The sequence below is a fragment of the Acidovorax cavernicola genome (assembly GCF_003581445.1).
On record NZ_QXMN01000003.1, the window covers coordinates 57,672 to 170,070 of the forward strand.

General features: G+C 67.6%; 103 protein-coding genes, 1 tRNA gene and 2 pseudogenes (2 of these 106 only partly in view). 41 read left to right on the forward strand and 65 right to left on the reverse strand.

Annotation, left to right across the window (positions count from 1 at the left end):
• Positions 1–2: a 2-nt sliver of a hypothetical protein gene (locus D3H34_RS04740; protein WP_119552294.1), read on the forward strand. The gene continues 733 nt to the left of window position 1, outside the view; just 2 of its 735 coding nucleotides fall inside the window; its start codon lies off the left edge, out of view; only part of the stop codon is in view: it crosses the left edge, with 2 bases visible at positions 1–2.
• A 229-nt stretch (positions 3–231) separates the two neighbouring features.
• Positions 232–603 carry a hypothetical protein gene (locus tag D3H34_RS33850; protein WP_147400375.1) on the forward strand — a complete coding sequence of 124 codons (372 nt, stop codon included), beginning with the start codon at positions 232–234 and terminating at the stop codon, positions 601–603.
• Between the two features lie 174 nt (positions 604–777).
• Here D3H34_RS33850 and D3H34_RS33855 read toward each other — a convergent pair whose 3' ends face one another.
• Entirely contained in the window at positions 778–1,194 is a 417-nt protein-coding gene (locus D3H34_RS33855; protein WP_147400376.1) for a hypothetical protein, read from the reverse strand.
• 171 nt (positions 1,195–1,365) lie between these two features.
• Here D3H34_RS33855 and D3H34_RS04755 point away from each other — a divergent pair, with 171 nt between their 5' ends.
• A complete protein-coding gene (locus D3H34_RS04755; RefSeq protein ID WP_147400377.1) occupies positions 1,366–1,797 on the forward strand; it encodes a hypothetical protein in 432 nt (143 codons plus the stop codon).
• A 414-nt stretch (positions 1,798–2,211) separates the two neighbouring features.
• Positions 2,212–3,351, forward strand: coding sequence for a hypothetical protein (locus D3H34_RS33860; RefSeq protein WP_147400378.1), 1,140 nt, complete (start codon positions 2,212–2,214; stop codon positions 3,349–3,351).
• A 295-nt stretch (positions 3,352–3,646) separates the two neighbouring features.
• On the opposite strand, the gene D3H34_RS04760 is transcribed toward D3H34_RS33860, so the two are convergent.
• The 3 genes and pseudogenes from D3H34_RS04760 to D3H34_RS04770 all read right to left on the reverse strand — a co-directional run bounded on the left by D3H34_RS04760 (position 3,647) and on the right by D3H34_RS04770 (position 5,426).
• The gene (locus D3H34_RS04760; protein WP_147400379.1) at positions 3,647–4,120 is read right to left on the reverse strand and encodes a hypothetical protein; all 474 of its coding nucleotides are present in this window, start codon (positions 4,118–4,120) and stop codon (positions 3,647–3,649) included.
• A 536-nt stretch (positions 4,121–4,656) separates the two neighbouring features.
• A pseudogene (locus D3H34_RS04765) lies at positions 4,657–4,914 on the reverse strand (helix-turn-helix domain-containing protein); the annotation flags it as partial.
• An 83-nt stretch (positions 4,915–4,997) separates the two neighbouring features.
• The gene (locus tag D3H34_RS04770; RefSeq protein WP_147400380.1) at positions 4,998–5,426 is read right to left on the reverse strand and encodes a hypothetical protein; all 429 of its coding nucleotides are present in this window, start codon (positions 5,424–5,426) and stop codon (positions 4,998–5,000) included.
• Between the two features lie 326 nt (positions 5,427–5,752).
• Between D3H34_RS04770 and D3H34_RS33865 the strand changes: the two genes are divergently transcribed.
• Both D3H34_RS33865 and D3H34_RS04780 read left to right on the forward strand, forming a co-directional pair.
• Entirely contained in the window at positions 5,753–6,238 is a 486-nt protein-coding gene (locus D3H34_RS33865) for a hypothetical protein (RefSeq protein WP_147400381.1), read from the forward strand.
• A gap of 22 nt (positions 6,239–6,260) precedes the next feature.
• Entirely contained in the window at positions 6,261–6,548 is a 288-nt protein-coding gene (locus tag D3H34_RS04780; protein ID WP_119552301.1) for a hypothetical protein, read from the forward strand.
• Positions 6,549–6,939: 391 nt separating this feature from the next.
• Here D3H34_RS04780 and D3H34_RS04785 read toward each other — a convergent pair whose 3' ends face one another.
• Positions 6,940–7,635 carry an alpha/beta hydrolase gene (locus D3H34_RS04785; RefSeq protein WP_119552302.1) on the reverse strand — a complete coding sequence of 232 codons (696 nt, stop codon included), beginning with the start codon at positions 7,633–7,635 and terminating at the stop codon, positions 6,940–6,942.
• A gap of 121 nt (positions 7,636–7,756) precedes the next feature.
• Here D3H34_RS04785 and D3H34_RS04790 point away from each other — a divergent pair, with 121 nt between their 5' ends.
• Both D3H34_RS04790 and D3H34_RS34490 read left to right on the forward strand, forming a co-directional pair.
• Entirely contained in the window at positions 7,757–8,671 is a 915-nt protein-coding gene (locus D3H34_RS04790; RefSeq protein ID WP_119552303.1) for an AraC family transcriptional regulator, read from the forward strand.
• A gap of 241 nt (positions 8,672–8,912) precedes the next feature.
• The gene (locus tag D3H34_RS34490; RefSeq protein WP_205736673.1) at positions 8,913–9,320 is read left to right on the forward strand and encodes a hypothetical protein; all 408 of its coding nucleotides are present in this window, start codon (positions 8,913–8,915) and stop codon (positions 9,318–9,320) included.
• Here D3H34_RS34490 and D3H34_RS04800 read toward each other — a convergent pair.
• From D3H34_RS04800 to D3H34_RS04855, 12 genes and pseudogenes are all read right to left on the reverse strand, one after another.
• On the reverse strand, positions 9,283–9,492 hold the full coding sequence (locus D3H34_RS04800) for an EthD domain-containing protein (RefSeq protein WP_286185438.1): 210 nt from the start codon (positions 9,490–9,492) through the stop codon (positions 9,283–9,285). The two genes, D3H34_RS34490 and D3H34_RS04800, sit on opposite strands and share 38 nt — an antisense overlap.
• A 46-nt stretch (positions 9,493–9,538) precedes the next feature.
• Entirely contained in the window at positions 9,539–9,826 is a 288-nt protein-coding gene (locus tag D3H34_RS04805) for a hypothetical protein (RefSeq protein WP_147400382.1), read from the reverse strand.
• Positions 9,827–9,961: 135 nt separating this feature from the next.
• Entirely contained in the window at positions 9,962–10,675 is a 714-nt protein-coding gene (locus D3H34_RS04810) for an EthD domain-containing protein (protein WP_119552305.1), read from the reverse strand.
• Positions 10,672–11,853, reverse strand: coding sequence for an NADH:flavin oxidoreductase/NADH oxidase (locus D3H34_RS04815; protein WP_119552306.1), 1,182 nt, complete (start codon positions 11,851–11,853; stop codon positions 10,672–10,674). Before D3H34_RS04815 ends, D3H34_RS04810 begins: the two co-directional genes overlap by 4 nt.
• Before the next feature lie 12 nt (positions 11,854–11,865).
• The gene (locus tag D3H34_RS04820) at positions 11,866–12,789 is read right to left on the reverse strand and encodes a DMT family transporter (protein ID WP_286185439.1); all 924 of its coding nucleotides are present in this window, start codon (positions 12,787–12,789) and stop codon (positions 11,866–11,868) included.
• A gap of 1 nt (position 12,790) precedes the next feature.
• Positions 12,791–13,759, reverse strand: a complete 969-nt coding sequence (locus D3H34_RS04825; RefSeq protein WP_119552307.1) for an MBL fold metallo-hydrolase — start codon at positions 13,757–13,759, stop codon at positions 12,791–12,793.
• A gap of 29 nt (positions 13,760–13,788) precedes the next feature.
• On the reverse strand, positions 13,789–14,499 hold the full coding sequence (locus D3H34_RS04830; RefSeq protein ID WP_119552308.1) for an ABC transporter ATP-binding protein: 711 nt from the start codon (positions 14,497–14,499) through the stop codon (positions 13,789–13,791).
• A gap of 20 nt (positions 14,500–14,519) precedes the next feature.
• Positions 14,520–16,319: a branched-chain amino acid ABC transporter ATP-binding protein/permease gene (locus D3H34_RS04835; RefSeq protein WP_119552309.1), complete on the reverse strand. Its 1,800-nt coding sequence runs from the start codon at positions 16,317–16,319 to the stop codon at positions 14,520–14,522.
• Positions 16,316–17,239, reverse strand: coding sequence for a branched-chain amino acid ABC transporter permease (locus tag D3H34_RS04840; protein ID WP_119552310.1), 924 nt, complete (start codon positions 17,237–17,239; stop codon positions 16,316–16,318). The genes D3H34_RS04835 and D3H34_RS04840 overlap by 4 nt, the downstream gene beginning before the upstream one ends.
• A 77-nt stretch (positions 17,240–17,316) precedes the next feature.
• A complete protein-coding gene (locus D3H34_RS04845; RefSeq protein WP_119552311.1) occupies positions 17,317–18,516 on the reverse strand; it encodes an ABC transporter substrate-binding protein in 1,200 nt (399 codons plus the stop codon).
• A gap of 60 nt (positions 18,517–18,576) precedes the next feature.
• Positions 18,577–19,353: an SDR family NAD(P)-dependent oxidoreductase gene (locus tag D3H34_RS04850; RefSeq protein WP_119552312.1), complete on the reverse strand. Its 777-nt coding sequence runs from the start codon at positions 19,351–19,353 to the stop codon at positions 18,577–18,579.
• 45 nt (positions 19,354–19,398) lie between these two features.
• Positions 19,399–21,192 (reverse strand): annotated as a pseudogene (locus D3H34_RS04855) (FAD-dependent oxidoreductase); the annotation flags it as partial.
• Positions 21,193–21,353: 161 nt separating this feature from the next.
• Between D3H34_RS04855 and D3H34_RS04860 the strand changes: the two are divergent.
• A complete protein-coding gene (locus D3H34_RS04860) occupies positions 21,354–22,151 on the forward strand; it encodes an IclR family transcriptional regulator (protein ID WP_119552314.1) in 798 nt (265 codons plus the stop codon).
• A 298-nt stretch (positions 22,152–22,449) separates the two neighbouring features.
• Here the strand turns inward: D3H34_RS04860 and D3H34_RS04865 are convergent, their stop codons facing one another.
• The 6 genes from D3H34_RS04865 to D3H34_RS04895 all read right to left on the reverse strand — a co-directional run bounded on the left by D3H34_RS04865 (position 22,450) and on the right by D3H34_RS04895 (position 27,332).
• Complete coding sequence (locus D3H34_RS04865; RefSeq protein WP_119552315.1) at positions 22,450–23,196, reverse strand: lysophospholipid acyltransferase family protein; 747 nt, start codon at positions 23,194–23,196, stop codon at positions 22,450–22,452.
• Between the two features lie 140 nt (positions 23,197–23,336).
• On the reverse strand, positions 23,337–24,620 hold the full coding sequence (locus D3H34_RS04875) for a dihydroorotase (protein ID WP_119552316.1): 1,284 nt from the start codon (positions 24,618–24,620) through the stop codon (positions 23,337–23,339).
• A 139-nt stretch (positions 24,621–24,759) separates the two neighbouring features.
• Positions 24,760–25,722, reverse strand: a complete 963-nt coding sequence (locus tag D3H34_RS04880; protein WP_056577783.1) for an aspartate carbamoyltransferase catalytic subunit — start codon at positions 25,720–25,722, stop codon at positions 24,760–24,762.
• Positions 25,722–26,219: a bifunctional pyr operon transcriptional regulator/uracil phosphoribosyltransferase PyrR gene (gene pyrR / locus D3H34_RS04885; RefSeq protein WP_119552504.1), complete on the reverse strand. Its 498-nt coding sequence runs from the start codon at positions 26,217–26,219 to the stop codon at positions 25,722–25,724. Before pyrR ends, D3H34_RS04880 begins: the two co-directional genes overlap by 1 nt.
• Before the next feature lie 5 nt (positions 26,220–26,224).
• Positions 26,225–26,671, reverse strand: coding sequence for a Holliday junction resolvase RuvX (gene ruvX / locus D3H34_RS04890; protein WP_119552317.1), 447 nt, complete (start codon positions 26,669–26,671; stop codon positions 26,225–26,227).
• 61 nt (positions 26,672–26,732) lie between these two features.
• Positions 26,733–27,332, reverse strand: a complete 600-nt coding sequence (locus D3H34_RS04895; protein ID WP_119552318.1) for a YqgE/AlgH family protein — start codon at positions 27,330–27,332, stop codon at positions 26,733–26,735.
• On the opposite strand from D3H34_RS04895, the gene D3H34_RS04900 reads away from it, so the two are divergent.
• Positions 27,333–28,835 (forward strand): cryptochrome/photolyase family protein, encoded by a 1,503-nt coding sequence (locus D3H34_RS04900; RefSeq protein WP_119552319.1) that lies wholly within the window; start codon positions 27,333–27,335, stop codon positions 28,833–28,835.
• A gap of 64 nt (positions 28,836–28,899) precedes the next feature.
• Here the strand turns inward: D3H34_RS04900 and D3H34_RS04905 are convergent, their stop codons facing one another.
• The 6 genes from D3H34_RS04905 to D3H34_RS04930 form a co-directional block, all read right to left on the reverse strand.
• Positions 28,900–34,974: a hybrid sensor histidine kinase/response regulator gene (locus tag D3H34_RS04905; RefSeq protein WP_119552320.1), complete on the reverse strand. Its 6,075-nt coding sequence runs from the start codon at positions 34,972–34,974 to the stop codon at positions 28,900–28,902.
• 184 nt (positions 34,975–35,158) lie between these two features.
• The gene (locus D3H34_RS04910; protein ID WP_119552321.1) at positions 35,159–37,489 is read right to left on the reverse strand and encodes a methyl-accepting chemotaxis protein; all 2,331 of its coding nucleotides are present in this window, start codon (positions 37,487–37,489) and stop codon (positions 35,159–35,161) included.
• Positions 37,490–37,531: 42 nt separating this feature from the next.
• On the reverse strand, positions 37,532–38,065 hold the full coding sequence (locus D3H34_RS04915) for a chemotaxis protein CheW (RefSeq protein WP_119552322.1): 534 nt from the start codon (positions 38,063–38,065) through the stop codon (positions 37,532–37,534).
• A gap of 19 nt (positions 38,066–38,084) precedes the next feature.
• Positions 38,085–38,450 (reverse strand): response regulator, encoded by a 366-nt coding sequence (locus D3H34_RS04920; RefSeq protein ID WP_062479114.1) that lies wholly within the window; start codon positions 38,448–38,450, stop codon positions 38,085–38,087.
• A complete protein-coding gene (locus D3H34_RS04925; protein WP_021012487.1) occupies positions 38,450–38,848 on the reverse strand; it encodes a response regulator in 399 nt (132 codons plus the stop codon). The genes D3H34_RS04920 and D3H34_RS04925 overlap by 1 nt, the downstream gene beginning before the upstream one ends.
• Positions 38,849–38,929: 81 nt before the next feature.
• Complete coding sequence (locus D3H34_RS04930) at positions 38,930–39,100, reverse strand: rubredoxin (RefSeq protein WP_007838397.1); 171 nt, start codon at positions 39,098–39,100, stop codon at positions 38,930–38,932.
• A gap of 111 nt (positions 39,101–39,211) precedes the next feature.
• Between D3H34_RS04930 and thiD the strand changes: the two genes are divergently transcribed.
• On the forward strand, positions 39,212–40,174 hold the full coding sequence (thiD, locus tag D3H34_RS04935) for a bifunctional hydroxymethylpyrimidine kinase/phosphomethylpyrimidine kinase (protein ID WP_119552323.1): 963 nt from the start codon (positions 39,212–39,214) through the stop codon (positions 40,172–40,174).
• Positions 40,174–41,454, forward strand: a complete 1,281-nt coding sequence (hemL, locus tag D3H34_RS04940) for a glutamate-1-semialdehyde 2,1-aminomutase (protein WP_119552324.1) — start codon at positions 40,174–40,176, stop codon at positions 41,452–41,454. The genes thiD and hemL overlap by 1 nt, the downstream gene beginning before the upstream one ends.
• 16 nt (positions 41,455–41,470) lie before the next feature.
• Here hemL and D3H34_RS04945 read toward each other — a convergent pair whose 3' ends face one another.
• Both D3H34_RS04945 and D3H34_RS04950 read right to left on the reverse strand, forming a co-directional pair.
• Positions 41,471–42,868: an amidase family protein gene (locus D3H34_RS04945; protein WP_119552325.1), complete on the reverse strand. Its 1,398-nt coding sequence runs from the start codon at positions 42,866–42,868 to the stop codon at positions 41,471–41,473.
• A 42-nt stretch (positions 42,869–42,910) separates the two neighbouring features.
• The gene (locus D3H34_RS04950; protein ID WP_286185443.1) at positions 42,911–43,888 is read right to left on the reverse strand and encodes a Bug family tripartite tricarboxylate transporter substrate binding protein; all 978 of its coding nucleotides are present in this window, start codon (positions 43,886–43,888) and stop codon (positions 42,911–42,913) included.
• Between the two features lie 159 nt (positions 43,889–44,047).
• On the opposite strand from D3H34_RS04950, the gene D3H34_RS04955 reads away from it, so the two are divergent.
• Positions 44,048–44,944 (forward strand): LysR substrate-binding domain-containing protein, encoded by an 897-nt coding sequence (locus D3H34_RS04955; protein WP_119552326.1) that lies wholly within the window; start codon positions 44,048–44,050, stop codon positions 44,942–44,944.
• A gap of 143 nt (positions 44,945–45,087) precedes the next feature.
• Positions 45,088–45,585 (forward strand): hypothetical protein, encoded by a 498-nt coding sequence (locus tag D3H34_RS04960; RefSeq protein ID WP_119552327.1) that lies wholly within the window; start codon positions 45,088–45,090, stop codon positions 45,583–45,585.
• 80 nt (positions 45,586–45,665) lie between these two features.
• Here D3H34_RS04960 and purH read toward each other — a convergent pair whose 3' ends face one another.
• The 3 genes from purH to dusB all read right to left on the reverse strand — a co-directional run bounded on the left by purH (position 45,666) and on the right by dusB (position 48,738).
• Positions 45,666–47,282 carry a bifunctional phosphoribosylaminoimidazolecarboxamide formyltransferase/IMP cyclohydrolase gene (purH, locus tag D3H34_RS04965; RefSeq protein ID WP_119552328.1) on the reverse strand — a complete coding sequence of 539 codons (1,617 nt, stop codon included), beginning with the start codon at positions 47,280–47,282 and terminating at the stop codon, positions 45,666–45,668.
• A 132-nt stretch (positions 47,283–47,414) separates the two neighbouring features.
• Positions 47,415–47,651, reverse strand: a complete 237-nt coding sequence (locus D3H34_RS04975) for a Fis family transcriptional regulator (RefSeq protein WP_056577757.1) — start codon at positions 47,649–47,651, stop codon at positions 47,415–47,417.
• A 28-nt stretch (positions 47,652–47,679) separates the two neighbouring features.
• On the reverse strand, positions 47,680–48,738 hold the full coding sequence (gene dusB / locus D3H34_RS04980; protein ID WP_119552329.1) for a tRNA dihydrouridine synthase DusB: 1,059 nt from the start codon (positions 48,736–48,738) through the stop codon (positions 47,680–47,682).
• 182 nt (positions 48,739–48,920) lie between these two features.
• Between dusB and D3H34_RS04985 the strand changes: the two genes are divergently transcribed.
• Positions 48,921–49,391, forward strand: a complete 471-nt coding sequence (locus D3H34_RS04985) for a YqaA family protein (protein ID WP_119552330.1) — start codon at positions 48,921–48,923, stop codon at positions 49,389–49,391.
• A 118-nt stretch (positions 49,392–49,509) separates the two neighbouring features.
• Here D3H34_RS04985 and D3H34_RS04990 read toward each other — a convergent pair whose 3' ends face one another.
• A complete protein-coding gene (locus D3H34_RS04990) occupies positions 49,510–50,184 on the reverse strand; it encodes a glutathione S-transferase (protein ID WP_119552331.1) in 675 nt (224 codons plus the stop codon).
• 134 nt (positions 50,185–50,318) lie between these two features.
• Between D3H34_RS04990 and D3H34_RS04995 the strand changes: the two genes are divergently transcribed.
• The gene (locus D3H34_RS04995; RefSeq protein WP_119552332.1) at positions 50,319–51,317 is read left to right on the forward strand and encodes a trypsin-like peptidase domain-containing protein; all 999 of its coding nucleotides are present in this window, start codon (positions 50,319–50,321) and stop codon (positions 51,315–51,317) included.
• Between the two features lie 134 nt (positions 51,318–51,451).
• Here the strand turns inward: D3H34_RS04995 and ychF are convergent, their stop codons facing one another.
• On the reverse strand, positions 51,452–52,543 hold the full coding sequence (ychF, locus tag D3H34_RS05000) for a redox-regulated ATPase YchF (protein WP_119552333.1): 1,092 nt from the start codon (positions 52,541–52,543) through the stop codon (positions 51,452–51,454).
• A gap of 287 nt (positions 52,544–52,830) precedes the next feature.
• On the opposite strand from ychF, the gene D3H34_RS05005 reads away from it, so the two are divergent.
• The 6 genes from D3H34_RS05005 (at position 52,831) to rbsD (ending at position 58,979) form a co-directional block, all read left to right on the forward strand.
• A complete protein-coding gene (locus tag D3H34_RS05005) occupies positions 52,831–53,784 on the forward strand; it encodes a sugar ABC transporter substrate-binding protein (protein WP_119552334.1) in 954 nt (317 codons plus the stop codon).
• A 119-nt stretch (positions 53,785–53,903) separates the two neighbouring features.
• Positions 53,904–55,505 carry a sugar ABC transporter ATP-binding protein gene (locus D3H34_RS05010; RefSeq protein WP_119552335.1) on the forward strand — a complete coding sequence of 534 codons (1,602 nt, stop codon included), beginning with the start codon at positions 53,904–53,906 and terminating at the stop codon, positions 55,503–55,505.
• A gap of 9 nt (positions 55,506–55,514) precedes the next feature.
• Entirely contained in the window at positions 55,515–56,516 is a 1,002-nt protein-coding gene (locus D3H34_RS05015; protein ID WP_119552336.1) for an ABC transporter permease, read from the forward strand.
• A gap of 26 nt (positions 56,517–56,542) precedes the next feature.
• Positions 56,543–57,622 (forward strand): LacI family DNA-binding transcriptional regulator, encoded by a 1,080-nt coding sequence (locus D3H34_RS05020; protein WP_119552337.1) that lies wholly within the window; start codon positions 56,543–56,545, stop codon positions 57,620–57,622.
• Positions 57,619–58,584 (forward strand): ribokinase, encoded by a 966-nt coding sequence (gene rbsK, locus D3H34_RS05025; protein ID WP_119552338.1) that lies wholly within the window; start codon positions 57,619–57,621, stop codon positions 58,582–58,584. The genes D3H34_RS05020 and rbsK overlap by 4 nt, the downstream gene beginning before the upstream one ends.
• Positions 58,581–58,979 carry a D-ribose pyranase gene (gene rbsD / locus D3H34_RS05030; protein ID WP_119552339.1) on the forward strand — a complete coding sequence of 133 codons (399 nt, stop codon included), beginning with the start codon at positions 58,581–58,583 and terminating at the stop codon, positions 58,977–58,979. Before rbsK ends, rbsD begins: the two co-directional genes overlap by 4 nt.
• A 115-nt stretch (positions 58,980–59,094) precedes the next feature.
• Here the strand turns inward: rbsD and D3H34_RS05035 are convergent, their stop codons facing one another.
• Positions 59,095–59,979 (reverse strand): MOSC domain-containing protein, encoded by an 885-nt coding sequence (locus tag D3H34_RS05035; RefSeq protein ID WP_119552340.1) that lies wholly within the window; start codon positions 59,977–59,979, stop codon positions 59,095–59,097.
• Between the two features lie 87 nt (positions 59,980–60,066).
• Here D3H34_RS05035 and D3H34_RS05040 point away from each other — a divergent pair, with 87 nt between their 5' ends.
• The 3 genes from D3H34_RS05040 to D3H34_RS05050 are packed head-to-tail and all read left to right on the forward strand — an operon-like array spanning position 60,067 to position 63,827.
• The gene (locus D3H34_RS05040) at positions 60,067–61,194 is read left to right on the forward strand and encodes an FAD-dependent monooxygenase (protein ID WP_119552341.1); all 1,128 of its coding nucleotides are present in this window, start codon (positions 60,067–60,069) and stop codon (positions 61,192–61,194) included.
• Between the two features lie 46 nt (positions 61,195–61,240).
• Complete coding sequence (locus D3H34_RS05045) at positions 61,241–61,960, forward strand: DsbC family protein (RefSeq protein ID WP_119552342.1); 720 nt, start codon at positions 61,241–61,243, stop codon at positions 61,958–61,960.
• A 4-nt stretch (positions 61,961–61,964) separates the two neighbouring features.
• Entirely contained in the window at positions 61,965–63,827 is a 1,863-nt protein-coding gene (locus D3H34_RS05050) for a M61 family metallopeptidase (RefSeq protein ID WP_119552343.1), read from the forward strand.
• Between the two features lie 7 nt (positions 63,828–63,834).
• Here the strand turns inward: D3H34_RS05050 and D3H34_RS05055 are convergent, their stop codons facing one another.
• A complete protein-coding gene (locus D3H34_RS05055; protein ID WP_119552506.1) occupies positions 63,835–64,443 on the reverse strand; it encodes a DUF2325 domain-containing protein in 609 nt (202 codons plus the stop codon).
• Positions 64,444–64,598: 155 nt separating this feature from the next.
• Here D3H34_RS05055 and D3H34_RS05060 point away from each other — a divergent pair, with 155 nt between their 5' ends.
• On the forward strand, positions 64,599–65,378 hold the full coding sequence (locus D3H34_RS05060) for an enoyl-CoA hydratase (RefSeq protein ID WP_119552344.1): 780 nt from the start codon (positions 64,599–64,601) through the stop codon (positions 65,376–65,378).
• Positions 65,379–65,423: 45 nt separating this feature from the next.
• Here D3H34_RS05060 and D3H34_RS34630 read toward each other — a convergent pair whose 3' ends face one another.
• Entirely contained in the window at positions 65,424–66,752 is a 1,329-nt protein-coding gene (locus D3H34_RS34630) for a hypothetical protein (RefSeq protein ID WP_286185448.1), read from the reverse strand.
• Entirely contained in the window at positions 66,749–67,423 is a 675-nt protein-coding gene (locus D3H34_RS05070) for a sigma-70 family RNA polymerase sigma factor (protein ID WP_119552345.1), read from the reverse strand. The genes D3H34_RS34630 and D3H34_RS05070 overlap by 4 nt, the downstream gene beginning before the upstream one ends.
• Positions 67,424–67,592: 169 nt before the next feature.
• Here D3H34_RS05070 and D3H34_RS05075 point away from each other — a divergent pair.
• Positions 67,593–67,669: transfer RNA gene (locus tag D3H34_RS05075), tRNA-Met, on the forward strand.
• Positions 67,670–67,754: 85 nt separating this feature from the next.
• On the opposite strand, the gene D3H34_RS05080 is transcribed toward D3H34_RS05075, so the two are convergent.
• Positions 67,755–69,020 (reverse strand): TolC family protein, encoded by a 1,266-nt coding sequence (locus D3H34_RS05080; protein WP_167481124.1) that lies wholly within the window; start codon positions 69,018–69,020, stop codon positions 67,755–67,757.
• 175 nt (positions 69,021–69,195) lie between these two features.
• Between D3H34_RS05080 and D3H34_RS34180 the strand changes: the two genes are divergently transcribed.
• Complete coding sequence (locus tag D3H34_RS34180) at positions 69,196–69,618, forward strand: hypothetical protein (protein WP_167481125.1); 423 nt, start codon at positions 69,196–69,198, stop codon at positions 69,616–69,618.
• 16 nt (positions 69,619–69,634) lie between these two features.
• Here D3H34_RS34180 and D3H34_RS05085 read toward each other — a convergent pair whose 3' ends face one another.
• The 5 genes from D3H34_RS05085 to D3H34_RS05105 all read right to left on the reverse strand — a co-directional run bounded on the left by D3H34_RS05085 (position 69,635) and on the right by D3H34_RS05105 (position 80,880).
• Positions 69,635–72,961 carry an Ig-like domain-containing protein gene (locus tag D3H34_RS05085; RefSeq protein WP_350308473.1) on the reverse strand — a complete coding sequence of 1,109 codons (3,327 nt, stop codon included), beginning with the start codon at positions 72,959–72,961 and terminating at the stop codon, positions 69,635–69,637.
• A 58-nt stretch (positions 72,962–73,019) separates the two neighbouring features.
• Complete coding sequence (locus D3H34_RS34635; RefSeq protein WP_119552348.1) at positions 73,020–76,247, reverse strand: Ig-like domain-containing protein; 3,228 nt, start codon at positions 76,245–76,247, stop codon at positions 73,020–73,022.
• A 270-nt stretch (positions 76,248–76,517) separates the two neighbouring features.
• Positions 76,518–78,158 carry a 3-(methylthio)propionyl-CoA ligase gene (locus D3H34_RS05095; RefSeq protein WP_119552349.1) on the reverse strand — a complete coding sequence of 547 codons (1,641 nt, stop codon included), beginning with the start codon at positions 78,156–78,158 and terminating at the stop codon, positions 76,518–76,520.
• A gap of 37 nt (positions 78,159–78,195) precedes the next feature.
• The gene (locus D3H34_RS05100) at positions 78,196–79,410 is read right to left on the reverse strand and encodes an ABC transporter substrate-binding protein (RefSeq protein WP_119552350.1); all 1,215 of its coding nucleotides are present in this window, start codon (positions 79,408–79,410) and stop codon (positions 78,196–78,198) included.
• Between the two features lie 228 nt (positions 79,411–79,638).
• Entirely contained in the window at positions 79,639–80,880 is a 1,242-nt protein-coding gene (locus tag D3H34_RS05105; RefSeq protein WP_119552351.1) for an ABC transporter substrate-binding protein, read from the reverse strand.
• Between the two features lie 230 nt (positions 80,881–81,110).
• Between D3H34_RS05105 and D3H34_RS05110 the strand changes: the two genes are divergently transcribed.
• From D3H34_RS05110 to D3H34_RS05140, 7 genes are all read left to right on the forward strand, one after another.
• A complete protein-coding gene (locus tag D3H34_RS05110) occupies positions 81,111–82,298 on the forward strand; it encodes an acyl-CoA dehydrogenase family protein (protein WP_119552352.1) in 1,188 nt (395 codons plus the stop codon).
• 11 nt (positions 82,299–82,309) lie between these two features.
• On the forward strand, positions 82,310–83,401 hold the full coding sequence (locus D3H34_RS05115) for an acyl-CoA dehydrogenase family protein (protein WP_119552353.1): 1,092 nt from the start codon (positions 82,310–82,312) through the stop codon (positions 83,399–83,401).
• Between the two features lie 14 nt (positions 83,402–83,415).
• Positions 83,416–84,609, forward strand: coding sequence for a CaiB/BaiF CoA transferase family protein (locus tag D3H34_RS05120; protein ID WP_119552508.1), 1,194 nt, complete (start codon positions 83,416–83,418; stop codon positions 84,607–84,609).
• An 11-nt stretch (positions 84,610–84,620) separates the two neighbouring features.
• Complete coding sequence (locus D3H34_RS05125) at positions 84,621–85,292, forward strand: nitroreductase (RefSeq protein ID WP_119552509.1); 672 nt, start codon at positions 84,621–84,623, stop codon at positions 85,290–85,292.
• 13 nt (positions 85,293–85,305) lie between these two features.
• Entirely contained in the window at positions 85,306–85,839 is a 534-nt protein-coding gene (locus D3H34_RS05130) for a hotdog family protein (protein ID WP_147400383.1), read from the forward strand.
• A 177-nt stretch (positions 85,840–86,016) separates the two neighbouring features.
• Entirely contained in the window at positions 86,017–86,466 is a 450-nt protein-coding gene (locus tag D3H34_RS05135) for a hotdog family protein (RefSeq protein WP_119552355.1), read from the forward strand.
• 43 nt (positions 86,467–86,509) lie between these two features.
• On the forward strand, positions 86,510–87,487 hold the full coding sequence (locus tag D3H34_RS05140) for a Bug family tripartite tricarboxylate transporter substrate binding protein (protein WP_167481127.1): 978 nt from the start codon (positions 86,510–86,512) through the stop codon (positions 87,485–87,487).
• A gap of 57 nt (positions 87,488–87,544) precedes the next feature.
• On the opposite strand, the gene D3H34_RS05145 is transcribed toward D3H34_RS05140, so the two are convergent.
• The 3 genes from D3H34_RS05145 to D3H34_RS05155 are packed head-to-tail and all read right to left on the reverse strand — an operon-like array spanning position 87,545 to position 91,704.
• Entirely contained in the window at positions 87,545–88,531 is a 987-nt protein-coding gene (locus D3H34_RS05145) for a Bug family tripartite tricarboxylate transporter substrate binding protein (protein ID WP_119552357.1), read from the reverse strand.
• Positions 88,532–88,573: 42 nt separating this feature from the next.
• Positions 88,574–90,688 (reverse strand): acetate--CoA ligase family protein, encoded by a 2,115-nt coding sequence (locus tag D3H34_RS05150; protein WP_119552358.1) that lies wholly within the window; start codon positions 90,686–90,688, stop codon positions 88,574–88,576.
• A gap of 14 nt (positions 90,689–90,702) precedes the next feature.
• Positions 90,703–91,704 carry a tripartite tricarboxylate transporter substrate binding protein gene (locus D3H34_RS05155; RefSeq protein WP_119552359.1) on the reverse strand — a complete coding sequence of 334 codons (1,002 nt, stop codon included), beginning with the start codon at positions 91,702–91,704 and terminating at the stop codon, positions 90,703–90,705.
• 192 nt (positions 91,705–91,896) lie between these two features.
• Between D3H34_RS05155 and D3H34_RS05160 the strand changes: the two genes are divergently transcribed.
• Positions 91,897–93,450 (forward strand): long-chain-fatty-acid--CoA ligase, encoded by a 1,554-nt coding sequence (locus D3H34_RS05160; protein WP_119552360.1) that lies wholly within the window; start codon positions 91,897–91,899, stop codon positions 93,448–93,450.
• A gap of 40 nt (positions 93,451–93,490) precedes the next feature.
• Here the strand turns inward: D3H34_RS05160 and D3H34_RS05165 are convergent, their stop codons facing one another.
• The gene (locus tag D3H34_RS05165) at positions 93,491–93,772 is read right to left on the reverse strand and encodes a hypothetical protein (RefSeq protein ID WP_119552361.1); all 282 of its coding nucleotides are present in this window, start codon (positions 93,770–93,772) and stop codon (positions 93,491–93,493) included.
• A gap of 175 nt (positions 93,773–93,947) precedes the next feature.
• On the opposite strand from D3H34_RS05165, the gene D3H34_RS05170 reads away from it, so the two are divergent.
• Genes D3H34_RS05170 through D3H34_RS05180 form a run of 3 tightly spaced genes read left to right on the forward strand, consistent with a single transcriptional unit; the run spans position 93,948 to position 96,675 of the window.
• The gene (locus D3H34_RS05170; protein ID WP_119552362.1) at positions 93,948–94,775 is read left to right on the forward strand and encodes a helix-turn-helix domain-containing protein; all 828 of its coding nucleotides are present in this window, start codon (positions 93,948–93,950) and stop codon (positions 94,773–94,775) included.
• 35 nt (positions 94,776–94,810) lie between these two features.
• Positions 94,811–95,764 (forward strand): DMT family transporter, encoded by a 954-nt coding sequence (locus D3H34_RS05175; protein WP_119552363.1) that lies wholly within the window; start codon positions 94,811–94,813, stop codon positions 95,762–95,764.
• On the forward strand, positions 95,761–96,675 hold the full coding sequence (locus D3H34_RS05180) for an alpha/beta hydrolase family protein (RefSeq protein WP_119552364.1): 915 nt from the start codon (positions 95,761–95,763) through the stop codon (positions 96,673–96,675). The genes D3H34_RS05175 and D3H34_RS05180 overlap by 4 nt, the downstream gene beginning before the upstream one ends.
• 95 nt (positions 96,676–96,770) lie before the next feature.
• Here D3H34_RS05180 and D3H34_RS05185 read toward each other — a convergent pair whose 3' ends face one another.
• Positions 96,771–97,076 (reverse strand): immunity protein TriTu family protein, encoded by a 306-nt coding sequence (locus tag D3H34_RS05185; RefSeq protein WP_119552365.1) that lies wholly within the window; start codon positions 97,074–97,076, stop codon positions 96,771–96,773.
• Positions 97,077–98,270: 1,194 nt separating this feature from the next.
• Between D3H34_RS05185 and D3H34_RS05195 the strand changes: the two genes are divergently transcribed.
• Together D3H34_RS05195 and D3H34_RS05200 are read left to right on the forward strand one after the other, a co-directional pair.
• Entirely contained in the window at positions 98,271–98,720 is a 450-nt protein-coding gene (locus D3H34_RS05195) for a helix-turn-helix domain-containing protein (RefSeq protein WP_119552367.1), read from the forward strand.
• Positions 98,721–98,757: 37 nt separating this feature from the next.
• Positions 98,758–99,150: a VOC family protein gene (locus D3H34_RS05200; protein ID WP_119552368.1), complete on the forward strand. Its 393-nt coding sequence runs from the start codon at positions 98,758–98,760 to the stop codon at positions 99,148–99,150.
• A gap of 22 nt (positions 99,151–99,172) precedes the next feature.
• Here D3H34_RS05200 and D3H34_RS05205 read toward each other — a convergent pair whose 3' ends face one another.
• From D3H34_RS05205 to aliA, 14 genes are all read right to left on the reverse strand, one after another.
• Complete coding sequence (locus D3H34_RS05205) at positions 99,173–100,204, reverse strand: phosphotransferase (RefSeq protein ID WP_119552369.1); 1,032 nt, start codon at positions 100,202–100,204, stop codon at positions 99,173–99,175.
• The gene (locus D3H34_RS05210) at positions 100,201–101,010 is read right to left on the reverse strand and encodes an enoyl-CoA hydratase-related protein (protein WP_119552370.1); all 810 of its coding nucleotides are present in this window, start codon (positions 101,008–101,010) and stop codon (positions 100,201–100,203) included. Before D3H34_RS05210 ends, D3H34_RS05205 begins: the two co-directional genes overlap by 4 nt.
• Before the next feature lie 36 nt (positions 101,011–101,046).
• Positions 101,047–102,270, reverse strand: coding sequence for an ABC transporter substrate-binding protein (locus D3H34_RS05215; protein ID WP_119552371.1), 1,224 nt, complete (start codon positions 102,268–102,270; stop codon positions 101,047–101,049).
• A gap of 38 nt (positions 102,271–102,308) precedes the next feature.
• Positions 102,309–103,604 (reverse strand): acyl-CoA dehydrogenase family protein, encoded by a 1,296-nt coding sequence (locus D3H34_RS05220; RefSeq protein WP_119552372.1) that lies wholly within the window; start codon positions 103,602–103,604, stop codon positions 102,309–102,311.
• A 3-nt stretch (positions 103,605–103,607) separates the two neighbouring features.
• Positions 103,608–103,985: a DUF6285 domain-containing protein gene (locus tag D3H34_RS05225; protein ID WP_119552373.1), complete on the reverse strand. Its 378-nt coding sequence runs from the start codon at positions 103,983–103,985 to the stop codon at positions 103,608–103,610.
• Positions 103,985–105,007: a phosphotransferase family protein gene (locus D3H34_RS05230; RefSeq protein WP_286185458.1), complete on the reverse strand. Its 1,023-nt coding sequence runs from the start codon at positions 105,005–105,007 to the stop codon at positions 103,985–103,987. Before D3H34_RS05230 ends, D3H34_RS05225 begins: the two co-directional genes overlap by 1 nt.
• Positions 104,997–106,013 (reverse strand): branched-chain amino acid ABC transporter permease, encoded by a 1,017-nt coding sequence (locus D3H34_RS05235; protein ID WP_119552374.1) that lies wholly within the window; start codon positions 106,011–106,013, stop codon positions 104,997–104,999. Before D3H34_RS05235 ends, D3H34_RS05230 begins: the two co-directional genes overlap by 11 nt.
• 138 nt (positions 106,014–106,151) lie before the next feature.
• The gene (locus D3H34_RS05245; protein WP_119552375.1) at positions 106,152–107,024 is read right to left on the reverse strand and encodes a branched-chain amino acid ABC transporter permease; all 873 of its coding nucleotides are present in this window, start codon (positions 107,022–107,024) and stop codon (positions 106,152–106,154) included.
• 132 nt (positions 107,025–107,156) lie between these two features.
• Positions 107,157–107,876, reverse strand: a complete 720-nt coding sequence (locus D3H34_RS05250; RefSeq protein ID WP_119552376.1) for an ABC transporter ATP-binding protein — start codon at positions 107,874–107,876, stop codon at positions 107,157–107,159.
• On the reverse strand, positions 107,873–108,688 hold the full coding sequence (locus D3H34_RS05255; protein ID WP_119552377.1) for an ABC transporter ATP-binding protein: 816 nt from the start codon (positions 108,686–108,688) through the stop codon (positions 107,873–107,875). The genes D3H34_RS05250 and D3H34_RS05255 overlap by 4 nt, the downstream gene beginning before the upstream one ends.
• Before the next feature lie 89 nt (positions 108,689–108,777).
• Complete coding sequence (locus D3H34_RS05260) at positions 108,778–109,956, reverse strand: acetyl-CoA C-acetyltransferase (protein ID WP_119552378.1); 1,179 nt, start codon at positions 109,954–109,956, stop codon at positions 108,778–108,780.
• Between the two features lie 123 nt (positions 109,957–110,079).
• The gene (locus D3H34_RS05265; RefSeq protein WP_119552511.1) at positions 110,080–110,856 is read right to left on the reverse strand and encodes an enoyl-CoA hydratase-related protein; all 777 of its coding nucleotides are present in this window, start codon (positions 110,854–110,856) and stop codon (positions 110,080–110,082) included.
• 10 nt (positions 110,857–110,866) lie between these two features.
• On the reverse strand, positions 110,867–111,877 hold the full coding sequence (locus tag D3H34_RS05270) for a tripartite tricarboxylate transporter substrate binding protein (protein ID WP_119552379.1): 1,011 nt from the start codon (positions 111,875–111,877) through the stop codon (positions 110,867–110,869).
• Between the two features lie 41 nt (positions 111,878–111,918).
• Positions 111,919–112,399, reverse strand: the final stretch of a protein-coding gene (gene aliA / locus D3H34_RS05275) for a cyclohexanecarboxylate-CoA ligase (protein ID WP_119552380.1). It continues 1,193 nt past the right edge of the window; only the last 481 of its 1,674 coding nucleotides appear in the window; its start codon lies off the right edge, out of view — the gene reads right to left on this strand; the stop codon is at positions 111,919–111,921.

Genomic DNA, 112,399 nt, shown 5'->3' on the forward strand with positions numbered 1-112,399 from the left:
AGTGGCGCCGCCGCCCCCAGAACGATCTTTGCCAGTCTCAGAGAGGTGGCACGTCACTCGCTCGTCCTCTCATGCCCTCCCGATACAGCACCCCGCCGATCTCACCCAGCGCCGTCCAGTCACCCTCTGTGAGTGATTGCGGGCCAGTTCCATCCAAGCCGCATCGGCGCAGCTCCGAGTAGGTACTTGCGAGCGCTTCTAGAGATGCGCCGCCTCGCGGAAAATGGGCTCATGAAACCTATTCGATACGTTATCCCGGCGATCATGCTATGCGCGACTGGTCTACTGCAGGCACAGGTGGCAATCGGTGGCGTCGGCAACAGTTCATGCGATGTTTGGACCAAGGCTCGCAAGGCGCCGGCAGGGCAGGCTATGGAAACCATCACGGAGGCAATGATGACCTCTTGGGTGCAGGGTTACCTATCAAGCAAGAATTCCACTGGCACCACAGTCGAGATGGTGTTGGAAGTCCCAGACCCCAAATCAATAAAAAAGGTCTTGGACAGAGGGTGCGCGCTGGTGCCGGAGGCACTGATTTTTGCGGTTGCAGACGATTTGGCGAACACGCTAACCGAGATATACCAAACCCAGAAGCGCAAGTAGCCTTGGCTCAGCATTGCGCATCGGCTCAAGTGACTGACCCTCTATAGAGAGCTTTTCTCTGGGCAATCACGTAATCAACCGATGGACCACCAAACCACGCGCGGCAAGCCGATCAAGCAAGCTGTCTGGACCGACCAGATGAAGCGCGCCGATATTGGTTGCCCGCCCAAAGAGCTACTCCAGACATTCGCGCAGTACGCCTGGGAAGACTCGATCCACCATCGACTGAAGCGTCGGCAAGACTTCAGCGAGCCATCGCCGTCCGTGCGCGTCCGGTGCTACATACGGGTCGTCTTGGGACAACAGATAGCTGCCGGCACGAAGCACTGAACCTGCGTCCTCTTCGCCACATGCAATCAGCGCCTCGATCGGAGCACGAATAAGGGTCTCCGTAAGATGTGGCCGCAAGAGGCATGCAGGCCCGATGATCGAAAAGATTTGCGACACGGCATCCGCAGCGTTCGTCATCCAGTAGGCCTTGCGGATCGCTTCTAGCATCTCGTCATCAGAAACGGCATCGCGAGCCGCCCTCGCTCGATCGTAGAGAGCGAAGAGCGGCCGTGCGTTGGGGACGTCGTTGATGCAGGACATGGAGCGGCTCGATTGAACGGTCATCATAGCCAGCCACCTAGCTTGAACACTGTGCCACGCGCCGAAAGCGACCATCAGAGTAGGCGTGCAGCGAAGTTATGTTGACGGCGCTATCGGCGCGGTTCAGCTTTCTGTGCTGTATAGGCTGAGCCGAGGTGGAGAATGGGAGCAATGAATGAGTTGCCATCAACCATCAAGCATTTCTTCCCTCCCACCACCGCACTGAGTGGGATCGGCGCCCTGACGCCTACGCAAGGAGGGGCGCGGGCGGTTGCGCAGGCTGTCATTCACTGCGTTGGAGGCCTCAAGGTCGGAGCGGTAGGGCCCGGCTCGGTTGGCGCGGCTAGTGAAGTCGATTTCCACCAAGCTCTTCGGCTCGACCGCGAAGTGGTTGGCCGAGCGTGGTATCGCCAGCTTGGTGAGCTGCTGTCCGTCGCGGACGCCCACCACGCTCACATCTTGCTTTTCGTGGATTCCAGCGCATCGTTCTACGCGTTTACTGACCCGGATGAGAAGCTGTATCCCCTAGGGCATTTCGCTCAAGCCATGGAGACATTGCTGCTCGGGCTCGACTTCGGAATGCCATTGGACGCTGACGACTAGCGTCCGACGACCGCAGTTGCCATCCGTAGCACTGGTTCGCTACGTGATCTAAGTCACGCGCCCATCTATAAGTCCCAGAGAAAGCCGAGATAGGATGGCCAATAGAGGAGGCCCATCTGATTACCGGCCTCAAAGAAAAGCAATTCAATGGGAGAAGTCATGACTAGGCGTTTTTATGTCGTCGGCTCAGTTGTGCTGAGCGTCATCTTGGGAGCTTGTGGAGGTGGGGGCGGAGGCGTTGGGCTGGGTTCGCTTCCCATCGTTGCCAACGGTCAACCGGCGACTGCAGACGCTGATGGCTCGGCTCCTGCCAATCCCTTGGTTCCAGGAAGCCCTCCTCCCTCGGGTGCCAATTTCACGACAGTCAATCTTTCGATTGAGAGCGTTACCAACGCCATGGCCCCTGGCCATCCAATGACTATTGCGGGCACCTATTACGAGAAAGAAACGGTGGCGGATGTGGTGCTAGTGGGCACCGCTGTTGGGGACTTCAGCGTGATGTCAGGCAAGCCCCTCTACGTCATCATTGAAGATCCGGCGGGACTGTTTCGACCCAATGCACAGGCCATGCCGATTACAAGCCCGAAGCCCGGCTTGATGGTGCCGCTCTATGGTGCGCAACTTGAGAAAACCGGCCATCTCGTGGGTGCCCTTCGCATCTACGTGTGTTTGGACGCACGATGCTCAATACGGCTGGGAAATGTGCCTTACAGCATCCCACACGACATCATCGTTAAGCGCGACTTGAGGGTCGAAATTGACAAGAGATACGCGACTGTCAACGTACCATTTCCAGATCGAACAATGCATGTGGTCAGCGCGGTGGCGGAAACCCCACCGATTCTGACTGCCAGAATCACACCACCTGAAGGCCGCCCAGTCTCATCACTCAAGGCCAGCGTCGACACAGCCTCCAATGTAGATGCCGATGCAAAAATTTCCGACAATGGAGATGGCACAGCAACTTTGAGCATCAGCGTTGCGGCCCCGTTCAAGAGGCCGGGCAACTACCACGCCGACATTACTGTGGGCTCAGACATTCCAAGACCGGCGGCTGACGATCCAACGTACAAGGAAGCAAGGACGAAATCCCTGACGGTCAGCTACGATGTCAGGCCTCTGATTGAGAATTCACCAGCGGTGTTCTCGCCACCCATGCTGGAAATGACGATCTCATCCAGTGAGCTGACAGCGGAACTGGCCGCGGGCCCGTTGGGGGAACGCGCAGTACCATTTGCCTATAGTGGCGTAGCCGCGAACAGCCTGAATTTCGGCTCCACCATCGAGTGGGTGCAACCGTTCCCTGAATTGGTGCCGAAAGATCCGCAGTCACAGCCGTACTACTCATACATTAGCGGGGGAAATAAATACTATGTTGGCTCGGACTATCTTGACGTAGTGAACTACCGGCGTTGTGCGTACGGAGCGAACACATCGCCACCGATTTGCCTCTCGGTCGGCACTCATTCATTCCGTCTTAGCTACACCTACATCCGTCCGGACGGCATACAAGCAACTGGGTACTACACAGGGCGGATCATCGTGACCCCGTAGGGCAAATCCGACCTTTTCGAGCGCTTTGCCCGCCTTCGTGCGGGCTTTTTCTTGGGCGAGGCCCCAGGCACTACCCGTGTGAGGACTCTGGCGTCCGAAGGCGAGCCTTGTCAGCCTCGGCCGCCTGAATCCAGGCAATGCATTTCTGCTTCAGTGCCGCAACGCCTTCAGCATGGGTCATGAGCGGCAGGCTCACAACAACCTTGCAGCGAGCCTTTCCGTCGAACGAAATGTCAGCTGCGCCGCTGAAGGCATCGGGCGGTGCCTGAGCAGTTGGCGGATTCAATTTTTTGATTTAGTCGTTGATTCCGAAATGCAGAAGCCAATGCCCCCGCGCTGACGACAACGCGATGTCTTGCCACGTGCATTCGTAGAAGAGCGGCGGACTGGTATGCACCTCGTCAAGAGTCGGCTCACCAACGACATCCAGAATTTCGTCTACAACGAATGTGACGGCGTTCTTGCGCACCCATTCCCGGCGGTCGCCCAAACTAGGCGAACAGTGGGTCTTGAAGAACCACTCGTCGATAACTGCGTGGAGCGCGTCTTTCGTCGCTCCCGGCATTGGACTGAGCGAGATGTGCCAGTCGCGAGCGGGGTGCGGCTTCTTCGTTTTCCAGTTGATGATGGACTCGAAATACAAGGCCAGCGCAGGCCTCAGCGTCTCGGCTTTAGGAAGCTCGATCAGCTCGTACCCGCAGTTGTGGTCGGAGCCCTGATTGAGCAAAGCGACCAGTTCGAGCAATTTGTTTGCGCCGCCAATTTTCATGTCTTAAGTCTGAGTTAGGCGTGAGTGATCGGTAGCTTTCCAGCGATGCGGTTTGCGGATACCTGGGTAGCGAATGAACCCCGATTGGGCCTAGTCTGCTGGTGGTTGAGAGATCGACGTACCGCCTTGATGGGGAAACGGTACGTAGCCAGGCGTCGGGGCGGGAAGTCGCTCTATGCATTCGGCGGAACATGCATTGACCAGCAGCGGAAGAACGTCGGTGGCAACGTTTAGCGACAACCATCGCTGATGAACCGCGCATCGATTCTCAAGAAGTCCGTTGCAAACGCTGCATCGCGTCGGAATCAGAGCAGCGACCACTGGGTCTAGTTTGGGAAAGGTTGCCCGGTGCTTGTAGTTCCCATAGAGCGCTCGCGTACTGACAGTGCTTGATTTCAAGCGAAGGCATCGCGTTTGTTGGATTCCGCCGATCTCTGACCCTAGATTTCCACTAAATACTGACCCACCCGCTTTGTGAGCCTGAAGGCTTCACTGTGTGGATAAGTGCTTGGTGTTCTCCTTTTTGGGTTGAGTGTGTGGATCTGCCGCAGATTGCGCCGCTGTTTCCGCGATTTGGTGGCCTCGATCGCGAGCCAGGTCGCGAGCTTCTCGGCATAGGGATCGAGCTTGCTTGAGCTCTCCCGCTTGGCGTAGCGCGGCATTTCTTCGCCCGCACGCAGGTATTTCTTTACGGTGTTGCGAGACAGGCCTGTACGCCTGGCTATCTCGCGGATGGACATCTGCTCTCGCAGGGCCCAGCGTCTGATGACACTCAATGTCGCCACGTCTATCACTCCTAGGATCCCCTGCTTTAAAAATCAGCAGGGTAGGGTTTTACGTGGGTCAGTCTTAGACGGAAATTACTGCGCTAGCTGGGTCAATTTTCGACGGTAAACAACAATCGCGTTATTTCGTATGGAAACCAGTGCAGCCCGTACGAGGTGTAGGGGATGAACTGTTCCAGGCTCTCCATCTCTCCGATTTCAGGTGGAATGCGAAGCAGGGTGCTGCGATACAGATTGAGCTTTCTGACATGCTTCAGCGTGGCGATGGATGGGGGCAATGTGACGACCTGCGCCCACAGCTCAGCACCGAGAGCCTCCTTGGGAGAGAACGTTTCTCTGCGATCACAAGCCGCTTCCTCGACCAGCTCCAACAGCGCGATCCATCCGGGCAAGGTGGTGTCTTGGGGCTCAAGATGTAGATGCGTTTCCGGCCAAGGCAGCGGATGCCCCTCATCGATTGCGTCGTAGATCGCGTCCCATGCCTCGTCCGAGGGATACATTTCGCATGAATGACTGGTCAACAGGTTCTCCCGTAGTAGCTCTACGCGCTGCCATCGTATCCTCGTCCATTCGTTGCTGAGGAAGACTCGCTGCAGCACCTGATGATCACGGCTCAGCCAGACCGCAGTGGCCAGTCAATATGGCTCCGATCATCCAGCTCGCCAACCGCCCCCGCAATGGGAGAGTTGCTTGTGGGAGCCGCCAACGCCCCCACACATCCGATCGACGGGTTACCGCTCTGCGGCGCGCAGCTGAATCTTGGATCGACAACGCAGCTTCGCGAAGTTGGTACAACCCCAAAACAAGGAATCCACCGGCCAATGTGTCAATCAACCCCTGTTCCCCTATGAACAAATCCCTTTGCACTCAAATCGTGCTCGCCATCGTTTGCGCTGTCAGCAGTTCAGCAGCTACGGCCTCGGACTCTATATTTCTGAGATGCGACGTAGCGGGATTCGTGCGTGTCTTCAATATTGAACGAGCACGGGAAGACGAACAGAAGCTCTCGGAAAAACTCGATGTCGATGTGGACGAAAGCGGGAATCTCACGATCATGATCAAGGGCCGCCTTATCAACGCCGCGTTGATGTCAAAGGATCGTGCAAGAGTTGATTTCAAGGTGATCGCCAAGAACCTGAGCGGAGAGAACGATTGGCATTTGGTCAACAACTTAGACCTTCTCGCTCGTGGAGAGTCGATCGAAACTTCGGTGCGAATCAACCGACTCAGCGGCGCCATTTCCATTGAGCAAGATGCGTTCTTCACAACACATCGCACCACAATCGGCGCAGAAGGCACCTGCGCCAAACAAAGCACCACGCGCAAGTTTTGAGCGGCGCCTCGGGAAGAAAAATATGGGAGTCATCACCATTGACCTCAGCTTTGCTAGGAGTCCGCTTTTCGTGCGGCAGACACTTGCATCGGCCTTCGGCATCCCGCTTGGTCAGGAATTCACTTGGAATTCTCTGACCACGCTGGTCTGCGAGACAACGCGAATGTCTGTCCCGGATCGGCTCTCCGTCGTAGGTATCTCTCAGCTTGGTGTAGCTTTGCCAGATGAAGAGAAATCGCTGCGCGAATTGCTCCGTGCCCTGCAGGCTCAACTCCCGGACTTAAGGATTCTCATCACCTTGCACGACTGAGTCTGCTTCCGGGCAATCGAATCACAGGCCGCGATGCCTGGAACAGGTCGTTCTTGGCCGCTCGGCAGCCACAGACCATTTACCTCAATCTAGGGCGGCCTTTGGCCAGTCGCCACGTCTACGTCAACCTGACTTCGCTGGCCGCTTACATTGGTGTGTCTTTCGCATGCGACCGGGAACACTTCAAGACACGAACGACAAGGGGCCACTCTTCACACCGGGCTGGGCGTCTCTATCGTGCAACAGCCCGGGACACTTCAAGATTTGTCGGTACTTTTGTCGGTATCTTTATTGGAGAAAATTGAGATACCCAGTACCCATGCGCCCTACAACCTGATTTTCGATTCCTGTCGAACCACCCAACCGCATCTCGCCGTCTCGTCGAAATGGCTCAGGAAGATGCCGTCGCCGCCTCATCGATGAGCGCGGCCACCTCGCCCGGCATGGAAGCCAGCGAGGCATGGCTGGCATCCAGCGTCACGACCTTGCGCGCCTTCATGCGGGCCGACATCCGCTGCTGGTTCTCCGGAGCGATCATCCGGTCCTGGCTGGAAACCTGATACCAGCTTGGCTTGTGCCGCCAGGCGGGATCGGTGACAGGGTTTCCGAACGTGGCGGCCAGCGGTGCCTTCTGCGTCACCGCCATCACGAATGCTTCGTCAGCGCTCAGGTCCTGGCAGAAGCTCTCATGGAACTTGCCCGGATTCAGCCACAGGTAGCCATCGCTGTCCGGGACGAGATTGGGTGCCGCCACCGGCAGGTGCTCCTGGGTGATGCCGCCGGGGCTTTCGCCGGCATCGGGTGCGAAGGCGGCGATGTAGACCAGCGCCGCGACGTTGGGCTGATGGCCGGCCTCGCTGATGACCGCGCCGCCATAGGAGTGCCCCACCAGCACGACCGGGCCCGGAATCTGCGCCACCATCTTGCGCGTGCGCTCAGCGTCTTCGGCCAGTGAAGTCAACGGGACCTCCACGGCGCGAAGATCCGTGTAGCCCAGGGCCTTCAGTTCAAGAATGACCTTGGCCCAGTGGGCGGCACCGCCCCAAAAGCCGTGGACCAGTACGACGGCCGGTTTGCTGCTGCTCATGAATGTTCTCCTGTGACGAACGGATGGATGACTCGATACTTGCTGCGCGCATCCGCCGGATGCGGTCCGTCCAATGTAGGGATGCAGTCCCATGACCGCTTGACTCGAACGCCAGATTGCCATGCCTGAACGCCAAAGTGCCAAGCCCCCGGAAGCCGGGCGCGAAGCCGATGTCTTCTTCGAAGTTTTTGAAGCAGCTCGCGTGAGAGGCGGAAAGGTGCATCGGGCATCCCTGACGCCCGGCCAGGCACTGCGTTTCGTCCCCCCTTCAGCCTGCTTCCATTTCGTCGAAGGGGCGTCCTGCGTCCTGCATGCGGGAAGGGGAACGGCGAAGACCGAACTGCATCCCGGCGACCTGGTCATCCTCGCCCGGGGACGTCCTCACACGCTCGAACTCGCGAAAGGCGCTGCGGGCGCGGCCAGCCTCACCACCGGCGAGTTCAGCCTCATGGGGGCCACGGGCAAGCTGCTGACCGATGCCTTGCCGGCACTGCTGCACGTGAAGGTCGGTCAACTGCCGCAGGCACTCCCGGAAAGTTCGAAGCAATGGATTGCCGTGACGCTGGCGGCCATTCGCCTGGAGGCTGAACACCCGTCGCTTGGCAGCGGCGTGATGCTGTCCAGGCTGGTGGACCTGCTCTTCGTGTGGTCGCTGCGCCACTGGCTGGCCACGGCGCCTGCAGCGCGCGAAGGCTGGTTCGCGGCACTCGGCGACGCCGTCGTCGGCCGTGCCCTGGCGCTCATGCATGCGCATCCCGCTCGCGCCTGGAGCGTGGAGATGCTGGCCCGCGACCTGAACCAGTCACGTTCGGGCTTCTCCCAGCGCTTCGTCGACAAGGTGGGCGAGCCGCCGATGCGCTACCTCACGCACTGGCGAATGCAATTGGCAAGCGACCTGCTGACCTCGTCGACCCTGCGGGTGTCGCAGGTCGCGCAGCGCGTGGGATACGACTCGGAGCCGGCATTCAGCCGGGCGTTCCGGCGGCATGCCGGCATGGCCCCGGTCGACTACCGCAAGCAACGCAGGCCATCGTAGAGATCGCACGCGCGGACGGGAATGGCCGGGTCAGGCGGTCTGCCGGCCTGCGTGGACTCCCACTCCTGCAACGCGATGAACTTCGCAAACGCGCCGCCAGCGCGCCGGTGCGTACGCCCCGCCCCGCGCACGGAACAGGCGTCCATCTACGACCCGACGGCGCGATGGACTACTTTTGGTCTCATTGCGTAACGGCATGCTTCCCTTCGTAGCAAGACACAAACACAACAGGGGGCAAGCAATGAACAAGACCGAGGCCTTGGTGGCCATGGTGGAAGTGGCCCGGATCGGGCGCGGCATGACGCCCACCGATGCCCTCGCCCATCTGGGCGAGATGATCGGGCAGGAGGCGACGGACGATCCGGCGCATGACGCGAATGTCGAGAAGCTGCTGCGTCTGGGCGCCTGCATCTGGTCGCTGCGGCGCGGGATGCTCCTGCCCGAGCCGTCCGGGCGCGGCGATGAGCCGGAGGCGCCATCGGTCCAAGCCCAGCGCCCCCGGGAGATCGCCCCCATCGGCACCGTCCCCGCGCGTGCATCGCACCCCGTCTCCCACCACCCGGTGATTCCGGCCCTGAGCACCTCGGTGCACTACGGGCTCGCGGCCGCCCTCACGCCACCCGAGACTCCTCCACCACAAAGGCCGTGATCTCCGCCAGGAAGGTCTTGGCGTGCGCCATCGTGCGCTTGCCTTCGGGCGAAGCGAACGCGGCGTTCAGCGTGTCGGTGTTCTCGAACCACAGTTCCACGATGCCGTCGATGGGCAGCTCTGCGTAGCCGCAGGGTGGACCTTTCTCGAACTCGCGCGCGACAAGGCGCACGATACGCAATGGCTTTCGACTTGAAGGCCCTGCCGTGCCGTTCGCCTCAGCGAATCAGGTCCATGGGCGCGACGTCCGGCGAGACCTTGGCTTCGGTCGCCGTCAACAGCAGACCTTTCGACTCTTTCCAGCACATGAGGTTCGTCATGTCCGAACTCGCAGAGCCGGGACGCTGGATCGAAATCGTCTTCCACCCCTTGCATGCGCCGCCGATGGTGGTGGGTCGGTCGAGAAACACGTAGTCAGTGCCTGCATCGATGTTCAGCACGCCCACCACGCCGGGCGGAAACGGCTTGCGCGTCTGTGCGGATGCCGCGAACGCAGCGGTTGCCATGACGATGCCCAGGAAAAAGATTCGCCCCATGCCTGCTCCAGTGTTGTCGAGGTCCGATGTTACTTTGGCACCTCGGGCCACTGTCTCCAGCGCGGAGGACTGACAGTCATGATGAATGCAGAGCACTCGGGTCGGTCACACCACCCGAGACTCCTCCACCACAAAGGCCGTGATCTCCGCCAGGAAGGTCTTGGCGTGCGCCATCGTGCGCTGGCCTTCGGACGAGGCGAACGCGGCGTTCAGCGTGTCGGTGTTTTCGAACCAGAGTTCCACGATGCCGTCGATCGGCAGCTCGGCGTAGCCGCAGGGCGTGCCTTTCTCGAACTCGCGCGCGACCACTACGTTCTGGCGGTAGCCGGCCACGCCGGGCATGCGGCGCACATGGTCGGCGTGCACCTTCCATTCGCGGCGGAAGTCGGCCTCCGACTGTTCGACCGGGCGGCGCAGTGTCGAGATGCGCTTGAGCAGCACCGGCCCCGCCGACGATGCAGGGGGCGGCGCGATGACCTCGGTCTGCTCGACCGTCACGATGTGCAGCCCGCCCAGAAAGTGCTGCTCGTCGGCGCGGATCTCGGCGGCCAGCTCGCCGAGGTTGAAGGCCGCATCGGCCTGCGCCGCGGCGTCGAACTGCAGTTGCGAGAAGCCGTCGAAGTCCCATGGTCCGCGCGCGAAGTCGATGCCGCGCTGCAGGCGATCAGTCACGCGGTTCTGACGGTAGCCGCGCAGCGTGGGCAGCCGTGCGACGAGCGGGCCGTGGCGTTCGCGCCAGTGGCGGCTGAAGGCCTCGTCGGTCCACTCGGGCTTCTTGCGGATCAGGCCCATGCGCAGGGTCGTGGTCGGTTCGGTCATCGGTCGGTCTCCTTTTCGAATGGCATGCCGGCCTCGGCCCGTGCGCGCGCCAAGCCGGGTGCGCGCTTGGCGAGCCACACGCCGTGGCGCACAGGCCAGCGTTGGTACTGCGGGTCGGCGCCGAGCGCGGCGGCCGCGTGGTGCGGCCAGTAGGGGTCGAGCAAGGCTTCGCGGCCAATGGCGACGAGGTCGGCCTGCCCCGCGGCAAGCACGGCCTCGGCCTGCTGCGCGTCGACGATCATCCCGACGGCCTGCGTGGCCACGTCGGCCTCGCGGCGGATGCGCTCCGAGAACGGCACCTGGAAGCCCAGGCCGCGCGGCACGGGCAACGCGCGCGTCTCTTCGGTGAGGCCGCCCGACGAGCAGTCGATCACGTCGACGCCGCAGCGCTTGAGCTCGGCTGCGAGCACCACGGAGTCGTCGAGGTTCCAGCCGTCGAGCGTGCCGTCCACGGCCGAGAGGCGGCAGAACAGCGGCTTGCCGGCAGGCCATGCGGCGCGCACGCGCTGCGCGATCTCCAGCGCGAGCGACATGCGGTTCTCGCGGCTGCCGCCAAGCGCGTCGTCGCGATGGTTGGCGTTGGGCGACAGGAAGCTCGCCACCAGGTACCCGTGGCCGAAGTGCAGTTCGACGACATCGAAGCCGGCCTTATCGGCACGCACGGTGGCGTCGACGAAACGCTGCACGACCTCGGCAATGCCTTGCGCATCGAGCGCACGCGGCGCCGACCAGCCGGGCCCGGCCGCGAGCGCGCTCGGGCCCAGGCGCTCCCACGGCTCCTCGTCGGCGGCCATGCGGGCGGGGGCTATCGCCGCCCCGCCCTCCCAGAGCGGCTCGCTGCCGGCCTTGCGGCCCGCGTGCGCGAGCTGCACGCCGATGGCGCTGCCCTGCGCGTGAACGAAGTCGACCACGGCCTTCAGCGGCGCGATCTGGCTGTCGTTCCACAGGCCGAGGTCGGCAGTGCCGATGCGCCCTCGCGGATCGACGGCGGTGCTCTCGGTGAGGATCAGGCCCGCGCCGCCGAGCGCGAACTTGCCCAGGTGCACCATGTGCCAGGGCGTGGCGTGGCCGCGCTCGGCTGCGTGCTGACACATGGGCGAGATCACCACGCGGTTGGCGAGCGTGAGCTCGCGCAGCTTCAGAGGCTGGAACAGCAGGGGAAGAGAAGAGTCAGGCATGTGTGCAGGAAGTCAGGGGGCCGATGCGGCCACCGGCCGCGTGCCGAGCCAGGTGCCGGTCATCACCGCGGCGAAGCCGAACAGGTGCCACCACGTGAGCACTTCGCCCAGCAGCAGCGCCGCGAAGCCCACGCCGAACACCGGCACCCAGTAGAGAAAGACGGCCGTGCGTGCCACGCCGATGACGGAGATCGCACGGTTCCAGATGAGGTTGCCCGCGGCGGTGGCCGCGATGCCCGAGAACAGCACCAGCGCCCACGGCCACGCGCCGGGAAAGAGCTGCGCCGTGCCCAGCCGCGAGGGCCCGAGCACGGTGTGCACCACGAGCATGAGCGTGCCGATCATGTAGATGACCCAGCTGATCGACAGCGGATCGATCTGCCGCGCCAGCCGCTGCACGCCCACGCCGCCGACCGCGAAGCTCACCACCGACAGCGCGAGCATCAGGTCGCCGATGCCGGCGCTCGACAGCCCCGCGCCCGGATGGCTCAGCACCACCGCCGCCACGCCCGCGAAGCCCAGCGCCACGCCCACCATGCGGCGCGGCGTGAAGCGCTCGCCGAAGACCAGCGCGGCCATCAGCGCCGACACCAGCGGGCTCAGCGCCATGATGAGTGCGCCGTTGGTGGCGGTGGAGCGCAGCAAGCCCTGCGCGAACAGGATCTGGTTGCCGTAGACCATGAGCAGCGCACAGCCCGCCATGGTGGCGAGCTGCCGCGCCGTGAGCCGGGGCCATCCGCCGCGTCGCCACAGCACGATGGCACTGAGCGCACAACACGCCACGCCCATGCGCAGCGCCGCCAGCGGCAGGGTCTCGAAGGACGCGGTGAGCGCCTTCACGGCGGACACGTTCACGCCCCACAGCACCATCGCCAGCAGCATCCAGGCCTGCACGGACGCGGGGGTGGCGCCGTGTGATGGCGCAGGTTGGTTCACCTTAGTTTTCGAGGGCGTTCCACATCTCGATGTCGCGCTCTGCGGTCCAGATGCGCGGATGCACGTGGCCCGTCGCTTCGTCGTAGGCACGCGTCACGTCGAAGGGCATGCAGTGGTCGAAGATCACCCAGTGGCCGTAGGTCGGGCGCAGCGCGGCCACGGTTTCCTTGTAGATCACGTTGAGCGACTTGCCTTCGGCCACGCCGTTGTTCACCAGCGTGTAGACGTCGGAGATGAAGGCGCGCGTGGAGGCAATGGCCTTGCGCACGTCGGCGGCGTTCTCCAGCGCGGCGCCACGGCCCGGCACCAGCTTCTCGAAGCCGAAGCCCGCGAGGCGGTCCAGCGTGGTGGGCCAGTCGCGGAAGTAGCAGTCGCCGGCGTAGGCGGTGCTCTGGTATTCGACGAGGTCGCCCGCGAAGCAGATCTTCTGGTCTTCGAGGTACGCGATGGTGTCGCCCTTGGTGTGGCCGCGGCCCACTTGCGCGATCTTCACTTCGAGCTTCTTGCCCAGCCACACGCTCATGGTGCCGTCGAAGGTCATGGTGGGCCAGGTCAGGCCCGGCGGCACCGACTCGACATTGCGGAACAGGCGCGGGAAGCGGCCGATCTCGCTGGCCTTGTCCTGCTCGCCGCGCTCGACGATCAGGTCGTAGGTGTCGCGGCTGGCCAGGATCTGTTCGGCGCCTTCCTTGAAGTACGCCGACGCGCCCAGCACGCGCACCGCGTGGTAGTGGCTCAGCAGCACGTACTTGATCGGCAGCGGCGTGACTTCGCGGATGCGGCGGATCACGTCCTGCGCCATCGCGGGCGTGGCCTGGGTGTCGACCACCATCACGGCCTCGTCGCCGATGAAGACGCCGGTGTTGGGGTCGCCTTCGGCGGTGTAGGCCCAGGCGTTCTCCGAGAGGCGGGTGAACGAGACCTTCTTTTCCTCGAGGTCGGCGTGGCTGGCGAATTTCTTGGTGGTCATGAGTGGTCCTTTGAAATGAGGGGTTGGGGTCAGTGCGTACCGAGGTACGCGGACTTCACCTTGGGGTTGTCGAGCAGCTCGCGCCCGGAGCCTTCGAGCGTGATGCAGCCGGTTTCGAGCACGTAGGCGCGGTCGGCCACGCCGAGCGCCTGCTTGGCCATCTGTTCCACCAGCAGGATCGTGAGACCCGAGCTGCGCAGCTGGCGGATGGCGTCGAAGATGTCCTTGATGATGAGCGGCGCCAGGCCGAGCGAGGGCTCGTCCAGCAACAGCAGGCGCGGCTCGCTCATGAGCGCACGGGCAATCGCGAGCATCTGCTGCTCGCCGCCCGACAGCGTGCCCGAGAGCTGGTGCTCGCGCTCCTTCAGGCGCGGAAAGCGCGCGAACTCGCGTTCGATGGCGCGTTCCACGAAGGCCTTGTCGCCACGGCGCGAGTAGGCGCCGAGCATCAGGTTCTCGCGCACCGTCTGGTCGGGGAACACGCCGCGGCCCTCGGGCGACAGCGCCACGCCCAGGCCCACGCGCTGGTGCGAGGGCACGTGCGTGCAGTCCTTGCCGTCGATGAGCACGCGGCCTTCGGCCACGGGCTCCAGCCCGACGATGCTCTTGAGCAGCGTGCTCTTGCCGGCGCCGTTGGCGCCGATGATGGTGACGACCTCGCCCGCGCGCACTTCCAGGCTCACGCCCTTCACGGCCTCGATGGCGCCGTACGAGACCTTCACCGATTCGATTTTCAACATGATGGTTTCGGTCCTCTGGCTCAGGCGGGCACGGCCTGCGCCGTGTGCACCGTGTGCGCTTCTTCTTCGTCGTCCACGCCCAGGTAGGCCTCGACCACGCGCGGGTTCGACTGCACCTCGGCGGGCTTGCCTTCGGCGATCTTCACGCCGTAGTCGAGCACGATCACATGGTCGGAGATCGACATCACGAGGTCCATGTGGTGTTCCACCATCAGGATCGAGACGCCGCACTTGCCGATGCGCACCAGCAGCTCGCCGAGTTCGGCGGTCTCCTGCGGATTGAGGCCGGCGGCCGGCTCGTCGAGCAGCAGCAGCTGCGGCTCGGTGGCCAGCGCACGTGCCAGTTCCACGCGGCGCTGCAGGCCGTAGGGCAGGCTGCCCGCGGGCCAGTGCGCCAGATGGCCCAGGCCCACGAGGTCGAGCAACTGCAGCGCACGGTCGCGCGTGGCGCGCTCCTGCTTGCCGGCCGTGGGCCAGGCCACGAGCGACGACAGGAAGCCGTTGCTCATGCGGCTGTGCCGTCCGAGCATCACGTTGTCGAGCACCGAGAGATCGGCGAACAGGCGCAGGTTCTGGAAGGTGCGGCCCATGCCCAGGCAGCAGATGGTGTGCGCCGGCTGGCCCACGATGTTGCGGCCCAGGAAGCGGATCACGCCCGCATCGGGTTCGACCACGCCGGTGAGCATGTTGATCATGGTGCTCTTGCCGGCGCCGTTCGGGCCGATGAGCGCATGGATGTGGCCGCGCTGCAGGCGGAACGACACGTCCTGCGCGGGCTTCACGCCGCCGTACGACTTGGTCACGCCCTGCACCACCAGCAGCTCACCTTCGCCGCCGGGGCCGATCTGGCCCGGCACGCCGTTGCCGCCCGGGCCTTCTCCGCGATGGCGCGCCTTCATGAACCACTTGTTGAACAGGCCCACCACGCCGCCCGGCATGACGTACAGCGCGAACAGCAGCAGGAAGCCGTACAGGAAGTGCTGCGCCGAGGGCCAGCGCGCCAGCAGCGCGTCGGTGGCCGTGAGCAGCACCGCGCCCACGATGGGGCCGTACATCGAGCCCGCGCCGCCGAACAGCACCAGCAGCAGGATGAAGATCGACAGGTGGAAGGTGATGAAGTCGGAGTTGATGTACTGGTTCTGCTGCGCCACGAGCGCGCCCGCGATGCCGCAGGTGACGGCCGCGACCACGAAGGCCATGACCTTGGCCCGGTACACGCGCACGCCCACCGACGACGAGGCGATCTCGTCCGCCTGCAGCGACAGCAGCGCGCGGCCGAAGCGGCCCTGCAGCAGGTTGCGCAGCAACAGGTGCAGCGCGGCGCTGAGCACGATGCCCAGGATCACCCATTGCACGCTGCTCAGCGGCTGGTCGTTCCAGGTGAGCGGGCGGATGCCGTAGATGCCCTGCGCGCCGCCGAACACGTCGGTCCATTCGCCCACGAGCTTCTCGACCACGATGCCGAAGGCCAGCGTGACCATGGCGAGGTACGGCCCCTTCACGCGCAGCGAGGGCAGCGCAATGAGCACGCCGCACACGCCGGAGATGACGGCCGCGATCACCAGCGCGAGCCAGGGGCTCAGCTCGGTGCGCGAGGTGATGAGCGCGACGGCGTAGGCGCCGGCAGCGAACAGGCCGGCCTGGCCCAGCGATTTCTGTCCCGCGTAGCCGACCAGCACGTTCATGCCGGCGGCGCACAGGTAGTAGACGCACATCATGAAGGCGATGCGCAGGTAGTAGTCGTTGCCGGACAGCGAGACAAGCCCGCACAGAACGGCCGCCACCAGCACCACGGCGGCGGGATGAGCGAGGCGCTTCATACCTTCTCCACCGTCGAGCGACCAAAGAGGCCCGTGGGCCGGAAGGCCAGCACCAGGATCACGAGCGCGAACACCGCGACCTCGCGCCACTGCGCCTGCCAGAGATTCACCATCGACTCGAGCACGCCCAGCAGGAAGCCGCCGATGACGCAGCCGCGCGGGTTGCTCAGCCCGCCGATCATGGCGCCCGAGAAGCCCTTGAGACCCACGGTCAGCCCCATGAAGAGCGAGGCCTGCGCGATGGGCGCGAGCAGGAAGCCCGACAGCCCCGCCAGCGCCGAGCTGACGACGAAGGCGCCGATCATCATCGCGTTGGTGTTGATGCCCATGAGGCTGGCGACGTTGCCGTTTTGCGCGACGGCGCGCATGGCCTTGCCGATCATGGTGCGGTTCATCACGCGGTCGAAGCCGAACATCACGACCACGGCCACGCCCAGCGTGAGCAGTTCCTGCGGGCGAACGCCCACGCCGAACATGCGGATCACGGTGTCGCCCACCGGCGCGGGCACCACCACGGGCTTGGGTCCCCAGATGGCCAGGCCCACGCTCTGCAGGATCACGCCGAAGCCCAGCGTGCTCATGACCCAGGCCATGCCCGGGCGGCCCGCAAAGGGACGCACGCCCAGCACGTAGAGCAACCAGCCCAGCAGGCCCATCACGCCGAGCGCGGCGACCAGCGCGAACAGCTGCGCGCCCGCGCCCGGCACCGCGTCGCCGAAAGTGGTGGAACTGAGCGGCTTGCCCAGCACGAGGAACAGTGCGCTCATGCCGATGAACGCGCCGGCCGAGACGAACTCGCCGTGCGAGAAGTTCAGCGTCTTGGTCGTCGTGAACGTGATGCTGAATCCGAGCGCCACCAGCGCATAGGCACCGCCGACGGCGAGCCCGCTGATGAGCGCCTGCAGGAGCGCTTCAACCATGGTGTGTATCTCCGTTGCGAAGCAGGGCCGCACCGCCGCGTGGGCGGGTCAGCCTCGCTTCCTTTTTTCTCTGACGTTTATTGCTTGAAGTCGGCCGGCTTGAGCGCGCCGATCAGCGCGTCGCTGTAGGGCAGCAGCTTGCCGTCCTTCCAGCGGATCCAGACCAGGTCCTTGGCCGTCAGGGCTTCGTGGTTGGTCTTGCTGAAAGGCTTCTCGTAGGTCTTGAGCACGCCTTGCACCGGCGTCTTCAGGTCTTCGAGCGCGGCACGCACGGCGGCGCCGTCGGTGCTGTTGGCCTGCTTCATGGCCTGGGCCAGCAGCAGCACCGAGTCATAGCCGTGCAGCGCGAACGAGAACGAGCCCGGCGCCTTCAGCTTGCTGCCGATGCGGTCGAAGAGCTTCTGCTGCGCGGGCGTGCGCGTCTCGCTCACGGTGCGCATGAAGATCGGCTTCTCGGCCAGTGCCTTGCCGGCCGCGTCGTAGAAGGTGATGTTGTCGGCCGCCCACGAAGTCAGCGTCAGCGGGAAGTAGTTGATCTTCTCCATGCTGCGCACCAGCTGCGCGATCGGCGTGCCCTGCGCCCACACCACGACGGTGTCGACATTGGCGGCCTTCATCTTGCTCAGTTGCGAGGTCATGTCGGTGTCGCCGACGCCGAAGCGCTCGGTGGCCGCGATCTTGATGTCCTGCAGCTTGGCGATCTCTTCCATGTCCTTCAGGCCGCCCTGGCCGTAGCCGGTGGTCTCGGCCATCAGGCCCACGACCTTGGAGCCGGCCGTGTTGCGCTTCACGTAGGCCATGAGCGCGGCGACCTGCTCGCGGTCGACCATCGAGACGCGGAACATGTAGTTGTCGGCGTTCGGGCTCATCGGCTTGGTGATGTCGGTGCCCGAACCCACGTTGCCCAGCACGGGGATCTTCTTCTGGTTGGCGATGTGCTTCCAGGCCATCGCGTTGCCCGAGTTGGTAGGGCCGAACACCGCCACGACCTTCTCGTTGTCGACCAGGTCGCTCATGTTCTGGATCGACTTCGGCGGCGCCGAGACGTCGTCGCGCGTGACCAGCGTGAACTTGCGTCCCAGCGCGCCGCCGGCGGCGTTCAGGTCGGCGATGGCCGCTTCCATGCCCAACACCGCGGCCTGGCCGCTCTGCGCCGAGGGCGAGGCCGAGAGGTCGCCGTTGTAGCCCAGCTTGATGTCCTGCGCGCAGGCGCCGGCCGAGAACGCCGCGAAGGCAGCGGTCGCGAGCAGGGTCTTGTACAGACGGATCGTTTTCATTCTTTGTCTCCTAAGGGTTGACGGACGGGGAACGGGAAATCGAAAAGAAAGGGACGCGGCTCAGACGGCGAGGAAGCCGCCGTCCACCGGCAGCACGATGCCGGTGACATAGCGCGACATGTCGCTTGCCAGGAAGATCACCGGGCCGACGAGGTCTTCGGTCTGGCCGACGCGGCCCATGGGAATGCGCGTCATGAACGACTCGAGGCGCTGCGGGTTCTCGCGCGTGGCGGCGGTCATGGGCGTCTCGATCACGCCGGGTGCGAGCGCGTTGACGCGCACACCGGCCGGCGCGAGTTCCTGCGCCAGCGACTGCGTGAGCATCTTGATCGCGCCTTTCGACGGCGAGTAGCCCAGGCTCGCGGCCTGCCCCGCGTAGGCGGCAATGGACGCGATGTTGATGATCGAGCCCTTCGTCTCCTTGAGCACCGGGATGAAGGCCAGCGTGGTGTTGAAGGTGCCGTGCACGTTCACGTCGATGGTCTTCTTCCAGTTGGCCGCGGCGTTCGGGCTGCTGGTGTTCTCGCGAATGATGATGCCGGCGTTGTTGACCAGCAGGTCGACCTTGCCGATCTCCTGGCCCACGCGCTCGGCCAACGCCTGGCAGGCCTCGGGCGCGGTCACGTCGAGCACGAAGGACCAGGCCTCGCCGCCCGCATCGCGCACCAGCTGCGCGGTCTCGCGCACGGTGGCGTCGTTCATGTCGGTGACGACGATGCGCGCGCCGGCCTGGGCCAGGCCGAGCGCGAGTGCGCGGCCGTTGCCCTGGCCCGCGCCGGTGATGAAGGCGAGGCGGCCTTCAAGCAGGCGGGGTGCGACGTTGGATGGAAAGGCCATCGGAGTCTCCTTCTGTCTGTCTATCTATATAGGTATGTATGAAGCTCAGGCGTGGCGGCTGAGCGGCACGGCTTCGCGTTGCTCGACCTTCAGTGGCACGGCGGCTTCCGCCTGCGCGACCTGCAGGCCCGCGACATAGCCGAAGGTCAGCGCCGGGCCGAGCGTGATGCCCGCGCCGGGGTAGTTGCCGCCCATCACGCTGGCCGCGTCGTTGCCGACGGCGAACAGGCCCTTGATCGGCTGGCGGTCGGCGTCGAGCACGCGGGTCTTCTCGTCGGTGACGAGGCCGGCGAAGGTGCCGATGTCGCCGATGACCAGCTTGATCGCGTAGTACGGGCCGTTCTCCAGCGGCGCGACGCACGGGTTCGGCGTGACGTTGGCGTCGCCCTGGTAGCGGTTGTAGGCCTTGCTGCCCTTGCCGAAGGCCGGGTCGTCGCCGGTGCGCGCGCCCTGGTTGAACTCCTTCACCGTGGCTTCGAGCACGGCGGGCGCGATGCCGATTTCCTTCGCGAGTTCGCCCACGCTGGCACCGCGCTTGAGGTAGCCGGTCTTCAGGTGGCGGCCGATGGGCAGCGGCGCGGGCGCGACGCAGCCCAGGCCGTAGTCGCGCAGCGCCTTGTGGTCGCACAGCAGCCAGGCCGTGACCTCGGGCTCGCCTTCGCAGGCCTTGACCATCGCCTGCACGAAGTCGTGGTACGAGTTGCCTTCGTTGGCGAAGCGCTTGCCCTTGGGCGTGACCGCGATCACGCCGGGCTTGGCGCGATCGATGAAGTGCGGCATGACGCCCTTGCTGCCGTCGGGGCGCGTGGTGACCGAGGCCGGCACCCAGGCCGCGGCATGCGGGATGGTGCCGTCGACACGGCCGCCCACGGCTTCGGCCAGGCGCAGGCCGTCGCCGGTGTTGGTCGAGGGGGACGGCGAGTAGTGCTCCTTGCCGGTCGGCGCATGCGGGAAGAGTTGCTTGCGGCGCTCCACGTCATACGGGAAGCCGCCGCAGGCCAGCACCACGCCGCGCCTGGCGGTGATGCGCATCGTCTTGCCTTCGTGCTGCACCACGGCGCCCGCAACGCCGTCGTACTCGACCACGAGCTTCTTCACTGGCGACGAGAGCCACACGGGAATGTCCAGGTCCATCGCGGCCTTGGCCAGGCGGCCGGCCAGCGCGTTGCCGTTGGTCAGCGTCATGCCTCGGCCGTGGCGCACCACGTCCAGGAAGTGCCGGGTCAGGCGCTTGGTCACGTACCAGAACGAGGTCGGCGACTTGAAGGCCCGCATGAAGTGTTTGATCTCGGGACCCGAGCCCAACATCATCCCGAACACGGTCAGCTCGGGCAGCGGCGGCGCCAGGTGCTTGATGCGCTTGCCGAGTTCGCGGCCGTCGAACGGGCGCGTGACCATCGAGCGGCCGCCGGGCTGGCCGCCGGGCGCTTCGGCGTGGTAGTCGGGGAACACGGCCGGCATGTCGAACTGCACGCAGGTGTTGCGCGTGAAGAAGTCGATGGCCTTGGGGCCCATGTCGAGGAAGGCACCGACGCGCGCGGCGTCGAAGTGCGTGGTCGTCTCGTGCTGCATGTAGGCGAGCGCGGCGCCCTCGGGTTCGTGGATGCCCTGCTCCGTGGCCAGGCGCGTGCCCGGAATCCACAGCCAGCCGCCCGAGCGCGCGGTGGTGCCGCCGAAGCGCGGCTCCTTCTCGACCACCAGCACCTTCAAACCCTGCGACGCCGCCGTGACGGCGGTGGCCATGCCCGATGCACCGCTGCCGACGACGAGGACATCGCATTCCCACGTGTTCTGTTCCATCTCTGCCATCTGTGCCTCTGTTCGCTCTCGTGTTGTGTGTACGACTTAAGTTGCGGCGGAGTGTAGGCAGCGATATTGATATGGTCAAGTCGTTTAGTTACTATCAGATGATCAGTCATCGTCGATTGAACACGATAATATCAGTAGAAACCCTGATGGCTATACTCACTCCCACTCTCAACCCCCACGCCGGGCGCCCCATGGAAAAGCCAAGACGTGGCATTCAATCCGTCGAAATCGGAACGCAATTGCTGGTCGCGCTCGGCCGGCACGTGGCGCCCATGGCGCTGCGCGATCTCGGCAAGGCCGCCGGCGTGCCGGTCGGCAAGGCGCACCCCTATCTGGTGAGTTTTCTGAAGGTCGGCTTCGTGGTGCAGGACGGCACCGGCCGCTACGAACTGGGCCCGCTGGCCCTGCAGCTGGGCCTGGCCAAGCTGCAGCGGCTCGACCCGATCAAGGAAGCGTCGCCGCTCATCGAGGCGCTGGCCTCCGAGACCGAACAGAGCATCGCGGTCGCGGTCTGGGGCAACTTCGGGCCGACCGTGGTGCGGCTGGAAGAGCCGATCCACCCGCTGCACGTGAACCTGCGCACCGGCACCGTGATGTCGCTGGCCTACACGGCCACGGGGCGTTTGTTCGCGGCCTACCTGCCGCCGAAGGTGGTGGAAAAGATGATGCTCGAAGACCTGGCGCGCACACGCCCGGCCGACGGGCGCGGTGCCAGCGACGAGCTGTCGAAGTCGCAGATCGAAGCATTGCTGGTCGAGACCCGGCTGCATGGCATGTCGCGCACGCTGGGCCAGCCGATCCCGGGCATCGACGCCTTCTGCGCGCCGGTGTTCGACTCCACCAACAACCTGGTGCTGGGCATCACGGCCATGGGCCCCGAGGCCACCTTCGACAGCGACTGGAACGGCCGCGTAGCGGTTCCGCTGAAGGCCTGCGCGCTGGAGATCTCGCGCCGCCTGGGCTTCGTGCCGACCGACGAAGCGGGCTGAGCCACCGGCCCGCCTGTAGGCAGGCGCTCACGCGCCTGGTTTGCCTTGTCCCGCATGCGCCGGCCCGTGACGCGGCCACTGTAGAGGCCTGTTCACCTCACGGAGACCGGTCATGAAAAGCATCATCCTTTGGCTCTGCGGCGTTCCGCTGATCGTGATCATCGGGCTGAAGGTCTTCGGCATCCTCTGACCGGCCACCGCCACCGTTGCTGTCACCACGAACGAATCCCGCTTCCTCCTCACGGCGCATGCGTGCGTCGTTCAAGCGCCCCTTCCGGGGCGCTTTTTTTGGGGAGTGTCAGTGCGTGTCGCGGCGCAGCTGCTGCACGTCTTCGTGCAGCGATTGCGCCCAGCTGCGGCGCTCGCGGCTGTACGAGGGCTGCGCCTCGCCGAAGCGCACGATGGCCAGCAGCGGCGGCGCGCGCAGCGTGTTCCACACCGAGGTCAGCAGGTTGTCGTCGTCGATGTAGCGCGGCGCCTGGCTGGTTTCGCCGGTGGCGGCATCGGCAAAGCGCAGCGCGGCCGGGATGACCGGCGCACCCGAGGAGATCGCGGCCTGCAGCAGGTTCGCGTGGAACGGCAGCAGCCCGCGCCCGTCGCTCGTGGTGCCTTCGGGGAACACGCCGATCAGGTCGCCGCCGCGCAGCGCCTCGGTCATATGATGCACCACGCGCATGGCATCGCGGCGCCGCTCGCGCTCGATGTACAGCGTGCCGGAGCCGGTGGAAAGCGTACCGATCACCGGCCATTTCTTGACGTCCGACTTCGACACGAAGCGCACATGCTGCGCCGCGTGGATGGTCGTGATGTCGAGCCACGAGAGGTGGTTGCAGATGAGCAGCGCCGGCCCATGCGCGGGCGGCGCGCCCTGCACGCGCAGCGTGACGCCCATGATCTGCAGCATGCGCCCGGACCACGCCTGCACGCGCGCGTTGCGCTCTTCCTGCGACAGGCGGGGAAAGGTGAAGCGGATCGTCCACCAGCCCGACAGCGCATGCGACGCCGCATGCAGCAGGCGCCAGCCGGCCTTCAACGAGTGCAGCATGCCGCGTGCGTCCTGTCAGTTCTCAACGCCAGGTCGTGGAACACCGCGGAACCGGCTTTGCCGGGCCGCTGGTGTTGCCCCCTGCAAGGGGGTTGGCGCAGCGACACGAAGTGCGCGAAGCCTGGGGGTGTGCGTCATTTTTAGCCGTGAACGACGCGGCCGGCGACCAGCGTGTGGCGCGCGCGCCCCTGGAGCGGGTAGCTGGAGAACGGCGTGTGCTTGCCCTGGCTGCGCAGCGCCTCGGGCAGCACCTGCCACTCGAGCGACGGATCGGCGATGCACAAGTCGGCCACGCCGCCCTCGGCGATGCGGCCGATGCCGCTGGCCGCGTCGGCAGCATTCAGCAGTCGTGCCGGCGCCGAGGTGACCACCTCGATGGCGCGCGCCACGCCCGCGCCGCTGCGCTCGCCCCACTGCAGCGCGAGCGGCAGCAGCAGTTCGAGGCCGGTGGCGCCGGGTTCGGCTTCGGCAAAAGGCAAGGTCTTGGCATCGGCCTCGACCGGCGTGTGGTCGGACACCAGCGCGTCGATGGTGCCGTCGGCCAGTGCGGCCGAGAGCGCATCGCGGTCGCCCTGCTGGCGCAGCGGCGGGTTCAGGCGGGCACGGCTGTCGAAGAAGCCGATGTCGGTGTCGGCCAGGTGCAGCGAGTTGATGCTGACGTCGCACGTGATCGGCAAACCCTGCGCCTTCGCCTCGCGCACCAGCGCCACGCCGCGGGCACTGGAGATGCGGCACAGGTGCACGCGCGCGCCAGTGCTCTTCATGAGCTCGATGATGGTGAAGATGGCAATGGTCTCGGCCGCCACCGGCACGCCGCCCAGGCCCAGCCGCGTGGCGAGCGCGCCGCTGGCGGCGACGCCCTTGCCGAGGTCACGGTCCTGCGGGCGCAGCCACACGGTGTAGCCGAAGGTGCTGGCGTACGACAGCGCACGCTGCAGCACCTGCGTGTCGGCCAGCGGCACGTCGGCCTGGCCGAAGCCGATGCAGCCGGCCTCGGTGAGCTCGGCCATCTCGGTCAGCACGCCGCCGGCAAGTTCGCGCGTGAGCGCGCCGAGCGGGAACAGGCGCGCGCACTGCAGTTTCTCGGCGCGGAACTTGAGCATCTCGACCAGGCCGGGCTCGTCGAGCACGGGGTCGGTGTCGGGCGGGCACACGAGGCTGGTCACGCCGCCCGCGATGGCCGCGGCCATTTCGCTTTCGAGCATGCCTTCGTGCTCGTAGCCGGGCTCGCGCAGACGCGCGGCCAGGTCGACGAGACCGGGGGTGACGATGCAGCCCGTGGCGTCGATGGTGCGTTCGGCCTTGAAGCCCGACGGTGTGCGTCCGATGCCGGCGATCTTGCCGTCGGCGATGGCGATGTCGGTTGGCTTGTCGGTGCCCGATGCGGGGTCGATGACACGACCGTTGGTAATAAGGATGTTCATGCGTCTGTACTTCCGGTGGCAGTCAGGGCCTTTTCGGGAAACACCGTGGAACCGGCTTCGCCGGGCCACCGGTGTTGCCCCCGGTAGGGGGTTGGCGAAGCGACACGAAGTGCGCGAAGACTGGGGGCGAGCAACATGTCTATGCTTCGTTACCTGCGACGATGCTCATGACGGCCATGCGGACCGCGATACCGAAGGTGACCTGCGGAAGGATCACACTCTGCTTGCCGTCGACCACGGCGGAGTCGATCTCCACGCCGCGATTGATGGGGCCCGGGTGCATCACGATGGCGTCGGGCTTGGCCAGCTGCAGCTTCTCCTGCGTGAGGCCGAAGGTCTTGAAGAACTCCTGCGACGACGGCAGCAGCGCGCCGCTCATGCGTTCGTTCTGCAGGCGCAGCATGATGACCACGTCGCAGTCCTTGATGCCCTCTTCGAGCGTGTGGCACACGCGCACGCCCATGCCGGCCATGTCGGCGGGCACCAGCGTCTTCGGGCCGACCACGCGCACTTCGGCGCAGCCGAGCGTGGTGAGTGCATGAATGTCCGAACGCGCCACGCGCGAGTGCAGCACGTCGCCGACGATCGCGACCGTGAGGTTCGAGAAGTCTTTCTTGTAGTGGCGGATCGTGTACATGTCGAGCAGTCCCTGCGTCGGGTGCGCGTGGCGGCCGTCGCCGGCATTCACCACGTGCACGTGCGGCGCGACATGCTGAGCGATCAGGTACGGCGCGCCTGACTCGCTGTGGCGCACCACGAACAGGTCGGCGGCCATGGCGCTCAGGTTGGCGATGGTGTCCAGCAACGACTCGCCCTTGGTGGCCGAGGAGCGCGCGATGTCGAGGTTGATGACGTCAGCGCTCAAACGCTTGGCCGCGATCTCGAAGGTGGTGCGCGTGCGGGTGCTGTTCTCGAAGAACAGGTTGAACACGCTCTTGCCGCGCAAAAGCGGCACCTTCTTCACCTCGCGGTCGCTCACGCTCGTGAAGTTGGCGGCCGTGTCGAGGATGTGCGTGACGATGTCCTTGGGCAGGCCTTCGATCGACAGCAGGTGGATCAGCTCGCCGTTCTTGTTGAGCTGCGGATTTCGCTTGTAGAGCATTACTTGTTGTCCTCCACCTTGAGGCTGAAGGCGCCGTTGTCGGCGCGTGCGAGGGCGAGCAGTTGGGTGTCGGGCAGCGTGAGCGTGGTGGCGGCGAAGTCGGCGGCCACGGGGAGTTCGCGCCCGCCACGGTCGACCAGCACGGCGAGCCGCACGCAGGCGGGGCGGCCGAAGTCGAACAGCTCGTTGAGCACCGCGCGGATGGTGCGGCCGGTGTAGAGCACGTCGTCGAGCAGCAGCACGTCGGCGCCGTTCACGTCGAAGGGCAGCGCGGTCTGCGCACTGGCCGAGAGGCCGCGGCGCGCGAAGTCGTCGCGGTGCATGGCCGACGAGATGATGCCGGGCGCGCCGGCCAGGCCCAGGTCCTTCTGCAGGCGCTCGACCAGCCAGGCACCGCCGGAGGTGATGCCCACCAGTTTCGTGTCGGGGCGCATCAGCGCCTTCACGCCGGACAGCAGCGTCGTGTAGAGCGCCTCGGCATCGGGGATGGCGGAAATGGAACTCACAGAAGACTCCTCAGAAATTGCTCCAGGATGATGCAGGCCGAAGCGGCATCGGCATCGCGGGCGCCGGACGACAGCGCCTCGGTGGTGCTGTAGCGCTCGTCGACCTCGAACACCTGGAGATTGAAACGGCCGCGCAGCTGGCGCGCGAACTTCTGCGCGCGGCGGGTGTTCTCATGCGGGGCGCCATCGGGGTGGTAGGGCACGCCGACCACCAGCGCGTCGGGCTGCCATTCCTTGATGCGTGCCTCGACCTGCGCAAAGCGGGCGTCGGCGCCCTCGGCCTTGATCGTGGCCTGCGGCGTCGCCGTACGCAGCAGCCGGTTGCCGCTGGCCACGCCGGTGCGCTTGGCGCCGAAGTCGAAGGCCAGGAAGCTCTGGAAATGCGTGGGAACGGGAACGGAAGCGGGGACAGATGCGGGCACGTCGGACATGACGTCGCTCATTCGGAAACCTTCGTGCTTCGCACTGCGGTGCGAGCTTGCTTGGGGCGGCCCGGCGCGGCGCTCATGCGTGGCCTGCTTCGGGAGAGAGCGTCCAGGCCTGAAGACCCAGCAAACCCAGCGCCTTGTCGTAACGCTGCTCGATCGGCGTATCGAAGATCACGGCCGGATCGGCGCCCACGGTGAGCCAGCTGTTCTCGGCCAGTTCGGACTCCAGCTGGCCCTCGCCCCAGGCCGAATAGCCCAGCGAGACCAGCACCTTGCGCGGGCCGGCGCCGGTGGCCAGGGCCTCCAGCACGTCTTTCGAGGTGGTCATCTCGAGCCCGCCGGGGATGGTCATGGTCGAGGCGTAGACGGATTCCTCGGGCTTCTCGGCCTGAGTGAAGACCGGCTCGTGCAGCACGAAGCCGCGCTCGGTCTGGACCGGGCCACCCTGGAATACGGGCGCTTCGCCCAGCTCGGGGCGGGCCAGGTGGAGCTCGATCTTCTCGAACAGCACCTTGAGATTGATGTCGCTGGGTTTGTTGATCACCAGCCCGAGCGCGCCGCGCTCGCTGTGCTCGCAGAGGTACACGACGCTGCGGTTGAAAGTTTTGTCTTCCATCCCGGGCATCGCTATCAAAAAGTGATGCGTGAGGTTCATCGGGGCAGAATCGGCAGCCATATGCCCCCGATTTTACTGGCCGTCGACAAGACCTATCCCAAAGGGCTCATGTGGTTCCGTCGCGACCTGCGGGTCGACGACAACGCCGCCCTCTATCGCGCATTGCGGGCCTGCCGGCAGGTGGTCTGCGTTTTCGTCTTCGACAAGGCGATCCTGGACGCCCTGCCCTCGGCCGACCGGCGGGTCGAATTCATCCGGGAATCGCTGGTGGAGCTCGAATCGGAGTTGCGCGCTCTGGGCGGCGGGCTGATCGTCCGGCATGCCGCGGCGGTGCAGGAGATTCCGGCCCTGGCCCGTGAACTCGACGTGCAGGCCGTGTTCGCCAACCGCGACGACGAACCCGACGCCCTGGCGCGCGACGCCAAGGTGCTCGGCGCGCTGGCCAACGCCGGCGTGACCTTCCACACCTACAAGGACTCGACCGTCTTCGACCGCGACGAAGTCATGACCAAGACCGGCCAGCCCTACACGGTGTTCACGCCGTACAAGCGCGCCTGGCTGGCCAAGGTCGATTCGTTCTTCCTGAAGTCGTACCCCGTGCGCAGCCACGCCGACGCGCTGGCGCCCTCGCCCCAGGCCTACGGCGAGCCGGTGCCCGCGCTGCACGAGATCGGCTTCGAAAAGACCAATCTCTCGGCACTGGAGATTCCCACCGGCACCCGCGGCGCCGGCCAGCTCTTCGAGGATTTCTTCGAGCGCATCGACCGCTACGACGAGGCGCGCAATTTCCCCGCGGTGCGCGGGCCCAGCTACATGGGCGTGCACCTGCGCTTCGGCACGGTGTCGATCCGGCAGCTCGCCAGCGTGGCGCACCAGCTGTCGCTGCAGGGCAACCCGGGGGCGGCGACCTGGCTCAGCGAGCTGATCTGGCGCGATTTCTACTTCCAGATCCTGGCGCACTTTCCGCACGTGCACGCCAACGGCGAATCGAAGAGCTTCCGTCCCGAGTACGACAAGATCCAGTGGCACCACGGCAAGCACGCCGACCAGCTCTTCGAGGCCTGGTGCGAAGGCCGCACCGGCTATCCGCTGGTGGACGCGGCCATGCTGCAGATCAACCAGAGCGGCTACATGCACAACCGCCTGCGCATGGTGGTGGCGAGCTTCCTGTGCAAGGACCTGGGGCTGGACTGGCGGCGCGGCGAGACCTACTTCGCCGCGCACCTGAACGACTTCGAGCTAGCCTCGAACAACGGCGGCTGGCAATGGGCCAGCTCCAGCGGCTGCGACGCGCAGCCCTACTTCCGCATCTTCAACCCGGTGACGCAAAGCGAGCGCTTCGACCCCGAAGGCAAGTTCATCCGCCGCTACCTGCCGCAGCTGGCGGGGCTGTCGAACGCGGTGATCCATTCGCCGTGGACGGCATCGCCGGTGGAGCTGGAAGCGGCGGGCGTGAAGCTGGGCGAGAACTACCCCGGGCCGGTGGTGGACCATGCCGAGGCGCGGGAGAAGACGCTGCAGCGGTATGCGACGGCGCGCAGCAAGGCGCTGCAAAAGCCGTAGCCAAAAAGAAAGGGCCCCGAAGGGCCCTTTTCTCTTCTACGCCGACCACCGGCGCCGAGGCGCATCAGGCCGCGGCAGCCAGCGAGGCCTCGCTCGTGTACGCACGCACCAGGCGCAGCAGCTCTTCTTCCGAATACGGCTTGCCCAGGTAGTGGTTCACGCCCAGGTCACGCGCGTAGTCGCGGTGCTTCTCGGCGATGCGCGAGGTGATCATGATGATCGGCAGCTCGGCCAGTGCCACGTCGGCGCGGATGTTGCGGGCCAGGTCGAAGCCGTCCATGCGCGGCATCTCGATGTCCGACAGCACCACGGCCGGGCGCTCCTGCTGCAGCCGTTCGAGCGCCTGCAGGCCGTCGGCCGCGAGCGACACGCGATAGCCTTCGCGCTGCAGCAGACGCTGCGTGACGCGGCGCACGGTGATGGAGTCGTCCACCACCAGCACGAGCGGGATCTGCGGCACCACCGGGGCCAGGGCTGCCGGGGCCTGCGGCGCGCCGGCATCTGCCACGGTCGTGTGCGTGGGTGCGGCGAGCGCAGCGGTCTGGCGCGCGCGCGCCTGGTCACCGTGCGTTGCGGCCAGCGCCACCGGGTTGTAGATCAGCGCCACCGCGCCCGAAGCCAGCACCGAGATGCCGGCCAGGCCGGGCAGCCGCGCGAGCTGCGGGCCGAGGTTCTTGACCACGACTTCCTGGTTGCCCAGCACTTCGTCCACGTGCAGGGCGACGCGCTGCGCCGCGCTTCGCACGATCACCAGTGTGTTGTTCTTGGTGGCGGCGTGCTCGCTGCGAATGGAATGCTGCAGCAGCGCACCGGCCCAGTAGAACGGTACCTGCTCGCTGCCGAAGGCGAAGCTGTGGTTCAGGTAGGCGGCCTCGAGGTCGGCACCGCTCACGCGCTGCACGAGTTCCACGAGGTTCGACGGCACGCCGATCGACACCTCGCCCGCGCGCAGCATCACCACGTGCGTCACGGCGGTGGTCAGCGGCAGCACCAGCTTGAAGGTGGTGCCTTGGCCCGGCGTGCTGTGCGTTTCGATGCGGCCGCCGAGCGCGGCGATCTGCGCGCGCACCACGTCCATGCCGATGCCGCGGCCGGCCAGCTCGGACACCTGTCCTGCCGTCGAGAAGCCGGGCTTGAAGATCAGCTCGGTGGCTTCCTCGGCCGACAGTTCCTGGTCGTGGCCAAGCAGGCCCAGCGCGCGGGCGCGTTCGGCGATGCGCTTCTGGTCGAGGCCAGCGCCGTCGTCGCGGAAGCTCACCGACACGTCGTTGCCTTCGTGGTGCAAGTCGATGACGATGAGGCCGCTGGCGTCCTTGCCGGACGCTTCGCGCACCGCGGCGTCTTCGATGCCGTGCGCCACGCAGTTGCGCAGCAGGTGTTCGAAGGCGGGCGTCATGCGGTCCAGCACGCCGCGGTCCATTTCGATGGAGCCGCCGACGATGTCCAGGCGCACCTGCTTGCCGGTGTCCTTCGAGGCCTGGCGCACCACGCGATAGAGGCGGTCGGAGATGCCCTCGAACTCCACCATGCGCGTGCGCAGCAGGCCGCGCTGCAGTTCGCGCGTCTGGCGTGCCTGCACGCTCAGGTCGTCTTCCGTGGCCTGCACGGTCTTTTGCAAGGTGCGCTGCACGGTGGCCACGTCGTTCACCGACTCGGCCATCATGCGCGTGAGTTCCTGCACGCGGGTGAAGCGGTCGAACTCGAGCGGGTCGAAGCTCTGCTGCGAATCCTTGGCCTGCGCCAGACGCGACTGCATCTGGCTTTCGGCCTGCACCTCGATGTCGCGCAGCTGCTGGCGCAGGCGGTCCAGGTTGCCCGTGAGGTCAGCGAGCGAGCCGCGCAACTGGCCCAGCTCGGCTTCGAGACGAGAGCGCGTGATGATGACCTCGCCGGTCTGCGCCACCAGGCGGTCGAGCAGCTGGGTGCGGATGCGCACCGCCTGGCCCGATGCCGCGCGCAGCGGGGCGAGTGCGACCGGCGCAGGGCGCGGCAGCGAGGATGCCGGGGCAGCGGCGGATTCGGCGGCTGAAGCATCGGCAGCTGCGTCGGCTCCGGCCTGGTCGTCGTTCGCCGACACGCGAATCTCCGGCGCCGCTTGCACGCGCTGGATGGCGGGTGCGGTCGGGCTGGCGGTCGCGATCAGCTGGGCCACTTCCACCTGGGCGGCGTTGTCGGCCGCGCGCAGGGCATCGAAGGTGTGTTGCAGCGTGTCGAGGCGGGTCAGCAGCTTCTCGATGTCGGCCCGCGCGGCGCCCTGGGAGCCCAGGAGTTCGATCTCGGACTCCATGCGGTGCGCACGCTCGCCCAGGCGCATGGCGCCGGCCAGCCGCGCACTGCCCTTGAGCGTGTGCAGCGTGCGCAGCACCGAGGCGCGCGGTGCGCCGTCGTCGGGGTGATGCGCCCACTGGCGCAGCGCCTCGCCCAGCTGGGGCAGCAGGTCGGCCGCCTCTTCCTCGAAGATCGGGAACAGGTCGACGTCGACCGCATCGGCCAGGTCGATGGCGTCTTCGGTGTCGTCCAGTGCCACGTCGGCAAAGGCGTCGTTGGCGACCACCTGCTTGGGGATCAGCGTCTCGAAGCGGGCCGCGGCGATCTCGGGCGGCATCGGCGCAGAGGCGATGTCGCGCAGCGCCTGCAGCGTGCCTTCGGACGGATCGCGCAGGAAGCCGACAGCGAACTGGTGCAGCAGGCGACGCAGCTCGTCGGCCGCGGCGACCAGCACGATGCCCTGCTCGCGCGTGCCGCTGCCCTGCATCTGCAGGTGCTGCAGCGCGGACTCGAGCAGGCGGGCCATGCCCGAGAGGCTGTGGAAGCCGACGGTGGCCGAGCTGCCGGCCAGCGAGTGGGCCAGGGCGACGGTCGAATCCGGCAGGCGCTCGTGGGTTTCGAGCGCCCATTCGCCGACATCGGTCGCCAGCTGGCGAGACCATTCGTCGGCTTCGTTGAGGTAGACGTTGTAGAGCGCGATACCGATGCGCAGCGGACCGATCACCTTGACCTGGTCTTCGGCGCTCGGTGCGGCGGCAGACTCGGATTCGGGGACGGACTGGGCCCGCACGGGCTCCGGCTCGGGTTCCGCTTCCAGCACGGGTTCCGGCTCCGCAACGGCAGCCACTTGCGGCGCTTCAGCGACGACCGGTGCCTCGGGTGCGACGTCGACTGCGGCCAGCACGGGTTCCGGTTCTGGCTCGGGTTCAGATTGCAGTTCAGGCAGTGCTTCGAGCGCCGGTGCTTCGAAAGTTTCGGCGACTTCGACCACCTCCACGGGCGCCACCACCTCGGTGACAGGCGCTGGCGCTTCTGCAGCCAGCGGCAGCGGTTCGGGCGCCCACTCGAGGTCGGGCAGGCTCGACGCGGTCGGCATCGTCGCCTCGATTTCCGGGACCGGCTCGGCCTCGGGCTCGGCGTGCGACACGACCGGCTCGACAGGTGCCTGGGTCCTCGGGGGCGCGAGGAAATCGAATTCGTCCCCGCTGGGCAGTGCCTCGAGCGGCGCGGGCGCGGTGCCTTGCTTGGCCTCGAAGTCGATGAAGTCGGTGGATGCGAAATCGTCGTCGGGCTCGGGTGTCGCGGGCGTCGCAGGTGCGGCCGGGGCATGTTGCGCGTCTTGCACCTGTTGCCACTCGGCGAAGTCCAGCGTGGCATCTGGGGCTGCACCGGCCGGCGGCGTCAGCGACAGGTCGGGCAGTTCCGGCAGCTCGAGCGGCAACGGCTCCGCCGCGATGTGACGTGCGGCCACGGCAAGCGCTTCGGCGTCGGCCACGCGCACCGGTGCAGGCACGGGCTCGCCGGCCAGCAGCGCGTTGGCCACGCGGCTGAACGGCGCCGAATGCCAGGCGCCCGCATTGCCGGCGGCGATGGCTTCGACCCACTGGCTGAAGTCGCCCAGCATGCGCTCGGTGCTCGTCAGCAGCTCGGGCGTCGCGTCGCGCTGGTCGGCCAGCCAAGTGTTGAGCACCTGCTCCAGCGACCAGGCGGCATCGCCGAAGTCGGACAGGCCGACCATGCGCGAGCTGCCCTTGAGCGTGTGGAACGCGCGGCGCAGGATGGTGAGTTCGTCGGTGTCGCCGGGACGGCTGCCCAGCGCGGCGATCGCGGCCAGGCCGTTGCCCACCACTTCGCGGGCCTCGTCCAGGAAGATGTTCTGCAGGTCGTCTTCTTCGAGCTCGGTGACCTCGGTGTCGGGCAGCGCGGACGGGCCGGCGATCTTGGTGGTCCAGCTCTCGGCCTTGCGGCTGAACTCTTCCAGCGGCGACGGCTTGGTCTTGCGGTTGGGCGTGGCCAGCGCGGCGAGCTTGGAGGCGATCTGCGCATCGACCTCCTCGATGCTCAGCACCGGGGCGGCCGGTGCGGCAGCGCCTTCGGCCGGCGCCGCGGCATCGGCGGCCTGACGGCCCATCAGCGGCTTCAGTTCGCCGGCTTCGGCGTCGAACACGAACAGGCGCTTGGCCAGTGCGGGCTGGTAGCCCAGCATGTCGATCAGGAAGCCCAGCGCGCCCAGGTTGTTGCCGAGTGCGTCGAAGGTGGCCATTTCCTCGACGGGCGAGCGGTTGACCTGCAGCATCTGCTCGACGTCGTCGCGCATGCGCTGCACGGTGTGCGCGGCCTGGTCGAGCCCCAACACCGAGAACACGCCGCGCATCTGCATGAGCTGGGTGGGCACGGTGCGCAGCAGCGGCTTTTCGGCCGGGCGGCGGAAATACTGGTCGAGCGACTTCTCGAGTTCGCTCAGGTGGCTGCGCAGCTCGTCGACGACGGTGCCCATGGTCTGGCGGTCGCTGACACGGCGGTACAGGTCCTCCATCCAGGGCTCGAGCGGCTCCGAACGACCGCCATCGCGCACGCGCTCGATGCGGCCGGCCAGTTGCAGCGTGCGCGCGGTGAGCTGCGGATCGCTGGGGTCGAGGTCTTCGAGCGCGGCTTCGAGGTACAGCACCGAGGTGGCGACTTCCATGGCCAGTTCGGTGTCGGGCGGCTGGCCGGAACGCACCGAGGCGTCCACGGCGTGCGTCAGCGCCTGCACCATCGGCTGGCTCGGCGGGTGCAGCTTCTGCAGGGATTCGCCGAGCTGCGCGAAGGTGTCGGCCACCTGCCGCGTGCGCGTGATGTCGCCGCCCGAGAGCGCCGACCACATTTCCTTGGCGGTCTCGATGCGCTTGCGCGCCTGCGTGAGCACCAGCGGATCGAAGCGGCCGAACTGCACGACGGTGTAGTCGACACGCGGCTCCTGCGTCACGCCCCAGGCGCTGCGCACGGTGCGCAGCGTGGCGGCGTCGTCCTGCGCGCCGGGCACGGCCTGGGCACAGAAGAACAGCAGGTCCTGGCCGAGGCGATCGGACACCACGCTGTCGCCGCGCGCCAGCGTGGCGTACTGCAGCAGCACGCGCGAGGCGGCGCGCTTGACGTAGGTGTCGGCGGGAATCAGTCCCAGCGCGAGGGCTTCGAAGAAGCCCGCGGCCAGGGTCCAGAAGCTCGCGACGCGCGGCAGCAGCGCACCGCGTCCGAGCCCCAGGCACAGCGCATGCAGCCGTCGAGCAGCCTGCGGATCGCCGCTCTTGACCAGCTGCAGCACTTCGCGGTCGAGCTTCGAACGCACGGCGGGGTCGTAGGCCAGCGCGGCCTGCGTGAGGGCTGGCTTGACCTCGACCCAGCGCCAGGCGGTGCCCCAGAGGTCCGCCGGGTGAACGCGCTCATTGCCGCCCAGCTCCAGCACGTCGCGGTACTGCGGGAACAGCGCCACCGACGACACGGACTTGCCGGCCAGCAGTGCGCTGAGGAAATCGGTGACGGCAAAGCCGGCACGCTCGATCTTGAGCACGGCACTCTCGGTGCAGCGCTGCGGCTCGGCGATGAAGCCCTGCACCGCGAATTCGATGGTGCCGAGCACCAGCGCAGGCGAGCTGTGGCCGACCATCTGCAGCGCGCCGACGGCCTGATGCAGTTGCTGGCGGGCCATCTGCAGCGGGCCGCTTTCGGGCTCCGTCGCACTGCCCACGTCGCGCACGAAACGCCGCAGCGACTTGCCGACACCGTCGAGGGATTTCTGGATCTCTCCCAGCACCCAGGCCAGCGGCCCGAGGTCTTCGGTGGCCGGCACGTTGCCGGCGAGGGGGGCCGTGGCAGGGGTTTGAATCGACACGTTGGTTGCTCGCCGTTCTATATCTGTCAGTTTTTCACCGGGCGCCATGCGCCCTGAATGCACAAGGCCAGCGCGGCCGCTTCAAGGAACACCGCGGAACCGGCTTCGCCGGGCCGCTGGTGTTGCCCTCGGAAGGGGGGAGGAGAAGCGACACGAAGTGCGCGAAGCCTGGGGGAGAGCTTCATCACGCAATCTTGAAACGAGCCACCGAGCGGCGCAGTTCTTCAGCCATCTGCGAGAGCTCGCGCACCTGCTGGGCCGTGGTCCGCGTGCCTTCTCCGGTCTGTTCCGTCACCGCAAAAATGTGCTGAATGTTGGCAGCCACCACGTTGGCCGAATCGGCCTCGCGGGAGGCGGACTGCGAAATCTGCTCGATGAGGTCAGCAAGTCGACGCGACACGCGGTCGATCTCGGACAGCGCGGTACCTGCGTTGTCGGACAGCTTCGCCCCTTCGACCACACCCTGCGTGGAACGCTCCATGGCGCCCACCGCGTCCTGCGTGTCGGTCTGAATCGCCTTCACCAGCGCCGAGATCTGGCGCGTGGCGTCCGCGGAGCGCTCGGCCAGTCGCTGAACTTCTTCCGCCACCACCGAGAAGCCTCGGCCGGCTTCACCGGCAGAGGCGGCCTGGATGGCGGCGTTCAGGGCCAGCACGTTGGTCTGTTCGGTAATGTCCGAGATCAGTTCGGTGATTTCGCCAATCTCTTGCGACGATTCGCCCAGGCGCTTGATCCGCTTGGAGGTTTCCTGGATCTGGTCGCGGATGGAGTTCATACCGCCGATGGCGTTCTGCACGGCCTGCAGGCCCGACGATGCGGCTTGCAGCGACTGGCGCGCCACCGTGGCGGACTCTTGCGCTTGTGTGGACACGCCGTTGATTCGCTCCGCCATGGTCAGCACCGACTGGCCGGTTTCGCGAATCTCGCGCAGCTGTTCGGTCGAGGCAGCGAGCAGTTCGGTCGAGGTGTTTTCCACCTGCGACGTCGTCTGCGCCACGCGGGTCGCCGTGTTCTGCACGTTGCCCACCAGCAAACGCAGTTCTTCCACCGTGTAGTTCACCGAGTCGGCGATGGCGCCGGTGATGTCCTCGGTCACGGTGGCTTCCTGCGTGAGGTCGCCTTCGGCCACTGTCTGCAGCTCGTTCATCAGCCGAAGAATGGCGGCCTGGTTGGCGTTGTTCACGCGGCCGGCTTCGTCGGAAGCCTGTTCGGCGGCCAGACGCTCGCGTTCGGCGACGGCGGCACGTTCGCGGCCTTCGCGCACCTGCACGAAACCGATGGCGCCGGCCAGTGCCAGGGCGGCCAGCGACAGCACGAACAGCAACACGATGGTGCCGGCGCCCAGGCCGGTGCGGGCCGAGAGCTTTTCCTGCAGGTCGCCCAGCGACTTACGCAGCGGCTCGCTGTCGGTCAGGATGGATGCCTGCGCTTCGCGCGCCGCCACCAGACCCTGCAGGTTGCCCAGAATGGCCGATGCCTGCGTGCGCATCTGCTCGTAGGTCTTCAGGATGGCCTCGAGCTGCTGGCGCGTCTGCGGGTCTTTCGAGCCGGGGAAGCGCTGCTGCGCATTGCCGTCGAGCAGGCCGCGGGTGGTTTCCTGGAAGGTGTTCAGGTCCTTGCCCAGCAGGAACACGGCGTCGGGGTTCACACCCTCGACCGTGAAGAATTCGTTGGTCGACTTGCCGATGCGCTGCGTCAGCATCACGAGCTGGCCGGCGGCCGAGATTTCAGGCAGCGTGGCGTTCTGCTGCATCTTCAGCGACGCGACGGTTTCCGTCATTTCGAGCAGCGTGGACGACTGCTGGTTGATGTCGCGCAAAGCGGCGCCCACCTGCGTCAGGATCTGGCGCTGCGCCAGCACGGCCTTGGCGCTCGCGTCGGCGCGGGCGACCAGGGGATTGATCTTGTTCATCTCCTCGTCGTACTGGTTGCCGACGGCTTCCAGGCGCAAGGCGTCGTCGCCGTTGGTCAGGCCCTGCACGCGACGCGTGAGGTCGTCGGCGCTGTCCTTCACCTCGACGAACGCCGGAGCGCTACCGATGAGGGCCTGCGAGATCGACTTGGCAAGACGCTGCGACTGCATCAGCGACTGGCCGGTGGCCGCCACCTGCTGCGCCAGTCGTTCCGCGCGAAGAATGGCGGAGCCGGCCACCAGCAACAGGGCCAGCACCACGATGGCCAGCAGGATGGCCAGCACGCGCTGCTGTTTGGCGGGGTTGGCGCCCATGCCGCCGCCTGCGGCGGGGAGCAGCGGCGCCGCTTCGAGCGTCGCCGCGTTGGCGGCCTCGACGGAAGCGGGATCGCCCAGTGCATCGAGACCGCCGAAGCCGGTGTCGGTCACGGCGGCAGACGCGGAAACGCCGTCGCCCTTCTTGGCGAGGCGGATCGTCTTTTCGTCTGGAACCTGAACCGTGTCGACATCGTCGAGCGACATCGAACCGGAGCCGTCGACGCGGGCCTTGTCGTTCCCGTTCTGGGGGAGTAATTTCTTGAACTTGTCGGCGATCGAGCTCACGGTCGGTCCTTCAGGTGGTTGCCAGTGCCATGTGCCGCAGCACTACGCACCAATACTCAAAAACTGGGGTTGCTGCGAAAGCGCCTGCAGGTTGACTTCCTGCCAGCGCTCCCCTGCCGCGTCGGTGTACAGATGCCCGTGCCAGGCAGGTGCTTCTGCGCCCGGAGCCTCGGCGGCCGTGAAGGCCTCCGCGCCCCGCAACCCCGCCAGTCGATCGACCAGCAATGCGCAGTTGACTTCGAGCAGCTCGTTGAATGCCACGAGCCGCGACTGGATGCGCGCCGCCTCGGTGGCGGCCTGGGCGCCCGGCGCACCGGACGCGAACGCCGACAGCTGCACGACGCCGTACAGGCCGCCGCGCAGGTTGGCGACGCCGAGGAACCAGGACTCCGTGTAGGGCACGGGCTGGGGCGGCGTCCAGGGAAAGATTTCGCCGGCATGCGCCAGCGGAAAGAGGTACTTGCCCTCGCCCGCCTCGACCGCCAGCCAGTTCGCGGCAACGCCCGTGGTGCGCGCGGCCTGGAGGCGGCTCGCTAGCCGGGACTGGAAGGCGCGCAGCGCGTCGCGATTCGCCATGGGTTCGGCAGGTTTCCGGTCAGGCGAGCGCGCTGATCTTGGACATCAGGTCGGCCGCGTTGACCGGCTTCACGATGTAGTCGCGCGCGCCCTGGCGCATGCCCCAGACACGATCGGTTTCCTGGTTCTTGCTGGTGCACAGGATGATCGGAATCGCGGCGTACTTCGGGTCACGGGCGATGGCGCGCGTGAGCTGGAAGCCGTTCTGGCCGGGCATGACCACGTCCATGAGGATCAGGTCGGGGTGGTCTTCCTCGAGGCGGCGCATCGCGTCGTCGGCGTTTTCGGCCGTCTTCACGGAGAAACCGTTCTTCTGGAGGAGGTCGGTCAGGAACACCAGTTCCGTCTTGGAGTCGTCGACGACGAGGATTTTTCGAATCGGCATTACTGCACTTCCTGTTGAACAATGCCAAACTGCTGCACGGCCTGCAGCAGTTGGTCTTTGGTGAAGGGTTTGGTGAGATAGTCCTGGGATCCGACCATGCGGCCGCGGGCCTTGTCGAATACGCCATCTTTCGAAGACAGCATGACGACCGGGACATTGGAGAAATGCGCGTTGCGCTTGATGATGGCGCAGGTCTGATAGCCGTCGAGGCGAGGCATCAGGATGTCGCAGAAAATCAGGTGAGGCTTGTGGTCGTTAACCTTGGAGAGCGCGTCGAAGCCGTCTTCCGCGAGAAGAACCTCGTGCCCACCCTGCTTCAGAAAAATCTCGGCACTGCGCCGGATGGTGTTGCTGTCATCGATGACCAGCACCTTGTAACCAGATCCATTCGGGCCCATTGCAAACGCTCCTGCTCATGAGACTTGGATGCCCGCCGCGCCGAACATCGACGCAGATCGCGTAGCCCTATGCCATGCTTGTCAGATCTCAACCATTTCGAAGTCTTCCTTGCGCGCACCGCACTCAGGACAGGTCCAGTTCATCGGCACATCGGCCCAGGCCGTGCCTGCCGCGATGCCGTCTTCCGGTACACCAACCGCTTCGTCATAGATCCACCCACAAATCAGGCACATCCAAGTTTTCGTGTTCATCGGAGCTTAAAGTCCTTGTTCATTAAATGCAACGAGTGTATCTATGCGTATCTCACTGGCAGACCGTAAACGTCGCGCCTATGCCACCATCCAGGGGATTTCGCTAGGCGTATGACCATCTACTTACATCCAGACGAGAACGCCCGTAAACCGGGCGATCTTAACGACCCCCCGCAGGACGACGAGGCGCTGAGCGAACGCGACCTGAATCCCCCCTGCGTGCTGGTGTTCAATGCCAGCGATCCGAGCGGCGCGGGCGGCCTGGGGGCCGACGCGCTCGCCATGGGATCGGTGGGCGCTCACATCCTGCCGGTGGTGACGGGCGCCTACGCCCGCGATACGGCCGAGATCTTCGACCACTTCGCCTTCGAGGAAGAGGCCGTGGCCGAGCAGGCGCGCTCCATCCTGGAAGACGTCGAAGTCCAGCTGATCAAGGTCGGCTTCGCCGGTACGCCCGAGGCGCTGAGCACCATTGCAGAGACCGCCGCCGACTATCCCGACGTGCCCGTGGTGGCCTACATGCCCAACCTGTCGTGGTGGGACGAGAACCTGATCGAGGCCTACCTGGACGCCTTCCGCGACCTCGTGCTGCCCCAGACCACGGTGTTGGTTGGAAACCACAGTACGCTGTGGCGCTGGCTGCTGCCCGACTGGAGCGGCGAGCGTCCGCCCGGCGCGCGCGACATCGCCAAGGCCGCCGGCGAGTTCGGCGTGCCCTACACATTGGTCACGGGGCTGGTGCTCCCGGACCAGTTCATCGACAACGTGCTGGCCTCGCCGCAGTCGGTGCTGGCCAGCGAGAAGTACGAACGGCTCGAGGCCGTCTTTGCCGGCGCCGGCGACACGCTCTCGGCCGCCCTGTCGGCCCTGCTGGCCAGCGGCACCGACCTCGTCGCCGCCACGACCGAAGCGCTCGCTTACATGGACCGCTGCCTCGACGCGGGCTTCCGCCCCGGCATGGGCCACGTGCTGCCCGACCGCCTGTTCTGGGCCGAGCCCGAGGACGAAGAGGACGACGAAGGCCCCGACACTCCACCCGATTTCGCTTTACCCCCGCACGACACCCGACATTGATGACTGACCAGAACGACATTCTTTTCGAGCGCGCCCGCGCCGTGATCCCCGGCGGCGTGAACTCGCCCGTGCGCGCCTTCAAGGCGGTCGGCGGCACGCCCCGTTTCATCCAGCGCGCGCAGGGCGCCTATTTCTGGGACGCCAACGACAAGCGCTACATCGACTACATCGGCTCCTGGGGTCCGATGATCCTGGGCCATGGCCACCCCGCCGTGGTCGAGGCAGTGCAGAAGGCCGTGCTCGAAGGCTTCTCGTACGGCGCGCCGACGGAGCGCGAGATCGAACTGGCCGAAGCCATCCTCGCGCTGGTGCCCTCCATGGAAATGGTGCGCCTCGTGAGCTCTGGCACCGAAGCCGCCATGAGCGCGCTGCGCCTGGCGCGCGGCGCCACCGGCCGCAAGAGCATCGTCAAGTTCGAAGGCTGCTACCACGGCCACGCCGACGCATTGCTCGTGAAGGCCGGCTCGGGCCTGGCCACCTTCGGCAACCCGACCTCGGCCGGCGTACCGCCCGAGGTGGTGCAGCACACGATCGTGCTGGAGTACAACAACCTGCAGCAGCTCGAGGAAGCCTTCGCGCTGCACGGCAAGGACATCGCCTGCCTGATGATCGAGGCGATCGCCGGCAACATGAACTTCGTGCGCGCCACGCCCGCCTTCGCCAAGCGCTGCCGCGAGCTGTGCACGCAGCACGGTGCGCTGCTGATCTTCGACGAGGTGATGACGGGCTTTCGCGTCGGCCTGCATGGTGCGCAGGGCGTGCTGGGCATCACGCCCGACCTCACGGTGCTCGGCAAGGTCATCGGCGGCGGCATGCCGCTGGCGGCCTTCGGCGGTCCGCGCGCGATCATGGAACAGCTCGCGCCGCTCGGCCCGGTCTACCAGGCCGGCACGCTGTCCGGCAACCCGGTGGCCACCGCCTGCGGCCTGGCCACGCTGAAGGAAATCTCGAAGCCCGGCTTCTACGAAGCGCTGGCCAAGAAAACCCGCTCTCTGGTCGACGGCCTCAAGGCTGCCGCCGCCGCCGAGGACCAGCCCTTCAACGCCGACAGCGAAGGCGGCATGTTCGGCTTCTTCCTGATGAACGAGCTGCCGCAGAACTACGCCACGGTGATGACCACCGACAACGCGCAGTTCAATGCGCTGTTCCACGGCCTGCTGGACCGCGGCGTGTACATCGCGCCGGCGCTGTACGAAGCGGGCTTCGTGAGCGCCGCGCACAGCGACGAAGACATCGCGGCCACCGTCGCGGCGGCACGCGAGATCTTCAGCAAGCGCTGACCTGCGAGCCTACCGCTCAGGCGGGCTCGACCACAGCCACCGGCCCAGCCTCGGCTTCGAGCACTTCGGCCGCAGCGAGGCACAGGTCCTCCCGGAAGCGGTCGCTCACGAGCTGCACGCCCGTGGGCAGCCCCTGGCGCAAGCCCATGGGCACCGACAGCCCGGGCAACCCCAGGATCGCGGTGGACAGCAGCGGACTCTGCGCATCCAGGATCTCCCGCATCGCGTCGCTGCCGCGCTGGTCGGCGTCGACGGAAAACGGATGCCGCCACGACACAGGCATCAGCAGCAGGGGATGGCGCTGGAAGAACAGCGCCCATTCGCGCATCAGGCCGGTGCGGGCGGCCAGGGCGCGCATGTAGCCTGCCGTGTCGAACTGCGGCGCGTGCGCGTCCATGGCGCGGTAGGCCTGGCGGATGGTGTCGTCGCCGTCGCGCATGAGGGCCTCTTCCACCAGCAGCCGGCTGTCGGCCATCGTCAATGAAAGCCAGAGATCGGCCGCCTCGCGCAGACGTGGTGGCTGCACAGGCTCGACGCGGTAGCCGGCGCTCTCCAGGCGGCGCGCGGCGCGCTGCAACGCATCGGCCACCTCGGGGTCGCAGGCTTGGCCGGGCCACTCGGTGCACAGCGCCACGCGGACCGGCCCGGTCGACGCGGGCTCCAGCGGCGCGGGCGCCCACCACGGATCACGCACATCGCGTTGTGCCATCGCGGCGAAAGCCAGCCGCAGATCGCGCACGCTGCGCGCCAGCGGCCCCTGCACCGAACTGAGCTGGACCACCATCGGCCGCTCGCTCCCGCCCGAGGGATTGAAGGCCGGCACGCGCCCGAAGCTCGGGCGCAGGCCGTACACGCCGCAGGCGTAGGCCGGGTAGCGAATCGACCCGCCCTGGTCGTTGCCATGCGCGATGGCGCCGATGCCGACCGCGACCGCCACCGCCGCGCCACCGCTCGAACCGCCCGGCGTGACGTCGGCGTTGTGCGGATTCAGCGTGCGCCCGTGGGCCGCGTTGTCGGTGAACCAGCGCATCGAGAACGCGGGCGTGTTGGTGCGCCCCACCACGATCGCGCCGGCGCGTTGCAGGTTCGCCACCACCGGACTGTCCTCCGTGGCCACGACGCTGCGGTAGGCCTCCACGCCGTTGGTGGTGGCATGCCCGCGCTGGTCGACGTTGACCTTGATGGTGACCGGCACGCCGTGCAGCGGACCGATCGCCTCGCCGCTCGCCAGTGCCGCATCGGCTCGTGCTGCCGCGCCCAGCGCCTCGTCGGCGCAGCGATCGACCACGGCGTTCAGCTGCGGATTCACCGCGTCGAGTCGCGCCAGGCTGCTGCGCACCGCATCGACGCACGAGACCTCGCGCGCCTTGATGCGCTGCGCCAGTTCGGCGGCTTCCAGTTGCCAGAGTTGCATGCATTGTCTCCTTGGGAAAAATGAAATCGATCGGACTGTTCGTCAGTCGCCCTTGACGCCCGCGCGCCGCACGGCGTCGGCCCAACGCGGCTTCTCGCGCTTCATCAGCGCGCCGAGCTCCTCGGGGCTCGAAGGCAGCGCCTCGATCGACAACGCGGCGTTGGCCCTGACCACGGCAGGGTCGGCCAGCGCGGCGCGCAACGCGGTGTTGAGCCTGTCGACCGTCTTGCGCGGCGTGCCCGCCGGCGCCATCAGCGCGCCCCAGGCCACCACCTCGAAACCGGGCACGCCGCTCTCGGCCACCGTCGCCACCTCGGGCAGCACGCCGGCGCGCTTCGCGCTGGTCACGGCAATCGCCTTGACCCGGCCTTGCTGGATGAATGGCAGCACCGCCGAGATGTTCTCGATGGTCACGTCGAGCTGGCCGTTGACCATGTCGCCGACCGCCTGCGTGCCGGTCTTGTAGGGCACCTGCACCATCGTCAGGCCGGTCTCGGCCTTCAGCAATTCGCCGGTCAGATGGCCGGCGCTGCCGATGCCGGGCGAGCCGACCGAGAGCCTGCCCGGATGCTCGCGCCCGTAGGCGATCAGCTCCTGCAGATTGCGCACCGGCAGGTCCTTGCGCACGATCAGCACGTAGGCGTTGCTCGAGATCAGGCCGACCGGCACCAGGTCTTTCTCGGGGGCGTACGGCAGCTTCGAGAAGAAGGCCGGGTTGATGCTCAAGGTCACGAGGTTGCCGTAGCCGACCGTGTAGCCGTCCGGCGCGGAAGTCGCCAGCGCCTGCGTGCCGACGATGCCGCCGGCGCTGGCGCGGTTGTCCACCGCCATGGCCTGGCCGAGTTCGCGGCCCATCGCGTCGGCCACCGGCCGCACCGCCACGTCCACGCCCGACCCCGCGGCATAGGGCACGATGAACTTCAGCGGGCGCTCGGGGTACTGGGCCGAAGCACCCAGGGCGACGGCGGCGAGCCCGGCCAGGACAGTGCGGCGGGTCCACGCGAATGACAGTGCAGGCACGAAGGTATCTCCTGTGAGAAGTCCGCCGCTCACCATGAGACGACCGGTGCGCAAAGTCTAGGAATCGGTCGTCCGCCGGAAAAGACAATCGCTTGTCGCGATGACAACCTGTGTTTGTCTGGGGATCACCCGGTGGCGCCGCCCGGCAGAATCCCCCGCATGAAGGACCACCAGCTCAAGGCCTGGCTGCGGCTGGCAGACACCGGCAGCATCCGGGCCGCCGCACGCAGCCTGCACCTGAGCCAGGCCGCGGTGACCAAGGCGATCCGCGAGCTCGAGGCCGAGGTCGACGCGCAACTGGTGCTGCGCAGTTCGCGCGGCATCGAGTTCACCGAATGCGGCCGCCAGCTCACCGTGCGCGCACGGCTGGCGCACCAGCAACTCGAACTCGCGCGCCAGGACATCCGCATCCTGCAGGGCAGCCAACACGGCCGCGTGGCCGTCGCGGTGACGCCGATGGTGTTCCTGGGCGTGTTGCCCGAGGTCGTGCGCGCCTTCCGCAAGGCCATGCCGCATGCGCAGCTCAAGCTGTTCGATGGCCTGATCCCCCAGGTGCTGCCGCTGCTGCGCGAAGGCATGATCGACTTCGCGGTGGCGGGCCCGGTGGCCGCGGCGCTCGATGCCGACTTCGCGTTCGAACGGCTCGACATGATCGAGATGGCGGTGCTCTGCCGGCGCGGCCATCCGCTGAGCCGCGCCACCCGCTGGGAAGAGATTGCAGGCGCCGAATGGCTGATGCACCTGGCGCCGGGCAGCCAGCACACCTTCCTGCTCGAGCAGTACGCCGAGCAGGGCCTGCCGCTGCCGGAGCACCGGATCGAGGTGGCGTCGTTCGGCGTCAGCTGGGGCCTGCTGACGCGCAGCGACGCCTTGATGGTGGGACCGGCCGGCATGCTCGCCATGTCGCCGTATGCCGACCTGGTGGAGCGCGTGCCGCTCGCGATGCCGGTGCCGCCGCTCGAGCTGGGCATCGTCTCGCCGCGCGGCAAGCCACTGTCGCTGGCGGCCCTACGGCTGGCCGAACTCTTTCGCAAATACCTGGCGCAGCCCACCTGAACGATGTCATCGTTTTCGTGATCGCCGCGTGTATATTGCGCCGGCGTTCACGGGCCCCATCCCGTGCACGCAGACTCAAGGGAAGCAGTCATCGCAGCCACCATCGAAGCCGCGAGACAGACCCATATTCAGGACGCCCGCCCATGACCCCCTTGCGCATGCTGCCGCTGCTCAGTGCCCTTCTTCTGCCGGGCCTCGCGCTGGCGCAGTCCCCGGCCGAATCGTCCTTCGGCTTCGAGCCGAAGAACATCTGGATCAACCCCGGCTTCTACTCGGCGCACTTCGACAGCGGCAAGGGCCTGGAAAACGCCAACCCGGGCCTGGGCTTCGAGTACCCGCTGAACGACACCTACCGCATCACCGCCGGCACCTTCCACAACAGCAACCGGCGGCAGTCGCACTACGTCGGCCTGTACATCCTGCCCTTCGAGTTCTACGGCGTGAAGTTCGGTGCGGTGGTGGGCGGCTTCGACGGCTACCCGGACTACCGCAACGGCAACTGGTTCCCGGCCATCATTCCGACGGCTGCCATCGAGGGCAAGAACTGGGGCTTGAATATCGCGTATGTGCCAACGGTGAAGAACCGCCTCTACGGCGCGATCAGCTTCCAGCTCAAGTACCGCTTCGGCACGCACGAGTAGCCACGGCGGCAACAAAAAAAAGGCCAAGGCCGCTCGCGCGACCTTGGCCTTGTTCGATCTGGCCCCGCAGGGCCGCGGCCTCAGTGCCGGAAGTGGCGAACGCCCGAGAACACCATCACCACGCCGCGCTCGTCGGCGGCGTCGATCACTTCCTGGTCGCGCATCGAGCCGCCCGGCTGGATGACGCAGCCCGCGCCCGCATCGACCACCACGTCGAGGCCGTCGCGGAACGGGAAGAAGGCGTCGCTGGCCACGGCCGTGTCCTTGAGCGACAGGCCGGCATGCTCGGCCTTGATGCTGGCGATGCGTGCGGAGTCGAGGCGGCTCATCTGGCCGGCGCCCACGCCCATGGTCATGCCGTCGGCGCAGAACACGATCGCGTTGCTCTTGACGTACTTCGCGACCTTCCAGGCGAACAGCAGGTCTTGCAGTTGCTGCGGCGTGGGCTGCTTCTTGCTGACCACCTTGAGGTCGGCCAGTGCCAGCTCGTGGTTGTCGGCGGTCTGGATCAGCAGGCCCGAGCCGACGCGCTTGACGTCCATCGCGTTGCGGCCGTTGTCCCAGTCGGTGGCGCCGCCCTTGGAAGCCTTCGGAAGAGCGATTTCCAGCACGCGCACGTTGAGCTTGGCCTTGGTGGCCTGGAACACTTCCAACGCTTCAGGCGTGTAGCCCGGCGCCATCAGCACTTCGACGAACTGCTTGTTGACGGCCTGCGCGGTCGCGAGGTCCACCGGACGGTTGAAAGCGATGATGCCGCCGAAGGCCGAGGTCGGGTCGGTCTTGAAGGCCTTGCTGTAGGCCTCGAGTGCATCCTTGCCCACGGCCACGCCGCAGGGGTTGGCGTGTTTCACGATCACGCAGGCGGGTTCGTCGAAGCTCTTCACGCATTCCCACGCCGCATCGGCGTCGGCGATGTTGTTGTAGCTCAGCTCCTTGCCCTGCAGCTGCTTGGCCGACACGAGCGAACCGGGCGCCGGATACAGGTCGCGGTAGAACGCGGCCTGCTGGTGCGGGTTCTCGCCGTAGCGCAGGTCCTGCACCTTCACGAAGCGGCCGTTGCTCTGTGCGGGGAACAGCGAGCGCGTGGGCGCGGGCTGGCCGATGCTGGCGTCGAAGTCGATGGCGGAAAGGTAGTCGCTGATCGCGCCGTCGTAGTCGGCGATGCGGTTGAACGCAGCCACCGAGAACGCGAACTTGGTCTTGTCGCTGAGCTTGCCGTCGGCCTTGAGTTCGGCCAGTGCCACGGCGTACTGCGAAGCGTCGGTGAGCACGCCGACGTCCTTCCAGTTCTTGGCCGCGCTGCGCACCATGGCCGGGCCGCCGATGTCGATGTTCTCGATCGCGTCTTCGAGCGTGCAGCCGGGCTTGGCCACGGTCGACTCGAATGGATAGAGATTGACCACCAGCAGGTCGATGGTGTCGATGCCGTGTTCCTTGATGGCAGCGACGTGCGCGGGCAGGTCGCGACGCGCCAGCAGGCCGCCGTGGATCTTCGGGTGCAGCGTCTTCACGCGGCCGTCGAGCATTTCGGGAAAGCCGGTGTGGTCGGCAACTTCAGTCACCGGCAGGCCGGCGTCGGCCAGCAGCTTGGCGGTGCCGCCGGTGGACAGCAGCTTGATGCCCAGGCCATGCAGGGCCTGCGCGAATTCGAGGATGCCGGTCTTGTCGGAAACGGAGAGGAGTGCGGTGAGGGTCATAGGGTTCTTCGCAAATTCAAAGGGGAGTTATTCCAGGGATACCGCGGAACCGGCTTTGCCGGGCCGCTGGTATCGCCCCCGGCGAGGGGGTTGGCGAAGCGACACGAAGTGCGCGAAGCCTGGGGGAGTGCGTCACTTCAAAAGTTTGTGCTCGACCAATTTCTTGCGGAGCGTGTTGCGGTTGAGGCCGAGCCATTGGGCGGCCCTGGACTGGTTGCCTTCGGCGCGCGTCATGACGACGTCGAGCAGGGGTTTCTCGACCACGCGCACGAGCATCTCGTACATGCCGTCGGGTTCGGTGCCCCGCAGATCGCGAAAGTAGCTGTCCAGACTGCTGCGAACGCAGTCCTCGATGTGTTTCTTGCTCATTGCTTCTTCTCTTTTTCTCTTTTTTCTTTCAATCGACGGCGCAGGCCGCCTCCTCTTCCGCCGACGGTTCCTCGTCTGCCGGCGGATCGGGCATGCGGTCCATGTGGTCCGCGAGCCCCTGGAAATAATCGCCGACCGCGCGCAGCTGTCCGGCGCAGTCTTCGATGGCGTTCATCCGTGCGCGGAACGCCTCGCCGTCGGGCAGCGCACGCACATACCAGCCGATGTGCTTACGCGCCGTGCGCACGCCGCTGAACTCGCCGTACAGCGCGTAGTGCGCTTCCAGGTGGTCCAGCAGCAGCCGGCGCACCTCGGCCACCAACGGCGGCGCGAGGTGGGTGCCGGTGTCCAGGAAATGCGTGATCTCGCGAAAGATCCAGGGCCGGCCCTGTGCGGCGCGGCCGATCATCACGGCGTCGGCGCCCGTGGCCGCGAGCACGTCGCGCGCCTTCTCGGGCGAGCGGATGTCGCCGTTGGCCACCACCGGCACGCGCACCGCGGCCTTCACGGCGGCGATGGTGTCGTACTCGGCATGACCCTTGTAGCCCTGCTCGCGCGTGCGACCGTGCACGGTGAGCATCTGCACGCCGGCCGATTCGAAGTCGCGTGCGAGCTTCACCGCGTTGCGGTTGTCTTCGCTCCAGCCGGTGCGCATCTTGAGCGTGACCGGCACGTTGTGGGGTTGCGCCGCATCGACCACGGCCTGCACGATTTCAAGCGCCAGCGGCTCGTCGCGCATCAGTGCCGAGCCCGCCCACTTGTTGCAGACCTTCTTGGCCGGACAGCCCATGTTGATGTCGATGATCTGCGCGCCACGCTCGATGTTGTAGACCGCGGCCTCGGCCATCATGGCCGCGTCGGTGCCGGCGATCTGCACCGCAATGGGGCCCGGCTCGCCGTCGTGGTTGGCGCGCCGCGAGGTCTTCAGCGTGTTCCAGAGCTCCTTGCGCGAGGTGACCATCTCGCTGACCGCATAGCCCGCGCCGAGTTCGCGGCACAGCATGCGGAAGGGTCGGTCCGTCACGCCGGCCATGGGCGCGACGAACAGCCGGTTTTCCAGCGTGTGGGTGCCGATCTGCAGGGTCATGGGAAGGTTGCTGTGCGGGTCGGCTGCTGAAAAATGAGGCACGATTGTAGCCACGTGGCATTTCAGCGACTGAAACGATTTACGCCTATTTGCACCTGCGACACAGGCGTAAACACCAGTATTTCGCGGGGCCTTCTCCCACGCGGTTGCGACGTGAGCGCTGCCTATACTCCGCCGACCTTATGCAAGCCTGGCTCGACGCACTCCTGGCGCTCCTCGCGCTCCCCCAGTACGGACTTTCGACGCTGTTCATCGCGGCCTTCGTGTCGGCCACGTTGCTGCCGGTCGGCTCCGAGCCGATCCTGTTCGGCCTGCTGAAACTCAATCCCGAGATGTTCTGGCAGGCCATCGCGGTGGCGACCATCGGCAACACGCTGGGGGGCGCGGTCGACTGGTGGATGGGCTACGGCGCACACAAGGTGGCCGACAAGTACGCGCACTCCAAGCACCATGTGCGCGTGCTCGGCTGGCTGGAGCGGCTGGGCCCGAAGGCCTGCCTGCTGAGCTGGCTGCCGATCGTGGGCGATCCGCTGTGCGCGGTGGCCGGCTGGCTCAAGCTGCCGTTCTGGCCCTGTGTGGGCTACATGGCGATCGGCAAGTTCCTGCGCTATGTGACGATGACGTACGCGCTCCTTTACGTCTTCCCGTCATAAGGACTTGGCTCGCCCCCAGGCTGCGCGCACTTCGTGTCGCTTCGCCAACCCCCTACCGGGGGGCAGGCCGGCCGCTTCGGGCGGCCGTGCGCGGCAGCCTCGCAAGGTTGAAGGGAACTCAGCTCAGCAGTTCGTAGGGGCCGCCGCGCTGCAGCGCGCGCTGGTAGGCCGGGCGCGCATGGATGCGCTCCAGGTACGCCATGAGCTTCGGTCGGCGCGCATCGAGCCCGCCGCGCGCCTTCGAGGCCTCGACCGGGAAGCTCATCTGGATGTCCGCGCCCGTGAAGCTGTCGCCGGCGAACCACTCGCTCTTGCCGAGTTCGGCTTCCATGAAGTTCAGGTGGCTCGCGATGTTCGGCAGGATGAACGCCGACTTCGCCTTCGCCGCGATGGCCTTGGCGATCGGCCTGGCGAAGAAAGGCATCTTGTTGCTCTCGATGCGGTCGAACACCAGCTTCAGCAGCAGCGGCGACATCGCCGTGCCTTCGGCGAAGTGCAGCCAGTAGCGGTAGCGCAGCGCCTCGGGCGAACCCGCCGGCGGCGCGAGCCGGCCCTGGCCGTAGCGCTCGATGAGCGACTCGATGATCGCGCCCGATTCCGCCAGCGTGGCGCCGTCGTCGGTCGTCACCACCGGCGACTTGCCCAGCGGATGCACGGCCTTCAGCGAAGCGGGCGCCAACATGGTCTTCGGGTCGCGCTGGTAGTGGACGATCTCGTAGGGCAGTTCGAGTTCTTCGAGCAGCCAGAGCACGCGCTGCGAGCGCGAGTTGTTCAGGTGGTGGACGGTGAGCATGGCGAAATGAAGCCTTCCGGCGGAGGATGCAGCGGGCGCGCAGTCTAACCACAACGCACGCGGGTTTCAGGCGCCCGCTGCGACAGCGTCACCGCCTACGGCAAACCGTGGTTCTGCTTCCTACACTGGACTGAATGGCTCCTCACTTCACGCGGCGCCGCCGCACATCGCTCGCAGCCGGGTTGGGGCTTGGACTCTGGCTCGGTCTCGCTGCGTGCCATGCCTGGGCGCTGACGCCCGAGGAGGTGTTCCGCAAGGTCTCGCCCGCGGTCTGGACCGTGAAGGGCGATCGCGGCAACAACCAGACCGCCATCGGCAGCGCAGTGGCCGTGACTTCGGGCGCGCTGGCCACCGCCTGCCATGTGGTCGACGGCGCCGTCTCCGTCACCGTGACGCAGGGCCCGATCACGTTGCGCATCGCGCGCATCCTGCGCGACCCCGACCCGTCGCGCGACCTGTGCGTGCTCACGAGTGAATCGCCGTTGCAGCTGCCTGCCGTGCAGATCGTGCCCGCCGGCGAACTGCGCGTCGGCCAGCGCGTGTTCGCCGTCGGCAGCCCGCACGGCCTCGAACGCACGCTGAGCGAGGGCCTGATCTCCGCGCTGCGTCCGCGCGCGCCCGGGCAATTGCCGATCGTGCAGACCTCGGCGCCGGTGTCCTCGGGCTCCAGCGGCGGCGGACTGTTCGACACCGAGGGCCGGCTGGTCGGCGTGACCGACAGCATCGCGCCCGGCGGTGCCAACCTCGGCTTCGCCTATCCGGCGCAATGGGTGATGGAACTGCCGCAGCGCGTGACCGCGGAGCTGACGACGTGGCGCGATCTGCTCAAGACCACCGGCGTGATGCTCGGCCCCGACGGTGAACCCGCGCCTTCAGGCCACGCCGAACTGTCAAACCTGCAGGCCCTGCCCGCCATCGGCGCCGACCCGACACCGGTGCACAACGCCTACCGCCAGTTCCTGTTGCAGGCCCGGCCCCGCATCTTCCTGATCACGAGCGACCACAAGTTCGGCACCGCCACCAACTCGGCCGCGCTGACCGAACACCTCAAGGGTTGCGCCGAACGCAAGGTGACGTGCGCGGCCTATGCGGTGGATGACACCGTGGTGTGGGGCAAGCAGAAGAGCAACTGATCGACAAGACAAGCGACAGCGAAGCCCCTTCGCGAAACACCGAGGAACCGGCTTCGCCGGGCCTCAGGTGTTGCCCCCGGCAGGGGGTTGGCGCAGCGGACACGCAGTGCCGCGCAGCCTGGGGGCGAGCGAAATCAGGAGCTGAAGAGGAAGTTCATCACGTCGCCATCCTTGACGACGTATTCCTTGCCTTCCGAACGCATCTTCCCCGCGTCCTTCGCGCCCTGCTCGCCCTTGTAGGCGATGTAGTCCTCGAAGGCGATGGTCTGGGCGCGGATGTAGCCCTTCTCGAAGTCGCCGTGGATCACGCCGGCGGCCTGCGGACCGGTGTCGCCGATGTGGATGGTCCAGGCGCGCACTTCCTTCACGCCGGCGGTGAAGTAGGTCTGCAGGCCCAGCAGCTTGAAGGCCGCGCGGATCAGGCGGTTCAGGCCCGGCTCTTCCTGGCCGATCTCGGCGAGGAACATCTTCTTGTCTTCGTCGTCCATCTCGGCCAGGTCGGCTTCGATCTTGGCGCAGATGGCGACCACGGGCGCGCCCTGCTTGGCGGCGTATTCGCGCAGGCGGTCGAGGTAGGGGTTGTTCTCGAAGCCGTCTTCCGACACGTTGCCCACGAACATCGCGGGCTTGGCGGTGATGAGCGTGAAGCTCTTCACCAGCGGCAGCTCTTCTTTCGTGAACTCCAGCGCGCGCACCGGCGTGTTCTCGTTCAGCGCCGCCTGGCAGCGCTCGAGCAGGCCGACGAGCTTCTGCGCGTCCTTGTCGCCCGAACGGGCGACCTTGGTGTGGCGGTGCAGCGCCTTCTCGACCGTGGCCAGGTCGGCCAGGCACAGTTCGGTCTGGATCACTTCGATGTCGGAGATCGGGTCGACCTTGCCGGCCACGTGGATCACGTTCTCGTCGTCGAAGCAGCGCACCACATTGACGGTGGCGTCGGTCTCGCGGATGTGCGCCAGGAACTTGTTGCCCAGGCCTTCACCGGTGCTGGCACCGGCCACCAGGCCGGCGATGTCGACGAATTCGACGATGGCGGGCACCACGCGCTCGGGCTTGACGATCTCGCTGAGCTGGTCGAGGCGCGGATCGGGCACTTCCACCACGCCCACGTTGGGCTCGATGGTGCAGAACGGATAGTTTTCCGCTGCGATGCCGGCCTTGGTCAACGCATTGAAAAGGGTGGATTTACCGACGTTGGGCAGGCCGACGATGCCGCATTGCAAACTCATGGGGGGTCCTCTTGGGTAACCCCCGATTTTAGCGAGCAAGACTCTCCCCAGGCTGCGCGCACTTCGTGTCGCTTCGCCAACCCCCTTCCGGGGGCGGGCCGGCCGCTTCGGGCGGCCGTGCGCGGCGGCCCTCTGGAACAGGCGCTTCGCAGGCCTCTCCGGCACACGGAATCTCAGGGTTAGACCCGAATGGCAAACGTTTGCGCAAACGTTTCCGTCGATTAACATCGGAGCCCCCGGCACAGACCGGCGACCCGCTCAGACCCCTCATTTCAGGAGACATCACCATGAAGTTCACCCGCCGTACCCTGCAAAGCGCTGCCGCACTGACCTTGCTGGGCGCCATCGCCGCAACGCCCGCCTTCGCCCAGGACAAGCCGAAGGTCGCGCTGGTCATGAAGTCGCTGGCCAACGAGTTCTTCCGCACCATGGAAGACGGCGCCAAGGCGCACCAGAAAGCCAACGCCGCGCAGTACACGCTGGTGGCCAACGGCATCAAGGACGAGACCGACACCGCCGCGCAGATCAAGATGGTCGAGCAGATGGTGGCGCAGAAGATCAACGCGCTGGTCATTGCGCCGGCCGATTCGAAGGCGCTGGTGCCGGTGATCAAGGCGGCCGTCGACAAGGGCATCCTGGTCGTGAACATCGACAACCAGCTCGACGCCGCCGCGCTGAAGGAAAAGGGCATCCAGGTGCCCTTCGTCGGCCCCGACAACCGCGCTGGCGCCAAGCTGGTAGGCGACGCGCTCGCCAAGGAACTGAAGTCGGGCGACAAGGTCGGCATCATCGAAGGCGTGTCGACCACCTTCAATGCACAGCAGCGCACCCTCGGCTACCAGGACGCCATGAAGGCCGGCGGCATGACGGTGGTCGGCGTGCAGTCGGGCCAGTGGGAGATCGACAAGGGCAACACCGTGGCCGCCGGCATGATGCGCGAGCACCCCGACCTGAAGGCCCTGCTGGCCGGCAACGACAGCATGGCGCTGGGCGCCGTGGCAGCCGTCAAGGCGGCGGGCAAGACCGGCAAGGTGCTGGTGGTGGGCTACGACAACATCGGCGCCATCAAGCCGATGCTGAAGGACGGCCGCGTGCTCGCCACGGCCGACCAGTTCGCCGCCAAGCAGGCGGTGTTCGGCATCGAGACCGCGCTGAAGGCCATCGCCGACAAGAAGAAGCAGGCGGAAATGCCGGCTGAAGTGAAGACCGACGTGGTGCTGGTCACCAAGTCCTCGAAGTAAATGTTGCTCGCCCCCAGGCTGCGCGCACTTCGTGTCGCTACGCCTACCCCCTACCGGGGGCAACACCTGCGGCCCGGCGAAGCCGGTTCCGTGGTGTTTCTGGAATAAGGTTGCCATCGATGGCTGATAACGATCGCGGCGCCCCCGTGCTCTCGCTGAGCGCGATGGGCAAGGACTACGCGGCGCCGGTGCTCGACGGCGTCTCGCTCGAGCTGCGTGCCGGCGAAGTGCTCGCGCTCACGGGCGAGAACGGCGCGGGCAAGAGCACGCTGTCGAAGATCGTCTGCGGGCTGGTGCAGCCCACGCGCGGCGGCATGCTGCTCGACGGCCGGCCTTTCGCGCCCGCCTCGCGCCGCGACGCCGAGCGTCTGGGCGTGCGCATGGTCATGCAGGAACTCGGCCTCGTCACCACGCTGTCGGTGGCCGAGAACCTGCTGCTCGACCGCCTGCCGCACAAGAGCGGCTGGATCCGCCGCGCCACGCTGCACGAGCTGGCCGAGCGCCAGCTCGCCAAGATCGGCCTGGACGGCATCGACCCAGCCACGCCGGTGGCGCGGCTGGGCATCGGCCAGCAGCAGATGGTGGAAATTGCGCGCAACCTGCAGGACGACACGCGCGTGCTGGTGCTCGACGAGCCCACCGCCATGCTCACGCCGCGCGAAACCGCGCACCTGTTCGAGCAGATCGAGCTGCTGAAGCTGCGCGGCGTGGCGATCGTCTACGTGTCGCACCGCCTCGAAGAACTGCAGCGCATCGCCGACCGCGTGGCGGTGCTGCGCGACGGCCGGCTGGTCGACGTGCGCGCCATGGCCGGCGTGCGCGAATCCGAACTGGTGCAGCGCATGGTCGGCCGTGAAGTGCACGAGCACGAAGGGCGCGAGCGCCGCGTGGCGGGCCCGGTGCTGCTGAGCGCGCGCGGCATCGGCCGGGCGCAGGTGGTGCGCGATGTCGACATCGAACTGCGCGCCGGAGAAATCATGGGCCTGGCCGGACTGGTCGGCTCGGGCCGCACCGAGCTCGTGCGGCTGCTGTTCGGCGCCGACCGCGCCGATCGCGGCGAGGTCGTGCTGCACGACGGCACGCCGGCCGCCCAGCCCGTGCAGCATGCGCGCAAGGGCTGGCGCTCGCCGATGCAGGCGATCCGCGCGGGCATCGGCCTGGTCACCGAAGACCGCAAGTCGCAGGGTCTGCTGCTGTCGCAGCCGATCCGTGTCAACGCCACGCTGAGCGACCTCGGCGCGATCTCGCACGCCGGCTGGCTGCGCCGCGCCAAGGAGCGCCAGATCGCGCGGAGGCTGGTGGAGCTGCTGCGCATCCGTTCGCGCAGCATCGAGCAGCCGGTGTCCACGCTCAGCGGCGGCAACCAGCAGAAGGTGGTGTTCGCACGCTGGCTGCACCGCGAATGCAAGGTGCTGCTGCTGGACGAGCCCACGCGCGGCGTGGACGTGGGCGCGCGCGCCGACCTGTACGCCGAACTCGACCGCATGACCGATGCCGGCAAGGCGCTCTTGATGGTGTCCAGCGACCTGCGCGAGCTGATGGCCATGTGCGACCGCATCGGCGTGATGAGCGCCGGCCGGCTGGTCGCGGTGTTCGAACGCGGCGAGTGGACCGAACAGTCGCTGCTCGCCGCCGCCTTCAGCGACGCCTCGGGCCGCGTGCCCGGCTCGCCAGCAGACTCTGCCTCCGCCGCCCCTGCCCCGACTTCCGCCGACGCCTGACGAACGACCATGAACGCCGCCTCTCCCGCATCTTCTTCCGCTGCCGCCAGCCAGCCGCCGTCCGCGCTCAAGGGCCAGCTCGGCACCTACCTGGGCCTGACGGTCGTGCTCCTGGGCATGATTGCGCTCTTCGGCTCGATGAGCGAATACTTCCTCACGCGCGACACCTTCATCTCCATCGCCAACGAAATTCCCGCGCTGGCCGTGATGGCGGTGGGCATGACCTTCGTGCTCATCATTGCGGGCATCGACCTGTCGGTCGGCTCCGTGCTGGCGCTGAGCGCGGCCGTGACGGCCGCCGCCATCCTCCAATGGCAGCTGCCGGTGCCGGTGGCCGCCATGCTCGGCCTGGCCACCGGCCTGGTCTGCGGCACGGTGACCGGCGCGGTGTCGGTCGCGTGGCGGCTGCCGAGCTTCATCGTCTCGCTGGGCATGCTCGAAGCCGTGCGCGGCGGCGCCTACCTGGTCACCGATTCGCGCACGCAGTACGTGGGCGACGCCATCTCGGGCCTGGCCGCGCCGTGGATCGGCGGCATCTCGGCCGCCTTCGTGCTCGCGGTGGTGCTGGTGGCCGTGGGGCAGCTGGTGCTCACGCGCACCGTGTTCGGCCGCCACGTGGTGGGCATCGGCACCAATGAGGAAGCCATGCGCCTGGCGGGCATCGACCCGCGCCCGATCCGCATCATCGTCTTCGCCGTCACCGGCCTGCTGGCCGGGCTCGCAGGCCTGATGCAGTCGGCCCGCCTCGAAGCGGCCGACCCGAACGCGGGCGTGGGCATCGAGCTGCAGGTGATCGCGGCCGTGGTCATCGGCGGCACCAGCCTCATGGGCGGGCGCGGCTCGGTGATCAACACCTTCTTCGGCGTGCTGATCATCGCCGTGCTCGAGGCCGGCTTGGCGCAGGTGGGCGCGAGCGAGCCGAGCAAGCGCATCATCACGGGCGCGGTGATCGTGGTGGCCGTCATCATCGACACCCTGCGCCAGCGCCGGGCCGAACGCCGACTGGCCTGAGCCTCGCAAGGAATCCGGAGAAAACCATGGCCACCATCAAGGACGTCGCACTCAAGGCGGACGTGTCCGTCACCACCGTGTCGCACGTCGTCAACGACACCCGCCACGTGAGCGCCAAGGTGCGCGAGCGCGTCGAGCTGGCCATCCGCGAGCTGGGCTACGTGCCCAACGCGATGGCGCGCAGCCTCAAGAGCAACACCACCTCGACGCTGGGGATGCTGATTCCCAACAGCTCGAACCCCTACTTCGCCGAGATCGTGCGCATCGTGGAAGACCGCTGCTTCGGCGCCGGCTACACGCTGGTGCTATGCAACACCGACGACGAGCCCCGCCGCCAGAGCGTGTACCTGCAGGTGCTGGCCGAGCGCCGCATCGACGGGCTGATCGTGGTGTCGACCGGCGCCGACGAAGACGACTCCCTCGTCACCCAGCTGCGCGGCCTGCGCATCCCCACGGTGCTGCTCGACCGCGAGATCGCCGACCCGGCCTGCGACCTGGTGGAAACCGCCCACATGCAAGGCGGCCTGCTCGCCGTGCGGCACCTGCTGTCGCTGGGCCACAAGCGCATCGCCTGCATCGGCGGGCCGACGGGCGTGACATCGAGCGAGCAGCGCATCGAAGGCTGGCGCATGGCGCTGGCGGAAACCGGATCGGCACCGAACGCCGACGCGCTGCTGTGGCGCGGCGGCTTCACCAGCCAGGGCGGCTACGAGGCGATGCACGCCATCCTGCGCACCGAGGAAAAGCCCTCGGCCGTGTTCGTGTGCAACGACCTCATGGCCATCGGCGCGCTGCGTGCCGCGCACGAAAGCGGTGTGCGCGTGCCCGACGAACTCTCCATCGTGGGCTTCGACGACATCGAACTGTCGGCCTACACCAGCCCGCCGCTCACCACCGTGGCCCAACCCAAGGAGCGCATCGGCGCGCTGGCGGTCGACATGCTGCTGGAGCGCATGGGCGGCAAGCGCCGCGACGCACGCAAGGTCGTGCTGCAGCCCGAGCTGCGCGTGCGCGCCTCGACCGCACGCCACGCGGGTTTTCGCGAAGCTGCCGTGACGCCCGACACCTCTCCCGCAGCCACACCCTCCAAGTCCCGCACCTCGTGAGCCTTCAGCCTCTTTCTTCTTCCCCCTCTACGCCGCCGCGCATCGTGGTGCTCGGCAGCCTGAACATGGACATCGTGCTGCGCGTGCCGCACGCGCCGACCGCGGGCGAAACCCTGCTCGGCCGCTCGATCGACGCCATCCCCGGCGGCAAGGGCGCCAACCAGGCCGTGAGCTGCGCCCGCGAAGGCGCGCAGGTGCACCTGATCGGCTGCGTGGGCAACGACGCCCACGGCCAGGCGCTGCGCGACGCGCTCGCGCGCGACGGCATCGACACCGCCGCGCTGCGCACCGACCCCGCCGAGCCCACCGGCACGGCGCTGATCCTGGTGGAAGACAGCGGACAGAACCGCATCGTGATGATCCCCGGCGCCAACGCGCGCGTCGCGCTCGACGACGCCGCCTTGCGCACGCAGCTGCAGGGCGCAGCCTTCTTCGTCGCGCAGTTCGAGACGCCCATGGACCAGGTCGCGCGCGCCATCGACGCCGCCCACGACGTGGGTTGCAAGGTGATGCTCAACCCCTCGCCCGTACAGCCCATCGCCGAGGCGCTGTGGCCCCGCATCGACACGCTGGTGGTCAACGAGATCGAGGCGCAGACCCTGTCGGGCCAGAACGCCGACAGCCCCGAAGAAGCCGCGCAGGCCGGCCAGGCGCTGCGCGCACGCGGCATCGCCCGCGTGGTCGTGACGCTGGGTTCGCGCGGCGCGGTGGCCATCGACGCCGACGGCGCGCGCCACCATCCCGCGCCGAAGGTGCAGGCGGTCGACACCACCGCCGCCGGCGACACCTTCCTGGGCGCGCTGGCCGTGGCGCTGGGCGAAGGCCAGTCGTTCGACGAGGCCGTGCGCCTGGGCATCCGCGCCGCCGCGCTGTGCATCCAGCAGCCCGGTGCCCAACCTTCCATCCCGCTGCGCGACGCCGTGCTGCGCAGCCCCTTGCCTCCTGACTGGACCACGCTGTGAAACGCTCTCCCCTGCTGCATGCCGAACTCTCCCACGTGATCGCCTCGATGGGCCACGGCGACATGCTGGTGATCGGCGACGCCGGCCTGCCCATTCCCGACGGCCCGCGCCGCATCGACCTGGCCGTGGCGCGCGGCGTGCCGGGGATCAGCGACGTGCTGAAGGCGGTGCTGTCGGAGATGCAGGTCGAGGGCATCGTCGTGGCCGACGAGGCATTGCAAGGCGATGCGAAGGCGCTGCCGGGCTGGTATCCGCAGTCGCTGGGCATCGCGCCGCAGACCGTGTCGCACGAAGAATTCAAGCGCCGCAGCGCGAAGGCCCGTGCCATCGTGCGCACGGGCGAATGCACGCCCTACGCGAACATCATCCTGATCGCAGGCGTCGCATTTGGCTAACCCCCAGGCTTGCCCACTTCGTGTGGCCTCCCTCCCCCTTTCAGGGGGCAATGCCTGCGGCCCGGCGAAGCCGGTTCCGCGGCATTCCTGATCAAGACAGGGAGCGCCCCGTTGGCTATTCGAAGCGGTAGTTCGCGCCCACCACCTGCCCCACCTTCAGCATGTGCTCCACGCCCTGCACCACGATGCAGTTCATGCCGAAGGTGATGCCGCCGTCCACGCGCGCGTCGGCGCGGTAGGTGCGCAGCATGTCGCCGACCTCGGGGCTGCTGAGCGCGGTGGCAGGGTCGATGTCGGGAATCGGGCAACGCGTGCAGGGCTTGACGGGGCGCAGCTCGGCCTCGCCTTCGCCCGTGGTGACGTGCAGCGCGTCGACCCGGTCTTCGTCGTGCGACTCGATGCCGGCCAGCACGATGTTCGGGCGGAAGCGCTCGATGCCGACCGGGCCGTGGCCGGCCGCCGCCAGGCGCTCGTTGAGTTCGGCGATCGAGCCCTCGCTCGCCACCAGCAGCGGGAAGCCGTCGGCAAACTGGTTCAGCGCCTCGACGCCGTCGGTCCACTTCAGGCTCGACAGACGCCGGTGTTCGGGGTCGAAGCGCACCAGCCGCAGCGTCTGCGGCTTGCCGGGCTCCGACAGGAAATCGCTGAACCACTGGGCGGCGATGTCGCCCATATCGTAGGCGGCGACCTCGTCCTTCCACACGCGCACGCGCACCGGCTGCTCGACGCGGTCGAAAGCCAGGTGCAGCGCCAGCATGCCGGGCGCGCGCAGCACCACCTCGGTGTGCTTCATCTGCGGCCGGATGAGCGCCATGCGCGGCAGCTCCCGCTGGGAGACGAACTCGCCCTGCGCGTCGACCACCATCCAGGCCCGGTCGAACTCGAGGCCGGTCTCGGTGAGCAGCATCTCGTCGAGCTCGACGCCCGCGCACGACTTGACGGGGTACACGAACAGGCGGGCGATGGTGGCCTGGAGATCGAAAGCGGACGGCTGCGACACGGTAGGGGTTCCTTTGAAATCGCTTGCCATTGTCCGGCATGAACGGGTATTGGCGCCCGTGCGCGGGGCAACTCCTACAATCATCCGATGGCTCTCCCCCCCGAAGTTTGTATCCGCGGCGCCGGCATCGTCGGCCGCACGTTGGCGCTGCTGCTGGCGCGCGAACGCGTGCGCGTCGCGCTGGTGGTGCCGCCGGCCCCGCCGGGCAAGGAAGACATCCGCGCGTACGCACTCAACACGGCGTCCCGCACCCTGCTCGAATCGCTGCGCGCCTGGCCCGACACGGCCCATGCCACGCCGGTGCACGAAATGCAGGTGCACGGCGACGACGGCGGCCGCGTGCAGTTCAGCGCCGCGCGCCAGAAGGTCGAGGCCCTGGCCTGGATCGTCGACGTGCCCGCACTCGAACAGCAACTGGTCGACGCCGTGCGCTTCCAGCCCCTGATCGATGTGGTGTCGGAGCCCGTGGCTGCACCGCTCACCGTGGTGTGCGAAGGCAAGGCCAGCGCCTCGCGCGCGGCACTGGGCGTGAGCTACGAGGTCACGCGCTACCCGCAGCACGCCATCGCCGCGCGGCTCGAGGCCGCGCACACGCACGACGGCATCGCGCGCCAGTGGTTCAACGACCGCGGCGAGGTGCTCGCCCTGCTGCCGCTGGGCGGCGTGCACGGCAAGACGCTGGCGCTGGTGTGGTCGGTCGACCAGCTGCGCGTGCCCGACCTGGTCGCCCAAGACGTCGATGCATTCGGCGCCGCCGTGAGCGAAGCCAGCCACGGCGAACTGGGCACGCTGCGGCTCACGAGCGAGCGTGCCGTGTGGCCGCTGTCGCGCGCCATTGCCGACCGCTGGTCCGGCACGATGCCCGGCCAGCCCACGCAATCGTGGGTGCTCGCGGGCGATGCCGCCCACACCGTGCACCCGCTGGCCGGCCAGGGCCTGAACCTCGGCCTGTCCGATGCGGCGGCGCTGGCCGAGGTGATCCGCACCCGCGACTACTGGCGCAGCGTGGGCGATGCCCGCCTGCTGCGCCGCTACGAACGCGCGCGCCGCGCCGACGTGCTGCAGATGAGCCTGGCCACCGACGGATTGCAGCAACTTTTCTCGCACAACCTGGGTCCACTGCCTACGTTGCGCAACTGGGGCATGCGCGGTTTCGACCGCACGCGCTTCGTGAAGCACTGGATCACCGCCCAGGCCATGGGCCTGAAAGCCTGACGCCGTTCGCCCGCCAGCCTCCCCTCTTTTTCTCGAGACCTTTCCGATGACCTTCGTCCGCCACCTTCTCGTCGCCGCCTGCGCGCTGCTCACGCTCTCCACCGCCGGCGCGGGCGAGGCCGAGATCCGCAAGAACCTGCCGACGCACATCCCGCAACTGCCCCCCATCGAGGAAGTCACCAAGACGCCCGTGCCGGGCCTGTACGAAGTGCGCCTGGGCGGCAGCCAGCTGCTCTACACCGACGAGCAAGGCAACTACCTGCTGCAGGGCAGCCTGATCGACGCCAAGAGCAAGCGCAACCTCACCGAGGAACGCGTCGAGAAGCTCACCGCTGTCGCCTTCGACAAGCTGCCGATCAAGGACGCCATCAAGATCGTGCGCGGCAACGGCAAGCGCAAGGTCGCGGTCTTCGAAGACCCGAACTGCGGCTACTGCAAGCGCTTCGAGAAAGACATGAAGAAGGTCGACAACGTGACCGTCTACATGTTCCTGTACCCGGTGCTCGGCCCGGACTCGACCGCCAAGTCGCGTGACATCTGGTGCAGCAAGGACCCGGGCAAGGCCTGGGCCGACTGGATGGAAAACAGCGTCAAGCCCGCGGCCGCCGGCAGCAGCTGCAACGTGACGGCCCTGGAACGCAACGTGGAGTTCGGCCGCAAGTACAACATCACCGGCACGCCCACGCTGATCTTCACCGACGGCAGCCGCGTGCCGGGCGCCATCCCCGCCGAGCAGGTCGAGAAGCAGCTCGCCGCCGCCAACTGATCCGATGGCGACGACATCCGCTTCCCGGCGCGCGGCGGTCGCCGCCGCAGCCGCTGCGCCCGCTGTGCACTACCGCGTCGAGTGCGCGGACCTTCATGCGCGCCTCTTCGCCGTCACGCTGACCATCGCCGCGCCCGCCGCGCAGCAACGCGTGGCGCTGCCGGTGTGGATTCCGGGCAGCTACCTCGTGCGCGAGTTCGCCAAGAATCTGCAGGGCCTGCGCGCCACGCAGGGCCGCCGCAAGCCGGTGCTGACGCAGCTCGACAAGTGCAGCTGGCAGATCGACTGCGTACCGGGCCAGGCGCTGGTGCTGCACTACCAGGTGTGCGCCTACGACAACTCGGTGCGCACCGCGTGGCTCGACGCCACGCGCGGCTTCTTCAACGGCACCAGCGTCTGCCTGCGCGTCGAAGGCCAGACCGAGGCGCCGCATGCACTCGAAATCGTGCCGCCCGCGCTGGCACCCGATGCCGCGCGCTGGTCGTGCGCCACCGCGCTCGTTCCGGTGAAGGCCGACAAGCACGGCTTCGGCAGCTACCGTGCCGCCAACTACGACGAACTGGCCGACAGCCCGGTCGAGATGGGCGCCTTCTGGAGTGCCGAATTCGAAGCCTGCGGCGTGCCGCACCGCTTCGTCATCGCGGGCGCCGCGGCGTCGTTCGACGGCGAACGGCTGATCGCCGACACGAAGGCCATCTGCGAAGCCGAAATGCGCTTCTGGCACGGCGACAAGGCCGGCAAGCGCGGCGGGCCGAAGCTGCCGATCGACCGCTACGTGTTCATGCTCAACGCCGTGGACGACGGCTACGGCGGGCTCGAGCACCGCCACTCCACCGCGCTCATCTGCAACCGCCGCGACCTGCCGCAGCGCGGCGAAAAGAAGAAACAGCCCGAGGGCTACACCACGCTGCTGGGCCTCATCAGCCACGAGTACTTCCACACCTGGAACGTCAAGCGCATGCGCCCGGCCGAGTTCGCGCGCTACGACTACAGCCAGGAAAACTACACGCAGCTGCTGTGGTTCTTCGAGGGCTTCACGAGCTACTACGACGACCTGCTGCTGCGCCGCGCGGGCCGCATCGACGACGCCGCCTACCTGCGGCTGCTCAACAAGACCATCAACCAGGTGCTGCAGACGCCCGGCCGGCTGGTGCAACCGGTGGCCGACGCGAGCTTCGACGCCTGGGTCAAGTACTACCGCCAGGACGAGCAGACGCCCAACAGCACCGTCAGCTACTACACCAAGGGCGCGCTGGTGGCGCTGTGCTTCGACCTCACGCTGCGTCAGGAAGGCAAGGGCACGCTCGACGACGTGATGCGCCACCTCTGGACGCACAGCAGCGGCGGCCCGATCAGCGAAGCCGACATCGCCGCCGCACTCGAAGCCGTGGGCGGACGCTCGTACGCCCCGGAGCTGGCGCGCTGGGTGCATTCGACCGACGAACTCCCGCTGGCCGCACTGTTGCGCGCGCACGGCGTGGCCACGCTCGACGACCCCTCGCAACCGGCGCAGGCGCTCGGCCTGCGCGTGGCCGAAAGCGGCGGCAGCGTGCAGATCAAGGTGGTGCTGCGCGGCGGTGCCGCCGAGAAGGCCGGCTTCTCGGCCAACGACGAATGGCTCGGCATCGAACTGCCGGCCATCGGCGGACGCGGCAAGGCCACGGCGCAATCCGCGCAGGCCTGGCGCATCACGAAGCTCGACGACCTGGCGCTGTACCTTGGCGATGCCACGAAGTGCACCGCCCTCGTCGCACGCGACCGCCGACTGCTGCGGCTGCCGCTTGTGCTGCCGACGGGATCGACCACATGGCGGCTGTTCGCGCACGACGCGGCCAAGGTCGCGGCCTGGCTCGCAGCCAAGCCGTAGTTTCTTCTCAGGCGATGTGATCGACGGCCGCCACCAGCGGCGGCCGCACGAACAGCATCGGCTGCGGCTCGCCCACCAGCACGCAGGGCTTGCCGGTGCGGCGGCAGTGGTCCTGCACACGCCAGTAGGCGCCGTGGCTCACGCAGCCGGTCTGGCAGATCACGAGGTCGGCAGCGCGCAGTCCCGCTTCGAGCGCCGCGGGGTCGTCGGCATCGTCGCCGCCGTCGTGGTGCAGGTAACGGCCGCCGGCAATCTCCACGAGTTGGCGCGCCAGCGAAGGCGCCTCCGGCGCCGCTTCCGAACGGCCGACGCACAGCACCGACTTGGCACGCAGATCGGCCGGCACCTCAGGCCCCGGCGGCAGGGCGTGATGGCGCCGACCGCCCGGCGCGAGCAGCGCATGCAGGCGCTTGGGCACGGCCGCGCCTGCGGCGGCGCGCGACGCCAGCTCTTCGCGCACGATGGCAATCGCCGAGTCGCGCGCCACCAGCGCACCGCGCAATCGCACGATTTGCGCCTCGAGCCGCTCGACCCGGGCGGCCTGCTCCATCAGCAGGCGCGAGCAACGCTCCTGCACGCGGGCATAGGCCCGCAGCAACACGGCATGTTCTTGCATCGGGAACTCCATGGCGGTCATTCTAGATGAGAATAATTCTCAAATAAAAGACCTGCATGACGCCCACACCGCCCGCAGGTGTCAGCGGGCCCGAAGCCATGCTCGGTATAGTGGGACGCGTTTTTTTCCCCACCTCCCCCGGAGACAGCGACACCATGAGCTACGAAAACATCGAAGTGCGGACCGAAGCAGGCAAGGTCGGCATCATCACCCTCAACCGCCCCAAGGCCCTCAATGCGCTGAACGACGCGCTGATGACCGAGCTGGGCCAGGCGCTCAAGGCCTTCGACGCCGACGACGCCATCGGCTGCATCATCCTCACGGGCAGCGAGCGTGCATTTGCCGCGGGCGCCGATATCTCGGCGATGGCCAAGTACAGCTTCATCGACACCTACAAGGGCGACTACATCACGCGCAACTGGGAAACCATCCGCTCGATCCGCAAGCCGGTGATCGGCGCGGTGGCCGGCTTTGCGCTGGGCGGCGGCTGCGAGCTGGCGATGATGTGCGACTTCATCATCGCGGCCGACAACGCCAAGTTTGGCCAGCCCGAGATCAAGATCGGCGTGATCCCCGGCGCCGGCGGCACGCAGCGCCTGCCGCGCGCGGTGGGCAAGAGCAAGGCCATGGACATGGCACTCACCGCCCGCATGATGGACGCCGCCGAAGCCGAGCGCGCGGGCCTCGTGAGCCGCGTGGTGCCTTTCGAGAAGCTGGCCGACGAGGCGCTGGGCGCCGCGCTGATCATCGCGGGCTTCTCGCAGATCGCCGTGATGGCGGCCAAGGAATCGGTCAACCGCGCCTTCGAGAGCGGCCTGAGCGACGGCGTGATGTTCGAGCGCCGCCTGTTCCACGCACTGTTCGCCACGCAGGACCAGAAGGAAGGCATGGACGCCTTCCTGACCAAGCGCCAGCCGGATTTCAAGAACGCCTGACCCGTGGCTCCGCGTTGATCGCGGGCCCGGCGACCTCGACGGTCGTCAGCGGGTCCGCGACAGCGCCGTGCGCAGCGCGTCGAGCGCCTGCGCGGGCGGCGTACCGGTGAATGCGGGGCCGCCCGGCTGCGGCGTCCACCGCACCTGATCGCCCGCGATCTCGAGCACGGCCAGCAACGCGCCGTCGCGCCGCAGCTCGATGCGTGCCTCGACCGGCAAGGCCAATTCCCCACCCGACACCGTCGCCGCGCGCGCCACGGCATTCACCTGGGCCGCCAGGCCTTCGGTGTCGCCGCGCGCCTGGCGCGTGGTGGTGCCGGCGCGTGTGATGTCGAGCGTGGTCCAGCGATCCAACGCCGCGAAGCCGCCGGCCGTGGCCGGCGCGCGCAATGCAGCCTTGCCTGCGGTCGGCGCGGCAGCCAGCGCAGGAGCGGGAGCGGCCGGTGCCGCCTGCACAGGCGCGGCCCGGCGCTGCATGCCTGCGACATTCGCGTTGGCGCCGCCCTGTGCGGCGGACGACGCAACCGATTCCGCGGACTCGCGCTGCATCGGCGCTGCAGGTGCTGCAGCTGCAGCTGGAGCCGGAGCCGGTGCAACGGCCGGCGCCGGCGGTGCGGCCGCGTAGGGCATCGGGCTCTGGCCGACATCGGCCATGGGAGGCGCCGCCGGTGCGGGGGCCGCCGCGATGGCGGGGGCCGTGGGCGCAGGCGCGGGCACGGGTGCCGCTCTTTCCAGCATCCGGTCTTCGTCTCTCTGTGCTTTCTGGGACGCCGCCGCGGTGGAAGCCTCGCGCCGCCGCGATGCTTCACGCGCCTCGGCCGCTTCACGCGACTTCGGGCTCTCTTTCGCATCACGCGCAGCCTCACTGCGCTGAACTGTCGGCGGCGTCACGTTCGCGGTTGCGGCTGTTGGCGGCGCGGAAGATACCGAAGGCGCAGGAGGCACGACGGGCGCCTGTTCCACAGCCGGCGCCTCGGCCGATGGCGCAGGCACGGGCATGGGCGGTGCCGACGCAGGCGCCCCGGCCACCTGTGCCTCGCCGTCGAGCCGTGCGTCGGGCACCGGCTCGCGATGCCACAACACGGTCACGAAGGTCGCCACGAGCACGGTTGCGAAGGCCGCGTTCCACGGCATGTGCGAGCGGGGCCCATCGCCGCCGAGCAGGCGCCGCCACCAAGGCGCAGCCCCTGCCGCTCGGCCGGCTTGTGCTGCGGGTGCCGACGCCGCGGCGAGGTTGTGCGCCACCTTCAGGATCGCCTCGCGCGTGTGGGGCGCGGGCATTGCATCGCGGTCGGGCGCGTGGTCCAGCGCGCGGCGCAGGCGCGCGTCGTGCAGGTCGTCCATGCCGTCGTGGTTGTCGTTGCTGTCGCTCATGCCCGCTGCTCCAGCACCGACAGGTAGCGTTCCATGCAGGCGCGCAGCTTCTGCAAGCCGTAGCGCAGGCGGCTGCGGACCGTCTCGAAGCCGATCTCCAATCGGTCGGCGAGTGCGTCGACAGTCAGGCCGTCTTCATGGTGCAGGAGGAACGCGGCGCGTTGCTCGGCCGGCAGTTCGTCGAGACAGGCCAGCAGCCGGCGGCCGGCAGCGCGCCAGAACGCCAGTTCTTCGGCCGACGGATGCGCCGACGCGTCTGCGGCACCGCGCACGCCGCGGTCCAGCGCGGGCACCGCATCGCCGTCATCGTCCGTCGCGTGGGCATCGAGCGCGACCTCGCGCCCGCTCACGCGCAGGCGGTCCATGGCGAGGTTGTGCGCGATGGTGAAGGCCCAGGTGCGCCACGTGGCGCCCTGCGGCGAAAAGCTGTCGCGCGCCGAGATGATCCGCACCCAGGTGTCCTGGAACACCTCGTCGGCCTGCGCCGCCAGCCGCGCGCCGAGCAGGCGGCGCACGAAGCGGAACAGGCCGCCTTCGTGGCGCGCATAAAGCACGTCGAAGGCGGCGGCGTCGCCGTGGGCGTAGGCCAGCATCAACTGATCGTCGGGCATGGCGTCGCGCTCGGAGGCGGAGCGGGCAGCAGCAGAAGGGGCGCGTGGCAGCGCAGACATCGAAGGATTGTCACCCGAGCTTGTACGGGCCAGACACACGATCGGGGTTAGGCCCGGATGCGATTCGAAGCATCGGCGCGCAGAAAAATCGATCTGAAAGCGCCGGGGTGTTGAACTGGCTTCGAAGCCTGGGCTATAATCGCGGGCTCGGTGCACAATTGCACTGAACGGCTCTTTAGCTCAGTCGGTTAGAGCGATGGAATCATAATCCACAGGTCCGCGGTTCGAGTCCGTGAAGAGCCACCAGTCAAAGAAAAGCCTTGCAAGTCAACGACTTGCAAGGCTTTTTGTTTTTCCGAAGTCCTGATCGCTCCCGGCGCGACGACTGCCCTCAAAGCACCGTGGCACCGCGCAGCCATTCCAGCAGCATGGCGGAGTCGGCGCGCATGCGCAGGTCGGCGGCCTCGGCGTCGAAACGGCTGTTCACCTGCGCGGCCTGGTTGGCGTAGTGATCGCTCTCGGCGCTCAGCACGTCGAGCAGGGTGCGCTTGCCCAGGTGATGCCACTGCTCGAAGAAGATCTTGCGCACGCGGTCGGTCTCCACGATCAGTTCGGTGTACTCGCCCGCACGGCTGGCGGCGGCGTCGCGTTGCTCGGCCGCGGTGCGCAGCCGGTAGGCCAGGTCGCGCGAGGCGGCCTCGGCCTTTTCTTCTCCGGCAGCGGCCCGCTCGAACGCCGCGCGTTCCGAGGCTTGGCCCGAGCCACCCTGGAAGGCCGTCCACTGCAGCGACAGCCCTGTCGACCACGGCTGCCGGTTACCGTTGATGTCTTCCTGGGTGTTCTTGCCGACCACCCAGTTGAGTTGCGGCAGTCGTGAGGCCTTCACCGATTCGGCATACAGGCTGGCCGCCTTGGCCTCGGCACGGGCCTGCTGCATCGCGGGGTGCTCCGTGCCGGCCACCAGGGCGTCCTTCAGTGCGACGGGGCGGATCTGCCAGGCCAGGTCCGCGGGCCACTGCACTTCCTCGCCGATCAGCTTCATGAGGGTGACCTGCACCTCGCGCAGCTTGGCCACGATGGCATCGCGGTTGGTCACCGCCTGCAGGCGACGCGCGCGCGCCTGCGTCAGTTCGCTGGCACGCCCGCGGTCGTGCTCGACGATCTGCCCGAGCATGTCCACCAGTTCATCCATGCGCTTCACATAGCTTTCGCTGGCTTCGAGCGCGGCCTGCTGGCGGCGCTGCTCGAGCAATGCCAGGACGGTGTCGTAGGCGATGCGGTGCCGCACCTGCGTCAAGGCCTGGAACTGCGCCTTCGAGGTCTCGCTGCGGCTGTCGATGGTGCTGCTCAGGCGCCCCCAGTCGTATACCGGCGTGGTGATGGCGACGTTGCCGCTGGCGCGGCGCGTGTTGGCAGTGGTCGCGGGGCTGCCGCCGAAGGTGGCCGACGGCGACGACAACCCCACTTGCACCTGTGGCCAGCGCTGGCCCTTGGCCTGTTCGACGTCGTACTCGGCGGCCTTCCAGTTGGCTTGCGCTTCGCGCGCTTCGGCGCTGAGCTCCAGCGCCTTGCGCACCATGCCGTCGAGGTAGCTGCGCAGGCGCTCGCCCTCGTTCGTGGACAGGCCCAATGCGGAGGCCGACGTCGAAGCCGACACCTTGCGCATTCCGTAAGGCGCAGGCGCCCTGGATGCAGTCGGCGAGGCCGATGGAACCGACGGCATCGACGCGCGCAGCGGTGGTGCCAGCCGCCGCGCCATCTTCAGCGCAGGCGCATCGTTTGTCCCTCCTGGCTCGGCGGCCAGCGCCCTTGTCGCCGGCGCCACAACACCCATGAGCATCGAAACCGACAACGCGGCACCGACGCCCGATTGCATGGCTTTGTTCTTCATTGGGCCCCTCGTCTCCTCGCGCTTGCGACGCGCTTCGCGCGCCTTGAGCACCGGCTTGAGCGACAGCCCAATCGGCGCCTCTCCCCCTGCACGGATTTCCATCGTCGCCGCCATGCCCTGCATGACCGAACGCTGCTTGCCGCCCGCATTCGACGATGCGTTGTGGGTGCATACAAGCAGGCGCAAGTATGAAGTGGCGCCCCTTGCCCTGTCTTGCTTTTTTTCGTCGTCTGCCCGCACGCCGGGGCATGTCGGGTTCGGTCACACCTTCTCAGGACACCCCGTCCCTGCAAGCCTGCACCGCGCTCGCGCGGCTGATGACGTGGCGCTGCTCGCGCGACGCCCGCCGGGCCGCGCTGCATGAAGGCGATGAACGCGGCTTAGAGAATGGTCACGTGCACCTTGTCCTCGACCAGCAGCTCGGCCGTGCCGGCCAGGTTGGTGTAGACCTCGTAGGTCACGCCGCTCACCGTGGTCGAGCCACTGCCGGTCCAGTCCGCGTTGCCGCCAATCAGGTTCACTTCGCCATCTGCGCCGTTGACCAGCATCTGCACCTTGCCGTCGGCCGTGACCATGTCACGCGCGCCACCAGCCAGCACGTCGTCCGTGCTCAGCGACAGGGCGTTGCCGCCCGCGCCCAGATCGAACTTCTCGAAGCCCTGCACCTTCAGCCCTGCGGCCGACAGGTCGATGTGCATCGCCTTGCCGTCCATCACGAGCGTGTCGATGCCCAGGCCGCCGTTCACTTGCGCGAAGTCGGTGCTGTTGATGCGCACGATGTCGTCGCCGGAGCCGGCATGCACCGTGTCGCCCGTGCCGACGTTGCGGACGGTGTCGTTGCCGGCACCACCGCGCAGCCGGTCGGCGAAGCCGAGCCTGGCGATGATCTGGTCGTCGCCCGCCGTGCAGGCATGCGTCGGATCGCTCAGCACGCTGCCATCCGCGAACACGTCGCCGTTGTGGTTTTCGAAAGACGCGACCCTGCTTTCATAGGGATCTGGCGCTGCGATTTCATGCAGACCCGAAGCGCCGAAATGGAGGTTGTCGATCCAGACGTACTGGCCGACGTGTGTTGAAAAAAGAACCTTGGTGTACGCCAGCCCGGCAGGCAGCGTGGTCGAGAACTCCGCCTGTCCAGGGCCTCCAGTCAGCGGGGCATTGACGGTGTGGATCACCGCACCCTTGCTGTCCATGAACACGACGTTCATGGAATTGGTGAGTTCGCCATAGGTCATCGAGAAGTAGTTGCTCGACTTCCCGTCGTCCAGGGTCAGGTAGTTCCCGCCCCAGACCCCCATGCCGATCGAGGGCGTGATGAAGCCTTCGCCGGTCCGGAAGCCTTTCTCGATGATGCCGGCCGGCCACGTAGGCTGCTTGCCCAATTCGCTTCCACTCCAGTGCATGGTGACCGGCCCGAGGTCCAAGGTCGACGGGGCCGATACGCGCATCGGGGTCATGGCCTCGAAATCGATGAAGTTCTCAACCTGCGCCACGTGGTTCGATGCATTCCCTGCGGCGTCCATCAGGCCGGCAGAAATTCGCTTCGTGCGCGCACCGGCGACCGCGAAAGTGCAGTTCCCCTGCGCCAGTTCATGCGGCGTCAGCACGTGCTGCCGAAGCACCCCGTCCACGGACAGGACCACCATATCGCCCACCTTCAGGGTCCCTGCATCAAAGCCGACGGTCACGGCGTCGGCATCGATCACGAGACTGGTCGGCACAGGCGGCGCGATGAAGTCGAACGTGATCTCGTACGCATCGGAGGTTGCCGTCAGTTCGCCCTTGGGAGTGATTGCGGTCGCCTCGTAGCGCACACGACCGTCGACATGCGAGGTCTTGTCTTCGATGGACCAATGCCCATCCGGATCGGCAACGGCAGTGCCAACCACGACGAATTCCCCCTCGCCGCCCCAGTGCACGCGCAACGTCACCCTTTCACCGGCGCCCGCGGTGCCCGAGATCACCGGCTGCGGGTCGTTGCTGACGCCCGTACCGTTGGCCACCGTGCCCCGCATCCATCCGGTGTCGTCCTGGATGTCGACAATCACCGGTGCCGCAAGCGGGGCCGTGAAGACTGTCAGGTCGAACCGATCCGACGGCACGCTCCAGTTGCCGGCCGCATCCACGGCCTGGACCGTGAACTCATGCGGGCCGGCGCTCAGTGCCACGGGCGGTTCGAAGCGCCATGCGCCTTCGGAATCCACCACCACGCTGCCGAGCTCGACGCCCTTGTCCTTGATGACGAGCAGGCTGTTCTTCTCGGCAGTGCCGGAAAGCACCGGCAGGACGTCATCGGTCTCGTCGCCCGAGCTCAGGTGGCCTGTGACGTTGCCGACATCGTCATACGCGCCGTCGATGGTGGGCTTCTCCGGCAGTTTCGTGTCCACGTTCAGTACGAACGGCTTGCTGCGCTCGCTCTCGCCCTTGGCCGGCAGCGTCACCGTCGCCTGGAAGGTGTGCTTGCCTTCGCTCAACGCCACCTCGGGCGTGAGCTCCCACGTGCCGTCGACATCGGCCGTCACCCGGCCGATCACCACATCGCCTTCGTAGATCGTCACGAGGCCGCCTGCCGTCGCGGTGCCGAACAGCATCGGCGTGGCGTCATCGGTGATGCCGCCGCTTGCGACCGTGCCCGTCACGTCACCCGCGTCATCTTCTGCGCCGTAGATGTTGACCTTCTCCGGACGCGTATCCACCGTGAACTCGATCTTCTGCGTGTCCTCGCTCATGTTGCCCGCGCGGTCCACGGCCGCGAAGTTCAGGATGTGCAGGCCATCCGCCAGCGGCGTGTCGGGCGTGAAGCGCCAATTGCCGTCTTCATCGGCCACTTCGCGGGCGATCTCCACGCCCTTGTCATAGACGATGACGGTTGCGAAACGCTCGGCCTTGCCCGTGATGACCGGCTTGTTGTCGTCGGTCACGCCGCCGTGGGTGATCGGATCGGTGATGCGGCCTTGGTCGTCCTCGATGCTCAGCACGACCGGCATGTCCGGCGCGATCTTGTCGATGAAGATCACATGCACTTCGGTGCCCACCACGAGTTCACCGCTGGGGTACTGGTGCGTGACCGAGAGCTGGTGCTCGCCTCCCTTCAGCGGCAGCGAGGGGCTCAGCGACCAATCGCCATTGGCGTTCGCCTGCACCCGGCCCATGACCTCGTTGCCGTCGTACACGTTGACCCACACACCGGCTTCGGCCTTGCCCGAGATCGTCGGGCGCGAGTCGTCGGTGTAGCCACCGCTTTCGATGGGGCCCTTGGTCGCGCCATGAGCGTCCACCACCTGTTCAATGACTGCAGGAGGATGAGCGAAAGCGATCGCACCCGCATCCGCTGTCTGGACGCCGACCGGCTCGCCCGTCGTCGGCGTCTTCAACGGAAGCTCGAAGATTTCAGAGCCCCTGACAGGGTCAGCCTGCCCCTGGAGTGCCACTGCGTCGTCGATGTTTTGCGCCTGCTGATCGACAACAAACTTCGTTGGCCTGGATGTCATGAAACTCTTGTGCCTTTGCTTTGGAAAGAAATGGAACCGGATCGGTGCGAACGCCCGTGCCTTGCCCGAAAGGGCCCCTTTGAAGTACGCATGCATATCCGTCGACATGGTCACCACGTCGTCTCCGTCGGTGCCATAGAAGCTCTCCTTGTTGGAGTCGATCACACTCGGATTGCGGCCTTCCGTCTTGTGCGTCACGTCTCTCTTGGTGAACATGTCCAGCGTCAGGCTCGCCTCGTTCGAGATGATCTTGAACGAGCCGATATCCACCCGCTCATCCGCCGGGGTGTAGCTGAAAGTGTTGGCATGGAACGCGGTGGCGTCGCCATGGATCGTCTGTTCCCCGATCAGTTGACCCTTCACGTCGAACAACTGGATCTTGACGCCCAGTTCGCTGTCGATGCCGCTCAGGCGCAGGGTGATTTCCCGCGCCGGCTTGTCCAGCGCGAATGTGGCGTTCGCCTGCGACGCACCGCTCACCCGTGGTCGGGCCCGCGTTGTCGTGCACCGACACAACGATCGGGCGGTCCGGCGCGACCGTATCCACCTTGACCAGGTAGGTGTTGCTGAGCGCGCTCTCGGCGCCACCGGCGCTGACGGCCACCGCGGAGAACGTGCGCGGGCCATCGAGCACAGCCGTCTTCACCTGGAAGCTCCACCATCCGTCCGCTGCGACCACCGCGGTTCCGACCGCATCGCCATCCAGGCGGATTTCGATCGTCTCTCCCGCCTTGCCGGTTCCCGTGATGAGCGGCTTGTTGTCGTTGGTGGTCCCGCCCGGTCTGATCACACCCGCGAACGAGATGCCCTCGCCCACGTCGTCCTCCACGCCGACGATCACCGGCGTGGTCGGCGGCACCAGGTCCACCGAGAAATCGAAGGCATCGGAGGGCTCGCTCTTGTTGCCGGCCGCATCGATGGCTTCCACGGTCAGCGAATGACCACCGCTGCTCAACGGCGAGGTCAGCTCGAGGGTCCATTTGCCTTCGGCATCGGCCGTGACGCGGCCAAGCTCGTTGGCGCCGTCCCGGATGACCACGGTGCTGCCCTTTTCGGCCGTGCCGCTGATCTTCGGCGTGGCGTCGTCGGTGCTGTCGCCCGGGGTCAGGTCGCCGGTTCTTGCACCTTCGTCGTCATGCACCGCGTCGATCACCGGCTTGGCCGGCGGCGTGTAGTCGGTGGTCAGCTTGAACTCCGGCGATGCCGCGCTCGTGTTGCCGGCCTTGTCGGTCGCGGTCACGGTGAACGTGTGCTCGTCCTCGGTCAGCGGTGTCGCAGGCGTGTAGGTCCACTCGCCGGCCTCGTTGGCCACGACCGTGTCGACCACCTGGCCGTTGTCGCGGATCGTCACGGTGCTGCCCGCTTCGGCCTTGCCCGACAGCGTCGGGGTCGGGTCGTCGGTCACGCCGCCGTTGACCAGCGGGTCCTGCTTGTCACCCACGTTGTCTTCCACCAGCTCGATGCTCGGCGTGTTCGGCGCCTCGGTGTCGACCGTGAAGCTGAACACCGGCGTGCGCTCGCTCACCGTGCCCGTCTTGTCGGTGGCCGTTGCCGAGATGGTGTGCAGGCCCTGGGCGAGGTCGGCCGTGGGCGTGAAGCGCCAGCTGCCGTCGGCCTCGACCTCGGCCGTGCCCAGCACGTCATCGCCGTCGTACACCGTGATGGTGCTGCCGGGCTTGCCCGTGCCCACGATCTGCGGACGCGTGTCGTCGGTCTCGCCGTTGGGCACGATGTTGGTGGTGACCGAACCCTGGTCATCGCGCAGCTCGACGATCGACACTGTCACGCCCGAGGTGTCCACGGTCACGGTGATCGCGTTGCCCTTGCCGCTGCTGTTACCGGCTGCATCCACCACTTCGGTGGTGAAGGTGTAGGTGTCGTCCGCCAGCGCGGTGTCGGGCGTGAAGCTCCAGTCGCCCTTGGCGTCGACCGGCGCGCTGCCCAGCAGATCGCCGTCGACGTACACCTTCACGGTGCTGCCAGGCTCGGCCTTGCCGCTGAAGGTCGGCTTGTTGTCGTCGGTGGTGTCGCCGTTGCTCAGCGGGTCTCTCTTCTCGCCCACGTCGTCGCTCACCACCAGGCCGCTGGCTTGCGAGGGTGCCTCGAGGTCGATCTCGATGGCAAACGCATCGGACGGCGCGCTCACATTGCCGACCGCGTCCTGGCTGGTCACGGTGAAGCTGTGATCGCCGGGCAGCAGCGGTGTCGCCGGCGTGTACGTCCAGGTGCCGGCGGCGTCGGCCACCACGCTGTCCAGCAGGACACCGTCCTTGTAGATGTGCACCGTGCTGCCGGCGTCGGCCTTGCCCACCAGGGTGGGCGTGGTGTCATCGGTGGTCTGGCCGCTGGCCAGCGGGTTCTGCACATCGCCCACGTTGTCGCGCATTTCGTCGATGCTGGGCTTGGCGGGCGGCGTGGCGTCCACCGTCAGGTTGAACGGCTTGCTGGGGGGGCTCTCGCCCTTGGCCGGCAGGGTCACGGTCGCGTGGAGCGTGTGCAGGCCTTCGCTCATTGCCTCGGTGGGCGTGTACTCCCAGTGGCCGTCGACGCCGGCCACCACTTCGCCGATCACCACGTCGCCTTCGTAGATCTTCACGATGCCGCCCGCAGTGGCGTTACCGAAGAATTTCGGCTTCGTGTCGTCGGTCTTGCCGCCACTCACGAGGTCGTCCGTCACGGGGCCCACGTTGTCTTCGGCGCCAAAAATCTTGATCATCTCGGGGCGCGCGTCCACCGTGAACTCGATCTTCCTGGTGTCTTCGCTCACGTTGCCCGAGCGGTCCATGGCCTCGAAGTTCAGGATGTGCAGCCCGTCCGCCAGCTCCGTCTTGGGCGTGTAGCGCCAGTCGCCGCTTTCATCGGCCTGCACACGGTCGATCTCCGCGTCCTTGTCATAGATGATGATGGTCGCGAACGGCTCAGTCTTGCCTTCGATGGTCGGCAGGTTGTCGTCGGTCACGCTGCCATGGGTGATCGGGTCGGTGATGCGGCCTTCATCGTCCACGATGCCCAGCACGACGGGCATGTCCGGCGCGACCTTGTCGACGAAGATCACATACGTCTCGGTGCCGACCACGAGTTCACCGCTGGGGTATTGGTGCGTGACCGAGAGCTGGTGCTCGCCACCCTTCAGAGGCAGCGTGGGGCTGAAGGACCACTCGCCATTGGCGCCCACCTCGACCCGGCCCATGACCTCGTTGCCGTCATACACGTGCACCCACACGCCGGGCTCGCCCTTGCCTGAGATCTTCGGGCGGGAGTCGTCCGTGTGGGCGCCGCTTTCCAGGGGGCCCTTGTGCAGGCCGAATTCGTCCCGCACCGTTTCGATGGTTGCGGCAGGACGGGCGAAGGCGGATGCGCCGGCGCTCACGGCCTGCGCCGTCGGCGAGTGCTCGAAAGTGTCGGAGCGCTCGCCCTGGAGGGCTTGCCCCCGGGGTGCCGCGGCGTGATCGATGGACTGCTCGGGGATGCCGGCAGCAGCCTTCGTTTGCTTGGATGTCATGGAACTCTTGTGCCTTGGTTAGCTGGAAAAAGGGACCGGATCGGCATGCCGGAATGCATGGCCGGATCGTGTGGTGGATGGAGCTCAGACTCTAGAAAGGGGGTCCCAGCGAGACAATCGGACCAATCCGAAACCAAGGTCGAAATCCATAGGCCAACAGCCATTCGGTGAACGAATGCCGAAGGCGCGCGCACAAGAAAAAACCCCTTGCGAACCATCGGTTCGCAAGGGGTTCGAAGGGGGTGCGCGGCGCCCGAAGGCCGCGCCTGTTCAGGTCGACCGGGCCGCGACGTAGCCCTTGAACTGCTCGCGCAGCTTGGTCTTCAGCAGCTTGCCCGTGGCGGTGTGCGGCAGGCTGTCGACAAAGGCCACGTCGTCGGGCAGCCACCACTTGGCGACCCGCTCGGCCAGGAAGCCCAGCAGCTCCTCGCCCGTGACTTCCACACCGGCGCGCTTCACGACGATGAGCAGCGGCCGCTCCTGCCACTTGGGGTGCGCGATGCCGATCACCGCGGCCTCGGCCACGGCCGGGTGCGCGCTGGCGGCGTTCTCCAGGTCGATGGACGAGATCCACTCGCCGCCCGACTTGATGACGTCCTTGGCGCGATCGACCAGCTGCACATAGCCGTCGGCGTCGATGTTGGCCACGTCGCCGGTCGGGAAGAATCCCTCGGCGTCGAGCACCTCGCCGCCTTCGCTCCTGAAGTAGCCGCTGGCGATCCACGGGCCGCGCACATGCAAATGGCCGAAGGCCACGCCGTCGTGCGGCAGGCGCTGGCCGTTCTCGTCCACGATCTTGAGTTCGACACCCCACACGCCGCGGCCCTGGCGCATCTTGACGGTGGTCTGCTCGTCTTTCGGCAGCCCGAGGTGCTTGGGCAGCAGGTTGCCGATCACGCCGATGGGGCTGGTCTCGGTCATGCCCCAGCCTTGCACGAAGTCGGCGCCGAAGTCGCGCTCGAAGCGTTCGATCATGGCGCGCGGCGTGGCGGCGCCGCCCACGCCGATGCGCTTGAGGCCGATGGCGCGGGTGTCGATTTCGGGGTGGGCATCGAAGTACTGGAACAGCATGAGCCACACGGTCGGCACCGCCTGCGAGAAGCTGACCTTCTCGTCGCGCATGAGTTCGTACAGGCTCTGGCCGTCCAGGTGCGGGCCGGGCATGACGAGCTTGGCGCCCACCATCGGCGCCGAGTACGGCATGCCCCAGGCGTTGGCGTGGAACATGGGCACGGCCAGCAGCAGCGTCATCTGCGAGCACACGCCGAAGGTGTCGGGCGCGCACTCCATCAGCGAATGCAGCACGGTGGAGCGGTGCGAATACAGCACGCCCTTGGGGTTGCCGGTGGTGCCCGAGGTGTAGCACAGCGACGAGGCGGTGCGCTCGTCGAACTCGGGCCAGGTGTACTCGGTGCTCTGCGCACCGATGAGCTCGTCGTAGCACAGCAGGTTGGGCACGTCGATGGCCGGCATGTGGGCGCGGTCGGTCATGGCGACGAAGGCGCGCACGCTCTTGAGCTTGGATGCCAGCTTCTCGACCAGCGGTGCGAAGCTGGTGTCGAAGAACAGCACCTTGTCTTCGGCGTGGTTGACGATGTAGTCGATCTGCTCCGGAAAGAGCCGCGGGTTCACCGTGTGCAGCACCGCGCCCGAGCCCGACACGCCGTAGTACAGCGCCAGGTGCCGGTAGGTGTTCCACGCCAGCGTGCCGACGCGGTCGCCCGCCTCGATGCCCAGCGCCTTCATCGCGTTGGCCACCTGCTTGGAGCGCAGCTGCACCTCGCGGTAGTTGGTGCGGTGCACCGGGCCTTCGACGGTGCGACCGACGATTTCGACGTGGGGGTGGAAGGTGGCCGCGTGGTCGATCAGCGACGAGATCAGCAGCGGGCGGTCCTGCATCAGTCCGAACATGGGGTTGTCTCCTGGTGGTTCTTTGTTGGGGACAAGGCTACTTCACGTTGATCGATTGGCCCATCGGCTCGAACTCCTTGCCGTTGAACTGCACCAGCTGCAGCGTGTTGAACGGGAAGTAGTCGGTGTTCGAGGTGTTCAACGCAATGCCCGGCAGCAGCATGCCGGTGCGCATGTTCTTCAGCGAGGTGGCCTGCTTGAGCACGTTCTCGCGCGTGAGGTTGTCGCCCGAGGCCTTGAGCACGGCTTCCATGGTCTGCGCCACGCCGTAGCCATACACGCCGGCGGCGTTGTTCACGTCTTCGTTGGGCGCGTACTTCTTCATGAAGGCCAGGAACTCCTGCGTGGCCGGGTCGGCGGCCCAGCGCGGCTGCGCGGCGTCCTTGAAGAAGGCCATGGCCATGATGCCCTTCGATTTCTCCAGGCCCGCGGGCTCCAGCGTCATCTTCACGTAGGCCGACACATAGGTGAGGTACTGCTGCTTGGGCTTCCAGCCGATGTCCCAGGCCTTGCGGATGGCTTGCGCGGCGAAACGCGCGGTGGCGAAGTTGACGAACACGTCGGCGCCCGACGACTGCAGCTTGATGATCTGCGAATCCACCGTGGGGTCGGCCACCTCGAACGAGGCCTCGGCCACCACCATCGAGGCCTTGTCGCCCAGGCCCTTCTTCAGGCCCTTGAGCAGGTCCTTGCCGAAGTCGTCGTTCTGGTAGAGCACGGCGATCTTCGCGCCCGGCATCGTCTTGAGGATGTTCTTCGCGTACAGGCTGCCCTCGCCTTCGTAGCTGGGCATGTAGGGCGTGGTCCAGGGGTAGGTCTTGGGGTCGTTGAAGCGGTCGGCGCCCACGCCCAGGAACAGGTGCGGCACCTTCTTGGCGTTCATGTAGCGCTGGATCGCCGCATTCGAGGCCGAGCCCAGGTTGCCGTACACGGCGAGCACCTCGTCCTGCTCGACCAGCTTGCGCACCACCTCGGTGGTGCGCGGCGGCGTGTACTGGTCGTCGTAGCTGATGAGCGTGACCTTGCGGCCGTTGATGCCGCCCTTGTCGTTGACCATCTTGAAGTACGCCTCGTTGACCTTGCCCACGATGCCGTACGACGACACGGGCCCGCTGTAGGGCATGGCCATGCCGAGCTTGATCTCGGTGTCGGAGGCGCCGGTGTCGTACTTCTTCTGCGCGAAGGCCGCGCCGGCGGTGAGCATGAGGGCCGCGCCGCCCAGGGCGGCGGCCAGTCGAACGATGGAGGTCATGGAAGCTTCAGTGAAAACAAGAAAAGGGAACGAAGAATGGGCACGCGCCGCATCGGCGGCGTGGAATCAGAAGGTGTGAATGAATCCGGCGTGGCCGAGCAGCCCGCCCAGGCGCGTCCCCTCAAGGCGCAAAGCGCAGCCGTAGCAGACGCTACGGCGAGCATTTGCAACGCCGAGGGGGCGTGCCTGGGCGGGATGAGCGGGCATGGCGGGTTCGTTCACACCTTCTTAGTCGCCGAGCACCTTGCCGAAGGGCTCGTAGCGCGTGCCGTTGAAGCGCACCAGCTGCATGCGCTCGATGGGGTAGAAGTCGGTCGGCGAGGTCTTCACCTCGATGCCCGGGTAGAGCATGGGCGGGCTGTACTGCAGGTTGGCGGCGATCTTCATGATGTTGGCGCGCGTGAGGTCGTCGCCCGCCTTGCGCAGCACCTGCTCCAGCGTCTGCGCCGACGAGTAGCCCAGCACGTTGAGCGAATCGCTCAGGTCGCCGGTGGGGTAGTACTTGGTGAACCAGGCCTTGTAGTCCTCGAACTCCTTGACGCCCTTCCACATGTCGTCGGCCGGGTCGCGCAGGTAGGTGGCCGAGATCACGCCCACCGCGTTCTCGGGACCGGCCGGCTTGATCACCGCCGAGACCGACACCGACACGCTCGACAGGTACTGCGTGGGCTTCCAGCCGATGTCGGCCGCCTTGCGGATCGCCTGCGCCGCGAACTTGGGCGTGGTGATGCTGAAGAAGGTGTCGGCGCCCGAGGCCTTGAGGTTGACCAGCTGGCTGTCGATGGTCGGGTCGGTCACCTCGTAGGTCGACTGCGCCACGATCATCGTCTTGGCCTTGTCGCCCAGTGCTTCCAGGAAGCCCTTGAGGAAGTCCTTGCCGAAGTCGTCGTTCTGCATGAGCACGGCGATCTTCGCGTTGGGCTTGGTCGAGAGGATGTGCTGCGCGTAGATCTTGCCTTCGGTCTGGTACGTGGGCTGCCAGCCCATGGTCCAGGGGAAGGCCTTCGGATCGCCGAAGCGCGTGGCGCCGGTGGCCACGAACAGCTGCGGCACCTTCTTGGCGTTCATGTAGCGCTGGATCGCGAGGTTGTGCGCCGTGCCCAGCGGGCCGAAGAGCACCAGCACTTCGTCCTGCTCGACCAGCTTGCGCGCCTGCTCCACCGTCTTCGACGGGTTGTAGGCGTCGTCCAGCGAGATGAAGTTGACCTTGCGCCCGTTGATGCCGCCCTCGGCGTTCAGCTTGGCGAAGTAGGCAGCCGCGGCCTTGCCGATGGTGCCGTAGGCCGAGACCGGGCCCGAGTACGGAACGATGTGGCCGATCTTGATCTCGGTGTCGCTCGCGCCCGCGTCGTAGCGCTTCTGGGCCTGCGCCGTGAAGGTGGCGCCCAGGGCGAGCGTGGCCGCGAGGCCCGCGCCCAGCAGGCGACGCCGCGACCGGTGGACGGCGGCAGGAAGGGTGGCACGTGTCATGGTGTTGTCTCCATCGTTCTCTGAAAGAAAAAGCGGTGGGCCGCGGGCTTCTGTCGAGCCTCATGCGGCGTTCGGGCTGGATGGTAGGCAGCCGCTTCTTCGCGTCACATCGTCGGAACGGACGATTGAGAGCGCCCGAGGGTTGCCCCTAGCATGGACCTCGCTACGGAGACGACACCCACCGCCGCGCAACGCGGCGCAACACGGCGCATAACGAAGGCAAGCACCGCATGGACCTCACGCTCAATCCCCGCTACGAAGCCTTTCGCGACGAGCTGCGCGCGTTCCTGAAAACGCACGGCCACCGCTCCGCCTTCGCGCGCACCGCCGAGCGGCCCGATGCCGCAGCCCTTGCCTGGCAGCACCTGCTGCTCGAACACGGCTATGCGGGGCGCACCGTGCCGCGTGACTACGGCGGCCACGGCGCGGCGCCCGACGTGATGGAGTCGTACCTCATCACCGAGGAGTTCGCGCGCGCCGGCGTGGCACCGCCGCTGGGCAACCAGGGCATCTCGATGCTGGTGCCCACGCTGCTCGAACTGGGCACCGAGGCCCAGCGGCGCGAGTGGATCGGCCCGACGCTGCGCGGCGAGGTGGTCTGGTGCCAGGGCTACTCCGAGCCCGGTGCGGGCTCCGACCTGGCCTCGCTGCAGACACGCGCCACGGAAGACGGCGCCGACTTCGTCATCAACGGCCAGAAGATCTGGACCTCGACCGCGCACGTGGCCGACATGATCTTCTGCCTCGTGCGCACCGAGCCCGGCGCCGCCAAGCATGCGGGCATCAGCTACCTGCTGTTCTCGATGAAGATGCCCGGCATCGAGGTGCGCCCGCTCAAGACCATGACCGGCCATGCCGAGTTCAACGAGGTCTTCTTCACCGACGTGCGCGTGCCGCAGCACCAGATCGTGGGCCAGCGCGGCGAAGGCTGGAAGGTGGCCAACGCCACGCTCAAGTACGAACGCGGCTCGCTGGGCAACCCCAACCTCACGACGCAGCGTTACCAGGAACTCGTGACGCTGATGCAGACGGAAACCGTCGACGGCTCGCGCCTGATCGACCAGCCCGTGCTGCGCGACCGCCTGATGCGGCTGCAGGGCCAGGTGCTGGCGCAGAAGTGCCACGGCCTGCGGCTGCTCACCGCCGCCGCGAAGGGCGAAGACCCGGGGCTGGCCGCGCTGGTCGTGAAGCTGCAGGGCTGCGAGCTGCGCCACCAGCTCGCGGCGCTGGCCATCGACGCGCTGGGCGAAGTCGGCCTGCTGATGCCCGGCAGCGCGCACCTGCGCGCGCAAGGTCTCTGGCAGGAGCGCTACATGTTCGACCTGGGCCTGATCATCGGCGGCGGCACCGCGCAGATCCAGAAAAACATCATCGCGGAACGCGGGCTCGACATGCCGCGCGAGCCGCGCTTGGCCTAAGAAGGAACGCCATGGAATTCGCCCTCTCCGCCGACCAGCGGATGCTGCAGGACAGCCTGCGCCGCGCACTGGAACGCGCCTGCCCGCTCGACCGCGTGCGCACCGCCGCCGACGCCCAACAGCCGATGGACCGTGAGGTCTGGCGCACGCTATGCGAGGTCGGCGTGCCGGCCCTGCTCGTGCCCGAGGCCTTCGGCGGACTCGGCCTGTCGCTGCTCGACGCGGCACTGGCCGCGGAAGAGCTGGGCCGCCATGTCGCGCCCGTGCCCTTTCTCGGCAGCGCCGTGCTCGCACCGATCGCGCTGCGCGAAGCCGGCAGTGCCGCGCAGCAGGATGAATGGCTGCCGCGCCTTGCCGCGGGCGAGTGCATCGCCGGTGTCGCCATCGCCGAGGCCGTGGCGGGTGCGCGCGACGGTGCGGGCGTGACGACTTCTGGCGGAAAGCTCGACGGCAGCGCGCTCTTCGTGCTCGACGCGGGCGCAGCCGATGTCTTCATCGTCGCCGACCGCGCAGGCGGCCTGCACCTCGTGCGCGCCGATGCACAAGGCCTCACACGCGGCGCGCTCCGCAGCATCGACGCCACGCGCCCGCTCGGCGAGCTGCACTTCTCGCAGGTGAACGCGGAGCCACTGCCGAATGCCGGCCCCGCCACGCTCGCACGCCTGCGCAGCGCGGCCTGGACGCTGCTGGCCGCCGACACCCTCGGCGCGGGCGACGCCATGCTCGGCCAGGCCGTGGCCTACGCCAAGGAACGCCGCCAGTTCGGGCGCGTGATCGGCTCCTTCCAGGCCGTGAAGCACCTGTGCGCCGAAATGGCCGCCGCGCTGGAGCCCGGCCGTGCGCTGGTCTGGTACGCGGCCCATGCCTTCGACGCGCTGCCGGACGAGGCCGCGCTGCTCGCCGCCCACGCCAAGTCGCACCTGAGCGAGACCGGCACCTTCGTCGCCCGCACCGCCACCGAGGTGCACGGCGGCATGGGCATCACCGACCTGCTGGGCCTGCATTACTGGTTCAAGCGCATCGGCTTCAACCGGCAGGTGCTGGGCGGGCCCGAGCGCGTGCGCCACCTTGCCGCCGAGATGCAAGGCCTCGTCGCCGCATGACCTCTGAAATCACCATGACAAACACCACCGCCCCCCGCATGCTCGAAGGCCTGCGCATCGTCGACCTCACCACGGTGATCTTCGGCCCCTACTGCACGCAGATCCTCGCGGACCTCGGCGCCGAGGTGATCAAGGTCGAGCCGCCCGAGGGCGACAGCATCCGCATCATCGGCACGCCGCCGGTCACGCCGCTCATGAGCCCGGTGCACCTGCGGCTGAACCGCGGCAAGCGCTCGGTCGACTGGGACCTCAAGAGCGAGGAAGGCCAGGCCGCGATGCACCGCCTGATCGCGACCGCCGACATCTTCATCCACAACGTGCGCAGCGACGCCATCGCGCGCGCCGGGCTGTCGTACGACGATGTGCGCGCCATTCGCCCCGACATCGTCTACCTGCACTGCACCGGCTTCGATCAGCGCGGCCCCTACGCCGGGCTGCAGGCCTACGACGACATCATCCAGGCCGCCTCGGGCATCGCCTCGCTGCCGCCCAAGGTCGACGGCAACCCGCAGCCGCGCTACGTGCCGATGACCATGGCCGACAAGGTCTCGGGCCTGCACGCGGCCTACGCCGTGATGGCCGCCGTGGTGCACCGCCTGCGCACCGGCGAGGGCCAGCACGTGGAGGTGCCGATGTTCGAATCGCTCGCCAGCTTCAACCTGGTGGAGCACCTGTGCGACAAGACATTCGTGCCGCCCACCGGCCCCGCGCTGTACCCGCGCCAGATCGACCCGATGCGCCAGCCCATGCGCACGCGCGACGGCTACATCGCCATCGCACCGTACCTGGACGACCGCTGGGTGCGCTTCTTCGAGGCGGCCGGTCATCCCGAAGTGCTGCAGGCGCCCGAGCTGGCCGACAAGGCGCTGCGCCGCAAGCACATGAGCCGCATGTACGAGGCCGCCGCGGCCATCCTGCCGGAGCGCACCACGGCCGAATGGCTCGACATCCTGAAGAAGGCCAACGTGCCCGCGATGCGCGTGAACGACATCGCCGACCTGCCCGACGATCCGCAGCTGCAGGCCGCGGGCCTGTTCCGGCAACGCACCCACCCGACCGAGGGCGATTATCTGGAGGTGCGCCCGCCGGTTCGCTTTTCGGGCTACACCTACGGCGACCTGCCGCATGCCGCGGCACCGGGCCAGCACAGCGCCGAGGTCGCGCGCGAGCTGGGCGTGACCCTGACCCAACGAAAGACCGCCGCATGAGCAACCACCCGATGAATGTCTACGACGCTGTCGCCAGCCGCCGCTCGGTGCGCGAGTTCCTCGACCGTCCGGTACCGCCGGACGCCATCCGCCGCGTGCTGCAGACCGCGCTGCGCGCGCCCTCGGGCGGCAACCTGCAGCCGTGGCACCTGCACGTGGTGGGCGGCGAGCGGCTCGACGCACTCAAGGCACTCATGCGCACCCGCGTGCAGGAGACGCCCGGCGGCGAGGGCAGCGAGTACGACATCTACCCGCGCGAGCTGGTGGCGCCCTACCGCGACCGCCGCTTCGCGGTCGGCGAGGCGATGTACGCGCGCCTGGGCATTCCGCGCGAGGACAAGGCCGCGCGCCTGAAATGGTTTGCGCGCAACTTCCAGTTCTTCGATGCGCCGCTGGCCCTCTTCTGCACGGTGGACCGCCGCATGGGCCCGCCGCAGTGGTCCGATCTGGGGATGATGTTGCAGAACGTGATGCTGCTGCTGCGCGCCGAGGGCCTGGACAGCTGCCCGCAGGAATGCTGGGCCATCTACCCGCAGACCATCGGCAAGTTCATCGACCTGCCGCCCGAACGCATGCTCTTCACCGGCATGGCCATCGGCTACGCGAACCGCGACAAGCCGCTCGACACCCTGGTGACCGAGCGCGCGCCGCTGGACGACGTGGCCGAGTTCATCGGCATCTGACGGCCACCCCACCATGACGGACGATTGGGAAGGCGCCTGGGCGCCGATGGTGGCGCGCGTGGGCGAGGACTTCGCGAACGGCGTGATCCGCTGGGGCGCCGATGCGGTCGAGGCCGGCTCGGTGCGCCGCTATGTCGAGGTGCTGGAGTTCGATTGCCCGCTGCACCAGGGGCCCGACGCGGTCGCGCCATCGACCAGCCTCGCGAGCTTCACCCTGCCCGCGATGTGGCCCGCCGGCCAGTCGCCCGTGTTCACCAGCGACGCACGCAACGCCGAGCCCGAACGCAGCCCGCTCAAGGGCACGCGCCCCGAAGGCATGCCGCCCACCACCGCCTACATGGCGACCGACTACGAGGTCGACTACCTGCAACCCGCGCGCCTGGGCGACCGGCTGGGCCGGCGCGGCAACCGGCTGGTGCGCTGCGAACCCAAGGCGACCAAGGTGGGACGCGGCGCGTTCACGACCTGGGAGTACGAGATCGTGAACCAGCGCGAAGAGGTGCTGGCCCGGTGCCGGTTCGGCATGTACCACTACGAGCCGCACTAGCAGTGCAGTCGTTGATCGGCCAACACAACGACCGTGCTCGTCGTGCGCAGGACACCGGGTGCTTCCCGCAGCGAAATAAAGGAGGAGGCCGCAGGCCGGGGGACATTCGCGGAGGGGAGTACCCGGTGTCCTGTGCACGCACCCCGAACAACAACGACGCATGAGCAAAGCAGCAAGATGAACTGGCAAGAACAACGCCACTGGAACGAAGTGAACGAAGGCGACACCCTGAACCCCGTGCCCTTCCCCCTCACCGTGTACCGCCTCGTGATGGCCGCCGGCGCCAACCGCGACTTCAACGCGATCCATCACAACACCGAGCATGCGCAATCGACCGGCGCGCCCGAGATGTACGCCAACGTCATGCTGCTGCAGGGCATGTGGGAGCGCGCCGTGCGCGAGTACATCGGCACCGCCGGCGTGCTGCACGCCATTCGCGGGTTTCGGATGAAGTCGTTCAACACCGCGGGCGACACCGTCACCGTGCGCGGCCAGGTCGAACGCAAGTGGATCGACGACACCGCCGATGCCGCCCATCGCCACCGCCTCGACCTGCGCCTGTGGAGCGAGAACCGCCACGGCGTGTCGGTCGGCCCCGGCCTCGCCGTCGTCAGCCTGCCGCCCTGACACCACAGACACACAGAACAAATCCAACGGAGACAAGACAGACATGCACAGCAAACTCACCCGCCGCCACGCCCTCGCGCTGACAGCCGCCCTGGCCACAGGCAGCACCTTCGCCCAACCGGCCGCATGGCCCGACAAGCCCATCCGCCTGATCGTTCCCTACGCGGCCGGCGGCGGCACCGACGTGTTCGCGCGCATCGTCGCCGAGGGCCTGGGCAAGCGGCTCGGCCAGAGCGTCATCGTCGACAACCGCCCCGGCGGCAACGGGCAGATCGGCATCACCGCCGTGCAGCGCGCACCGGCCGACGGCTACACCGTGCTGTTCTCGCTGACCTCGATCATCCAGAACCCGCTGCTGTACCCCAACCCGGGCTTCGACCCGTTCAAGGACTTCGTGCCCGTCTCCGAAGCAGGCCGCCTGCCCATCGTCTTCACCGTGAGCAACAAGCTCGGCGTCGACACGCTCGACGGCTTCGTCAAGCTCGCGCGCGCCGCGCCCGGCAAGTATTCGTACGGGTCCTACGGCAACGGATCGAGCGCGCACCTGTACGCCGAAGTGCTGCAGGACGCCGCGGGCATCAAGCTGCTGCACGTGCCCTACAAGGGCGAGGCGCCGGCCATCACCGACCTGCTCGGCGGCACGGTCGACGCCGTGTTCGTCTCGGCCAAGGGCGTGGGCCCGCACGTGGCGGCGGGCAAGGCGAAGTCGGTCGCGGTGGTCGGCACGGCGCGCGCGCCGCTCGCCAACAGCGTGCCCACCTTCAAGGAACAGGGCTTCGCCGGCATGGAGTCGGTCGGCTGGTTCGGCGTCTACCTGCCCGCAGGCACGCCGCAGCCCATCGCACAGCGCCTGTCGAGCGAGATCGCCCAGGTGGTGCAAAGCCCCGAGCAGGCCGCACGCATCGACGGCCTGGGCGTGATCCCGGTCGGCAGCACGCCCGCGCAGCTCACCGCCACCATGCGCGCGGACCATGAGCGCTGGAAGCAGGTGATTCAGGCCAAGAACATCCGCCTCGACTGAGACGGTGTGAAGGAAGCGGCGGGCCGGCCGTCCTGCGGCCCACCCCGGCTCATTCAATCATTCAAGCCGCAGGTTCATGTCCTTGATGAGCCGCGACCACAGCAGGTTCTCACGCCGCACCGCCGCCATCAGCTCGCCCGGCCCTTCGCCCGAGGGCTCCAGTCCCAGGCCGATCATTCGTTCCTGAAGATCGGGTTGCGCCACGGCCGCGCGCACCGCGACGGCCAGCTTGTCGATGGCCGGCTGCGGCGTGCCAGTGGGCGCGAAGAAGCCCCAGAAGCCACCGTGCTCGTAGCCCTTGAAGCCCTGCTCGGTGAAGGTGGGAATCTGCGGCGCGAGCGGCATGCGGCGCGTGCCGAACACGCCCAGCAGCTTCGCGCGGCCCGACTTCGCATGCGGCAGCGCCTCGCCCATGGTGACGAAGCCGCCCTGCACCTGGCCGCCGAGGATGTCGATCATCAGCGGCGCGCCGCCCTTGTAGGGCACGTGCGTCATCTGCAGGCCTTCGTCGCGCATCAGCTTCTCGCCGTAGAGATGGCCCGACGAGCCCTGCCCCGCCGAACCGAAGCTCAGCTTGCCGGGCTGCGCCTTGGCCATGGCGACGAACTCGCGCATGCTCTTCGCGGGCACGCCCTCGCCCACCGCGAACACGAGCAGGCCGTAGTTCGACAGCGACACGGGCGCGAAGTCCTTGAAGACGTCGTAGCCGGGCTTGGCCATCAACAGCGGCGCAAGCACGAAGGAGTTGACCGCGAACAGCAGCGTGTGGCCGTCGGCCGGCGCCTTCGCCACGAACGACGCGGCAATGGCACCGTTGGCGCCCGGCTTCGGATCGATGATCACCGGCTGGCCCAGCGGCTTGGTGATGCGTTCGCCGATGGTGCGCGCGATGCCATCGACCAGCCCGCCGGCCGCTGAAGAAACGATCACCTTGATCGGTTGGGTCGGGTAGGCGTCGGCCGCCTGTGCCTTCGGGAAAGCACCGAGCGCGGGGGCCAGCAATCCGCTCGCGCCCCATTGCGCGAATCGACGTCGTTGCAGCATGAGAGATGTCTCCAGTTGGTTTTCTTGAAAGATAAAAGCTGCTCAGTCCGCCGCGCCCCACACGGCCAGCGCATCGAGCGCCTCGACCGTGGCGCCGTCCACCCGCAGCGGGTTGACTTCGAGCGAGACCAGCTCGGGACCGAGCGCGAGCGCGGCATTGCCGATGGCGGCAACGGCCTCGGCGATGGCATCGCGATCGGCTGCCGGAGCACCGCGCCAGCCGTCGAGCAGACGCGCGCCGCGCAGCTCGGCCAGCATGTCCTTCACCTCGGCGGGCGTCACGGGCAGCAGGCGCAGGCTGGTGTCGCGCAGCGCCTCGACCCAGATGCCACCGAGCCCCACGGCGAGCGCCGGGCCCCACTGCGGATCGCGCACGGTGCCGACGAACAGTTCGAGTCCGCCCTGGCGCATCGGCGCGACGAGGATGCCGTCGATCTCCGCACCAGGTCGCGCGGCGCGCACGCGGGCGTCCATCGTCTGCCAGGCGGCACGCACCGCGTCGGCGCCCTGCAGGTTCAGCGCCACGCCGCCGACTTCGGTCTTGTGCGCGATCTGCGCCGAGGCGATCTTCAGCACCACCGGGCCGCCAAGCTCTTCAGCAAAGCGCGCCGCCTCGTCGGCGCTGCGCGACAGCCGCACGGGCACGACGGGCACGCCGCGCTGCGAGAGCCAGTCGAGCGTCTCGCGCTCCGAACGCAGCGGTTGCGCGGGGGGCGTGGCCTGCACGGCAGCAGCAACACCTTGTGCCTGCCGCCGGCGCAGCGTTTCGGACCACCGCCGCACCGCGCCCGCCGCGCTCATCGCATGATGGATGCCGCAGGCGATGTGACGGATGCCAGTCTCGGCGATGAGTTCGCGCGAACGCTCGCTCACCTGCATCACGTAGTGGCTGCAGACGATGGCCGGCACCGGGCTGGCCGCCAGCCCGCGCGACACCTGCGCGAGCACCGCACGGTTGAGCGGCGTGTCGTTGGCCGGCGCGTTGGGCACGTCGGCCACGACGATGGCGGCGCCCAGCGCGGGGTCGCGCACCAGCGCCTCGAGCGCGTTGCCGAACAGCTCGGGCTGCAGCATGGCCGCGCCGGTCACGTCCAGCGGGTTCTGCGGCGTGCCGTAGCCGGGCAGCACTTCGCGCAGCGCGGTCTCGGTGGCGGGCGCGAGCGGCGTGAGCACCAGACCTTCTTCCTCGGCACGCTCGGCAAAGATTTCGCACATGCCGCCGGACATCGACACCGCCGCCAGCCCGCCGGCCTGGAAGGGCCCGGTCATGCTGGCGAAGGCGGCGGTGAACACCAGGTCTTCGATGGAGCGCACGCGCATCAGGCCCAGGCGCTGGCACATGGCGTCGAACACGCGGTCGTCGCCCACCAGCGAACCGGTGTGCGCCTGCGCGGCCTGCGCGGTGATCTCGCTGCTGCCCATCTTCAGCACGACGATGGGCTTGGCCACGGCCAGTGCGCGCTCGGCGGCGGCGGCAAAGCGCTGCGGGTCGCGCACGGTCTCCGCGAACACGGCGATGGAGCGTGTGTGCTCGTCGTCCACCAGGTAGTCGATGACCTCGGCGATGTCGATGTCCGATTCGTTGCCGGTCGAGACCATGCGGCTCAGGCCGATGCCGTGCACCTGCGCCATGAACGACAGCTGCCCCGCGAGCGCGCCGCTTTGCGACACGATGCCCAGCGTGCCGGCCGGCAGCGGTTCGCGCAGCGAGGCGGTCCACACGGCCGAGCGATCAACGAAGTTGACGAAACCCAGGCAGTTCGGCCCCAGGATGCGCAGGCCGCGCGACCGCGCCTTGGCGGTGAGTTGGCGCTGCCGTTCGCGGCCTTCGTCGCCGGCTTCGGCGAAGCCCGAGCTCAGCAGCACGGCGTTGCCGATGCCGGCGCGCTGCAGGTCGGCCAGGGCATCGTCGAGCGCGTCGGCCGGGACCATGAGCAGCGCCGTGTCGACCGGCTCGCCGATAGCCTCGGCCGAGGTGGCCGCCGCGATGCCATGGAAGCTGCCACCACGCCGGTTGACCGGAAAGAGCTTGCCCGCGTAGCCCAGCGTGCGCAGGCTCGCGAGCGCGGCGTTGGACCAGACCGAGCGCTCGGTGGCGCCGACGAAGGCGATGGCCTTGGGGTGGAGGAAGGTGTGAAGAGAAGAAGTGGAAGTCATGGCAAAAGGAAATCTCAGTCGTCGAGCTTGATGCGCAGGTCGCTCACGAAGCGTTTTTCATCGGCATAGGTCTTGTGCGCCCAGGCCGTGTAAGCGGGGCTGTCCATGTAGAACTTGACGTAGTCGTTCAGCTCCAGCGTGCGCACGAACTCGGGGTCGTCCACCGCCTTGCGGAAGGCCTCCTGCAGCGCCTGCACGACCTTCGGGTCCATGCCGCGCGGGCCGGCGATGCCCCACGAGCCGTTGGCGACCACGTCGTAGCCCAGCTCCTTCGCGGTCGGCACGTTCTGCCGGTTGGGTGAGCGCGCCTCGTTGAAGGTGGCCAGCAGGCGCACGCGCCCGCCCGCCACGGCGGCGCCGAAGCCGGCCTCGGACACGGCATCCACATGGCCGCCCATCAGCGCGTTGTAGAGCTCGGCCGCGCCCTTGAAGGGAATGAAGTTGAACTTCACGCCCGCCAGCGCCGCCAGCCGCTCCATCGACACGTGCGAGGTGCCGCCGCGCCCCGTGGTGCCGTAGGAAATCTCACCGGGTTTGGCCTTGGCCGCGGCCAGCAGCGCGTTCAGGTCTTTCCACGGCGCGTCCTGGCGCACCGTGATGCCCAGCGTGGCGGCCGTCACGTTGGCCACGTAGGTGAAGTCGACGGCCGGGTCGTAGCTCACCTTCTGCAGGTGCGGCAGGCGGTAGAGCGAACTCAGCATGAGCGACAGCGTGTAGCCGTCGGGCGCGGCCTTGCGCGCCATGGTGGTCGGCGCCAGCGTGGCGGCCACGCCGGGCTGGTTGAGGATCACGATCTGCTGCTTCAGCTCGCGCGAGGCCGCCAGGGCCAGCGCGCGTGCCTGCACGTCGGTGGCGCCGCCCGCGGGGTACGGCACCAGCAGCGTGATCGGCTGCTTGGCGAACAGGCTCTGGGCCTGTGCCACGAGTGGCAAGAATGGCAGCGTGGTGCCTGCGGCCGCAAGCGCCGCGCCGCGCAGCAGGCGACGGCGCGCCGGGTCGGTCGGGAAGGATGTCATGGCTTGTCTCCAGTCGGTCGATCGGTCGATGTGCGGCGATGGTCGCGCGCAGCCCGCCGACGGTCACCGTCGCTTCGGACGACTTTGGCCGCCACTGCGCTTTCGATCCCGTCGCTTCGGACGATGCAGGCGCGGCGCGGCCATTCCATACTCGGCGCACAACAACGAATCGACCGACGGAGACCGCAGTCCATGGACCTGACCCAGCCCCTGCACAAAGCCCTGCAGGAACGCCCGAACGCCACCGCCCTCGTGTGCGGCGCGCGCCGCAGCACCTTTGCCCAGTTCGTCGACCGCGTGGCGCGGCTCGCGGCCGTGCTGCAGTCGCTCGGCCTGCAGCCCGGCGACCGCGTGGGCCTGCTGGCGCTGAACTCCGACCGCTACGTCGAGTACCTCTACGCCACCTGGTGGGCGGGCGGCGTGATCAACCCCGTCAACATCCGCTGGAGCGCGCGCGAGGTCGCGTACTCGCTGGACGATTGCGACACGCGCATCCTGCTGTCCGACGCGCACTTCGGCGCCGTGGCGCAGCAGCAGCGCGAACTCTCGCGCTCGCTGAAGACGCTGGTGCATTTCGGCGACGGCCCCGCTCCCGAAGGCATGGCCGATGCCGAAGCGCTCATGGCGCAGGCGCAGCCCGTGCCCGACGCACGGCGCGGCGGCGCCGACCTGGCCGCCGTGATGTACACCGGCGGCACCACCGGCCTGCCCAAGGGCGTGATGCTCACGCACACCAACCTCTACAGCGGCCAGCTCTCGGCCAACATGGCCGCCACGCGCCCCGCCGAAGCGGTGGGTCTGAACATGGCGCCCATGTTCCACGTCGGCGGCGCGGGCCTCACGCTGCAGCTGATGATGCGGCTGTGCACGCAGGTCATCATCCCGGCCTTCGACGAAGTGAAGGTGCTGGAGGCCATCCAGAACGAGCGCGCCAGCGAGACCTTCATGGTGCCGACCATGCTCAAGCGGCTCATCGAGCATCCGCGCTTTGCCGAGTTCGACACCACGCCGCTGCAGCTCGTGCTGTACGGCGCCGCACCCATCGACGACGCGCTGCTGCTGCAGGCCATCGAGAAGCTGCCGCGCGCGGGCTTCTGCCAGCTCTACGGCATGACCGAGCTGTCGCCCGTGGTCACCGTGCTGCCCACGTGGTGCCACCACCCCGACCAGCCGGCCGCGCGCCGCCGCTCGGCCGGGCGGCCCGTGCCCATCGCCGAGGTGCGCATCGTCGACACCGAAGGCCGCCCCGTGCCCAACGGCACCGTCGGCGAGATCGCCGCGCGCGGACCGATGGTGATGGCCGGCTACTGGAACAAGCCCGAACAGACCGCCGAGGTATTGCGCGATGGCTGGATGCACACCGGCGACGGCGGCGTGATGGACGCCGACGGTTTCGTCTACGTGGTCGACCGGCTCAAGGACATGATCGTGAGCGGCGGCGAGAACATCTACTCGGCCGAGGTCGAGAACGCCATCACGCAGCTGCCGCAGGTCTCGATGTGCGCCGTGGTCGGCGTGCCCGACGACCAGTGGGGCGAGCGCGTGCATGCCGTGGTCGTGCTGCGCGCCGGCGAGGCCCTGAGCGTCGAAGCGCTGGTGGCGCACTGCAAGACGCTGATCGCCGGCTACAAATGCCCGCGCAGCGTGGAGTTCCGCGAAGAGATTCCGCTGTCGCCGGCGGGGAAGATGCTCAAGTACAAACTGCGCGAACCGCACTGGGAAGGGCGCGAACGCAAGGTGGGGTGACGCGAAGCGGCGTGTAGGGAGTCTGGCGTGCGGGTGCGTTTCACCCGCTTCGGGTATGGTGGCAGGCCGCCACATGCCCTTGCCCTCCCGCGACATGCAACGCCGCCGCCTCCTCCCCACCCTCGTCCTGCCGTGCCTCTTCTTCCTGGGCCTGCCGCCCGCATGGGCGAACGGCAGCCTGCAGTGCGACGGCCGGCCCTACGCGGTCGAGATCCAGTTCAGCCTCTCGACCGGCCAGCTCACCGAGTTGATCGTCTCGCGCACCGCCCCCGGCAAGGAAGAAAGCGAGCGCTTCACCCTGCAGCAGCGCTTCGTCGACCATCGCCAGCAGCTCATGCGCGCGCGGCACCGGCCTCGAGCGCCCGCAGGTGGCCGTGGCACTGCGCGTGGCCGGCGCCACGGGCACACTCAGCTACCGCGGTGCGCAGTACGAACTGCGCTGCAGCTGGACTGCGCTGGGCTGACCGGGCCCATCCTTTCTTGCGTTCGCACTTCGCATGCCGCAAGACCGCACCCTTCTGTACGCCGGACGCGGGTTCGAGGTGGCGCATGTGCGCCTGCACGCGCCGCAGGGGCCGGTGTGGAGCGACCTGTACACCGTGGCCTCGCCGCGCGTGGTCTTTCCCATCGGCCGCACCCGGCTCGACGTGCGATCGGGCGACGACACCTGGCTGACCGACGCGCTCACCGCCATCCGCTTCGGCGATGCCACCGCCTACCGGCTGCGTCCGGAAACCGCCGCCGTACGGCACAGCCTCGTCGTCAGCGGCCACGCATCGGTCGGTCCGACCCACGGTGCCAGCACCACGGGCGTGAGCGTCTGCCTGATGACGCCGCAGGCGCTGTACCGCATGCACGCGGCAAGGCGCCAGCTGCCGGACACCGACGGCACGCAGGCCGCGACCCTGGTTGCTTCGCTCGTCGCCTACCTGGCCGGCGCCCCGCATCAGGCCCCGTGGCACGGTGCCGTCGCGCGCGCCAGGCAACTGCTGCTGTCTGAAGGCAGCGGCCCGGGCACGCGCGTGCTCTCGCTGGACGAACTGGCCGAGGCCGTGTCGCGATCGCCCTTTCACCTGGCGCGCCGCTTCCGGCAACAGACCGGCCTGAGCCTGCACCAGTACCGCCAGCACCTGCGACTGGCCTCGGCGATGGAGCGACTGGCCGACGGCGAGCGCGACCTCGCCGGCCTCGCGCACGACCTGGGCTACTGCAGCCAGAGCCACCTGGGCGCCGTGTTCCGCCAGGCCGTGGGCGTCACGCTCGGCGACGCCCGCCGCGTGCTCGGGCCGGCCGGCACAGGCGCAAGTGCAAGCGCACGAATCTGATAGCTTTCGCGCCGGCCACGCCACAGACTGGCCCGATGACGACATCGCCTCGCACCCTCTGGATCGGCGCGCTCGCCGCACTGGCCGCTGCCCTCATCGGCAGCGCCTGGCAACTGCTGTCGCGCCACGGCGTGACCGCCACCGCGCTCGGGCCGATGGACCTCGCGCTGCTGCGCTACGGCATTCCCGCGTTGCTGCTCAGTCCGCTGTGGCTGCGCGGCAGGCTCGTGCCGCCCGGCGCCTCGCGCGGCGCGCTCGTGCTGCTCGTCGTCGGCGGCGGCCTGCCCTTCGGCCTGCTGGTGCTGGCCGGCGCGCAGTGGGCACCCGCCAGCCACATGGGCATCTTCATGGCCGGCAGCCTGCCGCTCTTCACCGCCCTGGGCGCGTGGATCTACCGGGGCGAGCGCGTGCAGGGCCTGCGCCTGCTCGGGCTGGCCGGCATCGCCGTCGGCATGACGATCTTCGCGGCCGGCAGCTTCGGCGACACCCTGCGGCAACAGCACTGGCGCGGCGACCTGCTCTTCCTGGCAGCGGCGCTGCTGTGGACCGTCTACTCCCTCGCCTTCGGCCGGTGCGGCATGAGCGCATGGCAGGGTGCGGCCTTCGTCAACGGCGCATCGACCCTGCTGCTGTTGCCGCTGCTGTGGCTCGCCGGCCTGCCGCGACTCTTCGCCGCACCGTGGACCGACATCGCCGTGCAGGCCGCAGGGCAAGGCGTGGTCGCCGGTCTGCTGGGGCTGGTCGTCTACGGCATCGCGATCACGCGGTTGGGCGCCGCACGTGCCGCGCTGTCGTCCGCCCTCGTGCCTGTGCTGACCACGCTCGGCGCGGCATGGTGGATGAACGAGCCCGTCACGCGGCCCGCACTGTGGGCGCTGTCGTTCGTGGTGCCTGGTGTGGTGCTTGCGAGTGGCGCGCTGCGGCGGCGGGCGCCGGCGCAGAATGCGACGGCGTCCTTGCAGCCCACGTCCGAAAGCCCTCGCCCATGAAAAACAAGAATCGCCTTCGCACCGCCGCGCTCGTTGCCGCCACGTTCGCGTCGCTCTTCGCCTTCTGTGGCGCGGGCTGGGCGCAGCGACCGGAGCCGCAGCAACAGCCGCAAGTACAGCAACAACCGCTGCAACGCAGCGTCGTGCGCGTGCCCACACCCTTCGTCGAGAACGGCACGCCCGTCACGCTCGAGATGGTCATCTACAAGCCCGACGGCGCCGGCCCGTTCCCGACCGTCGTGTTCAACCACGGCTCCACCGGCATCGGCAACGACCCCGCCCTGTTCAAGCAGACCTGGGCCCCCGAGCGTCTGGCCCGTTGGTTCATGCAGCGCGGCTGGCTGGTGGCCTTTCCGCAGCGGCGCGGACGCGGCCAATCGGATGGCCTCTACGACGAAGGCTTCACCGCCAAGCGCGAGCACTACAGCTGCGAACCCGCCATCGCCCTGGCCGGCTTCGACCACGCCGTAGCCGACCTCGACGCCGCCGTGGCGTGGCTGCAGCGCAGCCCCGACGTCGACACCCGCCGCATGGAGATCGCCGGCCAGTCGCGCGGCGGCATCCTCGCCGTGGCGTATGCAGGCATGCGCCCCGACGTGTTCCAGGGCGCCATCAACTTCGTCGGCGGCTGGATGAGCGACAAGTGCCCCGGCAACACCGCCGACGCCATCAACCCCGTCGCCTTTCGCCGGGGCGCGGCCTTCGCCAAACCCACGCTGTGGCTCTACGGCGAGAACGACCCGTACTACGCGATGTCGCACAGCCGCAAGAACTTCGTAGCCTTTCGCGAAGCTGGCGGCAAGGGCCGCTTCGAGAGCTTCACGCTGGAGCCCGGGATGAACGGGCATGGGCTGATTGCGCAGCAGGGGTTATGGGGGAAGGTGGTGGAGGGGTATCTAGGGGCGCCGTGAGGTGGGGTGCCGGCGGTGACCGGAGCGCCTGAGCTGCGGCCATGCGCGTAGCTATGCTGCGCCGGACACGTCATTCAGATGCCGTAACCCTTCGTTCATAACGCTATTCCCAGCGCCTCGAAGAACGGGGAAAACTTCTTCGACATCTCCCCTCCCTCTTGCAAGGTCCCGCGATCCGTGTAGAGCGAACGTTCGGTTTGAAGATCAATGGCTTCAGCATCGTAGTCACCACTTTCCCAGACGGTGATCCGACCTATCGCTGTCGGTGCATCGACATCCAGGCGTGCCGAGGGATTGGCTGAAGGCTCGCTTTCGGTCAGTCGCATGTCGATGTTCTTTGGCCCCAGGGCTCGGTCTGCCCGAACCGTTTGGGTCCAGTCCAGGAATCTTCTCAGCATCATTCCTCCAATGTGAGCACTCGGACTCGTTCCTCAGAGCAGACCTCTGTCCGGTGCTCAGGTTCGGTGTCGTCTCCAGATTGGCGAAGCGGTTCTTCGCCAGCCTTAGCGAAGTTCAACTTTTTCATCGCATCTTGAGTTTCACGAGTGTGCTGTCAGTGGATCTGATGACTAGGCAGGGCTCTTCAAAGGTGATCTTTGCACTCTCTTTCAAATACCGAGAGTTACCCAAATTCGCCATTGCGAGCAAGTCGCACGTAGACCCCTTAGTGCACGAGTAGAACCAGCCATCCACACGAATGGTGCCGGACCCCCTTGGTCCATAGAAGGCGTAAACAGTGAAGTCACCCGCGTCCGGGATCTTTACCGTATGCGTTTTCATCTCGTGAACCGGGTACGCCTTCGCGATCCACGCAGTAACAGCCTCGACGTTCTGCAAACGCATCGGCGCGTCCTGAGCTGGGGCGCAGAATGACATCAGTGCGAGCGAGATCACGGCCAAGGAATGGCAGGCGGATTTTCTTGTTTTTTGAAGATCAGGGGCAACGAGCAAGACCTGACCTTGACCCCCGCTAACTGCTGTATTCGAGAACTGGCTTCCCGAGTGCAGCAAGGTACAAATCGCAGTTGACTCGTAGCTCTTCAACGGTTTCGCCCGCAGGAACCGCTGGTTCCACGCTGTGGCCCTGCACCCTACCGTCTTCGTAGTAGTAGATCTCATAGATGGCGACCGCTCCGTCTCGACTTATTACGCGATATTCCCAAGTCATATATCCTCATTTTTGGGTAATCGACAAGAGGCGTGGGGAGACTTTGCGCTGCGCAGTTCCTCCCACTGCACAACGTCGTCGACCTCAATGCTCTCTCGAATTTTTCTCATCACATGTCCCTCATGCTTTTTTGTTTGAATTGCTGAGCATCTGCGACCCGCTCTTCGCGGGTCGGATTGATCGCTTTTGCACGGCCAATCGCCCCCTCAGGTGACGCGCACTGCCACGCAGCGCGCCCCGTACAAGTTGTTTCAAGATAGCCGAAACGCCGCATCCAAACAACGACGGATTGACCCCACTCGACTCAGCGCCGAGCTCCTGAAACTAAAAGTACGCCGAAGCCTTCAACCCCTGTTGTCCCCAAGCGACTGAAACCGCAAACCGTGCGGCTTCGCATTTGTGCCCCCAAATTGAGCACAATCCCCCCATGCCAAACATCGCCTCCATCCTCAAAGCCGAAATCTCCCGTGTCGCCCGCAAGGAAGTCCGCGCGGAAATCGAAACCCTCAAGAAGGCATCGGTCGCGCACCGGGCCTCGATTGCCGACTTGCGCCGTCAGGTGAGCGCGCTCGAGAAGGAACTGCGCAAGGTCGCCAAGGGCTCCGCGCGCCAGGCGTCGGTCGCAGCCGGTGCTGCGGGCGATGACGCCGACGCAGGCGGCCCCAAGCGCCGCTTCAGCGCCAACCGGCTGGCCGCGCACCGCGCCAAGCTCGGGCTGTCCGCCGCGATCTATGGGCAGCTGGTCGGCGTGTCGGGCCAGACGATCTATCACTGGGAGCAAGGCAAGGCACGCCCGCGTGCGGCACAGCTGGAGCGACTGGCCGCCGTGCGGGATCTCGGGGCGCGCGAGATTGCCGAGCGGCTGGAAGCGCAGTAAGTAGAAGCAGCGCCAACGACCGGCCACGCCATCGCCCATGAAGCTCGGCTACACCATCGTCTACGTTCCCGACGTAGCCCAATCGCTGAAGTTCTTCGAAGCAGCCTTCGGCCTGCCCACGCGCTTCCTGCACGAATCGGGCACTTACGGCGAGCTTGAAACCGGCGAGACCACGCTGTCCTTTGCCGCGCATGCGCTCGCCGATTCCAACTTTCCGGGCGGGCATGTCGCCGCCTCGGAATCCGTGCAACCGCTGGGCATGGAGCTGGGCCTGGTGACGCCCGACGTGCCTACCGCCCACAGCCGGGCGCTTGCGGCCGGCGCCACGGAATTGTCGGCGCCGGTGACCAAGCCCTGGGGACAAGTGGTCTCGTACGTGCGCTGCCCCGACGGCACGCTGGTCGAGCTGTGCTCGCCCATCGGCGGCTGACCGAACGTGATCGATCGGGCGCTCAGTCGATCAGCGCCACCGCCCGCCGCGCGAACCCCGCGGCCTGCGCGCCCACCTGCACGGCATCCTTCGCCGCGGCGCTGCCACTCTTGGCGCGCGCCGCGATGCCTTCGAGGATGACGGCGAAGCGAAACAGCGAGAACGCCAGGTGGAAGTTCGTCACCGGTTCGGCGCAGCCGCCGGCCTGCTGGTAGCGGGCCACGTACTCCGCTTGCGTGGGAATGCCTTCGGCCGCGAGGTCGATGCCCTGCATGCCCTCGAACTCGTCGGCGCCGGTGTGCCAAGCCATGCAGTTGTAGGCCACGTCGGCCAGCGGGTGGCCGAGGGTCGACAGTTCCCAGTCGAGCACGGCGATCACGCGCGGCTCGGTGGGGTGGAACATGAGGTTGCCGAAACGGAAGTCGCCGTGCGCGATGGTGGTCTGGTCGCCCGGCGGCATGTTCGCGGGCAGCCAGGCGATGAGGCGGTCGATGTTGGCGTCTTCGCGGGTGCGCGAGGCTTCCCACTGCCGGGTCCAGCGGGCGATCTGGCGCTGGAAGAAATTGCCGGGACGGCCGTAGTCGGTGAGGCCGACAGCCGCAAGGTCGACGGCGTGCAGGCGCGCGAGCGTGTCGGCCATCGCGAAGTAGTAGGCGCGGCGCTCGGCGGGCGCGATGCCGGGCAGCGCGTAGTTGGGCATCACGCGGCCCTCGAGCTTCTCCATGACGTAGAAAGGCGTGCCCACCACGGCGCGATCGTCGCAATACAGCACGGTGCGCGGCACGGGCACGTCGGTATCGGCCAGTGCGCGCAGCACGCGGTACTCGCGGTCGACCGCGTGCGCCGAGGGCAACAGTTCGCCGGGCGGCTGCTTGCGCAGCACCAGCGCGCGGTTGTCGAAGTCGACGAAGAAGGTGGGGTTCGATTGCCCGCCGCCGATGCGCGCCAGGCGCATCGGGCCTTCGAGCGTGGGCAGCGCCTGCCGCAGATAGCGCTGCAGGCGTTCGGCGTCGAACTCGATGCCCGAAGCCGTGGAGTCAGCAGCCCCGCTCATGGCCGGCGGAACACGGGGTCGCGCTTTTCCAGGAAGGCCTTCACGCCTTCGGCGAAGTCGGGGCGGTCGATCAGCTCGCGCTGGCGCTCGGCCTCGTGGCGCATCTGGCCCACGAGCGACTGGCTCGCGGCCGATTCGTACACGGCGCGGATTTCCTTCGCCGCATGCGCGGGCAGGCGCGCGAGCCGCTGCGCGACGGCGACGGCCTGGGCGCGCAGTTCGGCATCGTCCACGCAGGCCCACACGAGGCCCCATTGCGCGGCCTGTTCGCCCGACAGGCGTTCGCCCAGCAGCGACATGCCGACGGCACGCGCGCGGCCGACGAGGCGTTCGAGGAACCAGGTGGTGCCCAGGTCGGGCACGATGCCCAGGCGCGGCATGAAGGGCAGGTAGAAGTAGGCGGAGCGCGCCGCCAGCACGACGTCGGCCGCCAGGGCCACGCCCACGCCGGCACCCGCGGCGGGGCCGTTGATGGCGCTCACCACCGGAAAAGGCATGTTGCGCAGGTCTTCGATGAGGCGGTTCGAGGTCGCCTCCATCGCATCGGCCGTGCGCTGGCCCAGGCTGCCGGGCGCGCTGGCGTCCATGTTGCCCAGGTCTGCGCCCACGCAGAACGACTTGCCGACGCCGGTGAGCACCACGGCGCGCACCTGGCCTTCGTCGCGCAGCTGCGCGAGCTTGCCGCGCAACGCTTGCTGCAACGGCACGGTGAGCGGGTTGAGCCGCTTGGGAATGTTGAAGCTGAGGATGGCGACGTCGCCGTCGCGTTCGTACAGAAGAGGGTCCTGGTCTTCAGGCTGGGTCATGGGGGTTCCGTGTGGCGTGGATGGATGAATGGGTCGTCACTTCATGTTCAGCGCGGGCCCGACGGGGTCGAGGTCCACGCCGTTGAAGCGCACGGGCTGCATGGAGGCGTAGGCGTGCAGGTCGGCGGCCGAGTTGGCCATGCTCACGCCGGGCAGCAGCATGGCGATGCGCGGGCTCTTGAGGGTGCTGGCGGCCACGCGCACGCTGTCGCGCGTGGGGTTGGCGCCGGCCTCGCGCAGCACATGGGCCATGAGCTGCGCCACGATGTAGCCCGACACGCCGCTGCCGTTGCTCGGGTCGACGCCGCTGGCATGGGTCTTGAGCAGTTCGAGGTACTCGAGCACCTCGGCGTCGCGGTTCCAGCGCGGGCTCATGGGCTCCTTGTAGACGGCCAGCGCGACCACGCCCTTGGCCTTGTCGGCACCCGCGGGCTCGAAAGCCATCTTCACGGAGGCGGCGGCGAAGTTGAGGTAGCGGTCGGGCGTCCAGCCCACGTCGGCGACCTTGCGGATGGCCTGCGCGGCGGTGCGCGCGGTGGCGGCCATCACGAGCACGTCGGCACCGGAGGACTTCAGCTGCACCACCTGCGAGTCGACGGTGGGGTCGGTCACCTCGAAGGTGGCCTGCGCGACCACCTTGGCCTTGCCCTGCTTCGACAGCCCTTCCTGCAGGCCCTTGAGCACTTCGCGGCCGAGGTCGTCGTTCTGCATGAGCACGGCGATCTTGGCATCGGGCCGGTTCTCGATGATGTGGCGCGCGAACACGCGGCCCTCGCCCTGGTAGCTGCCGAGGAAGGGCACGGTCCACGGGTACTTGCCGGCATCGTCGAACTGCGAGGCGCCTGACTGCACGAAGAGCTGCGGCACCTTCTTGGCGTTCATGTAGCGCTGGATCGCCATGTTCGGCGCGGTGCCCAGGTTGCCGAAGATGGCAAGTACCTGGTCTTCCTCGACGAGGCGGCGTGCCACCTCGACGGTCTTGGGCGGCGAGTACTGGTCGTCGTAGATCAAGAGGCGCACCTTGCGCCCGTGGATGCCGCCCTGCTCGTTGAGTTTCTTGAAATAGGCCTCGGCCACCTTGCCGACCACCGAGTAGCCCGAGACGGGCCCCGACAGCGGCATGGGCATGCCCAGCACGATCTCGGCGTCGCTCACGCCCGACTCGGCCTTCTTCTGCGCCAGGGCGGGCAAGGCCGCGCACAGCGCGGCGGCGGCACCGGCAGCCAGGGCGGCGCGGCGGGGAATCATCGAATGAACCATCTCGTGTCTCCTTCTTTCTTGTTTGGAAAACGATGCGCTCAGGCAGCCGCGGAGGCGGCCACGCGGTTCGGCCCCATGTAGCCGAAGAGGTGGCCCGCCACCTTGCGCATCTGGATCTCTTCCGAGCCCTCGGTGATGCGGTAGCGGCGGTGGTGGCGGTAGATGTGCTCGAAGGGCTTGTGGCGCGAGTAGCCGATGCCGCCATGCACCTGCATCGCGCGGTCGGCGGCCTCGCACACCAGGCGGTTGGCCCAGTAGTTGCACATCGAGACCTTGTCGGAGAGCTGCTTCTCGACCTGCGGCTTGGGCATCTGGTCCATCTGCCACGCCGTTTTGCGGATCAACAGGCGCAGCATCTCGATCTGCGTGGCCAGCTCGACCAGCGGGAACTGGATGCCCTGGTTGCGCGCCAGTTCCTCGCCGAAGGGCTTGCGCTCGCGCGCGTACTTCACGCTCTCGCGCACGCAGTAGTCGGCGGCGCCCAGGCTCGACGCGGCCTGGCGGATGCGGTTCTCGTGCACGAAGTGCTGGGCAATGGCCAGGCCGCCGTCGAGCGGGCCGAGCACCGCGTCCTCGGGCACCCACACGTTCGTGAAGCTCACGCGCGGGTGGTCGGTGGGCATGTTGAAGGTCCAGAGGTATTCCTCGACTTTCACGCCCTCGGCCTTCGCAGGCACAAGCAATGCACTGATGCCGCGCGCGTCGCCGTCACGCCCGCTGGTGCGCGCGAACAGCACGCAGTGGGTGGCCGTGTGCATGCCGGTGGTCCACATCTTCTCGCCGTCGATGCGAAAGCCGGCGCGGCCGTGGCGCGCCTCGGGCACGGCGCGGGTCTCCATGTGGGTGGCGTCGGAGCCGTGCTGCGGCTCGGTGAGGCCGAAGGTCAGGCGCACGCGCTCGTCGAGCATGCCCTGGATGAGTTCGTCGCGCTGCGCGGGCGTGCCGAAGTCGCGGATGGCGAGCACGAAGGGGTTGTTGGCGACGATGGAGTGTTCGTTCTGCAGGTCGTTGTGCAGACCCAGGCCACGTGCGGCGAAGTGCTCGCGGATCACGGCCATCCAGAGGTTGCTGCCGTCGCGTCCGCCGAACGCGACGGGCAGCCCGAAGCGCAGATGGCCCGCGCGATCGGCGCGGTGGCGCGCCTCGGCCAGCAGCGCCTCCCACTCGGGGCGCGGCAGGCCGCCGTTCTCGAAGTCGGTGCGCGCCCATTCGCGGCGGTGATCGAAGAAGCGCTCGTTGTCGTCCTGCGCCTGCAGCGGCACGATCTCGCGGTCGATGAAGGCGTCGAGCTCGGCGAGGTAGTCGACGAGGTCGCGGGGCAGGTCGAAATCCATGGGTCAGTCTTCCTTCTTCTTCGTGCCGGCGGCGTAGCCGGGCTGGTCGACGGCGAGCTTGTCGCGTGTGGTCTGGCGCAGGTGGTCGAGCAGGCCGGGGGTGGCGGGGTCGAGCGCGCCCTCGGCCATGCGCGCGCAGAGCAGGCGGTTGGCCTCCGACAGGTCGGAAGGCGCGCCGGGGCCCAGCAGTGCGTGCAGGCGCGCCAATTCGTTCGACTGCGCCACGGGGCCAAGCTGCACTTCGCGCCGCACGATGTCGAGCGTGTTCGCGGCCACGCGCGCGTGGAAGGCCACCTGTCCTTCGGTGGCCGGCACGACCTGCTCGCGCAGGAAGGCGGCGACGGCCTCCAGCAGTTCGGCGATGTCGGGGCGGTCCTGCATCAGGCGACCTCTTCTTCAGGCGCGAGCAGCGCCAGCAGGTCCGACTCGGCCTCCGACGCGCGGCGGCCGATGGCGGCCTTCTCCACGTCGCGCTCGCGGCCGCTGAGCCAGGCATGCACCATGGCCTCGCAGACGATGCCCCACTTGAGCGTGCCCAGCACCTGCCACCAGCGCACGCGCGCGGCATCGACCTGCCCGCCTTCGGACGCGTAACCTTCGAACAGCTGCTCGCGCGTGCCGAAGCCGCCCACCGGCAGCGCGCCGTGACCGAAGCGCCAGGAGCGCACGCACATCCAGCCGAGGTCTTCCATCGGATCGCCGAGGTGCGCGAGTTCCCAGTCGAGCACGGCGCGCAGGCCCTCCTCGCCGACCATCAGGTTGCCGTTTCGGAAGTCGCCATGCACGAGCACGGGGGCCGGCACGTCGTCGGGGGCATGCGCGCGCAGCCAGCGGAAGGCCAGCTCGAACACCGGCCGCGCCGTGCCGTGCACGCGGTGCAGGCCGATCTGGAAGTCGAGCTCCGCGCGCGCGGCGGCCGTGCGCAGCGGCGGCAGGCCGTGCACCGGCAGGCGATGGATGCGCGCCATCGCCGCGCCGCACTGGCGGGCGAGCACGCGCCGCGCGCCCGCCAGGCGCTCGTCGCGCACGATGCGGCGACCCAGCGTCTCGCCTTCGATGCGGTCCATGACGAAGCCTTCACCCAGGCCGTCGGCCGGCTGCAGCACATGGCGCACGCCCGGCACGGGCACGCCGCCCGCTTGTGCCGCCTCGATGAGTTGCGCTTCGACAGCGAGGCCAGCGGTGCCCTGCGCACGCGCGCCGCTGGCATCGGCCGCGCGGCGCAGCACCATCGGTTGGCCTTGGCCTGTGCCGGTCGCCACATCGAAAGCCCAGGTCTGCTGGCTGGCGCCGCCCGAGAGCCGGCGCACCGCCTGCACCGCACGCACCGGATGCACGCCGGGCACGAGTTGCCCGGCCAGCCGCTGCAGTGCGTTCGCGATCAGCGTCGCTTCATCGTGCACGGGCGAAGCGTGCCTGGAGCTTGCGCAGCAGCCCGACCACGCCACCGGGCATCGCGAACATGAAGATGATCAGCACCACGCCGTACACCGCCCAGGGCGCGGCCTTGGAGACCTTCTCGGCCAGCGAGGGCACGAACATGATGAAGATGGCGCCGAAGATCGCGCCGTACAGCGTGCCCACGCCGCCGACCACGATGCCCACGAGCAGCGAGATCGACAGGAACAGCGTGAACGAATCGGGCGCGACGAACTGCACCGCGATGGCCGACAACGCGCCCCCCACGCCGGTGTACGCCGCCGAGACGCCGAAGGTCATGGCCTTGTAGTGGCTGTTGTCCACACCCATCGCCTCCGAGGCCATGGCGTGGTCGCGGATGGCGCGCATCGCCCGGCCGCTGCCGCTTTGCAGCAGGTTGTGCGCGATGAAGAACATCACGACCGCCACGAACAGCGAGAAAAGGTACAGCCACTGGTCTTCGCTCAGCGGCAGGCCGAAGGGCGCGGCGGGCTTCATGAGCACGATGCCCTGCACGCCGCCGGTCCAGGCCTCCAGGTGCTTGTACTTGAGCAGCTGCGGCATCGCCACGCCGAGCGCGAAGGTGGCGAGCGCAAGGTACAACCCCTCGAGCTTGAGCGCGGGTCGCCCGAAAAGGTAGCCGACGATCAGACACACCACCGCCGCCGCCGGCACCGTGAGCCAGTACGGCATGCCCGCGTGCTCCATGAGGATGCCGGTGGTGTACGCACCGATGGCATAGAAGGCACCGTGGCCCAGCGAGATCTGCCCGTTGTAGCCCGTGAGGATGTTCAGGCCCAGCAACGCGATGGCGTACGAGATCACCATGGTCGCCTGGAACAGCTGGTAGCCGCGCGCGACGAAGGTGATGCCGATGCACAGCAGGATCAGCAGGCCGACCCACATCAGCGGGGAGCGCGAGGGCTTGGCGGCGCGTGCGTTGGTCGACGCAGCGGAGCCCAATGAGGAAGTGGCTTGGAGAGCGGTCATTTCATCGTTCCGGTGCAACTTGCGACTGAGACATTCCAGGAACACCGTGGAACCGGCTTTGCCGGGCCACTGGTGTTGCCCCCTGCAAGGGGGTTGGCGTAGCGACACGAAGTGCGCGAAGACTGGGGGTAAGCCTGGTCATACTCGGGTGACCAACTTGCGGCCCATGAGGCCGGAGGGCTTGACGATGAGCACGCCGACGATCAGCACCAGCGCCACCGACAGCTTGAGTTCGGTGCCCACCACGTAGGTGCCGATGAGGTTCTCGAGCACGCCGACGATGAAGCCGCCGAGCACCGCGCCCACGGGGCTGTCGATGCCGCCGATGAGCGCACCGGCGAAGGCGTAGAGCAGCACGCCGGTCATCATGTGCGGGTCGAGGAAGACCACGGGCGCGACCATCATCCCGGCCACCGCGCCGATGGCGCCGGCCAGGCCCCAGCCGAGCATCAGCATGCGACCGACGTTGATGCCCACCAGCCGCGACGAGGCCGCGTTCTGCGCCGCGGCGCGCATCGCCAGGCCCAGCGGCGTGAAGCGAAAGAAGGCGAACAGCAGCACCACCACCATCAGCGTGACGCCGATGGCGCCCACCTCGTGCGCCGACATCATGGCGCTGCCGAACCACGCGTCCGACGGGAACGGGCTCGGGAACTGCTTGATGGTGTAGCCGAAGAGCCATCCCGCGAGGCTGTGGAAGATCACCAGCAGGCCGATGAACACCACCACCACCGAGAGCGCGGGCTTGTCGTGCATGGGCCGGATCACGGTGAACTCCACCACCGCCGCGAGCACGAAGGACAGCGCCACCGTCGCCACGAACGCGGCCCAGTACGGCAGGCCGGCCTGGATGAGGCTCCACGCGATGAAGGTCGAGAACATCGCCATCTCGCCCTGCGCGAAGTTGATGTGGTGCGTGGCCTGGTAGATCATCACCAGCGCCAGCGCGACGCTGGCGTAGATGCCGCCGGTGGCCAGGCCCGCCAGCAGTTGGTGCAGGAATGCATTCATTCGCCTCGACCTCTCTTCATTTCTTGCTCTCTCTTTTCGTGGAACACCGCGGAACCGGCTTTGCCGGGCCGCTGGTGTTGCCCCCTGCAAGGGGGTTGGCGTAGCGACACGAAGTGCGCGAAGACTGGGGGTTTACTCACCTAGATAAGCCTTGCGCACGGCGTCGTTGCTGCGGATCTCGGCCGCCGGGCCCGAGAGCACGATGCGGCCGGTTTCGATGAGGTAGGCCGAGTCGGCCAGGTCGAGCGCGAGCTTGGCGTTCTGCTCCACGAGCAGGATCGACACGCGCTCTTCCTTGTTGATGCGCCGCATGATCGCGAAGATGTCGCGCACGATCAGTGGCGCGAGTCCGAACGACGGCTCGTCGAGCAGCAACAGGCGCGGCTTGCCCATGAGCGCGCGGCCGATGGCCAGCATCTGCTGCTCGCCGCCCGACAGCGTGCCGGCCTGCTGGCCGCGCCGCTCGCGCAGGCGCGGGAAGTAGTCGAACACGCGCACCATGTCGGCCTCGATGCCTTCGCGGCTGGCACGCGCGTAGGCGCCCAGGCGCAGGTTCTCCTCGGTCGTCAGGCCCAGGAAGGTGCCGCGTCCGTCGGGCACATGGCCCACGCCGGACTTGGCGATCTGCTCGGTGGACCGGCCGTCGATGCGCTGGCCGGCCAGCATGATGCGGCCCTCGGTGCTGACCATCATCTGGCACAGCGCGCGCAAGGTGGTGGTCTTGCCGGCGCCGTTGGCGCCCAGCAATGCGACGACCTGGCCCGTGGGGATGTCGAGGTCGATGCCCTGCAGCACGCGCGTCGGCCCGTAGGCGGCATGCAGCCCGCGCACCTCAAGAATATGGGTCGTCATGCCATCGCCTCCGCTTCCGCCTCTTCACCCAGGTAGGCGCGGATCACCTCGGGATGCGCGCGCACCTCGGCCGGCGAGCCCTCGGCGATCTTCTTGCCGAAGTTCAGCGCCACCACCTTGTCCGACACGCCCATCACCAGGCTCATGTGGTGTTCCACCAGCAGCACCGTCACGTTGAGGCGGTCGCGGATGTCGCGGATCAGCGTGCCCAGGCTTTCGAGTTCCTCGTGGTTCAGGCCGCAGGCCGGCTCGTCGAGCAGCAGCAGCTGCGGTTCGGCCGCGAGCGCGCGCGCCAGCTCGACGCGCTTTTGCGTACCGAAGGGAAGGTCGGCCACTTCGCGGTCGGCCACGGCATCGAGGTCGAGAAAATGGATCAGCTGGTCGGCCCGCGCCCGCGCCTGCGATTCGATGGCCGCCACGCCGGGCAACCGGAAGGCGTTGCGCAGGAAGCCCGCGTGGTGCTTGCTGTGGCAGCCCACCAGCACGTTGTCGCGCACGGTCATCGTGCGGAACAGCGCCAGGTTCTGGAAGGTGCGCCCGATGCCCAGGCCCGCCATGCGGTGGCGCGGCAGGCGCGTGAGCGGGTGGCCGTCGAACTCGATGCGGCCAGCGCTGCATTCGTACAGGCGCGAGAGACAGTTGAACAGCGTGCTCTTGCCCGCCCCGTTCGGCCCGATGAGGCCGCAGATCTGGCCGCGCCGCACATCGAACGAGACGCCATCGAGCGCCACGATGCCGCCGAAGCGCACCGACACCGCGTCGATGCGCAACAGGGGGGTGTTCTTGTCTCCGCGATCGGTGTCATGAATCATGCGTCGATCTCTTTTTTTGAGGGAACGGAAAGGTCAGCGCCGCCCCCGCGGGCGCTGCCAGGTTGGCGGCGCAAGGGCCGCCGGCTTCGTCAGAGCCGCTCTACGATGGTCACATTCGCCATGCCACCGCCTTCGCACATCGTCTGCAGGCCGTAGCGTTTGCCGCGCTGGCCCAGTGCGTTGACCAGCGTGGTCATCAGCTTGGTGCCCGAGGCGCCCAGCGGGTGGCCCAGCGCGATGGCGCCGCCGTTCACGTTGATGCGGGCGGGGTCGGCGCCCAGGGTCTTGAGCCAGGCGATGGGCACTGGCGCGAAGGCTTCGTTGACCTCGTACAGGTCGATGTCCTCGATCTTCATGCCGGCCTTCTGCAGCGCGCGCTGCGTGGCGGGCAGCGGGGCCTCGAGCATGATGACCGGGTCGTGGCCCATCACGCTCATGTGGTGGATGCGTGCCAGCGGCTTCACGCCCAGCGTCTTCAGGCCGCGTTCGTTCACGACCATGAGGCCGCTGGCGCCGTCGCAGATCTGGCTGGCGGTGGCCGCCGTGCAGCGCCCGCCTTCGGCGATGAGCTTGACGCCGGCGATGCTCTCCAGCGTGGCGTCGTAGCGGATGCCTTCGTCGGTGGTGTGCAGCTCGCCGGTCTCGGTGCCGTCGGCCATGCGCACGGCCACGGACACGATCTCGCGCTCGAAGTGGCCGGCCTTGGTGGCGGCGATGGCGCGGTGGTGGCTTTCGAGCGCGTAGCGGTCGAGTTCTTCTTTCTCGATGCCGTAGTTGCGCGCGATCATCTCGGCGCCGGTGAACTGGCTGAACTGGATGCCAGGGTAGCGCTTTTCCATGCCCGGGCTCACGTAGAAGCCCAGGTTGTTCTTCAGCGGCAGCGTGGTGGGCAGGCCCATGGGCACGCGGCTCATGCTCTCGACGCCGGCGGCGATCACGATGTCCATCGTGCCCGACATCACGGCCTGGGCCGCGAAGTGCAGCGCCTGCTGCGACGAGCCGCACTGGCGGTCGACCGAGGTGGCGGGCACCGACTCGGGCAGGCGCGAGGCCAGCACCGCGTTGCGCGCCACGTTGGAGGCCTGCTCGCCGGCCTGGCCGACACAGCCCATGATGACGTCTTCGATCAGCGCGGGGTCGGCGTCGGTGCGCTCCACCAGTGCGTTGAGCACCTGGGCAGCCAGGTCGGCGGGGTGCCATCCGGCGAGGCGGCCGTTGCGGCGGCCTCCGGCGGTGCGCGCGGCGGCGACGATATAGGCTTCGGGCATGTGAAATCTCCGGTGAGTGTTCGGTTCGAGTCCTGCGCATTGTTGGCGCCGCGCCGCCGCGCAGCGTCGTCCGAACCGACGATTTTCCGGCGCCATGCCCGGCGCCGCACCCGGCCTTGCCGCTCAGCGGTGGCCGAACACCGGTGGGCGCCGCGCCAGGAAGGCGCTCAGGCCCTCGCGCGCATCCTCGGTGGCAAAGCGCGCATGCAGCTGGCGCCGCTCGAACAGGATGCCCTCCGAGAGCGACGATTCCCACGCGCGGTTGACCGATTCCTTGATTGCGACCAGCGCCGGCAGCGAATAGCCGGCGATGCGCGCCGCCAGCGCCATGGCCTCGGTCATCAGCGCGTCGGAAGGCACCACGCGCGACACCAGCCCGTAGCGGTCGGCCTCGGCCGCGTCGAGCACGCGCGCGGCCAGGCACATCTCCATGGCCTTGGCCTTGCCGATGGCGCGCGGCAGCCGCTGGGTGCCGCCGGCGCCCGGCAGCATGGCGAGCTTGATCTCGGGCAGCGCGAAGCGCGCCGACTCGGCCGCGAGCACGATGTCGCAGGCCAGCGCCAGCTCGCAGCCGCCGCCATAGGCAAAGCCGGCCACCGCGGCGATCACGGGCTTGCGCACGCGACGGATGGTTTCCCAGTTGCGGGTGATGAAGTCGTCGCGCACCACGTCGGCGTAGCCCCAGTCGGCCATTGCCGCGATGTCGGCGCCGGCGGCGAAGGCGGTGTCGCCGCCGGTGACGACGATGGCGCCGATGCCCGCGTCGGCATCGAAGGCCAGCAGCGCGGCGCCCAGGGCGTCCATGAGCGCGTCGTTCAGCGCGTTGAGCTGGCGCGGGCGGTTCAGGGTGATCACGCCGACGCGGCCGTCGACATGGGTGAGCACGGGGGCGTCGGGCATGGTCATGAGCTCAATCCACCACGATCTTCTGGCGCGAGATCAGCGCGGAGAGCGTGGCGCCCTCGTCGGCCAGCAGCTTGCGGAACTCCGGCGTGCTCATAGCAATGGGCTCGGCGCCGAGGTCGCCGTAGCGCGACTTCACGTTCGGCAGCGCCAACGCCTTGGCCAGCTCGGCGTTCATGCGCGCCAGCACCTCGGGCGGCGTGCCGTTGGGCGCCCACATGCCGAACCAGATGTCGAGGTTGGCGCCGGGGAAGCCCTGCTCGCCCACGGTGGCCACCTCGGGGAAGAACGGCGAGCGCTTGGCACTCACGATGCCCAGCAGCTTGGCCTTGCCGGCGCGGATGTGCTGGAAGGCGATGCCGGGGTCGCAGACGAAGTCGGCCTGGCCCGAGAGCACGTCCTGCAGCGCCGGCGCCGCGCCGCGGTACGGCACGTGCGTGATCTGCGTGCCGGTGGCCTGCTTGAACAGCTCGCAGGCCAGGTGCGGCGGCGTGCCGGCGCCGGCCGAGGCGTACGAGAAGGTGCCGGGCTTGGCGCGCGCCAGCGCGACCAGCTCGCGCACGTCCTTGGCGGCCAGCTGCGGCTTGGCGACGAGGTACATCTGCGTGCGCCCCACGGTGGCCACGGGCGTGAGGTCGCGCGAGGGCAGCAGGGTCGACTTGAAGAGCGAGGGGTTCGCCGTCTCGACCGAGGTCGGCGCGATGAGGAAGGTGTGGCCGTCGGGCGCGGCGCGCACCACTTCGGCAGCCGAGATGTTGCCGCTGGCGCCGGGCTTGTTGTCGATCAGCACGGTCTGGCCGAGCGACTCCGACAGCGACTGCGCGAGGATGCGCGCCATCACGTCGGTGCTGCCGCCGGGCGCGAAGCCGACGACGACGCGGATGGGCTTGGAGGGCCAAGCGGCCGGTGCGGGGGCCTGTGCCCAGGCCGCGTGGCAGGCGATGGCGAGGCCACCGAACGCGGCCACGGCGCGGCCCAGCCGCCGGCCTACGCCGGCGGCGAATTGCTTCTTTTCCATGAGTTGTCTCCGTTGCTTTTAGGGGGTGTCGGCAGGTGCGCTCAGGCGGCCGGGGCGCCCGATTCATCCGCGCGCATCAGTTCGTCGCGCAGCTTGAATTTCTGGATCTTTCCGGAGGGCGTGGACGGCATCGTCTCGCGCACGATCAGCCGCTCCGGGATGTACTGCAGCGCCACCTTCTCGGCCTTGAGGAAGGCGACGAGCGAGGGCAGGTCGATCTGGCGGCCGGGCTTGGGCACCACCACCGCGCAGGCGCGCTCGCCCAGGCGCTCGTCGGGGTAGGCGACGACGGCGGCCATCGCGATGTCGGGGTTCCGGTACAGCAGCGACTCGACCTCGACCACCGGGATGTTCTCGCCGCCGCGGATGATCACGTCTTTCGTGCGCCCGGCGATGCGCACGTAGCCGCGCTCGTCGATGCGCGCGAGGTCGCCGGTGTCGAACCAGTCGGCCGCGTCGGTGCCGTTGAACTGCGGGCGCTTCAGGTAGCCACCGAAGTTGGAGCACGAACGCAGCAGCAGC

Excerpts from the sequence above, each read along its gene's own strand:
- D3H34_RS05250 (WP_119552376.1), bottom strand. The coding sequence starts at position 107,876 with ATGACGACCCATATTCTTGAGGTGCGCGGGCTGCATGCCGCCTACGGG.
- D3H34_RS05115 (WP_119552353.1), top strand. The coding sequence starts at position 82,310 with ATGGAATTCGCCCTCTCCGCCGACCAGCGGATGCTGCAGGACAGCCTG.
- D3H34_RS34490 (WP_205736673.1), top strand. The coding sequence starts at position 8,913 with ATGAACAAGACCGAGGCCTTGGTGGCCATGGTGGAAGTGGCCCGGATC.
- D3H34_RS05060 (WP_119552344.1), top strand. The coding sequence starts at position 64,599 with ATGAGCTACGAAAACATCGAAGTGCGGACCGAAGCAGGCAAGGTCGGC.
- D3H34_RS33855 (WP_147400376.1), bottom strand. The coding sequence starts at position 1,194 with ATGTCCTGCATCAACGACGTCCCCAACGCACGGCCGCTCTTCGCTCTC.
- D3H34_RS05155 (WP_119552359.1), bottom strand. The coding sequence starts at position 91,704 with ATGACATCCTTCCCGACCGACCCGGCGCGCCGTCGCCTGCTGCGCGGC.
- D3H34_RS05095 (WP_119552349.1), bottom strand. The coding sequence starts at position 78,158 with ATGTTCGGACTGATGCAGGACCGCCCGCTGCTGATCTCGTCGCTGATC.
- D3H34_RS05145 (WP_119552357.1), bottom strand. The coding sequence starts at position 88,531 with ATGCTGCAACGACGTCGATTCGCGCAATGGGGCGCGAGCGGATTGCTG.
- D3H34_RS05085 (WP_350308473.1), bottom strand. The coding sequence starts at position 72,961 with ATGTTCACCAAGAGAGACGTGACGCACAAGACGGAAGGCCGCAATCCG.
- D3H34_RS05045 (WP_119552342.1), top strand. The coding sequence starts at position 61,241 with ATGACCTTCGTCCGCCACCTTCTCGTCGCCGCCTGCGCGCTGCTCACG.
- D3H34_RS05100 (WP_119552350.1), bottom strand. The coding sequence starts at position 79,410 with ATGACCTCCATCGTTCGACTGGCCGCCGCCCTGGGCGGCGCGGCCCTC.
- D3H34_RS05260 (WP_119552378.1), bottom strand. The coding sequence starts at position 109,956 with ATGCCCGAAGCCTATATCGTCGCCGCCGCGCGCACCGCCGGAGGCCGC.
- D3H34_RS05015 (WP_119552336.1), top strand. The coding sequence starts at position 55,515 with ATGAACGCCGCCTCTCCCGCATCTTCTTCCGCTGCCGCCAGCCAGCCG.
- D3H34_RS05185 (WP_119552365.1), bottom strand. The coding sequence starts at position 97,076 with ATGATGCTGAGAAGATTCCTGGACTGGACCCAAACGGTTCGGGCAGAC.
- D3H34_RS04825 (WP_119552307.1), bottom strand. The coding sequence starts at position 13,759 with ATGACCACCAAGAAATTCGCCAGCCACGCCGACCTCGAGGAAAAGAAG.
- D3H34_RS04930 (WP_007838397.1), bottom strand. The coding sequence starts at position 39,100 with ATGAACACGAAAACTTGGATGTGCCTGATTTGTGGGTGGATCTATGAC.
- D3H34_RS04850 (WP_119552312.1), bottom strand. The coding sequence starts at position 19,353 with ATGGCCTTTCCATCCAACGTCGCACCCCGCCTGCTTGAAGGCCGCCTC.
- D3H34_RS34635 (WP_119552348.1), bottom strand. The coding sequence starts at position 76,247 with ATGACATCCAAGCAAACGAAGGCTGCTGCCGGCATCCCCGAGCAGTCC.
- D3H34_RS04780 (WP_119552301.1), top strand. The coding sequence starts at position 6,261 with ATGGGAGTCATCACCATTGACCTCAGCTTTGCTAGGAGTCCGCTTTTC.
- D3H34_RS05175 (WP_119552363.1), top strand. The coding sequence starts at position 94,811 with ATGACGACATCGCCTCGCACCCTCTGGATCGGCGCGCTCGCCGCACTG.
- D3H34_RS04830 (WP_119552308.1), bottom strand. The coding sequence starts at position 14,499 with ATGTTGAAAATCGAATCGGTGAAGGTCTCGTACGGCGCCATCGAGGCC.
- purH (WP_119552328.1), bottom strand. The coding sequence starts at position 47,282 with ATGACCCTCACCGCACTCCTCTCCGTTTCCGACAAGACCGGCATCCTC.
- D3H34_RS05205 (WP_119552369.1), bottom strand. The coding sequence starts at position 100,204 with ATGAGCGGGGCTGCTGACTCCACGGCTTCGGGCATCGAGTTCGACGCC.
- D3H34_RS05040 (WP_119552341.1), top strand. The coding sequence starts at position 60,067 with ATGGCTCTCCCCCCCGAAGTTTGTATCCGCGGCGCCGGCATCGTCGGC.
- D3H34_RS04790 (WP_119552303.1), top strand. The coding sequence starts at position 7,757 with ATGCCTGAACGCCAAAGTGCCAAGCCCCCGGAAGCCGGGCGCGAAGCC.
- D3H34_RS04995 (WP_119552332.1), top strand. The coding sequence starts at position 50,319 with ATGGCTCCTCACTTCACGCGGCGCCGCCGCACATCGCTCGCAGCCGGG.
- D3H34_RS04975 (WP_056577757.1), bottom strand. The coding sequence starts at position 47,651 with ATGAGCAAGAAACACATCGAGGACTGCGTTCGCAGCAGTCTGGACAGC.
- D3H34_RS05270 (WP_119552379.1), bottom strand. The coding sequence starts at position 111,877 with ATGGAAAAGAAGCAATTCGCCGCCGGCGTAGGCCGGCGGCTGGGCCGC.
- D3H34_RS04835 (WP_119552309.1), bottom strand. The coding sequence starts at position 16,319 with ATGAAGCGCCTCGCTCATCCCGCCGCCGTGGTGCTGGTGGCGGCCGTT.
- D3H34_RS33850 (WP_147400375.1), top strand. The coding sequence starts at position 232 with ATGAAACCTATTCGATACGTTATCCCGGCGATCATGCTATGCGCGACT.
- D3H34_RS04990 (WP_119552331.1), bottom strand. The coding sequence starts at position 50,184 with ATGCTCACCGTCCACCACCTGAACAACTCGCGCTCGCAGCGCGTGCTC.
- D3H34_RS05215 (WP_119552371.1), bottom strand. The coding sequence starts at position 102,270 with ATGGTTCATTCGATGATTCCCCGCCGCGCCGCCCTGGCTGCCGGTGCC.
- D3H34_RS05225 (WP_119552373.1), bottom strand. The coding sequence starts at position 103,985 with ATGCAGGACCGCCCCGACATCGCCGAACTGCTGGAGGCCGTCGCCGCC.
- D3H34_RS04865 (WP_119552315.1), bottom strand. The coding sequence starts at position 23,196 with ATGCTGCACTCGTTGAAGGCCGGCTGGCGCCTGCTGCATGCGGCGTCG.
- D3H34_RS04810 (WP_119552305.1), bottom strand. The coding sequence starts at position 10,675 with ATGACCGAACCGACCACGACCCTGCGCATGGGCCTGATCCGCAAGAAG.
- D3H34_RS05170 (WP_119552362.1), top strand. The coding sequence starts at position 93,948 with ATGCCGCAAGACCGCACCCTTCTGTACGCCGGACGCGGGTTCGAGGTG.
- D3H34_RS05005 (WP_119552334.1), top strand. The coding sequence starts at position 52,831 with ATGAAGTTCACCCGCCGTACCCTGCAAAGCGCTGCCGCACTGACCTTG.
- D3H34_RS04945 (WP_119552325.1), bottom strand. The coding sequence starts at position 42,868 with ATGCAACTCTGGCAACTGGAAGCCGCCGAACTGGCGCAGCGCATCAAG.
- D3H34_RS04860 (WP_119552314.1), top strand. The coding sequence starts at position 21,354 with ATGGAAAAGCCAAGACGTGGCATTCAATCCGTCGAAATCGGAACGCAA.
- thiD (WP_119552323.1), top strand. The coding sequence starts at position 39,212 with ATGACCATCTACTTACATCCAGACGAGAACGCCCGTAAACCGGGCGAT.
- dusB (WP_119552329.1), bottom strand. The coding sequence starts at position 48,738 with ATGACCCTGCAGATCGGCACCCACACGCTGGAAAACCGGCTGTTCGTC.
- D3H34_RS04900 (WP_119552319.1), top strand. The coding sequence starts at position 27,333 with ATGCCCCCGATTTTACTGGCCGTCGACAAGACCTATCCCAAAGGGCTC.
- D3H34_RS34180 (WP_167481125.1), top strand. The coding sequence starts at position 69,196 with ATGAGCATCGAAACCGACAACGCGGCACCGACGCCCGATTGCATGGCT.
- D3H34_RS04925 (WP_021012487.1), bottom strand. The coding sequence starts at position 38,848 with ATGGGCCCGAATGGATCTGGTTACAAGGTGCTGGTCATCGATGACAGC.
- D3H34_RS05200 (WP_119552368.1), top strand. The coding sequence starts at position 98,758 with ATGAAGCTCGGCTACACCATCGTCTACGTTCCCGACGTAGCCCAATCG.
- D3H34_RS04755 (WP_147400377.1), top strand. The coding sequence starts at position 1,366 with ATGAATGAGTTGCCATCAACCATCAAGCATTTCTTCCCTCCCACCACC.
- D3H34_RS04920 (WP_062479114.1), bottom strand. The coding sequence starts at position 38,450 with ATGCCGATTCGAAAAATCCTCGTCGTCGACGACTCCAAGACGGAACTG.
- D3H34_RS05055 (WP_119552506.1), bottom strand. The coding sequence starts at position 64,443 with ATGCAAGAACATGCCGTGTTGCTGCGGGCCTATGCCCGCGTGCAGGAG.
- D3H34_RS05180 (WP_119552364.1), top strand. The coding sequence starts at position 95,761 with ATGAAAAACAAGAATCGCCTTCGCACCGCCGCGCTCGTTGCCGCCACG.
- D3H34_RS05020 (WP_119552337.1), top strand. The coding sequence starts at position 56,543 with ATGGCCACCATCAAGGACGTCGCACTCAAGGCGGACGTGTCCGTCACC.
- D3H34_RS05210 (WP_119552370.1), bottom strand. The coding sequence starts at position 101,010 with ATGACCCAGCCTGAAGACCAGGACCCTCTTCTGTACGAACGCGACGGC.
- D3H34_RS04895 (WP_119552318.1), bottom strand. The coding sequence starts at position 27,332 with ATGGCTGCCGATTCTGCCCCGATGAACCTCACGCATCACTTTTTGATA.
- D3H34_RS04960 (WP_119552327.1), top strand. The coding sequence starts at position 45,088 with ATGACCCCCTTGCGCATGCTGCCGCTGCTCAGTGCCCTTCTTCTGCCG.
- ruvX (WP_119552317.1), bottom strand. The coding sequence starts at position 26,671 with ATGAGCGACGTCATGTCCGACGTGCCCGCATCTGTCCCCGCTTCCGTT.
- D3H34_RS05245 (WP_119552375.1), bottom strand. The coding sequence starts at position 107,024 with ATGAATGCATTCCTGCACCAACTGCTGGCGGGCCTGGCCACCGGCGGC.
- ychF (WP_119552333.1), bottom strand. The coding sequence starts at position 52,543 with ATGAGTTTGCAATGCGGCATCGTCGGCCTGCCCAACGTCGGTAAATCC.
- D3H34_RS05135 (WP_119552355.1), top strand. The coding sequence starts at position 86,017 with ATGAACTGGCAAGAACAACGCCACTGGAACGAAGTGAACGAAGGCGAC.
- D3H34_RS04815 (WP_119552306.1), bottom strand. The coding sequence starts at position 11,853 with ATGCCTGACTCTTCTCTTCCCCTGCTGTTCCAGCCTCTGAAGCTGCGC.
- D3H34_RS05195 (WP_119552367.1), top strand. The coding sequence starts at position 98,271 with ATGCCAAACATCGCCTCCATCCTCAAAGCCGAAATCTCCCGTGTCGCC.
- D3H34_RS33865 (WP_147400381.1), top strand. The coding sequence starts at position 5,753 with ATGAACAAATCCCTTTGCACTCAAATCGTGCTCGCCATCGTTTGCGCT.
- D3H34_RS04985 (WP_119552330.1), top strand. The coding sequence starts at position 48,921 with ATGCAAGCCTGGCTCGACGCACTCCTGGCGCTCCTCGCGCTCCCCCAG.
- D3H34_RS05070 (WP_119552345.1), bottom strand. The coding sequence starts at position 67,423 with ATGTCTGCGCTGCCACGCGCCCCTTCTGCTGCTGCCCGCTCCGCCTCC.
- D3H34_RS05125 (WP_119552509.1), top strand. The coding sequence starts at position 84,621 with ATGAATGTCTACGACGCTGTCGCCAGCCGCCGCTCGGTGCGCGAGTTC.
- D3H34_RS05110 (WP_119552352.1), top strand. The coding sequence starts at position 81,111 with ATGGACCTCACGCTCAATCCCCGCTACGAAGCCTTTCGCGACGAGCTG.
- D3H34_RS04785 (WP_119552302.1), bottom strand. The coding sequence starts at position 7,635 with ATGAGCAGCAGCAAACCGGCCGTCGTACTGGTCCACGGCTTTTGGGGC.
- D3H34_RS05050 (WP_119552343.1), top strand. The coding sequence starts at position 61,965 with ATGGCGACGACATCCGCTTCCCGGCGCGCGGCGGTCGCCGCCGCAGCC.
- D3H34_RS04840 (WP_119552310.1), bottom strand. The coding sequence starts at position 17,239 with ATGGTTGAAGCGCTCCTGCAGGCGCTCATCAGCGGGCTCGCCGTCGGC.
- D3H34_RS05010 (WP_119552335.1), top strand. The coding sequence starts at position 53,904 with ATGGCTGATAACGATCGCGGCGCCCCCGTGCTCTCGCTGAGCGCGATG.
- D3H34_RS05165 (WP_119552361.1), bottom strand. The coding sequence starts at position 93,772 with ATGGTCGACGAAGCGCTGCTGCAGGGTGAAGCGCTCGCTTTCTTCCTT.
- D3H34_RS05120 (WP_119552508.1), top strand. The coding sequence starts at position 83,416 with ATGACAAACACCACCGCCCCCCGCATGCTCGAAGGCCTGCGCATCGTC.
- hemL (WP_119552324.1), top strand. The coding sequence starts at position 40,174 with ATGACTGACCAGAACGACATTCTTTTCGAGCGCGCCCGCGCCGTGATC.
- D3H34_RS04845 (WP_119552311.1), bottom strand. The coding sequence starts at position 18,516 with ATGAAAACGATCCGTCTGTACAAGACCCTGCTCGCGACCGCTGCCTTC.
- D3H34_RS05150 (WP_119552358.1), bottom strand. The coding sequence starts at position 90,688 with ATGACTTCCACTTCTTCTCTTCACACCTTCCTCCACCCCAAGGCCATC.
- D3H34_RS05130 (WP_147400383.1), top strand. The coding sequence starts at position 85,306 with ATGACGGACGATTGGGAAGGCGCCTGGGCGCCGATGGTGGCGCGCGTG.
- D3H34_RS05105 (WP_119552351.1), bottom strand. The coding sequence starts at position 80,880 with ATGACACGTGCCACCCTTCCTGCCGCCGTCCACCGGTCGCGGCGTCGC.
- D3H34_RS04805 (WP_147400382.1), bottom strand. The coding sequence starts at position 9,826 with ATGGCAACCGCTGCGTTCGCGGCATCCGCACAGACGCGCAAGCCGTTT.
- D3H34_RS04915 (WP_119552322.1), bottom strand. The coding sequence starts at position 38,065 with ATGGCGAATCGCGACGCGCTGCGCGCCTTCCAGTCCCGGCTAGCGAGC.
- D3H34_RS04880 (WP_056577783.1), bottom strand. The coding sequence starts at position 25,722 with ATGCTCTACAAGCGAAATCCGCAGCTCAACAAGAACGGCGAGCTGATC.
- D3H34_RS05140 (WP_167481127.1), top strand. The coding sequence starts at position 86,510 with ATGCACAGCAAACTCACCCGCCGCCACGCCCTCGCGCTGACAGCCGCC.
- D3H34_RS04760 (WP_147400379.1), bottom strand. The coding sequence starts at position 4,120 with ATGAAAATTGGCGGCGCAAACAAATTGCTCGAACTGGTCGCTTTGCTC.
- D3H34_RS05255 (WP_119552377.1), bottom strand. The coding sequence starts at position 108,688 with ATGATTCATGACACCGATCGCGGAGACAAGAACACCCCCCTGTTGCGC.
- D3H34_RS33860 (WP_147400378.1), top strand. The coding sequence starts at position 2,212 with ATGACTATTGCGGGCACCTATTACGAGAAAGAAACGGTGGCGGATGTG.
- D3H34_RS05220 (WP_119552372.1), bottom strand. The coding sequence starts at position 103,604 with ATGGATTTCGACCTGCCCCGCGACCTCGTCGACTACCTCGCCGAGCTC.
- D3H34_RS04955 (WP_119552326.1), top strand. The coding sequence starts at position 44,048 with ATGAAGGACCACCAGCTCAAGGCCTGGCTGCGGCTGGCAGACACCGGC.
- D3H34_RS05265 (WP_119552511.1), bottom strand. The coding sequence starts at position 110,856 with ATGCCCGACGCCCCCGTGCTCACCCATGTCGACGGCCGCGTCGGCGTG.
- D3H34_RS05235 (WP_119552374.1), bottom strand. The coding sequence starts at position 106,013 with ATGACCGCTCTCCAAGCCACTTCCTCATTGGGCTCCGCTGCGTCGACC.
- D3H34_RS04875 (WP_119552316.1), bottom strand. The coding sequence starts at position 24,620 with ATGAACATCCTTATTACCAACGGTCGTGTCATCGACCCCGCATCGGGC.
- D3H34_RS05160 (WP_119552360.1), top strand. The coding sequence starts at position 91,897 with ATGGACCTGACCCAGCCCCTGCACAAAGCCCTGCAGGAACGCCCGAAC.
- D3H34_RS34630 (WP_286185448.1), bottom strand. The coding sequence starts at position 66,752 with ATGAGCGACAGCAACGACAACCACGACGGCATGGACGACCTGCACGAC.